The sequence below is a fragment of the Agromyces luteolus genome, assembly GCF_009729855.1.
GTDB classification, from domain to species: Bacteria; Actinomycetota; Actinomycetes; order Actinomycetales; family Microbacteriaceae; genus Agromyces; species Agromyces luteolus.
Genome location: NZ_WODA01000025.1, coordinates 113,553 through 228,895, shown reverse-complemented (window position 1 = coordinate 228,895; position 115,343 = coordinate 113,553). Strand labels below are relative to the sequence as shown.

The following is a 115,343-nucleotide window of genomic DNA, read 5'->3' as shown; positions in this document are numbered from 1 at the left end:
CAGGCGCTCCTCCAGGTGCGCATCTTCGCGTCGGGCGATCCGTTCGAGCCGCTGCCCGACGAGGCCCGCGTGCTCGACGTCATGCGCCGGAGCCTCTGACGCCGCTGTGGGAGGATGGTGGTCATGCTCCGTTGGCTCACCGCCGGGGAATCGCACGGCCCCGAACTCGTCGCGATCCTCGAAGGCCTCCCCGCAGGCATCCCCGTCTCCCTCGACGACATCCGCGCCGACCTGGCGCGCCGCAAGCTCGGCTACGGCCGCGGCGCGCGCATGAAGTTCGAGCAGGACGAGCTCGCCGTCTCGGGCGGCGTCCGGCACGGCCTGACGCTCGGAAGCCCGGTCGCGCTGCGGATCGGCAACACCGAGTGGCCGAAGTGGCAGCAGGTCATGAGCCCGGAGCCGGTCGACGCGGAGGCGCTCGGTCGTGGCCGGGGAGCGCCGCTCACGCGCCCGCGCCCGGGGCACGCCGACCTCGTCGGCATGCAGAAGTACGGTTTCGACGAGGCCCGGCCGGTGCTCGAGCGGGCGAGCGCCCGCGAGACGGCCGCGCGCGTCGCGCTCGGGGCGGTCGCGCGATCGTTCCTCGCCGAGCTCGGCGTCCGCCTGGTCTCGCACACCGTCGCGATCGGCCCCGTCCAGGTCCCCGAGGGCAGCGAACTGCCGATGCCGGCCGACGTCGACCGGCTCGACGCCGACCCGCTCCGCTGCTTCGACGCCGCCACGAGCGAGCGCATGGTCGCCGAGGTCGACGCCGCGCACAAGGAGGGCGACACGCTCGGCGGCGTCGTCGAGGTCCTCGCGTACGGCCTGCCGCCCGGACTCGGGTCGCACGTGCACTGGGACCGCCGCCTCGACGCCCAGCTCGCGGCCGCGCTCATGGGCATCCAGGCCATCAAGGGCGTGGAGGTCGGCGACGGCTTCCTCACGACCATGCGGCGCGGCTCCGCCGCGCACGACGAGCTGCACCTGACCGACGGGCGGATCGTGCGCGCGAGCGATCGCGCCGGCGGCACCGAGGGCGGCATGTCCACCGGCACGGTGCTGCGCGTGCGCGCCGGCATGAAGCCGATCGCGACCGTCCCGCACGCCCTTCCCACGATCGACGTCGCGACCGGCGAGCCGGCGCCCGCCCACCACCAGCGCTCCGACGTGTGCGCGGTTCCGGCCGCGGGCGTCGTCGCCGAGGCGATGGTCGCGCTGACCCTCGCGAACGCCGTGCTCGAGAAGTTCGGCGGCGACTCGGTCGGCGAGACCCGCCGCAACCTCGAGGGGTACCTCGCGGCGATCCCCGACGCGCTCGCGAGCGAGGTCGCCGACGGCGCGGTCCGTGCCTGAGCCGGCCGCACCGAGCGCTTCGCCGAGCGGCCGGCGTCCGGTGCCGCTGCCGATCGTGCTCGTGGGGCCGATGGGCTCGGGCAAGTCCCGCGTGGGCGCCCGGCTCGCGGCATCCGTCGGCGCACCCTTCGTCGACACCGACCAGCGCATCGTCGAGCGCCACGGCCCGATCGCCGAGATCTTCGATCGCGAGGGCGAGGCGGCCTTCCGGGTGATCGAGCGCGAGGTGGTCGCCGAAGCGCTCCGCGAGGAGGCGGTCGTCTCGCTCGGCGGCGGCGCGGTGCTCGACGCCGACACGCGCGCCGACCTCGCCGGCCTCGCGGTGGTCCGGCTCGACGTCCGGCCCGAGGCCGTCGCCCCGAGGCTCAGCGGCGGCACCAGGCCGCTGCTCGCGGACGGCGGGATCGAGCGATGGATCCGCATCCGCGAGGAGCGCCGTCCCCTGTACGACGAGGTCGCCGGCCTCAGCATCGACACCACGCGTCGCTCGGTCGCGCGGATCGTCGCGGAGATCACCGAGTGGGCAGGAGGACGCGCATGAGCGCGCACGAGGCGACGGTGATCAGGGTCGGCGGCGAGGAGGGCTACGACGTGCGCATCGGGCGCGGCGTCGTCGACGGGCTCGCCGAGGCGATCGGCGCGTCGGCCCGCAAGGTGCTCGTCGTGCACCCGGCCACGCTCGGCGCGCGCGCCGCGGCGCTCCGCGAGGCACTCGCCGACCGGTTCGAGGTCCTCCTCGCGGAGGTCCCCGACGCCGAGGCGGCCAAGCGCGTCGAGGTCGCGGCGTTCTGCTGGCAGATCCTCGGCCAGGCCGACTTCACGCGGACCGACGTGATCGTCGGCTTCGGTGGGGGCGCGATCACCGACCTCGCGGGCTTCGTGGCGGCGACCTGGCTCCGCGGCGTCCGCATCGTGCAGGTGCCGACGACGGTGCTCGGCATGGTCGACGCGGCCGTCGGCGGCAAGACGGGCATCAACACCAACGAGGGCAAGAACCTCGTCGGCGCGTTCCACGCCCCGGCCGAGGTGCTGTGCGACCTCGAGGTGCTCGACACGCTGCCGAAGAACGAGATCCTCGCGGGCTTCGCCGAGATCGTGAAGGCCGGCTTCATCCGCTACCCCGAGATCCTCGACGTGATCGAGGCCGATCCGGAGGTCGCGACCGACCCCACGACGCCCGAGTTCCGGCGGGTCGTCGAACTCGCCGTGCAGATGAAGGCCGATGTCGTGAGCGAGGACTTCACCGAGCAGGGCCTCCGGGAGATCCTCAACTACGGCCACACGCTCGGGCACGCGGTCGAGCACGCCGAGCGCTACCAGTGGCGTCACGGCGCGGCCGTCGCGGTCGGCATGGCCTTCGCGGCCGAGCTCGGCCGGCTCTCCGGGCGGCTCTCCGACGAGGTCGCCGATCGGCACAAGCGGGTGCTCGACCTGCTGAGCCTGCCGACGTCGTACCCGGCGGGCCGCTGGAACACGCTCCTCGCGACCATGCAGCGCGACAAGAAGGCCCGGGCGGGCCAGTTGCGGTTCATCGTGCTCGACGACCTCGGCAAGCCGACGGTCATGCTCGCACCCGACCAGTCGCTGCTGTTCGCCGCGTACCAGGAGATCGCGTCCTGACGCCTGCATGACGAAAGCGGGCGGATGCCGCGCCGCTAGGCTTCCGGCATGACCACGATCCTCGTCCTCAACGGGCCGAACCTCGGCCGACTCGGCACGCGCGAGCCCGAGGTGTACGGATCGGAGACGCTCGCCGACATCGGCGCGAGCCTCGCGGCATCCGTTCCCGACGACGTGGAGATCGACCTGCGCCAGACCGACGACGAGGGCGAGCTCATCGGGTGGATCCACGAGGCGGTGGATGGCCGGCTCCCGGTCGTGCTCAACCCGGCAGCGTTCACGCACTACAGCTACGCGCTGCGGGACGCGGCGGCGCAGCTGACGACGGCCGGAATCCCGCTCGTGGAGGTGCACCTCTCGAACCCGCACGCGCGCGAGGCCTTCCGCCACACGAGCGTGATCTCCGGCGTCGCCTCCGGCGTCATCGCGGGGTTCGGGTCGGATTCGTACCGGCTCGCGGTCGACTGGCTCCTGCGATCGCCCAGCTGAGTCGACTACACTCGACCAGTCGCACGCCCTTCGGCGTGCCCGCAGACTTCCCCTCCATCGAACGGAAAGCACTTCCATGGCATCCACCGCTGACATCAAGAACGGCGTCGTCCTGAACATCGACGGCCAGCTCTGGAGCGTCGTCGAGTTCCAGCACGTCAAGCCCGGCAAGGGCGGCGCGTTCGTGCGCACCAAGCTGAAGAACGTCGTGACCGGCAAGGTCGTCGACAAGACGTACAACGCGGGTGCCAAGGTCGACATCGAGAACGTCGACCGCCGCGACTTCACCTACCTGTACAACGACGGCGACGGCTTCGTGTTCATGGACCAGACCGACTACGACCAGCTCACCGTCCCGGCGACCGTGGTCGGCGACGCGAAGAACTTCATGCTCGAGAACCAGGCGGTCACGATCGCGCTGAACAACGGCAACCCGCTCTACATCGAGCTCCCCGCGTCGGTCGTGCTCGAGATCACCTACACCGAGCCGGGCCTGCAGGGCGACCGCTCGACCGGCGGCACCAAGGCCGCGACCGTCGAGACGGGCTACGAGATCCAGGTCCCGCTGTTCCTCGAGACCGGCACCAAGGTCAAGGTCGACACCCGCTCGGGCGACTACCTCGGCCGCGTGAACGACTAGTGAGCGCCCGTACGAAGGCGCGCAAGCGCGCCCTCGACATGCTCTACTCGGCCGACATGCGCCAGGTCCCGGTCGAGCAGGTGCTGGTGGCCGAGGCCGAGCGGGCCGTGAACGAGCCCGAGCGGCAGGCGTCGTGGCTGTATGCGCGCGAGATCGTCGACGGCATCGTCGACCACCGCGAGGAGATCGACGAGCTGATCGCCACGCACTCGCGGGGCTGGACCCTGGAGCGCATGCCGGCGGTCGACCGCGCACTCCTCCGGATCGGCGTGTGGGAGATCGTGTACAACGACGAGGTCCCCGACCCGGTCGCGATCTCCGAGGCGGTCGAGGCCGCGACGGTGCTGTCCACGGACGACTCGGCCGGCTTCGTCAACGGCCTGCTCGCCGCCGTCTCGCACGCGAAGGGCTGAGGTCCGGACGGTCGAGTGCCGGAGCTCCGAGCACCGACGCCCGGCGACGTCGGCCCAGGAGGTCAGGCCGCGGGCGCGGGCCGGTGCTGCGCGCGGCGGCGTTCGACGAGCGCCATCGTGTGCGCGACGACCTCGCGCGGACCGTCGTGCGCCCGCAGCTCGCGCCCGATCTCCTCTGCACGTTCCCGGTAGGACGGGTCCGCCGAGAGTCGTCGCCACGCGCGCAGGATCGCGCGCGGCGACGGCGTGCCGGTGCGAAGGTCGATGCCCGCTCCCGCCCACGCGACGCGCGCGGCGATGACCGGCTTGTCGATGTCGCCGCCGGCGACGATGAGCGGGATGCCGTGGGCGAGCGCCGCGAGCACGCCGCCCCACCCGCCGTTCGTGATCATCGCGTCGGTCCGGGGCAGGAGTTCCGCGTAGTCGACGAGGCCGGCGACGTGGGCGTTCGGCGGAGCCGGGAACGGCAGGTCGGGTGCGTCCGCACGCCCGGTGGTCGCGACGATCGAGACCGGCTGACGACCGAGGGCCGCGAACGCCGGCCGGATGAGGTCGTCGGGGTCGACGTTGAGGGTGCCCTGCGTGACGTGCACGATCGGACGGTCCTCGGGCAGCCGCGCCCACCAGTCGGGCGGATCGGGGCGGATCGATCCGGTCGGGGCGAGCGCGCCGACGAACTCGATGCGCACGGGCCAGCCGGACCGCGGGAACTCGAGCTCGGGAACGCCGGACGCGCAGACGAGGTCGGGGGAGTGCCATGCGGCGTCGAGCGGCGCATCGGTCGGCGGCAGTCCGGACGCCGCGCGCTGCGCGTCGTACGCGCGCTTGATTCCGCGGGTCGTCAGGGTCAGCGTCGAGTTGAGGACCCGATCGCGGATCCTGCCGAGGGGTCCCCTCGCCGGTCGGAGCGGGAGGATCGGCGGCGGGAGCTCCGGCGTCGGGATCGAGAGCGGGACGATGCTCACGGTGACCGACGGCGTGCCGGTGCGTTCGGCGGCGAAGTGCGTGCCGAGGCTGAGGCCGTCGGCGACGATGACGTCCCACGGTCGTTGCCCGTACGCCGCGACGAGGTCGTCGCCCTGCGCCGCCCCCGTGCCGACGAACAGGTGCTCGACGTTCGCGAGCAGCTGTCGTGGACCCTTCCTGTCCCGCAGGGCGGGGAAGGTCGCGGCGATGTCGTGCTCGTCGAAGTCGGGTGCGGCCGACCAGCGGACGGGTTCGGCGCCGAGCGCCGCGAACCGGTCCGCGTACGCACGGCCCGTGTAGACGCGCACCCGGTGGCCGGCTTCCACGAACGCCTCGGCGACCGCGGCGAGCGGCGCCACGTGGCCCGCGAAGGGCATCACGGCGATCATGACGTCGGCCATGGGTCATTGCAGCACGTGCCGCGGGCCTGCGGCCAGCCCTCGCGAGCAGGATCCCCCGGACGGGGGACGACTGCGGGCGCGCCCGGAGGCGCGACCCGGGCGGGCCCGAGCCCGGAAACGGGGACGTCCCTCCGCGGGTTCCCGCGCCGGCACTGATCCGCGGGATCGCGCCCGGTCGTTCACTGGGAGACGTCGCATTCTGCGGCTTCCGCCACCCAGCACCCGACCGCTCTGGAAGGAGCAACCCCGTCATGACCACCATCTCCGCGCACGGCCTCTCGCAGGCCGGCACCCGTCGTTCGGCCGGCCACCGGTCGCTCGCCACCCGACTCGCCGACGCCGAGGGCGCCCTCAAGGCGTTCCTCGAGCGCTGGAGCATTCCCGCCCTGCGCGTCGCGCTCGGCGCCGTGTTCGTCGTCTTCGGCGCCCTGAAGTTCATCCCCGGCGCGAGCCCCCTGGAGCCGCTCGTCGAGGCGACCTGGGGCGTGCTCACCTTCGGCCTCGTGGGCGGGCAGCTCGCGCTCGTGCTCACGGCCGTCATCGAGACCACGGCGGGCCTGCTGCTGATCTCGGGCCGATTCGCCCGGCTCGGCCTCGTGGTCCTGGCGATCGCGTTCGTCGGCATCCTCTCGCCGATCGTGTTCTTCACCGACGAGCTGGTCACGGCCGCAGGTCCGACGCTCCTCGGCCAGTACGTCGCGAAGAACGTCGTGCTCATCGCCGCGGCGCTCGTCATCGCCTCGCGGGCCCTGCGCGGCCGGGCGGGAAGCCGGTGACCTCGGCGGCACCGATCGACATCGGAGGGGCGGGCGCGCTGCGCTCCGCCCCTCCGTCGCGTCCCGCCCCGCTCGCCGCGGCATCCGCGGCCTTCGCGTCGCTGGTAGGATCGACCGACCGACAACCTTGAAGCCCGTCCCGTGAGGCGGAGAAGGGAGTCCGCACCGCTGTGCGCACCGTGCTCCAGCAGGCAGACCTCGAGCGGGCGCTGACCCGCATCGCCCACGAGATCCTCGAAGCCAATCGCGGCGCCGACGATCTCGTCCTCCTCGGCATCCCCACGCGCGGCGTGGCGCTCGCCGAGCGACTCGCCCGGATCGTGTCCCGGATCGCCGGCGTCGACGTGCCGGCGGGCGCGCTCGACGTGACGATGTACCGCGACGACCTCGGCCGCAACCCGATCCGTGCCACCCATCCCACCGAGGTGCCGGGCGACGGCATCGACGGCCGCGTGGTGGTGCTCGTCGACGACGTGCTCTACTCGGGCCGAACCATCCGTGCCGCCCTCGACGCGCTCGCCGACCTCGGCCGCGCCCGTGCCGTGCGCCTCGCGGTGCTCGTCGACCGCGGCCACCGCGAGTTCCCGATCCGGGCTGACTACGTGGGCAAGAACCTGCCGAGTTCGACCCGCGAACGCATCAACGTGCGGCTCGCCGAGGTCGACGGCGAGGACGCCGTCACGATCGAGGGGGGCGACGAGTGAGGCACCTGCTCAGCACGCGCGACCTCTCGCGCGACGAGGCCATCGCGCTGCTCGACGTGGCCGAGGACATGGCCGCCGTCCAGGAGCGCGAGGTCAAGAAGCTGCCGACGCTCCGCGGCCGCACCGTCGTGAACCTCTTCTTCGAGGACTCCACGCGCACGCGCATCTCGTTCGAGGCCGCCGCGAAGCGGCTCTCGGCCGACGTCATCAACTTCAGCGCGAAGGGGTCGAGCGTCTCCAAGGGCGAGTCGCTGAAGGACACCGCGCAGACGCTGCAGGCCATGGGCGCCGACGGCGTCGTGATCCGGCATCCGTCATCGGGCGCGCCGTTCACGCTGGCGACGAGCGGATGGATCGACGCGGGCGTCGTCAACGCCGGCGACGGCACGCACGAGCACCCCACGCAGGCCCTGCTCGACGCCTTCACGATGCGACGCCGGCTCCACGGGGACGCCTCGCGGGGTCGCGACCTCGACGGCGTCCGCGTCGTGGTGGTGGGCGACATCCTGCACTCGCGCGTCGCGCGCTCGAACGTGTGGCTCCTCGAGACGCTCGGAGCCGACGTCACGCTCGTGGCCCCGCCGACGCTCGTGCCGGTCGACGTGTCCGGCTGGCCCGCGACGATCGAGTACGACCTCGACCGGGCGCTCGCCGACGGGCCCGACGTCGTCATGATGCTCCGCATCCAGGCGGAGCGCATGCACGGCGCGTTCTTCCCGAACAGCCGCGAATACGCGCGCACCTGGGGGCTCGACGACCACCGGTTCGCCCAGCTTCCCGAGACTACGATGGTCATGCATCCGGGCCCCATGAACCGCGGGCTCGAGATCGCCGCCCGCGCCGCCGACTCCACGCAGTCGACGGTGCGCGAGCAGGTCGCGAACGGAGTATCAGTGAGAATGGCCGCCCTCTACCTGTTGCTGTCCGGCGAACGGGGGGAGGCCCGATGAGCGAGTCGTTCCTGGTCCGCGGCGCGACCCTGCCGACGGGCGAGCGCGCCGACATCCTGCTCGACGGCGGGCGCATCGCCGAGGTCGGCACGGTGGCGGATGCCGCGGGCGCGACGGTCGTCGACGCCGACGGGCTCGTCGCCCTGCCCGGCCTCGTCGACCTGCACACGCACCTCCGCGAGCCGGGCTACGAGCAGAGCGAGACCGTGCTGACGGGCACGCAGGCGGCCGCCGCCGGCGGCTTCACCGCTGTGTTCGCGATGGCCAACACCTTCCCCGTCGCCGACACCGCAGGGGTGGTCGAGCAGGAGCTCTCGCTCGGCGAGGCGGCGGGCTACGCGACCGTGCAGCCGATCGGCGCCGTCACGGTCGGGTTGAAGGGCGAGCGGCTCGCCGAGCTCGGCGCGATGGCCGCCTCGCGCGCTCGCGTGCGGGTCTTCAGCGACGACGGCTTCTGCGTCTTCGACCCGCTGCTCATGCGCCGCGCGCTCGAGTACGTGAAGGCGTTCGACGGCGTCATCGCGCAGCACGCGCAGGAGCCGCGCCTCACGCAGGGCGCCCAGATGAACGAGGGCGCGCTCTCCGGCGAGCTCGGCCTCGCCGGCTGGCCCGCCGTCGCCGAGGAATCGATCATCGCCCGCGACGTGCTCCTCGCGGAGCACGTCGGCTCGCGCCTGCACGTGTGCCACGTCTCCACGGCCGGGTCGGTGGAGGTCATCCGCTGGGCGAAGGCCCGCGGCATCGACGTGACCGCCGAGGTCACGCCCCACCACCTGCTGCTGACGGAGGACCTGGTCGCGGGCTACGACCCGCGGTACAAGGTCAACCCGCCGCTGCGCCGCCAGGAGGACGTCGAGGCGCTGCGCGCCGCGCTCGCCGACGGCACGATCGACATCGTCGCGACCGACCACGCCCCGCACCCCGTCGAGGCGAAGGAGTCCGAGTGGGACGCCGCCGCGAACGGCATGGTCGGCCTCGAGTCGGCGCTGTCGGTCGTGCAGCAGGCCATGGTCGACTCAGGGCTCATGGGCTGGGCGGATGTCGCGCGCGTGCTGTCCGAGACCCCGGCGCGCATCGGCCGCCTGGCCGGTCACGGCGAGCCGATCGCGGTCGGCTCCGCCGCCGAGCTGACCCTCGTCGACCCGGCCGCGTCGTCCGAGTTCGGCACCGACCGGCTCGCCGGGCGGAGCGTCAACTCGCCCTACCTCGGGCGCAGGCTCCCCGGCCGCGTCGTCGCGACGTTCCACCGCGGAGTGCCCACGCTGCTCGACGGCGCGGTCCGTCCGGCCGACGAGGTCGCCGAGGCATCCGCCCGCCTCACCGACGGCGGTGCGCGTGGATAGCCGCTGGATCGGCGCACTCGTCGCCGTCGCGATCGTCGCCGTCGCCGCGTGGCTCATGCTGCGGTCATGGCGTCGCCGCACGGTTCGCGACGAGACGCTCGCGGCCTACGGGCCGCCCAACGACCCCGGTTCGACGATCCTCGAGCTCGAGGCGCTCTACGTGGCGACGACCCCCGAGGGCGACCCGCTCGAGCGTCTCGCCGTCGAGGGCCTCGCGTTCCGCGGATCGGCGCGCGTCGAGGTGCACCGCACGGGCGTGCTCCTGCGCATCGCCGGGGAACTCCCGAGCTTCATCCCGGCCGACCGCATCGCGGCCGCCGGGACGGCGACCTACGCGATCGATCGCGGGGTCGAGCCCGAGGGCCTCGTGGCCCTCACCTGGATCGTCGACGACCGTTCGGAGCCCGAGGTTCCCACGCGGGTCGACAGCTACCTCCGGTGCCGGTACCCGGGCGACTCAGCCCGGTTCGTGGCAGCCGTGAACGAGATCGCCGCAGCGCCCGAGGCGCCGCGGCCGGACGCAGAAGAGAGCGAGGCCTCGGATGGCTGAGACCCCGACCACCGTCGACGAGCAGGCGCCCGCCGCCCCGATCGACCTCACCCGAGCCGTGCTCGTGCTCGAGGACGGCACCCGCTACGAGGGGCGCGCCTACGGCGCCCGCGGACGCACGCTCGGCGAGGCCGTGTTCGCGACCGGCATGACCGGCTACCAGGAGACGCTGACCGACCCGTCGTACGCCGGGCAGATCGTGCTCATGACCGCGCCGCACATCGGCAACACGGGCATGAACGACGAGGACATGGAGTCCGCGCGCATCTGGGTCGCGGGCTTCGTGGTGCGCGACCCCTCGCGGGTCGTGTCGAACTTCCGCTCGCAGCGGAGCCTCGACGACGACCTCGCCTCGGCTGGGATCGTTGGCATCAGCGGCATCGACACGCGGGCGGTGACGCGGCACATCCGCTCGCTCGGCGCGATGCGCGCGGGCGTGTTCTCCGGCGAGGAGGCGTACCTCTCGCACGGCGAGCAGCTCGACCTCGTCCAGTCGGGCGAGCAGATGGCCGGCCGCAACCTCTCCGGTGCGGTCTCGACGAGCGAGCGGTACACGCTGCCCGCGACGAGTGAGCGCGTGGGTTCGGTGGCCGTGCTCGACCTCGGCGTGAAGACGTCGACGCTGAACTACCTCGCCGAGCGCGGCTTCGACGTGCACGTGCTCCCGCAGACCGCGACGGCCGAGGACGTGCTCGCACTCGAGCCCGACGCGCTGTTCTTCTCCAACGGGCCCGGCGATCCGAGCGCCTCCGAGCGCCACGTCGAGCTCCTCCGCTCAGCGCTGCGCGCCGGCCTGCCGTACTTCGGCATCTGCTTCGGCAACCAGCTCCTGGGTCGCGCCCTCGGCTTCGACACCTACAAGCTGCCCTTCGGGCACCGCGGCATCAACCAGCCCGTGCTCGACCGCGCGACCGGTCGCGTCGAGATCACCGCGCACAACCACGGCTTCGCCGTCGCGGCGCCGACCGACGCGATCAGCGAGTCCAGCCAGGGCTTCGGCCGGGTCGAGGTCAGCCACGTCGACCTCAACGACGACGTCGTCGAGGGCCTGAACTGCCTCGACATCCCCGCGTTCTCGGTGCAGTACCACCCCGAGTCGGCGGCCGGCCCGCACGACGCCAACTACCTGTTCGACCGCTTCCGCGACATGGTCATCGCGAGCAAGGAGACCACCCGCTGATGCCCAAGCGCGACGACATCAACTCCGTCCTCGTCATCGGGTCGGGCCCGATCGTCATCGGCCAGGCGGCCGAGTTCGACTACTCGGGGACCCAGGCGTGCCGCGTCCTCCGTGCGGAGGGCGTCCGGGTCATCCTCGTGAACCCGAACCCGGCCACGATCATGACCGACCCCGGCTTCGCCGACGCGACCTACGTCGAGCCGATCACCCCCGAGGTGATCGAGTCGATCATCGTCAAGGAGAAGCCGGATGCGGTGCTGCCGACGCTCGGCGGCCAGACCGCGCTGAACGCCGCGATCGCCCTGCATGACGCCGGGATCCTCGACAAGCACGGCGTCGAGCTCATCGGCGCGAAGGTCGACGCCATCCGGAAGGGCGAGGACCGCCAGCTCTTCAAGGACCTCGTGATCGAGGCCGGCGCCGACGTCGCCCGCTCGCACGTCGCCACGACGCTCGAGCAGGCGAAGGAGTTCGCCCTCGACCTCGGCTACCCGCTCGTCGTCCGGCCCTCGTTCACGATGGGCGGCCTCGGCTCGGGCTTCGCCTACACCGAGGAGGACCTGGTCCGCATCGTGACCCAGGGCCTGCACGACTCGCCGACCACCGAGGTGCTCCTCGAGGAGTCGATCCTCGGCTGGAAGGAGTACGAGCTCGAGCTCATGCGCGACACGCACGACAACACGGTCGTGGTCTGCTCGATCGAGAACGTCGATCCCGTCGGCGTCCACACGGGCGATTCCATCACGGTCGCGCCCGCGCTCACTCTCACCGACCGCGAGTACCAGCACCTGCGCGACATCGGCATCGACATCATCCGCGCCGTCGGCGTGGACACCGGCGGCTGCAACATCCAGTTCGCGGTCGACCCCGAGAACGGCCGGGTCATCGTCATCGAGATGAACCCGCGCGTCTCGCGGTCCTCGGCGCTCGCGTCGAAGGCCACGGGCTTCCCGATCGCGAAGATCGCCGCGAAGCTCGCGATCGGCTACCGCCTCGACGAGATCCCGAACGACATCACGAAGGTCACCCCCGCGAGCTTCGAGCCGACGCTCGACTACGTCGTCGTCAAGGTGCCCCGGTTCGCGTTCGAGAAGTTCCCCGCCGCCGACCCGACGCTGACCACGACCATGAAGTCGGTGGGCGAGGCGATGGCGATCGGCCGGAACTTCTCGACGGCGCTCCAGAAGGCGCTGCGCTCGCTCGAGAAGCGCGGGTCGAGCTTCCACTGGGGCGACGAGCCGCGGTCGGTCGACGAACTGCTCGAGGCCGCCACGGTGCCGACCGACGGCCGGATCGTGCTCGTGCAGCAGGCGCTCCGCAAGGGGGCCTCGATCGAGCAGGCGTTCGACGCGACGAAGATCGACCCGTGGTTCCTCGACCAGATCGTGCTGATCAACGAGGTCGCCGAGCGGATCGCCGGTGCCGACGCGCTCGACACCGACACGCTGCTGCTCGCGAAGGACCACGGCTTCTCCGACGCGCAGATCGGCCAGCTCCGGGGCTTCGGCGAGGCCGACGCGCGCGAGGTCCGTCACATCCTCGGCATCCGCCCCGTCTTCAAGACGGTCGACACGTGCGCGGGGGAGTTCCCCGCGCTCACGCCGTACCACTACTCGAGCTACGACCTCGAGACCGAGGTCGCGCCGAGCGACCGCCGCAAGGTCGTCATCCTCGGCTCGGGCCCGAACCGCATCGGCCAGGGCGTCGAGTTCGACTACTCGTGCGTCCACGCGTCGTTCGCGCTCTCCGACGCCGGGTACGAGACGATCATGATCAACTGCAACCCCGAGACCGTCTCGACCGACTACGACACGAGCGACCGTCTGTACTTCGAGCCCCTGACGCTCGAGGACGTGCTCGAGGTCATCCACGCCGAGTCGCAGTCGGGCGAGCTCGTGGGCGTCGTCGTCCAGCTCGGCGGCCAGACCGCGCTCGGGCTCGCGAAGGGCCTCGAGGCCGCCGGCGTGCCGATCCTCGGCACGACCCCCGAGGCGATCGACCTCGCGGAGGAGCGCGGCCAGTTCGCGGCGATCCTCGACGCCGCAGGCCTCCTCGCGCCGCGCAACGGCACGGCGACCGAGCTCGCCGGCGCCGTGCAGGTCGCGGAGCAGATCGGCTACCCGGTGCTGGTGCGCCCGAGCTTCGTGCTCGGCGGCCGCGGCATGGAGATCGTGTACGACACGCCGTCGCTCGTCGACTACTTCGCCCGCATCGAGGACCAGGGGATCGTCGGCCCGACACATCCGCTGCTCGTCGACCGCTTCCTCGACGACGCGATCGAGATCGACGTCGACGCCCTCTACGACGGCAACGAGCTCTACGTCGGCGGCGTCATGGAGCACATCGAGGAGGCCGGCATCCACTCGGGCGACTCGAGCTGCACGCTTCCGCCGGTGACGCTCGGCCGCGCCGAGGTCGACCGGGTCCGCGAGGCCACGCGCGCGATCGCCGAGGGCATCGGCGTCCGGGGACTCCTCAACGTCCAGTTCGCGATCGGCGCGGGCGTGCTCTACGTGCTCGAGGCGAACCCGCGCGCGAGCCGCACGGTGCCGTTCGTGTCGAAGGCGCTCGGCATCCCTCTGGCGAAGGCCGCGTCGCGCATCATGGTCGGCGACTCGATCCGCACGCTCGTCGACGAGGGCATGCTGCCCGAGGTCGACGGCTCGAAGGTGCCGCTCGACGCGCCGGTCGCGGTCAAGGAGGCCGTGCTGCCGTTCCACCGCTTCCGCACGCGCGAGGGCATCATGGTCGACTCCGTGCTCGGCCCCGAGATGCGCTCGACCGGCGAGGTCATGGGCATCGACCGCGACTTCCCGCGCGCGTTCGCGAAGAGCCAGCTCGCCGCGTACGGCGGGATGCCGCTGTCGGGTCGCGTGTTCGTCTCGGTCTCCGACCGCGACAAGCGGGCGATCATCCTCCCGGTGCTGCGGATGCAGCAGCTCGGCTACGACCTCGTCGCGACCGAGGGCACGGCCGAGGTGCTGCGCCGCAACGGCATCGCGGCCGACGTCGTGCTGAAGTTCAGCGAGAAGCAGGGCGAGGATGCCACGTCGGTGGTCGAGCTCATCCACCGCGGCGAGATCGACGTGGTCGTCAACACGCCGAGCGGTCGTTCGGCGCGCGCCGACGGCTACGAGATCCGCGCGGCCGCGGTCGCGGCCGACATCCCGCTCTTCACGACCATCGCCGAGCTCTCGGCCGCGGTCGCGTCGCTCGACGCGAACGACGGCGGCTTCGACGTGACGAGCCTCCAGGAGTACGCGCGCCGGCGTGCGGCCGAGGTGGTCGCGTGAGCGTCGTCGCCTCGTTCGGCGAGCGCCTCGACGCGGCGTTCGCCACGCGCGGGCGCCTCTGCGTGGGCATCGACCCGCACGCGTGGCTCCTCGACGAGTGGGGCCTGCCCGACTCGGGCGCCGGCGTCCGCGAGTTCGGCCTCCGGGTGGTGGATGCCGCGGCCGGCCGCGTCGGCATCGTGAAGCCTCAGGTGTCGTTCTTCGAGCGCCACGGCTCGGCGGGCTATGCCGCCCTGGAGCGCGTGCTCGCCCTCGCCCGCGACGCGGGCCTCCTCGTCATCGCCGACGTCAAGCGCGGCGACATCGGCTCGACCGTCGAGGCGTACGGCGAGGCCTGGCTCTCGCCGGGTTCGTCGCTGCGAGCCGACGCCATGACGATCTACGCGTACCAGGGCCTCGGCTCGATCGAGGGCGTGATGCGCCAGGCGGAGGCCGCGCAGGCCGGCCTGTTCGTCGTGGCGGCGACCTCGAACCCCGAGGCGGCGGCGATCCAGCAGGCCGTGCTGCAGGGCTCGAGCCGCGAGGGCTCGTCGGTGGCTGGTGCGATCGTGTCGGGTGTGGACGCGTGGAACCGGAGCCGCGAGGGTGCAGACGAACGGCCGTTCGGCTCGATCGGCGTCGTCCTCGGCGCCACGATCCTGCCCGAGGAGTTCGGCATCGACGTCTCGAGCGACGCGCGGCCCCGTGTGCCCGTGCTCGTGCCCGGGATCGGCTTCCAGGGCGGCGAGCTGCGCGACGTCCCCGCGCGACTGGGCGCGCTGGCGCCCGGTGCGATCCTGACCGACAGCCGCGGCCTCCTCGCCGCCGGCCCCGACGGCATCGCCGACGCGATCGCGCGCCGCGCCGACGAGGTGGGGGCGCTCGATGTCTGATCGCAGCGTGGCATCCGCCCCGCCGGAGGTCGACCGGGTCGCCGCATCGCGCGCCGCGGTCGCCGCCAGGCGCGCGCGTGCCGCGGTCAAGCACGACATCGCCGAGGGCGACCGGAGCCCGCTCGACGTGCTCCGCGCCGCCTACGACGAGCCGGAGGGCGTCGAGGGCCGGCTCCGGGTCTCCGAGTTCCTCACCTCCATCCCCGCCATCGGGCAGACCAAGTGCGCGCGGATCATGGAGGAGCTCCAGATCGCGAACTCCAAGCGCCTCGGCGGCCTCGGCCGCCTGCAGCGCCGCCGCCTGCGCGAGTTCACCGCGGGCTGGGTCGCCGACCACGGCGGCACCGGGGACCGGCTCGTCGTGCTCGCGGGTCCGACCGCCGTCGGCAAGGGCACGGTCGCGGGCTACATCCGCGAGCACCACCCCGACGTCAAGCTCTCCGTGTCGGCGACGACGCGCGCGCCCCGGCCGGGCGAGGTCGAGGGCGAGCACTACTTCTTCGTCTCCGACGACGAGTTCGACCGGATGGTCGAGGCCGGCGAACTGCTCGAGTGGGCGACCGTGCACAACGCCTACCGGTACGGCACCCCGCGGCGCCCCGTCGAGGAGGCGATCGCCGGGGGCAGCAGCGTGCTGCTCGAGATCGACATCCAGGGTGCGCGTTCGGTGCGCCGCGCGATGCCGGAGGCGACGCTCGTGTTCCTGCTGCCGCCGACGTGGGACGAACTGGTGCGGCGCCTCGTCGGGCGGGGCACCGAGAGCCCCGCCGAGCAGCAGCGCCGACTCGAGACCGCGAAGGTCGAACTCGCCGCCGTCGAGGAGTTCGATCACCAGGTCGTCAACCACGAGGTCCGCGAGGCCGCGCAAAAGGTCGTAGACTTGATGCGGCCTCGCCGGGGCCGGCGTCAGCCTGCCTCGCGCCACGATCTTGCGCGCACCGGGGGTGCGCCCCACCTGAAGGAGACTCTCCATGGCTGAGAAGCTGTCCGGCATCATCGACCCGCCCATCGACGACCTGCTGTCGAAGGTCGACTCGAAGTACCAGCTGGTCATCTTCGCCTCCAAGCGGGCGCGACAGATCAACGACTACTACGCCGACCTCCACGAGGGCAGCCTGTTCGACAACGTCGGCCCGCTGGTCGACTCGTCGATCGACGACAAGCCCCTCTCGGTCGCGCTCCACGAGGTCAACGAGGACAAGCTGCGCCTCCGCCCGATCGGCGAGTAGCCGGCAGGCCCGGATGCCGCTGAACATCGTCGTCGGCATCACCGGCGGCATCGCGGCGTACAAGGCCGTGTCGGTGGTGCGTTCGCTGGTCCTCGCGGGCCACGACGTTCACGTCGTGCCGACCGAGTCGGCGCTGCGGTTCGTCGGTCGACCGACGCTCGAGGCGATCTCGCGCAACCCGGTCCACGTCGACCTCTTCGAGGGCGTCGCCGAGGTGCGCCACGTCGCGATCGGCCAGGCGGCCGACCTCATCGTGATCGCTCCGGCGACCGCGAACTCGATCGCGAAGCTGGCGACGGGCCTCGCCGACGACCTGCTCGGCAACACGGTCCTCGCCAGCGAGGCGCCGGTCGTCGTCGCGCCCGCGATGCACACCGAGATGTGGCGGCATCCCGCCACGCAGGCGAACATCGCGACGCTCCGCGACCGAGGGGTCACGATCGTCGGCCCCGCCGTCGGGCAGCTCACGGGAACCGACAGCGGTCCCGGCCGGCTCGAGGAGCCCGACGCGATCGTCGCGGCGGCGCTCGAGGTCGCACGGCGGCACGGGCTCGACGCGGGGACGCCGGCCGCGGCATCCGTCGCCGACCTCGCCGGTCGCCGTGTCGTCGTCACGGCCGGCGGAACGCGCGAGCCGCTCGATCCCGTCCGATTCCTCGGCAATCGCTCGAGCGGCAAGCAGGGCGTCGCGATCGCCGAGGCGGCCGCGGCGCGCGGGGCCGAGGTCACGCTCATCGCCGCGAACCTCGAGGTTGCCTCGCCCGGCGGATGCCGCGTGGTGCCCGTCTCGACCGCGCTCGAGCTGCAGGAGGCCGTGACCGCCGCCGCAGCGGGCGCCGACGTGGTCGTGATGGCCGCGGCGGTCGCGGACTTCCGACCGGCCGACGTGAGCGAGACCAAGATCAAGAAGGTCGACGGCCAGGAGCGTATGTCGATCGAGCTGGTCCGGAATCCCGACATCCTCGCCGGCCTCGGCACCGCACCGCACGACGGCACGGTGCTCGTCGGCTTCGCGGCCGAGACCGAGACCGATCCCGCCCGGCTGCTGGAGCTCGGCCGGGCGAAGCGACGCGCGAAGGGCGCCGACCTGCTCGTCGTCAACCGCGTCGGCTGGACGCACGGTTTCGCCGCCGACGAGAACGCGGTGAGCGTGATCGCGGCGGACGACACCGTCGCGGCCGAGGCATCCGGACCCAAGATGTCGGTGGCGCACGCCATCCTCGATGTCATCGCCGAGCGCGTCGCGCCAGGCGCCGAGCCCATCACGAAGGACACCCACCCCGCATGAGCGCACTGCGCCAGTTCACCTCCGAGTCGGTCACCGAGGGGCACCCCGACAAGATCTGCGACCAGGTCTCCGACGCGATCCTCGACGCCCTCCTGACCGTCGATCCGGCGGCCCGTGTCGCGGTCGAGACGCTCGTGACGACCGGGCTGGTGCATGTCGCAGGTGAGGTGTCCACGTCGGGATACGTCGAGATCCCCGCGATCGTGCGCGACCGCATCACCTCGATCGGGTACGAGTCGTCCGACGTGTGGTTCGACGGCCGCTCGTGCGGCGTCTCGGTGTCGATCGGCGCGCAGTCGCCCGACATCGCGCAGGGCGTCGACGACGCCTTCGAGACGCGCGAGGGCGCGAGCCTCGACGAGCTCGATCGCCAGGGCGCGGGCGACCAGGGCATCATGTTCGGGTACGCGGTGCGCGAGACCCCCGAACTCATGCCCGTCCCGATCTGGATCGCGCACCGCCTCGCCGAGCGTCTCGCCGAGGTCCGCAAGCAGGGCGAACTCGACTACCTCCGTCCGGACGGCAAGACGCAGGTGACCATAGGCTACGAGGGGCAGACCGCGCGGACCATCGAGACGGTCGTGCTGTCGACCCAGCATTCGCCGAAGGTGTCGACCGAGCAGCTGCGCGCCGAGGTCGAGGAGCTCGTCATCCGGCCCACGCTCGACCGCGTCGAGCTCGCGCGCCCCGACCTGAAGGTGCTCATCAACCCCACCGGCCGCTTCGAGATCGGCGGCCCGCAGGGCGACGCGGGGCTCACCGGTCGCAAGATCATCATCGACACCTACGGCGGCGCGAGTCGGCACGGCGGCGGTGCCTTCAGCGGCAAGGACCCGTCGAAGGTGGACCGCTCGGCCGCGTACGCCATGCGGTGGGTCGCGAAGAACGCGGTCGCGGCCGGCCTCGCCGACCGGCTCGAACTGCAGGTCGCGTACGCGATCGGCGCGGCCGCGCCCGTCGGGCTCTACGTCGAGACGTTCGGCACCGGCCACCTGCCGGAGGAGCGGATCACCGAGGCGATCCGCGAGGTGTTCGACCTGCGCCCGGCCGCGATCATCCGCGACCTCGACCTGCTCCGCCCGATCTACGCGAAGACGGCGACCTACGGCCACTTCGGCCGCGAGCTGCCCGACTTCACCTGGGAGCGGCTCGACCGCGTCGACGACCTCCGCGCGGCCGCCGGGCTCTGACGTGGCCGGTGGGCTGAGGTGACCGGGCTCCCGGTGGCCCGGGTCCTCGTCGACTCGCCGCTGCCGCAGCTCGACCAGCTGTTCGACTACCGGGTGCCCGAGCGGCTCGCCGGCACCGCGGTGCGCGGGGTGCGCGTGCGCGTGCCGCTCCGGTCCGGCGGACGGATCGCCCAGGGGTGGATCGTCGAGCTCGCCGAGCGGTCCGAGTACCGCGGCGAGCTCAGCGACCTCGACGACGTCGTCTCCGACGTGCCAGCGCTCACGCCCGACGTGTGGCGACTCGCGCGCTCGGCCGCCGATCGGGCGGCGGGCAACGCGAGCGACATCCTGCGGATCGCGATCCCACCCCGGTACGTCCGCGCCGAGCGGGCCTGGCGCGCGGCCGAGCCCGATCCCGGGCCCCTGCCCGACCGGCCCACGGCGATCGACGGGTACGGCCCGGGGCGCGTCGAGCGCGGCATCGCGGCGGGCGAGCGGATGGCGCTGGCCGCCGACGCGCGGCCGGTCCGGCTCTCGTCCGGGGCGTGGGTCGGCGGCTGGGCGCGCACGGTCGCGCAGGCCGCCGCGCACGCCCTCGCGCACGACCGCTCGACGATCGTCGCGGTGCCCGACTACCGGGACCAGGAGCAGCTCGAGGCCGCCCTCGCCGAGTTCGTCGACCCGCGCCGGGTGCTGCGGACCGACGCGCGCCAGACCGGTCCGGCGCGGTACCGCGCGTTCCTCGACGCCACCGGCGATGCGGCCCGGGTCGTCATCGGCAGCCGTTCCACGGTGTACGCGCCGGCCGCCCGCCCGGGGGTCATCATCGTCGTCGACGACGGCGACGCGTTGCAGTCGGAGCCGCTCGCGCCCGGCGTGCACAGTCGCGACGCCGCGCTCATCCGCCAGGAGCAGACGGGGGCGGCACTGCTGTTCCTCGCGCACAGCCGGAGCGTCGACGTGCAGCGACTGGTCGAGGTGGGCTGGGTGCACGACGTGCCGCCGCTGCGGGGCGCCCGCCCGCGGATCGTCCTCACCGAGCAGCAGGCGGCGCCGGAGAGCGGGGGAGCGCGGATCCCGTCGGCGGCCTGGCGAGAGGCGCAGGCGGCCGTCACCGCGGGGCCGGTGCTCGTCCAGGTCGCGAGACCCGGGCACACCCCGATGCTCGTCTGCGACCGCTGCCGCGAGCCGGCACGTTGCGCGGCGTGCGGCGGAGCGCTCGTCGTGCCGCGCGGCGGCGGCACACCCGCGTGCGGGCTCTGCGGCACCGCTGCCACGGCGTGGCGCTGCGGCGTCTGCGAGGGCACGAAGCTGCGTGCGGCGGTCGTCGGCGCGAGCCGCACCGCCGAGGAGCTCGGTCGTGCGTTCCCGCGATCGCGCGTCGTGGTCTCCGACGGCGAGCGACCGATCCTGCGCGTCGGCGCCGAGCCGCAACTGGTGGTGGCGACGCGCGGGGCGGAGCCCATCGCCGAGGGCGGGTATCGCGCCATCCTGCTGCTCGACGGCGAGCGGATGCTGCTGCGCGAGTCCCTTCGCGTCGCCGAGGACTGCCTGCGCTGGTGGTCGAACGCGTCCGCGCTCGCCGCGCCCGGGTCGCCCGTGTTCCTCGTCGGGGTCGGGGGCGCCCTCGGCACCGCGCTCGCGACGTGGCGGCAGGCGGCGTGGGCGGCCGAGGAGCTCGAGACGCGTCGCACGCTGCGCTTCCCGCCCGCGGTCCGGATGGCCTCGGTGACGTCGTCCCACGAGCGCCTCGCCGCGGCGCTCGAGCGAGTGCGCGGGGTCGACGGCGTCGACGTGCTCGGCCCGACGCCCGCCGCCGACGAGGGCCTCGAGCGGGCGATCGTCCGCTTCGGTTACGCCGCCGGAGTCGAGGTCGCCCAGCGGCTGAAGGGCGAGGCGATCCGCGCCGCGACCGAGCGCCGCCGACCGGTCGCGGGTCGACGCCCGGGCCGTCCACCGGTGGTGCGCGTCCGCATGGACGATCCCGACCTCCCGTGACACTGGGACAATGGGGTGTGCCCCACCTCCGGATCGTGTTCGCGGGAACGCCCGCCGTCGCCGTGCCCACCCTCGAGCGCCTCGCGGCATCCGGCCACGAGGTCGTCGGCGTCGTCACGAGGCCGCCCGCGCCGCTCGGCCGCAAGCGCGTCCTCACGCCGTCGCCGGTCGCGCAGGCCGCCGAGCGGCTCGGCCTCCCGGTGATCGACGCGGTGCGCCTCGACGTCGAGGCGACCGAGCGCATCGCGGCGCTCCGTCCCGACCTCGGCGTGGTGGTGGCGTACGGGGGCCTCGTCCGCGAGCCGCTGCTGTCGACGCCCCCGCACGGCTGGATCAACCTGCACTTCTCCGCGCTGCCCGCGTGGCGGGGTGCGGCGCCCGTGCAGCGCGCGCTCATCGCGGGCGACGCCGAGCTCGGCGCGAGCGTCTTCCGGCTCGTGCCCGAGCTCGACGCCGGCGACGTGTACGCGTCCCGGACGAGGCCCGTCGCGCCGGGCGAGACGGCCGGACTGGCGCTCGAGTCGCTGGCCGAGACCGAGGCCGAACTCGTGCTCGGCGTCGTGGACGCGATCGCGGCCGGGACCGCGGTCGCGACCCCCCAATCCGGCGAGCCGACCTTCGCACCGAAGCTCGGCATCGAGGACGGCCGCATCGACTGGACCCGGTCGACCGGTGAGGTCGACGCGCGCGTCCGCGGGGTGACGCCCGAGCCCGGTGCGCACACGGAGGTCGGCGGCATCCGGCTGAAGGTCCTCGAGGCTCGACCCGCCTCGGTCGGAGTCGACGTGCCGCGACTCGAGCCTGGCGAACTCCGCCTGGATCGCAAGCTCGTCCTCGCGGGCACGGCCGACGGCGCCATGGAGCTGCGCCGCGTCCAGCCGGCCGGGCGGAACTCGATGGCCGCCGCAGACTGGTGGCGCGGCCTCGGCGTCGAGCGGGCGGACGCGCGATGAGCGACGACGCGCCGCGGAGCGGCCGGCCGGAGCGCTCGGACGGTGGCGGCCGACCTGACGGATCGGGTCGCCCCGGGCGGCGGCCGAACCGTCCGGACGGCCGCGGCGGTCGCCCTCGGGTCGAACGGGTCTCGCCGGCCCGGCTCGTCGCGTACGACGTCCTCGCCGCCGTCCGCGACTCCGACGCCTACGCGAACCTGCTGCTTCCGACCCGGATCGAGCGGGCGAGGCTCAGCCCGGCGGATGCCGCGCTCGCGACCGAGCTGACCTACGGCACGCTCCGCCTCCTGGGCCGCTACGACGCGATCATCGCGCTCGCGGCGGGTCGCGACGTCGCCGCGATCGACCCGCCGGTGCTCGACGTGCTCCGGCTCGGCGCACACCAGCTGCTCGCCACGCGCGTGCCGACGCACGCGGCCGTCAACGAGTCGGTCGCGCTCGCGCGCCGCGTCGCGCCGTCGGCGGCCGGCTTCGTGAACGCCGTGCTCCGCACCGTCTCGCGGCGCGAGCCGGCGGACTGGCTCGAGCTGATCGCGGAGGAGGCCGGTTCGGCGGATGCCGCGCTGGCCGCCGTGCACTCGCATCCCGTCTGGGTGATCCGCGCGCTGCGGGCCGCGCTCGAGCGCGAGGGCCGCGGCGACGAGCTCGTCGCGCTCCTCGAAGCCGACAACGCGTCGCCGCGAGTGAACCTCGCCGCCCTTCCCGGCCTCGCGGCCGACCCGGCCGAGCTCGGCGAGCCCGATCGCTACTCGCCGACGGGCCTGACGGCCGAGGCGCCGTTCGACCTCGTCGCCGCGAACGCGGGCCGGGTGCGCGTGCAGGACGAGGGCTCCCAGCTCGCGGCGCTCGCGCTGAGCCGGGTCGCCCCGGTGCGGCCCGGCGAGCGCTGGCTCGACCTCTGCTCGGGGCCCGGTGGCAAGACCGCGCTGCTCGCGGCCGAGGCGCTCGCGGGCGGGGCGTCGCTCGTCGCGAACGAGGTCGTGCCCGCACGTGCCGAGCTCGTGCGGAAGGCCGTCGCGCCCGTCCCGCTCGACGTGGAGGTCCATGTGGGCGACGGGCGCGAGATCGATCCGATGGCACTGGGTGCGGAGGGCGGGTTCGATCGCATCCTGCTCGATGCGCCGTGCACGGGCCTCGGCGCGCTCCGCCGCCGACCCGAGGCCCGCTGGCGGAAGCGTCCGACGGACGTCGCCGAGCTCACCGCGCTGCAGGGCGAGCTGGCGGATGCCGCGTTCGCCGCGCTCGCGCCGGGCGGCGTCCTCGCCTACGTCACGTGCTCGCCGCACACCGCGGAGACGCACGGCGCCCTCGGACGCGCGCTCGCGCGCTGGGGCGACGCGGCCGAGGCGCTCGACACGGCCGCCGTCGTGCAGGAGCTGGCGGAGCATCCGCTCGACCTGGTCGATGACGCTCGCGCGGTACAGCTGTGGCCGCACCGGCACGGCACCGACGCGATGTTCATCGCGCTCGTGCGCAAGCGCTGAGCTCATGGCCGACGCCGATAGGGTTGCGGACATGGCGACGCGCATCAACCCGAGCATCCTCGCGGCCGACTTCGCGAACCTCGAGCGGGAACTCGGACGGATCGGCACCGCCGACCTCGTGCACGTCGACATCATGGACAACCACTTCGTGCCGAACCTGACCTTCGGCCTGCCCATGGTGCAGCGGCTCCAGCAGGTCAGCCCGATCCCGCTCGACGTGCACCTGATGATCGACGACCCCGACCGCTGGGCGCCCGGCTACGCCGAGGCGGGTGCCGCGTCGGTCACCTTCCACGCCGAGGCCGTGAACGAGCCCGTCGCGCTCGCCCGGCACCTGCGGCAGATCGGCGCGCGCGCGGGCATCGCCCTGAAGCCGGGGACGGATGCCGCGCCCTACCTCGACCTCCTGCCCGAGTTCGACCAGGTCCTCATCATGACCGTCGAACCGGGGTTCGGCGGGCAGTCCTTCATCTCGGAGACGATGGCGAAGCTCCGACGGGTCGCGGACGCCGTCGCCGCCGCGGGCCTCGACGTGTGGCTGCAGGTCGACGGCGGCATCACGGTCGACACCATCGGGATCGCGGCGGAGGCGGGCGCCGACACGTTCGTCGCCGGGTCGGCCGTGTTCCGCGGGGTTCCCGAGGAGCGCATCGCCGAGCTCCGCGCCGCGGTCGCGTCACACCGCCACGAGCACACGGGACGCACCGCTAGTCTGGACGGGTGAAGACCTTCGACGACCTCTTCGTCGAGCTCCAGGACAAGGCCCGCACCCGCCCCGATGGCAGCGGCACCGTTCGTCAGCTCGACGCCGGCGTGCACGCCATCGGCAAGAAGATCGTCGAGGAGGCGGCCGAGGTCTGGATGGCCGCCGAGTACCAGGGCGACGACGAGACGGCCGAGGAGATCTCCCAGCTCCTGTACCACCTGCAGGTGCTGATGCTGGCCAAGGGGCTCGAGCCCGCCGACGTGTACCGACATCTCTGATCACGCCATGCCCGCAGATCAGTTCCGTCGACACGAAAGCCAGGGAATGCTCCGAATCGCCGTGCCCAACAAGGGCTCGCTCTCCGAGACCGCCGCGCAGATGCTCCACGAAGCCGGGTACACCGGTCGCAGGGACTCGCGCGAGCTCGTGGTCGCCGACCCCCGCAACGGGGTCGAGTTCTTCTACCTCCGCCCCCGCGACATCGCCACCTACGTCGGCTCGGGCGCGCTCGACGTCGGCATCACCGGCCGCGACCTGCTGCTCGACTCGGGTTCCGAGGCGACCGAGATCGCGCCGCTCGGGTTCGGCGACTCGACGTTCCGGTTCGCCGGCCCGCCCGGCGCCTACGCCGGGCTCGCCGACCTCGAGGGCGTGCGCGTCGCGACGAGCTATCCCGGCCTCGTCGGGGACTTCCTCGCCCGCCACGGCGTGACGGCGAAGCTCGTCAAGCTCGACGGCGCGGTCGAGTCCGCGGTGCGGCTCGGCGTGGCCGACGCCGTCGCCGACGTCGTCTCGACGGGCTCGACGCTCCGGAAGGCCGGCCTCGACATCTTCGGCCCGGTGATCCTCGACTCCGAAGCGGTGCTCATCGGCTCCGGCGTGGAGAAGCCCGGCACGCAGACGCTCGTGCGCCGACTGCAGGGCGTCCTGGTCGCCCGGCAGTACGTGCTCGTCGACTACGACGTCCCGGTCGAGAAGCTCGAGGCGGCGACGGCGGCGGCGCCCGGCTTCGAGTCGCCCACGGTCTCGCCGCTCCACGACCCCGAGTGGGTCGCGGTCCGCGTGATGATCCCGCGGGTCGAGACCAACCACGTGATGGACGCCCTGTACGAGCTGGGTGCGCGCGCGATCCTCGTGAGCGCGATCCACGCCGCGCGGTTGTAGGGGGCGACGCATGTCCCTCGCCGTCCGCGTGATCCCCTGTCTCGACGTGGCGGGCGGCCGCGTCGTCAAGGGCGTCAACTTCCTGAACCTCCGTGATGCCGGCGACCCGGTCGAGCTCGCCGCCCGCTACGCCGAGCAGGGTGCGGACGAGCTCACCTTCCTCGACGTCACGGCCACGGTCGACGACCGTTCGACGACGTTCGACATGGTGCGCCGCGTGGCAGAGCAGGTGTTCATCCCGCTCACGGTCGGCGGCGGCGTCCGCACCCCGGACGACGTCGCGCGCCTGCTCGGACACGGCGCCGACAAGATCGGCGTGAACAGCGCGGCGATCGCGCGACCCGAGCTCATCGCCGAGATCGCCGACCGGTTCGGCGCCCAGGTCTGCGTGCTCTCCCTCGACGTCAAGCGCTCCGACCGCACCGGGTCCGGCTTCGTCGTGACCACGCACGGCGGGCGCACCGAGACGAGGCTCGACGCGCTCGACTGGGCGCGTCGGGCGATCGAGCTCGGAGCCGGCGAACTCCTCGTCAACTCCATCGACGCCGACGGCACCAAGCAGGGCTTCGACCTCGAGCTCGTGCGACTCATGCACGAGCTCTCGAGCGTGCCCGTGATCGCGTCCGGCGGCGCGGGCGCGCTCGAGCACTTCGCGCCCGCGATCGAGGCCGGAGCCGACGCCGTGCTCGCGGCATCCGTCTTCCACAACGGCGAACTCACCATCGGCGAGGTCAAGCGGGCCCTCGCCGCCGACGGAAGGGTCGTGCGATGACGTACCGCGACGACGAGGAGCTCGAGCGCGACGTCGAGGGCTGGGCGCCCGACGCGACCGCGGTCGACCGGGCCGCGTTCAACGCCGACGGGTTGCTGCCCGCCGTCATCCAGCAGTGGGACACCGGCGAGGTGCTCATGCTCGGCTGGATGGACCGCGAGGCCATGCGGCGCACGCTCAGCGAGGGGCGTGTGACGTTCTGGTCGCGATCCCGGCAGGAGTACTGGCGCAAGGGGGACACGTCCGGTCACGCGCAGTACGTCCGGTCCGCGGCGCTCGACTGCGACGCCGACACGCTGCTCGTGCAGGTCGAGCAGGTGGGCGTCGCCTGCCACACCGGCACGCGCACCTGCTTCGACGGCGACCCGCTGCAGGTCGTCGTCGGCGCCCCCGATCCCGAACAGCCCGCCGGAGGAGCACGATGACGGCCGCCCGCACCGCCACGACCCGCTTCGACGACTTCGCCGCGTTGCTGTCCGGCCGGAGCGTCGTGCCCGTCGTGCGCGAGCTCTTCGCCGACGGCGAGACGCCCGTCGGCATCTACCGCAAGCTCACGGGCGGTCGGCCCGGCACCTTCCTCCTCGAGTCCGCCGAGCAGGGCGGCATCTGGTCGCGGTACTCGTTCGTGGGGGCGGCGTCGCACGGCGTGCTCACCGACCGCGACGGACGGGTCGAGTGGCTCGACTACGGCATGTCGCGCGAGCGCGCACTCGGCGAGGCATCCGCCGACCTCGCGCCGCTCGCCGCGCTCGAGGCGCTGTACGCGCGCTGGCAGACGGAGGACGTGCCGGGCGCGCCGCCCCTCACGGGCGGTCTCGTCGGCTTCATCGGCTGGGAGGCGATCCGCCAGATCGAGCACCTGCCGAACCGGCCGCCGGCCGACTTCGACGTGCCCGGCCAGGCGTTCGCGTTCGTGTCCGAGCTCGTCGTGATGGATCACCGCACGGGCACCGTGCAGCTCGTGGCATCCGTGCTCAACGACCGCGACGAGCCCGCCGAGCAGCTCTGGGCCGACGCGCAGGCGCGCCTCGACCGCATGCAGGGTGCGCTCGCGGAGCCGGCCGCGGCGCACCTCGCCGAGATCGACCTCTCGCGCGCCCCCGAACCGCGGTACCGCACCGAGAAGGCGGACTTCCTCGCCGCGGTCGAGCGGTCGAAGGAGTACATCCGCGAGGGCGACGTCTTCCAGGTGGTCGTCTCGCAGCGCTTCGAGCAGGATGCCACGGCCCACCCGATCGACGTGTACCGCGTGCTGCGCAGCCTCAACCCCAGCCCGTACATGTACCTGCTCCACCTCGAGGACGTCGCGGGGGAGCCGTACTGGATCGTCGGATCCTCGCCCGAGGCCCTCGTGAAGGTCGAGGACGGCCGCGTGTACACGCACCCGATCGCCGGCTCGAAGCCCCGCGGCGCGACGCCGGAGGACGACGCCGACCTCGAGGCCGAACTGGTCGCCGACCCGAAGGAGCAGGCCGAGCACCTCATGCTCGTCGACCTGGCGCGCAACGACCTCGCGAAGGTGTGCACGGCGGGCACGGTCGAGGTGACCGAGTTCATGCGCGTCGAGCGGTTCAGCCACATCATGCACCTCGTCTCGTCGGTCGAGGGCGACCTCGCACCCGACGCGAACGCGGTCGACGTGTTCCGGGCGACGTTCCCGGCCGGCACGCTCTCCGGCGCGCCGAAGCCGCGCGCGCTCGAGATCATCGACGAACTCGAACCCGCGCAGCGCGGCGTCTACGGGGGAGTGGTCGGCTACTTCGGCTTCGGCGGCGACGCCGACCTCGCGATCGCGATCCGCACGGCCACCATCATCGGCGGCGTCGCTCGCGTGCAGGCGGGCGGCGGCCTCGTGGCCGACTCGAACCCCGAGTCGGAGTACCAGGAGTCGGTGAACAAGGCCGCCGCGCCGCTGCGGGCGGTCGCGGTCGCGAACGCCATGCGGCCCGTGCGGGCGGGGTGAGCGTGACCGCCCGACGCGTGAAGCTCGTCGCGATCCTCGGCATCCTCATCGGATCCGGGCTGGCGCTCCTGGCGTGGAGCCAGACCTGGTACACGGCGACCCTCGTCGACGGCGCGGCCGCGGGTTCGGCGGCGACCCTCGACGTCGGCGGCCAGGCCGCATCGCCCGCGCTCTCCGCGCTCGCGCTGGCCGGGCTGGCGCTGGCCGGAGCGCTCACGATCGCCGGCCCGCTGATCCGGATCGTGCTCGGCCTGCTCGCGGCGCTGCTCGGCGGATGCGTCGTGCTCGCCGCCTCGCTCGCGATCGCCGATCCCGTGGCCGCGGTGTCGTCGGCGGTCGCCGAGGCCACGGGCGTCGCCGGCGCCGGGTCGACCGCCGAGCTCGTCGCCGACGTGGTCGCGTCGCCGTGGCCCGCCGTCGCGGTCGCCGGCGGTGTCGTCGTCGTGATCGCCGGCCTGGCGGTCGTCGTCACGGGCCGCGCCTGGCCCACGTCCCGTCGGTACGGCGGAGGGGTGCGCATGGCGGCGGACGGCGCGACGGCGGTTCCGGCATCCGACCGAGCCGTCGATGCGTGGGACGACCTCAGTCGCGGCGACGATCCGACCGAGGCATCCGCACCGTCGCGCATCGACGATGCGCCCGACCACCCGACCGGCGGCGGCGAGCCCGATCGCCCGGCCGATGGCGACGGGCGCGCCGGACCCACCCGCTAGACTCTTCCCCGACCCCGCACAGAAGGAGCACCATGAGCACTGAGCACGTTGACCCCGGCCACGGACACTCGCCCGCGGCCTGGACGGCCGTGGTGATCATGCTGCTCGCCTTCACCATCGGCACGGTCGCCTTCTTCTTCGACGTGCAGTGGCTCGTGTGGGCGTCGGCGGCGCTCCTCGTCGTCGGCCTGGTGGTCGGGTGGGCGCTCGCCCGCGCCGGCTACGGCGTCGACGGCGACAAGGTCGCGCCCAAGGCGCACTGACGCGTGCTCGCCGAGCTCACCGCGAACGCCGTCGCCGACGCCGAAGCGCGTCGCGTCGACCGCCCGATGGCCGAGGTCGAGGCCGCGGCCCTCGCGCGCCCCGACGCACTCGACGCGCTGGCCGCGCTCGCTCCGGCCGCGCATGTCAAGGTCATCGCCGAGATCAAGCGCTCGAGCCCCTCGCGAGGGTCGCTCGCCGCGATCGACGACCCCGCCGCACTCGCCCGCACGTACGAACTCGGCGGCGCGAGCGCGATCAGCGTGCTCACCGAGGGCCGGAAGTTCGGCGGCTCGCTCGCCGACCTCGAGTCGGTGCGCGCCGCGGTCTCGCTCCCGATCCTCCGCAAGGACTTCATCGCGACGGCCTACCAGGTGTTCGAGGCGCGCGCTGCGGGCGCCGACATGGTGCTCCTCATCGTCGCCGCGCTCGACGACGCGACCCTCGCCGAGCTCTACGGGCTCATCACCGAGCTCGGCATGACGCCGCTCGTCGAGACGCACTCCGCCGAGGAGCTCGACCGCGCCGCGCGGATCGGCGCCAAGCTCATCGGCGTCAACGCCCGCGACCTCACCACGTTCGAGCTCGACCGCGACCTGTTCGGCCGCATCGTCGACCGATTCCCCGAGGGGGCGATCAAGGTCGCCGAGTCGGCCGTGCTCTCGGCGGCGGATGTCGCGCACTATCGCGCGGCGGGCGCCGACGCGGTGCTCGTGGGCGAGGCGCTGGTCACGGGCGATCCCATCTCGAACCTCTCTGCATTCCTGGCGGTGTGACATGGCCCTGCGTGCCCAGACCGGTCCCTACTTCGGCGAGTTCGGCGGTCGCTTCGTGCCCGAATCCCTCGTCGCGGCCCTCGACGAGCTCTCCGAGGCGTACGCGCTCGCGAAGCTCGACCCCGCGTTCGGCGACGAGCTCGCCGACCTCGGTCGCACCTACACGGGGCGACCGTCGATCATCACCGAGGTGCCGCGCTTCGCCGAGCACGCGGGCGGCGCCCGCGTCATCCTCAAGCGCGAGGACCTGAACCACACCGGCTCGCACAAGATCAACAACGTGCTCGGCCAGGCGCTGCTGACGAAGCGGATCGGCAAGCAGCGCGTCATCGCCGAGACCGGGGCCGGCCAGCACGGCGTCGCGACCGCCACCGCAGCCGCGCTCTTCGGGCTCGACTGCACGATCTACATGGGCGAGGTCGACACCGAGCGCCAGGCGTTGAACGTCGCGCGCATGCGGCTGCTCGGCGCCGAGGTCGTCGCGGTGAAGACCGGATCGCGCACGCTCAAGGACGCCATCAACGACGCGATGCGCGACTGGGTCACCAACGTCGAGACGACGAATTACATCTTCGGCACCGTGGCGGGCCCGCACCCGTTCCCGGAGATGGTGCGCGACTTCCAGAAGATCATCGGCGAGGAGGCGCGCGAGCAGGTGCTCGACCTCACGGGTGCGCTGCCGACCGCCGTCGCCGCGTGCGTCGGCGGCGGGTCGAACGCGATCGGGATCTTCCACGCGTTCCTGGACGACGCCGACGTCGCGCTCTACGGCTTCGAGGCCGGCGGCGAGGGCGTCGAGACGCCGCGTCACGCCGCGACCATCTCCAAGGGCCGACCGGGCGTGCTGCACGGCGCGCGCAGCTACCTCCTGCAGGACGAGGACGGCCAGACCATCGAGTCGCACTCGATCTCCGCGGGCCTCGACTACCCGGGCGTCGGCCCCGAGCACTCCTGGCTCGCCGCGCTCGGCCGGGCGACCTACCGTGCCGTGACGGATGACGCGGCGATGCAGGCGCTGCGGCTGCTGACGCGCACCGAGGGCATCATCCCCGCGATCGAGTCGGCGCACGCGCTCGCGGGCGCGATCGAGCTCGGCACCGAACTCGGCCGGGACGCCACGATCCTCGTGAACCTGTCCGGTCGCGGCGACAAGGACATGGACACGGCCGCCCGCTACTTCGGGCTGTACGACGGAGGCGAGCGGTGAGGAACGTCGGGTCGGTCATCGCGGGGCGCAACGAGGAGGCCGCGGGCGCGCTGATCGGCTACCTCCCCGTCGGCTTCCCGACGCTCGACGAGAGCGTCGAGGCCGCGGTCGCCCTCGTCGAGAACGGCGTCGACGTGCTCGAGCTCGGCCTGCCCTACTCCGATCCCGTCATGGACGGCACCGTGATCCAGGCGGCCACGCAGCAGGCCCTCGCGAACGGCTTCCGGCTCGCGCACGGCTTCGAGGCGGTCCGTCGCGTCACCGAGCGAGTCGACGCCCCGGTGCTGCTCATGACCTACTGGAACCCCGTGGTGCAGTACGGCGTCGACCGGTTCGCCGACGATCTCGCGGCGGCCGGGGGAGCCGGGCTCATCACGCCCGACCTCATCCCCGACGAGGCCGCCGACTGGATCGCCGCCTCCGAGCGGACCGGGCTCGACCGCGTGTTCCTCGCGGCGCCGACCTCGACCGACGCGCGCCTGCGGAAGACGATCGACGCGAGCCGCGGGTTCGTGTACGCCGTCTCGACGATGGGCATCACGGGGGCGCGCAGCGACGTCGACCGCGCGGCCCGGACGCTCGTCGGGCGACTCCGCGAGGCCGGCTCCCCGGCCAGCTGCGTCGGCGTCGGCATCTCGACGGCCGCGCAGGTCGCCGAGGTGCTCGAGTACGCCGAGGGCGCGATCGTCGGCTCGGCGCTCGTGAAGGCGCTCGCCGACGGCGGCGTCGACGCGGTCGGCGCGCTCGCGGCCGAGCTCGCGCGCGGCACCGTCCGACAGTGAAGTAGTCTCGACGGGGCCGCCCCTGACGGCGCGCCCCGCAGCATCGACGAAAGGCAGAGCCCGGCGTGATCGCACCGCTCAGCATCCCGAGCCCCGACGAGGCGTGGCGCACGCTGGAGATCCCGATCTTCGGACTGACGCTGAACATCCAGATGTACGCCCTGTGCATCCTCGTGGGCATCGTCCTGGCCACGATCATCACCTCGCGACGCCTCACCAAGCGCGGCGCGGAGCCGGGGATCGTGCTCGACGTCGTCCTGTGGGCGGTGCCGCTCGGCATCATCGGTGCTCGGCTCTACCACGTGCTCACGCACCCCGACGACTACTTCGCCGGCCAGGAGTGGTGGAAGGTCTTCGCGATCTGGGAGGGCGGCAACGCCATCTACGGCTCGCTCATCGGCGGTGCGGTCGGCGTCATCATCGCGTGTCGCCTCACGGGTCTCCGCTTCTGGTCGTTCGCCGACGCCCTCGCTCCGGGCCTCCTCGTCGCGCAGGCGGTCGGGCGCCTGGGCAACTGGTTCAACCACGAGCTCTTCGGCTGGCCGACCGACCTCCCGTGGGGCCTCGAGATCGGCGCCGACAACGCGGCGTTCCCCGCGGGCCTGCCCGAGGGCACCCTGTTCCACCCGACGTTCCTCTACGAGATCGTCTGGAACCTCCTCGGCGTCGTCGTCCTGCTCGCGCTCGAGCGCGCGTTCCGCCTCCGCTGGGGCAAGATGTTCGCCGCCTACCTCATCTGGTACGGGGCGGGCCGGGCCGTCTTCGAGACGATCCGCGTCGACCCGAGCGAGATGTTCCTCGGCATCCGTTCGAACGTGTGGGCGTCGTTCGCGGCGATCCTCATCGGCCTCGTCATCATCATCGTGCAGAGCCGTCGTCACACCGGGATCGAGCCGAGCGTGTACCGCCCGGGGCGTGAATGGGTGCCCGCTGATGCTGAGGTAGACTCTGACGACACCGAGTCCGACACCGACTCTCTCGACGATGGCGTCGAGGGCGAGAACGCACACGGCGAGCCGGCTGCCACAAGCTCGAGCCGCTCGGCCTCCGAATAGGGGCCACGCCGATACCGCGTTCCCCATCGCCGCGCCGCACCTCGCGCTGCGAATCCTCCATCGTGGGCCGACGACGTCCCCGTTGCCACCGAGATACCGAGGACGGTCCAACGTGTCGCTTCCCCCTCCCCACGCCAGGTTCGGTCTGACTCCGCCCGCGCAGGGCATGTACGACCCCGCCGCCGAGAAGGACGCCTGCGGCCTCGCGATGGTCGCGACCCTGCGCGGCACGGCCGGGCACGACATCATCACCGCGGCCCTCGACGCACTGCGCAACCTCGAGCACCGCGGCGCGGTCGGCTCCGACGCGGGAACGGGCGACGGTGCCGGCATCATCACGCAGGTCCCCGACGCGTTCCTCCGGGAGGTCGTCGACTTCCCGCTCCCCGAGGCCGGCGCCTACGCGGTCGGGAACGCGTTCCTGCCCGTCGACCCCACCGCGCGCAGCCAGGTCAAGCAGCAGCTGCGGCGCATCGCGGCCACCGAGGGCCTCGAGGTCATCGGCTGGCGCGAGGTCCCCGTCCGCCCCGACGAGCTCGGCACGCTCGCACGCGCCGCGATGCCGGTCGTCCAGCAGCTCTACGTCCGGAGCTCCGCGACCACGTCCGACGGCGCGCACGTCACCGGCATCGCCCTCGACCGCCTGACGTTCCGGCTGCGCAAGCGGGCCGAGCGCGAGCTCGAGCTCTACTTCGCGTCGCTGTCCGGCCGCACCCTCGTGTACAAGGGCATGGTCACGACCCTCCAGCTCGAGCCCTTCTACCCCGACCTCTCCGACGAGCGGTTCGCCTCCAAGCTCGCGCTGGTCCACTCCCGCTACTCCACGAACACCTTCCCGTCGTGGCCGCTCGCGCAGCCCTTCCGGATGATCGCCCACAACGGCGAGATCAACACCATCCAGGGCAACCGCAACTGGATGCGCGCGCGCCAGTCGCAGCTCGAGTCCGAGGCGCTCGGCGACCTCGCGCCGATCATGCCGATCGTCACGCCCGGCGCCAGCGACTCCGCCTCGTTCGACGAGGTCGTGGAACTGCTCACCCTCGCCGGCCGGAGCCTCCCGCACGCCGTCATGATGATGGTGCCCGAGGCGTGGGAGAAGCAGACCGAGATCGACCCGGCCCGCCGGGCGTTCTACGACTACCACTCGATGCTCATGGAGCCGTGGGACGGCCCGGCCGCCATCGTGTTCACCGACGGCACCCTCGTCGGCGCGACGCTCGACCGCAACGGACTCCGTCCCGGCCGCTACCTCGTGACCGACGACGGCCTCGTGGTCCTCGCGAGCGAGATCGGCGTGATCGACCTCCCGCAGCGACGCGTCGTCCGCAAGGGCCGCCTCCAGCCGGGTCGCATGTTCCTCGTCGACACGGAGGCGGGTCGCCTCATCGAGGACGACGAGATCAAGGCCGAGCTCGCGGCATCCGCCCCCTGGCAGGAATGGCTCGACGAGGGCCGCATCCGCCTCGCGGACCTGCCCGAGCGTGAGCACATCGTGCACCCGCCGGCATCGGTCAATCGCCGGCAGCGCACCTTCGGCTACACCGAGGAGGAGGTCAAGGTCCTCCTCGCCCCCATGGCGAAGGTGGGCCAGGAACCGATCGGCGCGATGGGCTCCGACACGCCGATCGCCGTGCTCTCGCAGCGCCCGCGCCTGCTCTTCGACTACTTCACCCAGCAGTTCGCCCAGGTGACGAACCCGCCGCTCGACTCGATCCGCGAGCAGGTCGTCACCTCGCTGTCGACCTCGCTCGGTCCCGAGCGGAACCTGCTCGACGCGGGTGCCGAGCACGCTCACCAGGTGTCGCTCGACTTCCCGGTCATCGACAACGACCAGCTCGCCAAGATCGTGCACATGACCGCCCCGTCGGGCGCGCGCGCCGCGCGCACGCTCCGCGGGCTCTACCGCGTCGACGAAGGTGCCGCCGGCCTCCGCGAGCGGATCGAGGAGCTCTGCCACGAGGTCGACGAGGCGATCGAGGAGGGTGCCTCGTTCATCGTCCTGAGCGACCGCGACACGACGAAGGACCTCGCACCGATCCCGTCGCTGCTCATGCTCTCGGCGGTGCACCACCACCTCATCCGCTCCGAGACCCGCATGAAGGTCGGCCTCGTCGTCGAGGCCGGCGACGTCCGCGAGGTGCACCACGTCGCGCTGCTGGTCGGCTACGGCGCGTCGGCCGTGAACCCGTACCTCGCGATGGAGACATGCGAGGAACTCGTCCGCTCGGGCGTGCTCACGGGCACCACCCCGGAGCAGGCCGTCCGCAACGTGATCACCGCGCTCGGCAAGGGCGTGCTGAAGATCATGTCCAAGATGGGGATCTCGACGATCGCCTCCTACGCGGGCGCGCAGGCCTTCGAGGCCGTCGGACTCTCGCAGGACTTCATCGACGAGTACTTCACGGGCACCACCTCGAAGCTCGGCGGCGTCGGCATCGACGTGATCGCCGACGAGAACCGGTCGCGCCACGCCGTGGCCTACCCGGCGGATGTCGCGGTGCGGGCGCACGAACGGCTGATGACCGGCGGCGAGTACCAGTGGCGCCGCGACGGCTCGCCGCACCTGTTCAACCCCGAGACGGTGTTCCGCCTGCAGCACTCGACCCGGAACCGTCGCTACGACGTGTTCCGCGAGTACACCGACATGGTCGACACGCAGGCGGAGCAGCTCATGACGCTCCGCGGCATGTTCGCCCTGCGGACCGGCGCGCGTCCGGCAGTGCCGATCGACGAGGTCGAGCCGGTCGAGTCGATCGTCAAGCGCTTCTCGACGGGGGCGATGAGCTACGGCTCGATCTCCAAGGAGGCGCACGAGACCCTCGCGATCGCCATGAACCGGCTCGGCGCGAAGTCGAACACTGGTGAGGGCGGCGAGGACCTCGACCGCCTGCTCGACCCCGAGCGTCGCAGCGCGATCAAGCAGGTGGCATCGGGCCGCTTCGGCGTGACGAGCATGTACCTCACCCACGCCGACGACATCCAGATCAAGCTCGCGCAGGGCGCCAAGCCCGGCGAGGGCGGGCAGTTGCCGCCGACCAAGGTCTACCCCTGGGTCGCGCGCACGCGGCACGCGACGGCGGGCGTCGGCCTCATCTCGCCCCCGCCGCACCACGACATCTACTCGATCGAAGACCTGAAGCAGCTGATCTTCGACCTGAAGCGCGCGAACCCCGGAGCGCGCGTGCACGTCAAGCTCGTGAGCCAGTCGGGCATCGGGGCGGTCGCCGCCGGCACCGCCAAGGCGCTCGCCGACGTCATCCTGGTCTCCGGCCACGACGGCGGCACCGGTGCGAGCCCGCTGAACTCGCTGAAGCACGCGGGGACGCCGTGGGAGCTCGGCCTCGCCGAGACGCAGCAGACGCTCATGCTGAACGGCATGCGCGACCGCGTGGTCGTGCAGGTCGACGGGCAGCTCAAGACCGGGCGCGACGTCGTCATCGGCGCGCTGCTCGGCGCCGAGGAGTTCGGCTTCGCGACCGCTCCGCTCGTCGTGGAGGGCTGCGTCATGATGCGCGTCTGCCACCTCGACACGTGCCCGGTCGGCGTCGCGACGCAGAACCCGGAGCTCCGCAAGCGCTTCACGGGCAAGCCCGAGTTCGTCGTCAACTTCTTCGAGTTCATCGCGCAGGAGGTGCGCGAGTACCTCGCGGAACTCGGCTACCGCTCGCTCGACGAGATCATCGGCCGCCGCGAGCTCCTCGACGTCGAGCGCGCGGTGCGTCACTGGAAGGCCTCCGGCCTGGACCTCACGCCCGTGCTCGTCGGCCCCGACTTCTCCGACTCCGAGCCGCGCCGCAACACGCGCCGGCAGGACCACGAGCTCGACGAGCACTTCGACAACGAGCTCATCCGTCGGAGCGCGCTCGTCCTGGAATCGGGCGGACGCGTCGAGATCGAGCTTCCGGTCCGGAACACCGAGCGCGCCGTCGGCACGATGCTCGGCCACGAGGTCACGGTCCGTCACGGCGCCCAGGGCCTGCCCGAGGGGTCGATCGACGTGACCCTGACGGGCAGCGCAGGGCAGTCCTTCGGCGCCTTCCTGCCGGGCGGCATCCGCCTGCGTCTCGAGGGCGACTCGAACGACTACGTCGGCAAGGGTCTCTCGGGCGGCCAGATCATCGTGCGCCCGTCGAGGGAGGCGGGCTTCGTCGCCGAGCGCAACGTGATCGCGGGCAACGTGATCGGCTACGGCGCGACGCAGGGCAGCATGTTCATCCGCGGCATCGTGGGCGAGCGGTTCCTCGTCCGCAACTCCGGGGCGACCGCCGTCGCCGAGGGCGTCGGCGATCACGCGCTGGAGTACATGACGGGCGGGCTCGCACTGATCCTCGGGCCGACCGGGCGCAACCTCGGCGCCGGCATGTCCGGCGGCACCGCCTACGTGCTCGACCTCGCCGAGCCCAAGGTCAACCGGGAGTCGCTCTCGACCGGCGAGCTGGAGCTGCACGGGCTCGGCAGCGCCGACCACGAGATCGTCCGCGACCTGCTGGAGCAGCATCTCGAGCACACGGACTCGGCGGTCGCGGCGAAGCTGCTCGCCGAGGGCGACGCCGCGTTCGACCGCTTCACCAAGGTGCTCCCGCGCGACTACGCCGCGGTCCTCCGCACCCGCCAGAGCGCCGTCGACGAGGGCCTCGACCCCGACGGCGACGTGGTGTGGAGCCGCATCCTGGAGGTGACCGGTGGCTGAGCGCAGGGCGCACGGCCGCGCGGTCCCGATCGACAGCATGGAGGTGACGGGTGGCTGACCCGAAGGGCTTTCTGAAGGTCACCGAGCGGGAGCTTCCCAAGCGTCGCCCCGTCCCGGTGCGCATCATGGACTGGAAAGAGGTCTACGAGCAGGGCGACTCCGCCCAGCTCCGACGCCAGGCCGGTCGATGCATGGACTGCGGCATCCCGTTCTGCCATCAGGGGTGCCCGCTCGGCAACCTGATCCCCGAGTGGAACGACCTGATGTGGCGCGGCGAGGGCCGTGCCGCGATCGAGCGGCTGCACGCGACGAACAACTTCCCGGAGTTCACGGGGCGGCTGTGCCCTGCGCCGTGCGAGTCGTCGTGCGTGCTCGGCATCAACCAGCCGGCCGTGACGATCAAGCAGGTCGAGGTCTCGATCATCGACCAGGCGTTCGGCAGCGGATGGGTGCAGCCGCAGCCGCCCGGACGCCTCACCGGGAAGACCGTCGCGGTCGTCGGCTCCGGCCCCGCCGGGCTCGCGGCCGCGCAGCAGCTGACGCGCGCCGGACACACCGTCGCCGTGTACGAACGCGACGACCGCATCGGGGGCCTCCTGCGCTACGGCATCCCCGACTTCAAGATGGAGAAGAAGCACCTCGAGCAGCGGCTCGCGCAGATGACGGCCGAGGGCACCCGCTTCCGGGCCGGCGTCGAGATCGGCGTCGACCTGTCGTGGGACGAGCTCCGCCGTCGCTACGACGCCGTCGTGGTCGCCACGGGCGCGCTCGTGCCGCGCGACCTGCCGATCCCCGGCCGCGACCTGCCGGGCGTGCACTTCGCCATGGAGTACCTGACCCAGTCCAACCGCGTGATCGCGGGCGACGACGTGTTCGACCAGATCAGCGCGGAGGGCAAGCACGTCGTGGTCCTCGGCGGCGGCGACACGGGCGCCGACTGCATCGGCACCGCCCACCGCCAGGGCGCGCTGTCGGTCACGAACCTGGCCATCGGCAAGCAGCCGAGCGCGACCCGCTCCGCGGACCAGCCGTGGCCGGTGCATCCGAACGTGTTCGAGGTGCAGAGCGCCCACGAGGAGGGCGGCCAGCGCCAGTACCTCGCCTCGACGGTCGAGTTCCTCGCCAACGACGTCGGCGAGGTCCGTGCGATCCGCGTCGCGGAGACCGAGTACCTCGACGGTCGCCGCGTCCCGAAGGCCGGCACGGAGCGCGAGATCCCCGCGGACCTCGTGCTGCTCGCACTGGGCTTCACGGGTCCCGAGACCGAGGCTGCGACCGACCAGCTCGGCCTCCGGCCGACGGAGCGCGGCAACTTCGCGCGCGAGGCGGACTACGCCACCGAGGAGCCCGGCGTGTTCGTCGCCGGCGACGCGGGCCGCGGGCAGTCGCTGATCGTGTGGGCCATCGCCGAGGGGCGGGCTGCGGCGGCATCCGTCGACCGGTACCTTGAAGGTGAGACGCAGCTGCCGAGCCCCATCCCCGCGACGGCGCGAGCCTTCGCCGTGTGACCCGGCGCCGACGGCGCCTGCAGACCCCGATCCAGCGCTTCGGCGCGCAACCCCTGGAGCACACACCACATGAGAAGAGCGAAGGTGGTCGCCACCCTCGGTCCGGCGACGTCGAGTTACGAGCAGATCCGCGCGATCATCGATGCGGGCGTCGACGTGGCCCGCATGAACCTCAGCCACGGCAGCTACGACGTGCACGAGGGCGTCTACCAGAACGTGCGGAAGGCGGCGAACGACTCCGGTCGGGCGGTGGCCGTGCTCGTCGACCTGCAGGGGCCGAAGATCCGCCTCGGCAAGTTCGCCGACGGGCCGCACGAGCTGGCCGAGGGCGACATCTTCAAGATCACGACGGACGACGTCGCCGGCACGAAGGAGATCGTCGGAACGACGTTCAAGGGCCTGCCCCAGGACGTCGAGCCGGGCGACCACCTCCTCATCGACGACGGCAAGGTCCGCGTGGAGGTGCTCGAGTCCGACGGCACGGTCGTGACGACCAAGGTGGTCGTGGCCGGGCCCGTCTCGAACAACAAGGGCATCAACCTCCCGGGCGTCGCGGTGAACGTCCCCGCGCTCTCCGAGAAGGACGAAGCCGATCTCCGCTGGGCGCTCAAGCTGGGGGCCGACCTCATCGCGCTCTCGTTCGTGCGCAACGCGGCGGACATCGACCGCGTGCACCAGATCATGTCCGAGGAGGGCAGGCGCCTCCCGGTCATCGCGAAGATCGAGAAGCCGCAGGCGGTCGACGCGCTGGAGGAGATCATCGAGGCGTTCGACGCCATCATGGTCGCCCGCGGCGACCTCGGCGTCGAGCTGCCCCTCGAGGCGGTGCCCATCGTGCAGAAGCGCGCGATCGAGATCGCCCGGCGCCTCGCCAAGCCCGTCATCGTGGCGACGCAGATGCTCGAGTCGATGACCCACGCGCCGGTGCCCACGCGCGCCGAGACGTCGGACGTCGCGAACGCCATCCTCGATGGCGCCGACGCGGTCATGCTCTCGGGTGAGACGAGCGTCGGCGAGTACCCGGTGCAGACGGTGAAGACGATGTGCCGCATCGTCGAGTCGACCGAGCGGCACGGTCTCGACCGCATCGCGCCGCTCGGCACCAAGCCGCGGACGCAGTCCGGGGCGATCACGCTGGCGGCGGTCGAGGTCGCGGACTTCGTCGAGGCGAAGTACCTCTGCGTGTTCACCGAGACCGGCGAGTCGGTGCGACGGATGGCGCGCATCCGCTCGGTCATCCCGATCCTCGCGTTCACGCCCGACCCTGCGATCCGACGCCGCATGGCGCTCTACTGGGGCGTCGAGTCGTTCGTGGTCGAGCGCGTGACCCACACCGACCAGATGGTCGGCCAGGTCGACGACGTGCTCGAGAAGACCGGCAAGGCGGTGACGGGCGAGAAGGTCGTCATCATCTCCGGATCGCCTCCCGGCATCCCCGGCACCACCAACGACGTGCGCGTGCACATCGTCGGCGAGGTGCTCTGACCCACGGTCCGCCCGACGGCCCGGTCGCGTGACGCGACCGGGCCGTCGGCGTCCGCGGACGTCGTCGTGCACCGGATCCGCTCGAGTGGTGCCGGTGGTGGGGGTCGAACCCACACGCCCTCACGGGCAAAGCATTTTGAGTGCTCCGCGTCTGCCATTCCGCCACACCGGCCCGGAGGCCCCGGCCAGAATACCGTAGGCTCTTCTGCGTGACAGACACCGAAGACACCCAGCCGGCTCCGCGTCGCGTCGTCGTCGCGGAGGACGAGTCGCTCATCCGCCTCGACATCGTCGAGATCCTGCGCGACCACGGCTACGAGGTGGTCGGCGAGGCCGGCGACGGCGAGACCGCGGTCCAGCTCGCGACCGAGCTGCGACCCGACCTGGTCATCATGGACGTGAAGATGCCCCAACTCGACGGCATCTCGGCGGCGGAGCGACTCTCGAAGGGGCACATCGCCCCGGTCGTGCTGCTGACCGCGTTCAGCCAGAAGGAGCTCGTCGAGCGTGCGAGCGAGGCGGGCGCCCTGGCGTACGTCGTCAAGCCGTTCACCCCCAACGACCTGCTTCCCGCGATCGAGATCGCGCTCGCCCGCCACGCGCAGATCATCGCGCTCGAGGCCGAGGTCGGCGACCTCGTCGAGCGGTTCGAGACCCGCAAGCTCGTCGACCGGGCGAAGGGCCTCCTGAACGAGAAGATGGGGCTGACCGAGCCCGAGGCGTTCCGCTGGATCCAGAAGGCGTCGATGGACCGGCGCCTGACCATGAAGGACGTCTCGCAGGCGATCATCGAGCAGCTGGCGCCGAAGAAGTCCTGAACCGACCACGCGGGCGGCCCGCCCGATGACGGATGCCGCGACGATTCGTTCGTCGCGGCATCCGTCGTCTGCGGGCGCTCCGCGACCGGTCCGGGGCGTCCGGCGGTGTCGGTGCCCGCTTGTAGTCTTGTCGGGTGCCGGACCCCACCCCCGTGAAGCCCACCCTGCTCGTCGTCGACGGCCACTCGTTGGCCTACCGCGCGTTCTACGCACTGCCGGTCGACAGCTTCAGCACCCGAGACGGCCAGCACACGAACGCCATCCACGGCTTCCTGTCGATGCTCCTCATGCTGCTGCGGCACGAGCGTCCGACGCACCTGGCCGTCGCGTTCGACACGTCGCGGCAGTCGTTCCGCACGCGCGAGTACACCGAGTACAAGGCGAACCGGAGCGAGACGCCGTCGGAGTTCAAGGGCCAGATCGGCCTCCTGAAGGACGCGCTCCGCGCCATGCGGATCACGGTGCTCGAGAAGGAGGACTACGAGGCCGACGACATCCTCGCCACGCTCGCAACGCGCGGCGCGGCCGAGGGCTACGAGGTGCTCGTCGTCTCGGGCGACCGCGACACCATCCAGCTCGTCGACGACGACGTGACGCTCCTCTATCCGAACGTGCAGGGCGTGTCGCAGCTGAAGCGCTACGACGCCGATGCGGTGCTCGAGCGCTACGGCGTGCGACCCGAGCAGTACCCCGAGGTCGCCGCGCTCGTCGGCGAGACGAGCGACAACCTGCCCGGCATCACGAAGGTCGGCGAGAAGACCGCGGTCAAGTGGCTGGGCCTGTACGGCAGCCTCGACGGCATCCTCGAGCACATCGACGAGATCAAGGGCGTGGTCGGCGACAACCTGCGTCGAGAGCGTGAGAACGCGATCCGCAACCGTCGCCTCAACCGCCTGGTCCGCGACCTCGAGCTCGACGTCGCGATCCGCGACCTCGCCGCGCAGCCCATGGACGAGGCGGCCGTGCGGGAGCTGTTCGACCGGCTCGAGTTCAAGACCCTGCTCGAGCGCGTCACGAAGATGGCGGCCGAGTCGAACGGGCTGACCGCCGACGGCACCGCGGCCCTGTCCGCCGAGGCGGAACCCGCGGCGGTGACCCCCGTTCCGCAGTCGCTCCGCGGCGACGACCTCGCCGACTGGCTCGCGCGCTCGACCGCCGCCGAGCCCGCGGGCCTCGGACTCAGCCTCGAGGTCCTCGACGGGCGCGTGATCGGCGCGGGCATCGCGAGCACGACCGAGAGCGTCCGGCTCGACTGGGCCGCGGGCGACGCCGAGCTCGCCCCCTTCGAGGCGTGGCTCGCCGGCGACGCGCCGAAGGTCATGACCGACGCCAAGCCGCAGCTCAAGGCGCTCCGCCGATCGGGACTCGCATTCGACGGCCTCGTCGTCGACACGCTGATCGCGGGCTGGCTCGTCCGCCCGAGCCTGGCGGAGAAGGACCTGGTCGACCTCGTCTCCCGCTACCTCGGCGAGACCGTCCCCATGGCCGACCCGTCGCAGCTGGTGCCCGATGCCGACAGCACCGCCGGCGCGCCCGAGTTCGCCTGGTATTCGCTGCGCGTCGCGCCGCACGTGCTCGCGGCGCTCTCCGAGGGGTCGCGCCGGGTCCTCGCCGACATCGAGATCCCGATCGTCGGCGTCCTCGCCGAGATGGAGCTGCGCGGCGTCACGGTCGAGCACGCGACGCTCTCGGAGCTCTCCGGCCAGCTCGGCGAGCGGGCCGCGGCGCTCGCGCAGTCCGCGTACGACGAGATCGGCCGCGAGGTCAACCTCGGCTCGCCGAAGCAGCTGCAGGAGGTGCTGTTCGAGCAGCTCGGCATGCCGAAGACGCGCGCCACCAAGACGGGGTACTCGACCGACGCGGGGGCGCTCGCCGACCTGCAGGAGACGAACCCGCACCCGTTCCTCGGGCTCCTGCTCGAGCACCGCGACGCCACGAAGCTCCGGCAGATCGTCGAGACGCTCGACAAGTCGATCCAGTCCGACGGCCGCGTCCGCACGAGCTACGTGCAGGTGGGCACGACGACGGGCCGCATCTCGTCGACCGACCCCAACCTCCAGAACATCCCGGTCCGCACCGAGGAGGGGCGTCGCATCCGCGCGGCCTTCACCCACGGCCCGGAGTACGTCGAACTGCTCACGGCCGACTACTCGCAGATCGAGATGCGGATCATGGCGCACCTGTCGGAGGACCCGGGGCTCATCGAGGCGTTCCACTCCGGCGAGGACCTGCACCGCTTCGTGGGCGCCCGGATCTTCGACGTCGAGCCGGCCGACGTCACGCCGCTCATGCGCACGAAGGTGAAGGCGATGTCGTACGGCCTGGCGTACGGGCTGAGCGCCTTCGGCCTCTCCAAGCAGCTGCGCATCGACCGCGCCGAGGCGACGCAGCTCATGAAGGACTACTTCGAACGGTTCGGCGCCGTCCGCGACTACCTCCGCGGCGTCGTCGCGCAGGCGAAGGTCGACGGCTACACCGAGACGATCTTCGGCCGACGCCGTCCCTTCCCCGACCTCAACAGCCCCAACCGCGTGCTCCGCGAGAACGCCGAGCGTGCAGCGCTCAACGCCCCGATCCAGGGATCGGCGGCCGACATCATGAAGTTCGCGATGATCGGGGTCGAAGGCGAGCTGAGCATGCGCGAGCTGCGCTCGCGCATGCTCATGCAGGTGCACGACGAGCTCATCTTCGAGGTCGCCGAGGGCGAGGGCGACGAGCTCGAGGCCCTCGTGCACGAGCGGATGTCGCATGCCGCGGAGCTGCTCGTGCCGCTCGACGTGCAGGTCGGCCGGGGTCGCGACTGGGAGGACGCGGCGCACTGACCCCGGCCGGGCCGAGGTCGGGTCGCCGGAAGCGAGGGGAACTCCTCCGGAAGCGAGGGGAACTCGTCGCTTCGCGGTCGCGGCACGCGCTCGTCTAGGCTCGCGATCATGGTCATCGCCGCCCGAACCCCGACCGCCGTCGACCGCATCGCCGAGGACTGGGTCGACACCATCGTCGAGCTGAACCCCACGGTCGGCACCTACATCGGCCGCACCGACCAGGATCACCGGCTTCCCGACTTCTCGCCCGACGGGCACGAGTCGCGGATGGACGCCGTGCGGGCGGCGAGGACCGCGCTCGCGTCGGCGGCGGCCGCCGACGACGTCGACCGCATCACGGTGGCCGACCTCGGCGCCGAGCTCGGGCTCGACCTCGAGGCGGATGCCGCCGGCCTGCACCTGCGAGACCTCAACGTGATCGCGAGCCCCGCCCAGGAGATCCGCGAGGTCTTCGACCTCATGCCCAGGTCCGGCGAGGCGGACTGGGCCCGGATCGCGACGCGGCTGTCGGCGGTTCCGGGCGCGATCGACGGGTACGTCGAGACGCTGCGCCTCGGGATCGAGCGGGGCGTCGTCCCGGCCGTCCGGCAGGTGCGCGAGGTGGCGGTGCAGGCACGCCGGCACGCCCGCGCCGACGGCTTCTTCGCGTCGTTCGTCGGCGGTGCCGACGAGGTTGCGGGGGAGTCGCTGCGGCGCGACCTCGACGCAGGCGCCGCGGCCGCGGCATCCGCCTACGGGCGCCTCGCCGAGTTCCTCGAGGTGGAGCTCGCCCCTCGCGCGGGAGCCGACGACGCCGTCGGCCGGGAGGTCTACGCGCTCCGGTCGCGCCGCTTCCTCGGCGCGGTCGTCGACCTCGACGAGACGTACGAGTGGGGCGTCGAGGAACTGACCCGCATGGTCGCGGAGCAGGAGGCCGTCGCGAGCGAGATCCTGCCCGGCGCGAGCGTCGAGGAGGCCGTCGCGCACCTCGAGGCGGATCCGGCGAGGAAGCTGGTCGGCACCGAGGCGCTGCAGCGGTGGATGCAGGAGACGAGCGACCGCGCGGTCGCGGAGCTCGGAGCGACGCAGTTCGACATCCCGGAGGAGATCCGCACGCTCGAGTGCCTCATCGCGCCCACGCAGGAGGGCGGCATCTACTACACCGGACCGAGCGACGACTTCACGCGTCCCGGGCGGATGTGGTGGTCGGTCCCGGAGGGCGTCACCGAGTTCGACACGTGGCGCGAGAAGACCACGGTCTACCACGAGGGCGTCCCGGGTCACCACCTGCAGATCGGCCAGGCCGTCGTGAACCGCGGTGAGCTGAACACCTGGCGGCGGCAGCTGGCGGGCACGTCGGGGCACGCCGAGGGCTGGGCGCTGTACGCGGAGCGGCTCATGCAGGACCTCGGGTACCTCGACGACCCGGCCGACCGGCTCGGCATGCTGGACGGCCAGCGGATGCGGGCGGCGCGCGTGGTCCTCGACATCGGAGTGCACCTCGGCAAGCCCCGGCCGGACGGCGGCGGCGCGTGGACCGGGGAGTACGCGTTCGACTTCATGGGCCGGAACGTCAACATGCCGTCGGAGTTCGTCCGCTTCGAGGTGCACCGCTACCTCGGCTGGCCCGGGCAGGCGCCGTCGTACAAGGTCGGGCAGCGCATCTGGGAGCGACTGCGCGACGACGTGCGTCGGCGCGAGGGGGCGGCGTTCGACATCCGTTCGTTCCACCGGCGGGCGCTGTCGCTCGGCGGCGTCGGCCTCGACACCCTGCGGGGCGCGCTCGCGGAGTGAAGGAGGCCGCCCGGAACGGGCGCCGGGCGTCGGCACGTCGCGCGCCCGGCGGCGGTCGCAGGGTGTCGCGACACGCCCGGGTTGCTGCGCGCTGTCGTGAACGGCTAGGATGGAGCGTCACTCGTGTGACGATCCTGTCCGCCTGCCCGTCGCGGACCAACCAAAGACACCGCTCTTCCCGCGTCGGGCCCGATACTGTCCATTCGGAGCATCCACTACATGACAACCGCAACGACCAAGGCGCCCAAGCAGGTCGCGATCAACGACATCGGATCTGCTGACGATTTCCTCGCCGCGGTCGAGAAGACGCTCAAGTTCTTCAACGACGGCGACCTCATCGAGGGCACCGTCGTGAAGATCGACCGCGACGAGGTCCTCCTCGACGTCGGCTACAAGACCGAGGGTGTCATCCCCTCCCGCGAACTCTCCATCAAGCACGACGTCGACCCCAGCGAGGTCGTCGAGGTCGGCGACTCCGTCGAGGCCCTCGTTCTCCAGAAGGAGGACAAGGAAGGCCGTCTGATCCTGTCGAAGAAGCGCGCGCAGTACGAGCGCGCGTGGGGCGACGTGGAGAAGATCAAGGAGAACGACGGCGTCGTCACCGGCTCGGTCATCGAGGTCGTCAAGGGCGGCCTCATCGTCGACATCGGCCTCCGCGGCTTCCTGCCGGCCTCGCTCATCGAGCTGCGCCGCGTCCGCGACCTCACGCCGTACCTCGGCCAGGAGATCGAGGCGAAGATCCTCGAGCTCGACAAGAACCGCAACAACGTGGTCCTGTCGCGTCGCGCCCTCCTCGAGCAGACCCAGTCGGAGTCGCGCTCGACCTTCCTGCAGAACCTCCACCCGGGCCAGATCCGCAAGGGCGTCATCTCGTCGATCGTCAACTTCGGTGCGTTCGTCGACCTCGGTGGCGTCGACGGTCTCGTCCACGTCTCGGAGCTCTCGTGGAAGCACATCGAGCACGCATCCGAGGTCGTCGAGGTCGGCCAGGAGGTCACCGTCGAGGTGCTCTCCGTCGAGCTCGACCGCGAGCGCGTCTCGCTGTCGCTCAAGGCGACCCAGGAGGACCCGTGGCAGGTCTTCGCGCGTACGCACGCGATCGGCCAGGTCACCCCGGGCAAGGTCACGAAGCTCGTGCCGTTCGGCGCGTTCGTCCGCGTCGCGGACGGCATCGAGGGCCTCGTGCACATCTCGGAGCTGTCGGGCCGCCACGTCGAGCTCGCCGAGCAGGTCGTGTCGGTCGGCGAAGAGGTCTTCGTCAAGGTCATCGACATCGACCTCGAGCGTCGCCGCATCTCGCTGTCGCTCAAGCAGGCCAACGAGGGTGTCGACCCCGAGGGCACCGAGTTCGACCCGGCGCTCTACGGCATGCTCACCGAGTACGACGAGCAGGGCAACTACAAGTACCCCGAGGGCTTCGACCCCGAGACCAACGAGTGGCGCGAGGGCTTCGAGGCCCAGCGCGAGAAGTGGGAGCAGGAGTACGCTGCGGCCCAGGCTCGCTGGGAGGCGCACAAGAAGCAGGTCGCGGCCTCGCTCGCGGCGCAGACGTCGGACGACTCGTTCTCGTCGGGCACCTCGTCGTACTCGAGCGACTCGGCCGGCGCGGGCACCCTCGCCGACGACGCCTCGCTGGCGGCGCTGCGCGAGAAGCTCTCGAGCAACTAGTCGCCCCGCGCGGTCTCGCGCTGCGCGAACGGCACACGGAAGGCCGGTCCCCTCGGGGGCCGGCCTTCCGGCGTCCCGGCGCGCTGCGCTTCCGGTCGTCGCGTCCGCCCCGCCTTCCGGGCGACGTGCGGGACACCAATAGAGTGGGGGTGTGTATCTGATCGGCCTCACCGGCGGCATCGCGTCGGGCAAGTCCACCGTCGCGCGCCGGCTCGTCGAGCACGGCGCCATCCACCTCGACGCCGACCAGCTCGCGCGTCGGGTCGTCGAGCCGGGTTCGACCTGCCTGCAGTCGATCGTCGACGAGTTCGGGCAGGGCGTGCTCCGTCCGGACGGAACGCTCGACCGGCAGCGGCTCGGAGAGCTCGTGTTCCGGGACGAGGGGGCGCGCGCGCGGCTGAACGCGATCGTGCACCCGGCGGTCCGGGAGCTGTCGGGGAGGCTCATCGCGAAGGCCGAGGAGGAGGATCCGCAGGCCGTGGTCGTCTACGACGTGCCGCTGCTCGTCGAGGCGCAGGTCGACCATCCGTTCGACCTCGTGGTCGTCACGAGCGCTCCCAAGCGCGCGCAGGTGAAGCGACTGGTCGAGGAGCGGGGCCTCGATCCGATCCAGGCCGAGGCGCGCGTGGACGCCCAGGTGAGCGACGAGGAGCGGCGTGCGGTCGCGGACGTCGTCATCGACACGGGCGGTACGATCGCGCACACGATGAGCCAGGCCGACGCGCTCTGGGTCGACATCGAGCGGGCCCGGAAGGCGGCGCGCGAACGACCGAGCGGCTGACGCCCGGCGTCGGCGTTCGCTGACCGCGATCCCGGGGATCGTGTCGGTGGGCGAACCTAGACTCGGATCCATGCAGTCCACCCGTTCCGTGCGCCCGTTCGAGGTCGTCAGCGAGTACGCACCGAGCGGCGACCAGCCGCAGGCGATCGCCGACCTGGCCGGGCGGATCAACGCCGGTGAGACCGACGTGGTGCTGCTCGGCGCCACCGGCACCGGCAAGTCGGCGACGACGGCCTGGCTCATCGAACAGGTGCAGCGGCCGACGCTCGTCCTCGCGCACAACAAGACCCTCGCCGCCCAGCTCGCCAACGAGTTCCGCGAGCTGATGCCGAACAACGCGGTCGAGTACTTCGTCTCGTACTACGACTACTACCAGCCCGAGGCGTACGTGCCGCAGACGGACACGTTCATCGAGAAGGACTCCTCGATCAACGCCGAGGTCGAGCGGCTCCGCCACTCGACGACGAACTCGCTGCTGAGCCGGCGCGACGTGGTCGTGGTCTCGACGGTCTCATGCATCTACGGGCTCGGCACGCCCGAAGAGTACCTCAGCGCGATGATGCCGCTGCAGGTGGGCCAGCGGGTCGACCGCGACTGGCTCATCCGCAAGTTCGTGTCGATGCAGTACCAGCGCAACGACGTCGACTTCTCGCGCGGCACGTTCCGCGTACGCGGCGACACGATCGAGATCATCCCGGTCTACGAGGAGCACGCGATCCGGATCGAGATGTTCGGCGACGAGGTCGAAGCGCTGCACAGCCTGCATCCGCTGACGGGAACGGTCGTCGCGAAGCTCGACGCGGTGCCGGTCTTCCCGGCGTCGCACTACGTCGCGAGCGTCGATGTCATGCAACGCGCGATCGGCACGATCCGCGACGAGCTCGACGAGCGGCTGCAGGAGCTCGAGCGCGAGGGCAAGCTGCTCGAGGCCCAGCGGCTCCGCATGCGGACGACGTTCGACCTCGAGATGATGGAGCAGATCGGCTTCTGCTCGGGCATCGAGAACTACTCGCGCCACATCGACGGTCGCGCACCGGGGGAGGCGCCGCACTGCCTCCTCGACTACTTCCCCGACGACCTCCTCGTCGTGATCGACGAGTCGCACGTCACCGTGCCGCAGATCGGCGCGATGTACGAGGGCGACGCGTCGCGCAAGCGCACCCTGGTCGAGCACGGGTTCCGGCTGCCGAGCGCGCTCGACAACCGACCGCTGAAGTTCGACGAGTTCAAGGACCGCGTCGGCCAGACCGTGTACCTCTCGGCGACCCCGGGCAGGTACGAGATGGGCATCGCCGACGGCGTGGTCGAGCAGATCATCCGTCCGACGGGACTCGTCGACCCCGAGATCGTCGTGAAGCCCAGCAAGGGCCAGATCGACGACCTGCTCGAGGAGATCCGAGCCCGGGCCGAGCGCGACGAGCGCGTGCTCGTCACCACGCTCACGAAGCGGATGGCGGAGGAGCTCACCGACTTCCTGACCGAGGCCGGCGTGCGCGTGCGGTACCTGCACTCCGACGTCGACACGCTCCGGCGCGTCGAGCTCCTGACCGAACTCCGGGCGGGGGTGTACGACGTGCTGGTCGGGATCAATCTCCTCCGCGAGGGACTCGACCTGCCCGAGGTGTCGCTCGTGGCCATCCTCGATGCCGACAAGGAGGGGTTCCTGCGCTCCTCGACCTCGCTCATCCAGACGATCGGTCGTGCGGCCCGAAACGTCTCGGGCCAGGTCCACATGTACGCCGACGTGATGACGGAGTCGATGCAGCTCGCCATCGACGAGACGAACCGGCGCCGCGACAAGCAGGTCGACTACAACCGCGTGAACGGCATCGACCCGACGCCCCTCCGCAAGCGCATCGCCGACATCACCGAGGTGCTCGCCCGCGAGGAGGCCGACACGGCCGCGCTCCTCGCCGGGCGCGACGGGCGGAAGACCTCGCCGGTGCCGATGAAGCGCGACGGCATCGCCGCGGCCGGGGCGAACGACCTCGAAGAGCTGATCCGCGACCTCAACGACCAGATGCTCGAGGCCGCGGGCGAACTGAAGTTCGAGCTCGCCGCGCGCCTGCGCGACGAGGTGTCCGAGTTGAAGCGCGAGCTGCGCCAGATGGAGAAGGCGGGGCACCTCGGCTGATCGCACGGCGCGTTCGCGCGACATCCGGGCGGATTTCGAACGTGTGTTCGCTCTCAGCAGGTGCGCTCACGGCATGCGTGTCGGAGGCCGTTCGTAGACTCGTAGGGTGCCAGTTTCACGTCTCGATGCCCATTCGCGCCTGAGTGTCCGGGGGGCACGCGTCCACAACCTGCGCGACGTCGACGTCGAGATCCCGCGCGATGCGATGGTCGTGTTCACCGGCCTCTCGGGCTCGGGCAAGTCGTCGCTCGCGTTCGACACGATCTTCGCGGAGGGTCAGCGTCGCTACGTCGAGTCGCTCTCCGCGTACGCGCGGCAGTTCCTCGGTCAGGTCGATCGGCCCGACGTCGACTTCATCGAGGGACTGAGCCCGGCGGTGTCGATCGACCAGAAGTCCACCAACCGCAACCCGAGGTCGACGGTCGGCACGATCACCGAGATCTACGACTACATGCGGCTGCTCTGGGCGCGCATCGGCGTGCCCCACTGCCCGGTCTGCGGCGAGCGGATCCAGCGCCAGACCGTGCAGCAGATCGCCGACCGCCTGATGGAGCTCGAGGCAGGCACGCGATTCCAGGTGCTCAGCCCCGTCGTCTCGCAGAAGAAGGGCGAGTTCGTCGACCTCTTCCGCGAGCTCTCCGGGCAGGGCTACTCCCGTGCGGTCGTCGACGGCGAGTTGATCCGCCTCGACGAGGCGCCGAAGCTGAAGAAGCAGGTCAAGCACGACATCTCGGTCGTGATCGACCGGCTCGTGGCATCCGACGATCTCCTGGGCAGGCTCACCGACTCGCTCGAGACCGCCCTGCGGCTGACCGACGGCCTGGTGCAGGTCAACTACGTCGACCGTGAGGGGGATGCCGCGTGGCAGACCTTCTCCGAGAAGCTCAGCTGCCCCAACCAGCACCCGATCGCGCTCACCGAGATCGAACCGCGCACGTTCTCGTTCAACGCGCCCTTCGGCGCGTGCCCCGAGTGCTCGGGGCTCGGAACGCGGATGTCGGTGGACGAGGAGCTGCTGCTCGGCGATCCGGCGCTCAGCATCGCCGAAGGCGTGATCCTGCCGTGGACCTCGCAGGGCAAGAGCCTCTACAACTACTACGAGAAGCTCTTGGACGGGCTGGCCCGCGACCTGGGCTTCTCGCTCGACACGCCGTGGGAGGAGCTCGACGCGGACGCCCGCCACGCGGTGCTCCGCGGCGACAACTTCGAGGTGCGCGTCCGCTGGAAGAACCGCTACGGGCGCGAGATGAGCTACACCTCCGGCTTCGAAGGGGTCGTGCCGTACATCGAGCGGCAGTACCTCCAGGCCGAGACCGACGTGCAGCGCGCCCGCTGGGCCGAGTACCTCCGCGAGATCCCCTGCCCGGTCTGCCGAGGCGACCGACTGAAGCCGGAAGTGCTCGCGGTCCTCATCCACGACGCCTCGATCGCCGACGTGTGCCGGCTCAGCCTGCACGACGCGCGCGCGTTCATGGACCGCCTCGAGCTCACCGACCGCGAGCAGGCGATCGCGGCCCAGGTGCTCCGCGAGATCAAGCTCCGACTCGACTTCCTCATCCGCGTCGGCCTCAGCTACCTCGACCTGGCCCGCGCGGCGGGCACGCTGTCCGGCGGCGAGGCGCAGCGCATCCGGCTCGCCACCCAGATCGGCTCGGGACTCACGGGCGTGCTCTACGTGCTCGACGAGCCGAGCATCGGCCTGCACCAGCGCGACAACCGAAGGCTCATCGACACCCTCGTGGCCCTTCGCGACCTCGGCAACACCCTGATCGTCGTCGAGCACGACGAGGACACCATCCGCACGGCGGACTGGATCGTCGACATCGGCCCCGGAGCGGGCGTGCACGGCGGCACGGTCGTGCACAGCGGCAGCTACGCCGACCTGATGAAGAACACCGAGTCGCTCACGGGCGACTACCTCGCCGGGCGGCGCGAGATCGCGATCCCGGCGGCGCGCCGGCCGATCGACCATGATCGGATGATCCGGGTCGAGGGCGCCCAGGCGAACAACCTCCGCAGCGTCGACGTCGAGTTCCCGCTCGGGACCTTCACGGCGGTCACGGGCGTGAGCGGGTCGGGCAAGTCGTCGCTCGTGAACGACATCCTCTACCGGGTGCTCGCGAACCGACTCAACGGAGCGCGCAAGGTGCCCGGCAAGCACCGTCGCGTGAGCGGGCTCGAGCACCTCGACAAGGTGGTGCACGTCGACCAGGCGCCGATCGGCCGCACACCGCGCTCGAACCCTGCGACCTACACCGGCGTGTTCGACCGCATCCGGACGCTGTTCTCGGAGACGGCCGAGGCGAAGGCCCGCGGCTACCTCCCGGGCCGGTTCAGCTTCAACGTCAAGGGCGGCCGCTGCGAGGCGTGCTCGGGCGACGGCACGATCAAGATCGAGATGAACTTCCTTCCCGACGTGTACGTCGCGTGCGAGGTGTGCGGCGGCAAGCGCTACAACCGCGAGACGCTGCAGGTGCACTACAAGGGCAGGAACATCGCCGAGGTGCTCGAGATGCCGATCAGCGAGGCGGCGGAGTTCTTCGAGCCCATCTCCGCGATCCACCGCTACCTCAAGACGCTCGTCGACGTCGGCCTGGGCTACGTCCAGCTCGGGCAGAGTGCGACGACCCTCTCGGGCGGCGAGGCGCAGCGCGTGAAGCTCGCGACCGAGCTGCAGCGCCGGTCGAACGGGCGCAGCGTCTACGTGCTCGACGAGCCGACGACCGGCCTGCACTTCGAGGACGTGCGGAAGCTGCTCAAGGTGCTCGGCAAGCTGGTGGAGAAGGGCAACACCGTCATCGTGATCGAGCACAGCCTCGACGTGATCAAGTCGGCCGACTGGATCATCGACCTCGGGCCGGAGGGCGGTTCGGGCGGCGGCCAGGTCGTCGCGACCGGAACGCCCGAGCAGGTCGCCGAGGTCCACGAGAGCCACACGGGGTACTTCCTGCGCGAGATCTTCGAGGCCGCCGCCGGCCCGGCGGTCGCCGCAAGCTGAGCATGGCGAACACCGTCCCGTACCGCCCGCGGCCGGGGGAGATCCCGACCGATCCGGGTGTGTACCGCTTCCGCGACGCCGACCGCCGCGTGCTCTACGTCGGCAAGGCGATGAACCTGCGCGCGCGTGTGTCGAACTACTTCGCCCCGCTCCACACGCTCCACGAGCGCACCCGCCGAATGGTCACGACCGCGGCATCCGTCGAGTGGACGGTCGTCGGGAACGACATCGAGGCTCTCCAGCTCGAGTACACGTGGATCAAGGAGTTCGACCCGCCGTTCAACGTCAAGTACCGAGACGACAAGTCCTACCCGTACCTCGCGGTGACGCTCGCCGACGAGGCGCCGCGCGCGATCGTCACCCGGCGGCGCGGCATCCCGGGTGCGCGGTACTTCGGTCCGTACCCGAAGGTCTGGGCGGTCAACGAGACGCTCGACCTGCTGCTGAAGCTCTTCCCGATCCGCACGTGCAAGGACTCCGACTACAAGCGGGCGATCCAGACCGGCAAGCCCTGCTTCGCCGGCCAGATCGGACGGTGCTTCGGCCCGTGCTCGGGCCGGGTCACGATCGCCGAGCACCGGGCGAACGTCGACCGGTTCGTGGCCTTCATGCAGAACCAGGATCGACGGATCATCACCGACCTCACGCAGCAGATGCGGGCGGCCGCGGCCGTGCAGGACTACGAGACCGCCGCGCGACGGCGAGACGAACTGCAGGCGGCCGAGTCGTTCTTCGAGAAGAGCGCGGTCGTCCTCCGCGACCACGTCGACGTCGACGTCTTCGGCATCGACCACGACGAGCTCGCGGCGGCCGTGCACCTCTTCATAGTCCGCGGGGGCAGGGTCCGCGGCGTGCGGTCGTGGACGGTCGACACCGAGCTCGACATGAGCCTCGGCGACCTCGTCGACTCGGTCGTGCAGAACGCGTACGGCGACGACATCCGCCCGCCCGTCGAGGTCGTCGTCCCGGCGCTGCCCGACGACGCCGAGGCGCTCGAGGGCTGGCTCGCGGCGCTCGGCGGCCGCAAGGTGCGACTCAGGGCCGCCCGGCGCGGCGACAAGGCGGCGCTGCTCGAGACGGCGACGCAGAACGCGCGCCAGACGCTCATGCTCTACAAGACCCGGCGGAGCGCCGACTTCACCGCCCGCTCACGCGCACTCGAGGACATCCAGGAGGCGCTCGGGATGGCCGATGCGCCGCTGCGGATCGAGTGCTTCGACGTCTCGCACCTCAGCGGCACGAACGTCGTCGCGTCGATGGTCGTCTTCGAGGACGGGCTCCCGCGCAAGGACGAGTACCGACGGTTCACCATCCCGAGCACCACCGACGACACCGACTCGATCCACCAGGTCCTGACGCGCCGGCTCGCGTACCTCGCGTCGCCGGAGGACGGCGAGGGCGAGACGGATGCCGCGGGCGCCGACTCCACGCGGAGCGACACGGCGGCGCGGGCCGCCGACGCCGTCCCCGACCCCGCGGCCGACGGCGAGGTCGTGACGCCCTCGCGCCGTGCGAAGTTCGCGTACCGGCCGAACCTGCTCGTCGTCGACGGCGGGCAGCCGCAGGTCGCCGCGGCCGCGCGGGCGCTGCGCGAGTCCGGTGTCGAGGGCGTCTACCTCTGCGGCATCGCGAAGCGCCTCGAGGAGATCTGGACCCCGGAATCCGACTTCCCGGTGATCCTCCCGCGCAACAGCGACGCCCTGTTCCTCTTCCAGCGCGTCCGCGACGAGGCGCACCGCTTCGCGATCACGCACCAGCGGCAGCGCCGCAGGCGGGACATCACGACCGTCCTGTCCGAGGTGCCCGGGCTCGGTCCCGCCCGCGTGAAGGCGCTGCTGAAGCACTTCGGCTCGGTCGCGCGGCTCCGCGACGCCGACGAGTCCGCCATCGCGGAGGTGCCGGGCATCGGGCCGGGCCTCGCGTCGGCCGTCCGCTCGCACCTGGAGGGATCGCGGCGTTCCGCCGCGGACTAGGCTGGACCATCGGGGGAACGCAGGAAGGGAGCGCCGAGCGAGATGACCGACGGCGATCGCCAGGAGATGCTCATCGTCACGGGGATGTCGGGGGCCGGACGCTCCACCGTCGCCGACGCACTCGAGGACCTCGGCTGGTACGTCGTCGACAACCTCCCGCCGCAGATGCTGCGGCCGCTCGTCGAACTCGCCCAGCGGGCGGGGGCGTCGCTGCCGCGGATCGCCGCGGTCGTCGACATCCGCGGTGGCACCTTCTTCTCGGAGCTCCAGGAGATGGTCGAGTCGCTGCGCGACAAGGTCGACGTGCGCGTCGTGTTCCTCGATGCGAACGACGCGGTGCTCGTGCGCCGGTTCGAGTCCGTGCGGCGCCCGCATCCGCTCCAGGGCGACGGCACGCTGCTCGAGGGCATCACGGCCGAGCGCGCCCGGCTCGCGGAGGTGCGCGAATCGAGCGACATCATCGTCGACAGCTCCGACCTGAACATCCACCAGCTCGCGACCCTCGTCACCGAGACGTTCGCCGAGGAGGATCGCGCGGGGCTGCGCGTCATCGTCCAGAGCTTCGGATTCAAGTACGGACTGCCGCCCGACGCCGACCTCGTCGCCGACGCGCGATTCCTGCCGAACCCGTTCTGGGAGCCCGAACTGCGCGCCCACACCGGCGAGGATCCCGAGGTCGCGGAGTTCGTGCTCGGCCAGCCCGGGGCGCGTGAGTTCCTCGACGCGTACGTCGCGGCGCTCCGTCCGGTCCTCGAGGGCTACCAACGGGAGAACAAGCGCCATGCGACGATCGCGCTCGGCTGCACGGGCGGCAAGCACCGCTCGGTGGCGCTCGTGCGCGAGCTCGCGGCGCGCCTGAGAACGATCCCCGGGCTCGCGGTCAGCGTGAAGCACCGCGACCTCGGACGGGAATGAACGCGCGCCGAGCGCGCCGACGCAACACAGAGAGGACGACCACGTGGCCCTGACCGCTGAGGTGAAAGAGGAGCTGGCGAAGGTCGAGGTCGCCCGGACCTCGGTCCGCGCCGCGGAGTTGGCATCCGTGCTCCGATTCGCCGGGGGACTCCACATCATCTCCGGCCGGATCGCGATCGAGGCCGAGCTCGACGCGCCGTCGATCGCGCGCAGGGTGACCCGCGACCTCGGGGAGCTGTACGGCGTCCGCCCGGACGTCTCGGTGATCTCCGCCTCCGGCCTCCGCCGCACGAACCAGTACCTGGTCCGCGTCCTGGATGGCGGCGAGACGCTCGCGCGGCAGACCGGGCTCCTCGACGCGCGCCGCCGGCCGGTGCGCGGCCTGCCGAACAAGCTGACGACCGGCTCCCGCGACGAGGTCGCCGCCGTGTGGCGCGGCGCGTTCCTGGCGCGCGGGAGCCTCACGGACCCCGGCCGGTCCGCTGCACTCGAGGTGACCTGCCCCGGGGGTGAGACGGCGATGGCGCTGGTCGGCGCGGCCGGCCGGCTCGGCGTCTCCGCGAAGGCCCGCGAGGTCCGCGGGGTGCACCGGGTGGTTATCCGCGACGGCGAGGCGATCAGCGCGATGCTCGCGCTGATGGGAGCCGACGAGACGGTCCGGAACTGGGAGGAGCTGCGGCAGCGGCGGGAGGTGCGCGCCACGGCGAACCGCCTCGTGAACTTCGACGACGCGAACCTGCGCCGCTCCGCGCAGGCCGCGGTCGCCGCCTGCGCCCGCGTCGAACGTGCGATGGAGATCCTCGGCGACGAGATCCCCGACCACCTGAAGTACGCGGGCGACCTGCGCCTGGCGCACCGCGATGCGAGCCTCGACGAGCTCGGCCACCACGCCGACCCGCCCCTGACGAAGGACGCGGTCGCAGGACGCATCCGTCGCCTGCTGGCCATGGCCGACAAGCGGGCCGTCGAGCTCGGCGTGCCGGGCACCGAGGCGAACCTCCCGGCCGACCTCGACGACGTCTGAACGGCGCCCGAACGGCGGCCGAACGCCGTCAACCCCCGTCATCCGGCCCGACCACGGGCATAGGATCGAAAACGCCGCGGTCCCCGGGCAGACGTCCGGTTCACCCGGCTGCTGACAAGGAGAAGCAATGGCTGACTACACCCTCCCTGAGCTCGCCTACGATTACGCGGCCCTCGAGCCGTCGATCAGCGGCACGATCATGGAGCTGCACCACTCGAAGCACCACCAGGCCTACGTGACCGGTGCGAACACGGCGCTCGCGCAGCTCGCCGAGGCGCGCGACTCCGGCAACCTGGCCAACGTGAACAAGCTCGAGAAGGACCTCGCGTTCAACCTCGGCGGTCACGTCAACCACTCGATCTTCTGGACCAACATGTCGCCCGACGGCGGCGACGCGCCGACCGGCGAGCTCGCCTCGGCGATCGACGACCACTTCGGCTCGTTCGAGAAGTTCCAGGCGCACTTCACCGCGACCGCCCTCGGCGTGCAGGGCTCGGGCTGGGCCGTGCTCGCGTGGGACTCGATCGGACAGCGCCTGATCATCGTCCAGTTCTTCGACCAGCAGGCGAACCTCCCGGCGGGCATCGTGCCGCTGCTGATGCTCGACGTGTGGGAGCACGCGTACTACCTCGACTACAGGAACGTGCGCGCCGACTACGTGAAGGCGTTCTGGAACATCGTGAGCTGGGAGAACGTCCAGCAGCGCTTCCAGGCCGCCACTGAGAAGACCTCAGGCCTGCTGCTACTGTCATAGCGGATGGTGTCCCCGGACGCCGTCCGGGGACACCGCCGTCCGATCAGAACCATCTCCAACAAGCGCGATCGCGCCCATCACAACAGGGGAGAATTCCTGTGTCCGTAAAGATCGGCATCAACGGCTTCGGCCGCATCGGCCGCAACTACTTCCGTGCGGCCCTCGCCCAGGGGGCCGACCTCGAGATCGTCGCGGTGAACGACCTCACCGACAACAAGACGCTCGCGCACCTGCTGAAGTACGACTCGATCACCGGGCGCCTCGACGCGACGGTCGAGTACGACGACGAGCACCTGATCGTCGACGGCAAGTCGATCCGCGCGTTCGCGGAGCGCGACCCCGCGAACCTTCCCTGGGGCGATCTCGGCGTCGACATCGTCATCGAGTCGACCGGCTTCTTCACCAAGGCCGCCGATGCGAAGAAGCACCTCGACGCCGGTGCAAAGAAGGTGCTCATCTCGGCGCCCGCGACCGACGAGGACGCCACGTTCGTCATGGGCGTCAACGAGGACTCGTACGACCCGGCGAACCACCACATCATCTCCAACGCCTCGTGCACGACGAACTGCCTCGCACCGCTCGCGAAGGTCTTCAACGACGAGTTCGGCATCGAGCGCGGCCTGATGACGACGGTGCACGCGTACACCGCCGACCAGAACCTCCAGGACGGCCCGCACAAGGACCTCCGTCGCGCCCGCGCCGCCGCGATCAACATCGTGCCGACCTCGACCGGTGCCGCGAAGGCCATCGGCCTCGTGCTGCCCGAGCTCGTCGGCAAGCTCGACGGCTTCGCGCTGCGCGTCCCCGTCCCCACCGGCTCCATCACCGACCTGACGGTGACGGCGTCGCGCCCGGTCACGGTCGACGAGGTGAAGGCCGCCTACAAGAAGGCCGCCGAGGGGCCGATGAAGGGCATCCTCAAGTACACCGAGGACCCGATCGTCTCGAGCGACATCACGACCGACCCGCACTCGTCGATCTTCGACGCGGGGCTCACGCGCGTGATCGGCGACCAGGTCAAGCTCTCGGCGTGGTACGACAACGAGTGGGGCTACTCCAACCGCCTCGTCGACCTCACCGAGTACGTGGCCGAGCGACTCTGAGGCGCGACGACGTGACCCTCAGGACCATCGATTCCCTGGGTCCGCTCGCCGGCACGCGCGTCGTCGTCCGCTGCGACCTCAACGTCCCTCTGAAGGACGGGGTCATCACGGACGACGGCCGCGTGCGCGCGTCGGTCCCCACGCTCACCGCGCTCGTCGAACAGGGCGCCAGGGTGATCGTGATCTCCCACCTCGGCCGACCCGAGGGAGCGCCCGACCCGAAGTACAGTCTCGAGCCCGTGGCCGTGCGCCTCGGCGAACTGCTGTCGGCGCCGGTCGCGTTCGCGACCGACACGGTCGGCGAGGATGCCGCGGCCAAGGTCGCCGCACTCGGCGACGGCGAGGTGCTCGTGCTCGAGAACCTCCGCTTCAACCCGGGCGAGACGAGCAAGAACGAGGCCGAGCGGACCGCGTTCGCCGGGCAGCTGGCGGAGTTCGCCGATTCGGTCGTCTCCGACGGCTTCGGCGTCGTGCACCGCAAGCAGGCGAGCGTGTACGAGCTCGAGCAGCTGCGTCCGAGTGCCGCAGGCCTCCTCATCGCGGCCGAGCTCGACGTGCTCGACCGGCTCACCGAGAACCCCGAGCGCCCCTACGTGGTCGTGCTCGGCGGCTCGAAGGTGTCCGACAAGCTCGGCGTCATCGAGCACCTGCTGCCGCGGGTCGACGCCCTGCTCATCGGCGGCGGCATGCTGTTCACGTTCCTCGCGGCCCAGGGTCACGCGGTGGGCTCGAGCCTGCTCGAGGCCGACCAGATCGACACCGTGAAGGGCTACCTCGCGGATGCCGCAGAGCGCGGCGTCGACATCGTCCTGCCGACGGACGTCGTGGTCGCCGCATCGTTCTCGGCGGAGGCGGACCACCAGGTCGCCGCGGCCGACGCGATCGAGGAGACGCCGTTCGGCGCCTCGGGCCTCGGCCTCGACATCGGCCCGGAGACGGCCGCCGCGTTCGCCGAGCGCGTGCGCGCCGCGAAGACGGTGTTCTGGAACGGCCCGATGGGCGTGTTCGAACTCGCGCCCTTCGCCGACGGCACGCGCGTGGTGGCATCCGCGCTCACCGAGGTCGACGGCCTCAGCGTCGTCGGCGGCGGCGATTCGGCCGCGGCCGTGCGCCAGCTCGGATTCGAGGAGTCCGCCTTCGGGCACATCTCGACGGGCGGCGGCGCGAGCCTGGAATTCCTCGAAGGCAAGAAGCTCCCCGGACTGGAGGTCCTCGGATGGCAGTGACCCGCACCCCGTTCATCGCGGGCAACTGGAAGATGAACCTCGATCACCTGCAGGCGATCGCGTTCGTCCAGAAGCTCGCGTGGAACCTCTCCGACGCGAAGCACGACTTCGCCGACGCCGAGGTGGCGGTCTTCCCGCCGTTCACCGACCTGCGGTCGGTGCAGACCCTCGTCTCCGCCGACGACCTGCCCGTGAAGTACGGCGCGCAGGACCTCTCGGCGAACGACTCGGGCGCCTACACCGGCGAGGTGTCGGGGGCGTTCCTCGCGAAGCTCGACTGCGCGTACGTCGTCATCGGTCACTCGGAGCGGCGCACCATGCATGCGGAGACCGACGAGGTCGTCGGCGCGAAGGTCCAGGCCGCCCACCGGCACGGGCTCGTGCCCGTGCTCTGCGTGGGCGAGACGGCGGAGGACCTCGAGCAGCACGGCGCGAGCGCCGTGCCCGTGGCGCAGCTCCGCGGCGCGCTGGAGGGCGTCGACGTGTCGAAGGGCCTCGTCGTCGCCTACGAGCCGGTCTGGGCGATCGGGTCGGGCCAGGCGGCCACTCCCGAGCAGGCGCAGCAGGTCGCCGCGGCGCTCCGCGCCGTGCTCGCCGAGATCGCCGGCGCCGAGCTGGCAGCGTCGACGCGCATCCTCTACGGCGGCTCCGTGAAGGCGGCGAACATCGCGGCGTTCATGCGCGAGCCCGACGTGGACGGCGCACTCGTCGGCGGCGCGAGCCTCGACCTCGACGAGTTCTCGAGCATCGTCCGCTTCAAGAAGCACGTCGGGGCCTGAGCCGAAGACCCCGAACCGCCGCTGCGCCGTCCGGCCGCGTCCGTCTCGCGGACGTCGGCCGGACGGCGCTGCGGCTATACTCGACAGGCGGCATCGACATACCCGGTCATGCCCGGAAAGGTTTCACCGTGGAGATTCTCCAGGTCGTCCTGCAGGTGCTGCTCGGCCTCACGAGCATCCTGCTCACGCTCCTGATCCTGCTGCACAAGGGCCGCGGCGGCGGGCTGTCCGACATGTTCGGCGGCGGCGTCACCTCGAACCTCGGTGCGTCCGGGGTCGCGGAGCGCAACCTCAACCGCATCACGATCATCCTCGGACTCGTCTGGGTGACGTGCATCGTGGTGCTCGGCCTCATCACCAAGTTCGACGCCGGAATCTGACGGAGGAGACGTGGTTTCTGGAAACAGCGCGATCCGCGGTTCGCGGGTCGGATCCGGGCCGATGGGCGAGCAGGACCGTGGATTCCACGCCGAGCGCGTCGCCGTGAGCTACTGGGACGCCCAGGGCAACGAGACGGTGCGGTACTTCGCGGCGAACGTGCCCGAGGAGGAGATCCCGGACGTCATCGACAGCCCGTCGACCGGGCTGCCGGCCGGCCGCGACAAGGACAACCCGCCCGCGGTGGCGAAGCTCGAGCCGTACAAGACCCACCTCGCGTACGTGAAGGAGCGTCGCAGCGAGGAGGAGGCGGCCGCACTCCTCGAAGAGGCGCTGCAGCAGCTGCGCGCACGTCGCGGCACCGCCTCGAACGACTGATCCCGATCGCGGGAACCACGAAGGGCCGCCCGTCCGGGCGGCCCTTCGTCGTTCGGTCCGGTGCGAGCGCGCCGTCGCCGGATCAGTAGTCGCGCGCGATGAGCGCGTCGGGCACCTCGGCCGCGGCATCCTGATCGACGAAGAAGACCGTGCGCCGCCGGCCCTTGATCCCGGCGACGGGCACCTCGTCGCGACTCGCCCCGGCGAGGGCGAGTCCGAGCGCCGACGCCTTGTCGGCGCCGGCGAGCACCAGCCAGACGCGCTGGGCCGAGTTGATGACCGGCCGCGTGAGGCTCAGTCGCTCGGGCGGCGGTTTCGGCGACTCCCGCACGGGGATCACCGGTCGGTCGATCACCTGGATCCCCGACCGATGCGGGAACAGCGACGCGATGTGGCCGTCGGGGCCGACGCCGAGGAACACGATGTCGAACACCGGGTGCGGGAGCCCCTCGGCTCCGTACGCGGCGAGCTCGGTCGCGTAGGCGTCGGCCGCTTCGTCGAGCGAGAGCCCGGAATCGGACGCCGGGAACGGGTGGATGTGCTCCTCGGGCAGCTGCAGCGCGTCGAGCAGCGCCTCGCGCGACTGCAGGTCGTTGCGATCGTCGTCGCCCGAGGGCACCCAGCGCTCGTCGCCCCACCAGAAGTGCACGCGCTGCCAGTCGACCGACTTGTGCGCGGGGGACGAGCGGACGGCCTCGAGCACGGCCCCGCCCATGGACCCGCCGGTGAGCACCACGTGCACCGTCTCCTGCACGTCGAGCAGGTCGAGGACCTTGGTGATGAAGCGAGCGGCGACCGCCCCGGCGAGCGTGCTCTTGTCGGGATGGACGAGTACGCGCCGCTCGTTCGTCATGCGGTGGCTCCTTCGCTCAATGGGGTCCGATGGTCGGGGAGCAGGCCGAGTCCCCGGGTGATCACCTCACCGTACAGTTCGTCGGGATCGAGGCGGCGCAGCTCGTCGGCGAGGCAGTCGCGGAGGCTGCGGCGCGGGAGCGCGACGTCGTGGACGGGCTGGCCGGGTTGCCGGAGCGTGGCGACGCCGGGGACATCCCGAACGAGTTCGATCGTGCCGGTCGCGCGGCCGAGGGAGACGCCCCGGATGCCGTGCGATCCGTGCTCGAGTCCGGTCAGCGCGCAGTTCGTCGACGCGCCGAGCTGCATCGACAGCCACGCGGCGAGGAGGGTCGTCGAGGGGGAGTCGATCGACCCGGTCACCTGCACCGTGGTCACCGGCTCGTAGGGGGGCTGGTCGAGCACCGCCGCGAGCTGGGCCCGCCACAGCGTGAGCCTCGTCCACGCGAAGTCGGCGTCGCCGGGGCGGTAGCTCGCGGCGAGTGCGTCGAGCGCGGCCTGCGGGTCGGACTGCATCGACGCATCGGTGATGCGCCGCTGGGCGATCCGGCCGAGCGGTGAGTCGCCGGGAACCTCGGGTGCGGTGCCCGGCCACCACGTGACGACCGGGGCGTCGGGCAGGAGGAGCCCCATCACGAGTCCCTGCTCGTCGCGGGCGGCGTCACCGCTCGCCCTGAGGATGACGACCTCGCTCGCTCCCGCGTCGCCGCCGACGCGGATCTCCGCGTCGAGCCGGCTGACGTCGGGGTCGGACCCGCTCGCCGTGGAGACGACGATGACGCGCATCGGATGCTCGCGGGACGCGTCGTTCGCGGCCTCGATCGCCTCCTCCTCGGCATCATGCGTCGTCGCGATGACGAGGGTCAGCACGCGCCCGAGGGCCACGACGCCGCCCTCCTCGCGGATCTTCACGAGCGACTTCGAGACCTGGCTCGTGGTCGTGTCGGGCAGTTCGACGATCATGGGCGCCTCCAGGTGCGTCCGTCGCGGGCGAGGAGCTCGTCGGCCGAGGACGGGCCCCACGACCCGGGCTTGTACTGCTCGGGTCGGCCCTGCGTCGTCCAGAACTCCTCGATCGGGTCGAGGATCTTCCAGGACAGTTCGACCTCCTCCTGCCGGGGGAAGAGGGGCGGGTCGCCGAGGAGCACGTCGAGGATGAGTCGCTCGTACGCCTCCGGGCTCGCCTCGGTGAACGCGTGGCCGTAGCCGAAGTCCATGGTCACGTCGCGGACCTGCATGCCCGCGCCGGGCACCTTCGACCCGAACCGGATGGTCACGCCCTCGTCGGGCTGCACCCGGATCACGAGCGCGTTCTGGCCGAGCTGCGAGGTCTGGCTGTCGGCGAAGACCTGCTGCGGCGCGCGCTTGAAGACGACCGCGATCTCGGTGACCCGGCGGCCGAGGCGCTTGCCCGCTCGGAGGTAGAACGGCACGCCGGCCCATCGTCGCGTGCCGATCAGCAGCTTCATGGCCGCGTACGTCTCGGTCGTCGACTCGGGGTTCATGCCGTCCTCGTCGAGGAAGCCGGTGACCTTCTCACCGCCCTGCCATCCGCCCGAGTACTGTCCGCGCGCCGTCGCCGTCGCGAGGTCGGACGGCAGCCGCACCGCGCGCAGGATCTTCTCCTTCTCGGAGCGCAGGTCTGCGGCGTCGAACGAGATCGGCTCCTCCATGGCGGTCAGCGCGAGCAGCTGCAGCAGGTGGTTCTGGATGACGTCGCGCGCCGCACCGATGCCGTCGTAGTAGCCGGCACGACCGCCGACGCCGATGTCCTCGGCCATCGTGATCTGCACGTGATCGACGAAGTTGGCGTTCCAGATGGGCTCGTAGAGCTGGTTGGCGAACCGCAGCGCGAGGATGTTCTGGACCGTCTCCTTGCCGAGGTAGTGGTCGATCCGGAAGACCGAGTCGGGCGGGAAGACCGACGCGACGACGTCGTTCAGCTCGATCGCCGTCTTCAGGTCGGACCCGAAGGGCTTCTCGATGACGACGCGCCGCCACTGGTCGCCCTTCTGCTCCGTGAGGCCGGAGCGCTTGAGCTGCTCCGTCACCTGCGGGAACGACTTCGGCGGGATCGACAGGTAGAAGGCGTGGTTGCCCATGGTCCCGCGCTCGCGGTCGAGGTCGTCCACGGTGCGTCGCAGGCGTGCGAACGCCTCGTCGTCGTCGAAGGTCCCCTGCACGAAGCGGATGCCGCGGACGAGCTGGTTCCAGACGTCCTCGCGGAACTCGGTGCGGGCGTACTTCTTCACGGAGTCGTGGACGACCTGGGCGAAGTCCTGGTCCTCCCACTCGCGTCGTGCGAAGCCGACGAGCGCGAATCCCGGAGGCAGCAGCCCCCGGTTCGCGAGGTCGTAGACCGCCGGCATGAGCTTCTTGCGGGAGAGGTCGCCGGTGACGCCGAAGATGATGAGGCTCGACGGGCCGGCGATCCGATTCAGGCGGTAGTCCTTGGGCGATCGCAACGGGTTGTGCGTCGCCGTGATCTCGACCGGATGCATGGGTGCTCCAGGATCAGCCGATGGCCGCGCGCAGCGACCGCAGGTCGGCGCTCGGATCGGACAGGGTCAGTGTGAGGACCGGCCGGCCGTGCTCGGCGATGACGGATGCGTCGCCGGAGGCCTGGGCGGCGATGAGCTCGCCGAACGTGAACGGCCGCCCGGGAACGGGCAGGTCGTCGGTCGGGCGCTGCACGAGCTGCAGGAATGCGCCGTGCGCGGGACCGCCCTTGTGGTACTGGCCGGTCGAGTGGAGGAAGCGCGGCCCCCAGCCGAAGGTGACCGGGCGGCCGCTGCGCTCGGCGAGCAGGTCGCGGAGCTCGGCGAACCCGGGGTGCGCCACGCGGTCGACGTAGGCCTGCACCGCGAGGTATCCGTCCGCCGGGACCTCCTCGAGCAGGACCTCGATCGCGGAGGCCAGGTCGCTGGCCGCGCCGATCACGTCGGGCGTGCCGCGGACCTCGATCCCCTCGGCGACGAACGCCGCAGGTGCCGGCTCGGGCCGTGCCTCGAGCAGGCCGCGGGCCGCGACCTTCGCCGACTCGACGTCGGGCTGGTCGAACGGGTTGATGCCGAGGAGGCGGCCGGCGACCGCGGTCGCGTACTCCCACGCGAGCAGTTGGGCGCCGAGCGTGCCCGACACGCGGATCTCCCCGTCGGTCCCGTCCGCGAACCGCTCGGTGCCGGCGTCGTCGACGAGGCGCACGACCTGCAGGTCGGCGGGGCGCGACACCAGCTCCGGAGCGTCGGGACCGAGCACGACGGGCAGGATGCCCGTTCCCTGCTTGCCGGTCGACTCCGCGATGAGCTGCTCGGCCCAGTCGGCGAAGCCGACGAGGTGCGTGCCGTCGGCGACGATCGCGAGCTTGTCCCGCCGCGGTTCGGTCCCCGCGATCGCGGCGCCGAGGACCAGGCCCGGGTTCTCCTCCGAGTCGATCGCGAGGGCGAGTTCGATCGCCTCCGCCTCGTCGAGGAGCTCTCCGAGGTCGACGCCCGCGAGGCCGGTCGGCACGAGTCCGAAGGCGGTGAGCGCCGAGTACCGGCCGCCGACCGTCGGGTCGGCCGTGAACACGCGGTACCCCGCGGTGCGGGCGGATTCCTCGAGGGGCGAACCGGGGTCCGTGACGACGACGATGCGCGTCGCGGGGTCGATGCCCACGTCGAGGAACGCCTTCTCGTAGGCGCGACGCTGGGAGTCGGTCTCGACGGTCGATCCGGACTTCGAGGACACGACGAGCACCGTCCGCTGGAGACGGTCGGCGATGGCGGCCCGCACCTGGTCGGGCTCCGTCGAGTCGAGCACGGTGAGCTCGGCGCCGGCCGTGCGGGCGATGACCTCGGGAGCGAGGGAGGAGCCGCCCATTCCGGCGAGCGCGACGTGGTCGATCCCGCGCGCGCGGAGCTCGTCGCGGAGCGTCGCGATCTCCGGCAGGAGCGGGCGGGACACGGCGATCGCCTCGGTCCATCCCAGCCGGCTCGCGGCCTCCTCCTCGGCCGCCGGCCCCCACAGGCTCGCGTCGAGCGAGGTGATGCCCGTCGCCACCCGGTCGGCCACGAGCTGCGGCACGATGCGGCGCACCGCGTCGGCCGACGGGCCGTTCACGGAGATCCGGACATTCACCGAGCTGCCTCCAGGGCGGTGCGCACGGTGTCGAGGAGCTCGTTCCACGAGACGACGAACTTGTCGACGCCCTCGCGCTCGAGGACCTCCGTGACGTCGTCGTAGTCCACGCCCACGCTCGCCAGCGCGTCGAGGACGCGCCCGGCCTCGGCGAACGCGCCGGTGACGGTGTCGCCCTCGACCACGCCGTGGTCGAAGGTCGCCTCGAGCGTCTTCTCGGGCATCGTGTTCACGACGCCGTGGGCGACCAGCTCGGTCACGTAGAGCGTGTCGGGCAGGGCGGGGTCCTTGACGCCCGTCGAGGCCCACAGCGGGCGCTGCCGGTTGGCGCCGGCGTCGAGCAGCGCGATCGCGCGCGGCGCGGCGAACTGCTGGAGGTAGAGCTCGTACGCGAGGCGGGCGTTGGCCACGCCGGCCCGGCCCTTCAGCGCGATCGCCTCGGGCGAGCCGATCGCCTCGAGCCGCTTGTCGATCTCGGTGTCGACGCGCGAGACGAAGAACGAGGCGACGGAGTGGATCGTCGACAGGTCGATGCCCGCCGCCTTCGCCTGCTCGAGGCCGGTCAGGTACGCGTCGATGACCTCGCGGTAGCGGTCGAGGCTGAAGATCAGGGTCACGTTGACGCTGATGCCCGCGCCGATCGCCGCGGTGATCGCCGGGAGGCCCGCACGCGTGGCGGGGATCTTGATCATGACGTTCGGGCGGTCGACCTTGTCCCAGAGGCGGTGCGCCTCGGCGATGGTCGCATCGGTCTCGTTCGCGAGGTCGGGGGAGACCTCGATCGAGACGCGGCCGTCGTAGCCGTCGGTGCGGTCGTAGACCGGACGGAAGTGGTCGGCGGCGTCGCGCACGTCGTCGGTGGTGATCTCGAACACGGCGCGGTCGACGTCGGCGCCGTCGGCCGCGAGGGATGCGACCTGGTCGCGGTACGCGTCGCCCTTGGCGAGTGCGCCGGCGAAGATCGTCGGGTTCGTGGTGACGCCGACGACGTCGCGCTCGGCGATGAGCCGTTCGAGGCCGCCCGACGTGATGCGCTCGCGCGAGAGGTCGTCGAGCCAGATGCTGACGCCGGCCTGGGAGAGGGCGGCGGTGGGGGTGGTGCTCATGATGATGTCTCCTTCGTGCTCGGTCAGTTCGACGCGAGCGATTCCTTCGCGGCGGCCACGACGTGCTCAGGCGTGATGCCGAACTCGCGGAACAGGGTCTTGTAGTCGGCGGAGGCGCCGAAGTGCTCGATGGACACGGCGCGGCCGCGCGTGCCGAGGTAGCGGTACCAGGTGAGCGCGAGGCCGGCCTCGACGCTGACGCGAGCGGTGACCGAGCTCGGCAGGACGGACTCGCGGTACGCGGCATCCTGCTCCTCGAACCACTCGAGGCTCGGCGCCGACACGACTCGGGCCGACACGCCCTCGGCGGCGAGCTGCTCGCGCGCGGCGAGCGCGACCTGGACCTCGGAACCGGTGGCGATGAGGATGACGTCGGGCTCGCCCGACGACGCCTCGGCGAGGACGTACGCGCCCTTCGCGACGTTCGAGGCGGCGGCGAGCGTGTCACCGGATGCCTCGCCGTCGCCGCGCTCGAACACGGGGATGTTCTGCCGGGTCAGCGCGATGCCCGCGGGCCCGCCGCGGCGCTTCAGGATCTCGAGCCAGGCGTGCGCGGTCTCGTTCGCATCGCCCGGGCGGACGACCGAGAGGTGCGGGATGGCGCGCAGCGCGCTCAGCTGCTCGATCGGCTGGTGCGTGGGGCCGTCCTCGCCGAGCGCCACCGAGTCGTGCGTCCACACGAAGATCGACGGGATCTGCATGAGCGCCGCGAGACGCACGGCGGGACGCATGTAGTCGCTGAAGATGAGGAACGTGCCGCCGAACGCGCGAGTCGGACCGTGCAGGACGATGCCGTTCAGGATGGCGCCCATGGCGTGCTCGCGGATGCCGAAGTGCAGCACCCGGCCGTACCGGTTGCCGGGGAACTCGTGCGTCGAGTGCTCGGACGGGATGAACGACGGTGCGCCGTTGATCGTCGTGAGGTTCGACTCCGCGAGGTCGGCCGACCCTCCCCAGAGCTCGGGGAGGTGCGCGGCGAGTGCGTTGATGGCCTTCCCAGACGCGGCGCGCGTCGAGACGTCCGTACCCGGCTCGAACACGGGGAGCGCGGCCTCGAGCCCTTCGGGCAGCTCGCCGGCCTCGAGCCGGTCGAGCAGCGCCTTGCGCTCGGGGTTCGCCGACGCCCATGCGTCGAACGACGCCTGCCACGCCTGCTTGGCCTCGGCGGCGCGGTCGCGCGCGTTCGTGCGCGTGCGCTCGATGACCTCGTCGGCGACGACGAAGCTCTGCGCCGGGTCGAAGCCGAGCACCTCCTTCGTCGCGGCGAGTTCCTCGGCACCGAGGGCGGAGCCGTGGATCTTGCCGGTGTTCTGCTTCTTCGGCGCGGGCCAGCCGATGATCGTCTTGAGGACGATGATCGAGGGCTTGCCGGTCTCCGCCTTGGCGGCCTCGACGGCGTCGTTCAGCTCGGCGACGTCCTCGACGTACTCGCCGGTCTTCTTCCAGTCGACCGTCTGCACGTGCCATCCGTAGGCCTCGTAGCGCTTCGCGACGTCTTCGGTGAAGGCGATGTCGGTGTCGTCCTCGATCGAGATCTGGTTCGAGTCGTAGATCACGACGAGGTTGCCGAGCTGCTGGTGCCCCGCGAGCGAGGAGGCCTCGCTCGTCACGCCCTCCTCGAGGTCGCCGTCGCTCGCGATGACGAACACGTGGTGGTCGAAGGGGCTCTCGCCGGCGGGCGTCTCGGGGTCGAACAGCCCGCGCTCGTAGCGCGAGGCGTAGGCGAAGCCGACGGCGGAGGCGAGGCCCTGGCCGAGCGGACCGGTCGTGATCTCGACGCCGGCGGTGTGGCCGTACTCGGGGTGGCCCGGGGTCTTCGAGCCCCAGGTGCGGAGCGCCTCGAGGTCGGACAGCTCGAGGCCGTCGCCGGCGAGGTACAGCTGCACGTACTGCGTCAGCGAGCTGTGGCCCGCCGAGAGGATGAAGCGGTCCCGCCCGAGCCAGTCGTGATCGGCCGGGTCGCGGCGCATCACCTTCTGGAAGAGCAGGTAGGCGGCGGGCGCGAGGCTCATCGCCGTGCCGGGGTGGCCGTTGCCGACCTTCTCCACGGCGTCGGCGGCGAGCACGCGCGCCGTGTCGACCGCGCGATCGTCGATGGGGTCCCAGTGCAGAGTTGCCACGGGTTGGGGTTCCTTCCGGTCGTGACGGAGTCGGGGAGCCTCTCCATTCGGCTCCCGGACCCGCCGGGAAACGCGACGGCGCGGTGGAGCCCGGGACCGATCCGGTCATGCGTCAGGTGGAGTGCACGTCGAATCCGCGCCACCGGGCGCGCTGGGTTCAGTATATGGAGTCGCCCTCACTCTATGACGGGGCTTGACGCGTCCGTCCGGCGACGATCGGATGGCCTAGAATCGAACGGGTTGCGCGCGCCCCGCCACGTCGGCGCGCGCCCGGAAGAGGAATTCATGCAGGCCGCGCCGACCATCAGTCACGCTCGACGGACGACGAACGTGCGACGCAAGGTCGCCGCATACGTCGCCCTCACCAAGCCCCGAGTGATCGAGCTGCTGCTCGTCGTGACCGCGCCGACGATGATCCTCGCCTCGAACGGCCTGCCCGACGTCTGGCTCCTGCTCGCCACGCTCGTCGGCGGCGCGATGAGCGCCGGCTCGGCGGGCGCGTTCAACTGCTACATCGACCGCGACATCGACCGGGTCATGAAGCGCACCAAGGGCCGGCCGCTGGTCACCGGCGAGCTCACCGACCGCGAGGCGCTCGTCTTCGCGTACGCGCTGGGCGCGGCATCCATCGCCTGGCTCTGGGTGTTCGCCAACTGGCTCGCCGCCCTGCTCTCGCTGGCCGCCATCCTGCTCTACGTCGTCTTCTACAGCCTCATCCTGAAGCGCCGCACGGCGCAGAACATCGTCTGGGGCGGCGTCGCCGGCTGCATGCCGGTGCTGATCGGCTGGGCCGCGGTGACCGAGAGCCTCAGCTGGGCGCCCTTCATCCTGTTCCTCATCATCTTCCTGTGGACGCCGCCGCACTACTGGCCGCTGTCGATGAAGTACAAGGACGACTACGCCGCCGCCGGCGTGCCGATGCTCGCCGTGGTGCGCGGGCGCGCCCAGGTGGGGCTGCAGGTCATCCTCTACGCCTACGCGACGGTCGCCGCGTCGCTGCTGCTCATCCCGGTCGCCGGCATGGGACTGCTCTACTCGAGCGTCGCGCTCGTGTCGGGCATCTGGTTCGTCGCCGAGTGCCACCGGCTCTACAACCTCGCGATCCGCGGCCAGGAGGTCTCGCCGATGCGGGTGTTCCACGGCTCGATCATCTACCTGTCGCTGCTCTTCCTCGCGGTCGGCGTCGACCCGCTGCTGCCGTTCTGAGCGGAGGGGTGGGCGCGCTCGGAGGCGTCCACCCCTGCCGCCTCCGAGCGCGTGCGGGACGGCTGGGCTCAGGACTGTTCGGGGATGTGGGACGGAGCCGGAGCCCCGGCGCCGGTCAGGTCGTCGCAACGGACGAACTGGGTGCCGACGCGCTCGAGCAGGCACGGCCCCGTCGTCTGCAGGACGGCGGTCGGCCCCGGAGCGGGCTCGGGCCGGGCGTTCGCGGGCGTCGCGGCGATCGTCGCGACGAGGGCGGTGCCGGCGAAGAGGAGCGCCGAGGCGGTGAGGGTGGTGGTGCGCATGATCGCATTCCTTCCGGGATGGTGCCGACGTTCGGTCGACGCCCCCACGATCCGCGCCACCGTGCTTCGTCGGATCGGGTGCTGCTCCTGAGATGCCGGACGAAAGTCCTGACTTCCACTGCCCCCGGTGCGAGACTGGTCGGGTGGCGGCGCCATCCGCGACCCGGTCGACGCTGGTCGGCCGCGAAGTGGAGCTCGAGTTCCTCCTGCGGCTCCTCGACCGGGCCTGCGGCGGGGAGGCGCAGACCGTCGTCGTCTCGGGCGACGCCGGAGTCGGGAAGACCGCGCTCGTCACGACGGCCTGCGCGGCACGGGATGACGCCGGGGAGACGCTCATCGGGGCGTGCCTGCCGCTGACCTCGATGTCGATCCCGTTCCTCCCGATCCGTTCCGCGTTGCGCGCGAACCCGAGGATCATCGCGCCGCCCGTCGCCCCGGTGGCGGGCGAGGAGCGCGAGTTCGCGGTGCGCTTCGACGCCTGGCTCGACGACCAGTGCGACCGGCGGCCCATCACCCTCGTGATCGACGACGTGCAGTGGGCCGACCGGAGCACGCTCGACACCCTGATGTACGCCATCGCGGGCCCGGCGTCGCGTCGTCTCGCGATCGTCGTGACCCTGCGCGCGGGCGAGGTCGGCATCGGCCATCCGCTGCAGCGCTGGCTCGCGGACATCCGTCGGCTGCCTCGGACCTCGGAACTCCGGCTCACGCCGCTCGACCGCGCGGGCACCGCCGCGCAGGTCGAGTCGCTGCTCGAGAGCTCGCCGCACCAGTCGCTGATCGACGACGTGCACGCGCACACCCGCGGCAATCCGTACTTCACGCGGCTGCTGGTCGCCGGACTCCCGCCGAGTGCCCGTGCGGCACCGATCGCCTTCCCCATCGACCTCAACTCGGCGGTCCTGCAGTCGTGGTTCCGTCTCTCCCCGGAGACTCGGCGGATCGCGACCGTCCTGGCCGTGGGTGGTTCGGCGATGCGCGCCGATGAGTTGGCCGACGTGATGGTGGACCCCGATGCGGCCGGAGTCCGACGTGCGCTCGCCGAGGCGACCGACTCCGGCACGATGGACCGACTCGGGGACGATTCCTTCTGGTTCCACCACCCGATGGGCGCGGAGGTGCTCGCGGCCGCCCTGACCGACGACGAACGCCGCGAATGGCATCGACGATTCGCGGACCTGCTCGAGGCTCGGGCCCACCAGCCCGTTCCCACGGGGTCCGTCATCGCCATCGCCGACCATCGGTATCGGTCGGGTGAGGTGCGCGCCGCCTTCGACTGGACCGTCCGGGCGGCGGACGCGGTGGCGGGATCCGACGGGCGGGCCGAGCAGGTGCGCCTGCTGCGGCGAGCGGTGGATCTGCTGTCGCACGAGCCGGATCTCTCCGACGCAGACGCGCAGCTCGACGCACTTCTGCGCCGGCAGCGCGCCGTCGCGGCCGACGCAGGTGCGACCTTCGACGAACTGGAAGCGGTCGAGATGATGCTCGAACGCCTCGATGCCGCGAGCGACCCGCTCGGGGTGGCTGAGCTCCTTGTCCGGCGGATGCACCTGCGGTTCATGGCGGGCCTGGGGTTCATCGACGTCAGCGGGATGCGAGCGGCCGTCCGACTGGCTTCGGTCGACCCGGCGAGCGCACAGTACGCGCTCGCGTTGGCGGAGCTCGCACATGCCGAGATCTGGGCCGAGGCTCCGGAGGCCGCGGCCCATGCACGCGAAGCGATCGCCGTGGCACGCGGGGTGAACGATCCGCGGGCGCTGTCGCACGCCCTCGCGGCAGGCGCGATGGCGGCCCTGGTCGACGGCGACAGGGATCTCGCGCGTGCGTACGGCGAGCAGGGCGTCGAAGCCGGGTTGGAGTCGCGCGACTGGTTCGCATACGAGCACGCGGTCCTCTGGGAGGGGAATGCCGTCGAGACCTGGGCTTCCGACTGGTTCGCCGACCGGATGGCGCAACACCGATCGGAGCTCGTCGCGATCGGCGGCCCTCCGGCGTACGTCGCGTGGGTCTCCGCGAATGAGGCAGGCGCCCTGCTCGCCGTGGGTCGCGTGGACGAATGCGAGGAGCGGCTCCGCGTCGCACTCGGATCGGATGCCGGACCGCTCGGCGACGTGCTCGCCAGGTTGACCGCGTCGCGGTTCGCTGCACTCCGCGGACGGCAGGTCGAGGCGCAGAGTCACCTGCTTCGTGCGGAAGAACTGTTCGCGGACGGATCGGCGTTCCTCACGTTCGAGTTCGACGCGGTCCGAGCCGAGGTCCGGCTGGCCGCAGCCGACCCGCGTGGTGCCTACGACGCGGCCCTCGCAGGCGCGACCGGGGCCGGTGCTCCGCCCACGATGTGCGAGTGGCTCATGCCGTTCGCGGCGCGCGCCCTCGCCGACCTCGCGCAGGCCGCCCGCGACACCGGTGCCGATGCGGACGACGTGCTCGCCGAGCTCGACGGCCTCGTGGAGCGGTTCCCGCAGGTGATTCGGGATGCCGGCGTCGTCACGCCGCATATCGAGCGGCAGATCACGGCGTTCGATGCCTGGTACGCGGCAGAACAGGTCAGGGCTCGCGGGCGGGGAGACGCGTCCTCCGCCTGGTCGGAGGCTGCCGAGGCGTGTGCGTCGGCGCGGCTGCCGTGGGAGGAGGCCTATTCACGCTGGCGTGCCGCGGAAGCGCTGCTCGGAGGGGCCAACGGTCGGCAGGCCGGTGCCCGCGAGCTCCGGCGCGGGCTCGGGCTGGCACGGCGCCTCGGGGCGCGCCCGGTCGAGGATGAGCTGATCGACCTGGCCGCCCGCGCGCGGGTTCCGGTCGAGGAACCGAACGCCGCGGCGTCCGAGGCGACGGGCGCCCTGCCCGGCCTGACCGGACGCGAGCGGGAGGTGCTGGCGCTCGTCGCGGTCGGCCGCACCTACTCCGAGATCGCCCATTCACTGATGATCAGCGAGAAGACCGTGAGCACGCACGTGTCGCACCTGCTCGACAAGACCGGCACGGCCAATCGCGTCGAACTGGCGCGCCTGGTCCACAGGCTCGACGACGTCGAATCCGCCGGCGCTGCGCCGTGAGGACGACGTCAGCGCGCGGATGCCGCCTCGGGTGCGGCCTCGGCCGCGGCATCCGTCGCCACCGGGCGCTTGAGCCCCAGCACCACGACGGTCATCGTCGCGGCCATGAGCGCCGCGAGGACCATGTGCACGCCGACCGCGAGCGGAGGGAGGCCGTTGCGTGCCTGGTAGAGGCCGACCGCGATCTGCACGAGCTCGACGGCGAGGAGGACGAGCATCCAGCGCGAGACCGGGAGCCGCAGGCGCCACGCGGCGATCGCGAGCACCACGGTCAGCGCGAGGAGGGCGTAGCCGGGCCACGCGTGCACGTGCTCGAGCAGCTCGGCGTTGAAGCCGGTGCGTCCGGCGTCGGCGTCGCCCGAGTGCGGGCCGGAGGCCGTCGTGAGCACGCCGAACGCGATCGAGATCGCGAGCACGGCGGTCGTGACGTGCGTGACGATGGCGAACCAGCGCGGGACCGCGGGTTCGCGCGGACCGGGCGTCGCGTCCAGGCGCACGAGGTAGGCCGTCGTCACGCAGACGAGCGCGAGCGAGGCGACGTAGTGGAAGCCGACGATGAACGGGTTGAGGCCCGTCCAGACCGTGATGCCGCCGACGATCGCCTGCGCGACGATGCCGAGCAGCACCACGAGCGCGAGGGTCCAGAGGTCGCGCCGCTCGCGGCGCAGGCGCCAGATCGAGAGCAGCACGAGCAGGGCGACGATGCCGACGACGCCGGTCATCAGGCGGTTGCCGAACTCGATGACGCCGTGGATGCCCATCTCGGGCGTCGTGACGAGGGAATCCGCCGTGCACATGGGCCAGGTCGGGCAGCCGAGGCCGGATCCGGTCAGCCGCACCGCTCCGCCCGTGGCGATGATGATCGTCTGGGCGAGGAAGGACAGCCACGCGACGACGCGGACTCGCCGGTCGATGCGGTCGGGCAGCCAGGCGGTGACGCGGTTCACGGCTCGTCGGGTTCCTGATCCGGGTCGGAGTGGGAGGGTACTGGGAGTCGGGACTCCGGGACCTTCGACCCTATAGACTTGATTGGTTGATGCGGCCCGTCGCGCTCGCGCGCGTGGGGCATCACCATTGTAGGTTCGCGACGAAGCCACCCGCACATCACCCCACGACCGAACCGGCACCTCGACCGGAAGGCCGGGGGTGGGCCGGACTGATAGCCGGTACGCGGGGGGAGAAGAGGGAGAGCATGACGGACGTACTCATCGACCGCCCCGAGTTGGAGGGGCTCGGCACGTACGAGTTCGGCTGGTCCGACTCAGACGTGGCCGGAGCATCCGCTCGCCGCGGCCTGTCGCCCGAAGTGGTGGCCGACATCTCGCAGCTGAAGGACGAGCCCGAGTGGATGCTGCAGCGCCGCATGCGCGGGCTCCAGCTCTTCGACCGCAAGCCCATGCCGTCCTGGGGCGCCGACCTGTCGGAGATCGACTTCGAGAACATCAAGTACTTCGTCCGGTCCACCGAGAAGCAGGCGCAGACCTGGGAGGACCTCCCCGAGGACATCCGCAACACCTACGAGCGCCTCGGCATCCCCGAGGCCGAGCGACAGCGCCTCGTCGCGGGCGTCGCCGCCCAGTACGAGTCCGAGGTCGTGTACCACCAGATCCGGGAGGACCTCGAGGAGCAGGGCGTCATCTTCCTCGACACCGACACGGCGCTGAAGGAGCACCCCGAGTTCTTCGAGGAGTACTTCGGCACTGTGATCCCCGCCGGCGACAACAAGTTCGCCGCGCTGAACACGGCCGTCTGGTCGGGCGGCTCGTTCGTCTACGTCCCGAAGGGCGTGCACGTCGAGATCCCGCTGCAGGCCTACTTCCGGATCAACACCGAGAACATGGGCCAGTTCGAGCGGACGCTCATCATCGCCGACGAGGACAGCTACGTCCACTACATCGAGGGCTGCACGGCCCCGATCTACAAGTCCGACTCGCTGCACTCGGCCGTCGTCGAGATCATCGTGAAGAAGAACGCCCGCGTGCGGTACACGACGATCCAGAACTGGTCGAACAACGTCTACAACCTCGTCACCAAGCGCGCCGTCGCGCACGAGGGCGCCACCATGGAGTGGGTCGACGGCAACATCGGCTCGAAGGTCACGATGAAGTACCCGTCGATCTTCCTCATGGGCGAGCACGCCAAGGGCGAGACCCTCTCGGTCGCGTTCGCAGGCCCGGGCCAGCACCAGGACGCCGGCGCGAAGATGATCCACATGGCGCCGTACACGCAGTCGTCGATCGTCTCGAAGTCGATCGCGCGCGGCGGCGGCCGCGCGGGCTACCGCGGCGAGGTGCGGGTGGATGCCAATGCGCACCACTCCGCGAACACCGTGCGCTGCGACGCGCTCCTGGTCGACACGATCTCGCGCTCCGACACGTACCCGGCGATCGACATCCGCGTCGACGACGTGCAGCTCGGCCACGAGGCGACGGTCTCGAAGGTCAGCGAGGAGCAGCTCTTCTACCTGATGTCGCGCGGCCTCCCGGAGGACGAGGCGATGGCGATGATCGTGCGCGGCTTCATCGAGCCGATCGCCCGCGAGCTGCCCATGGAGTACGCGATGGAACTCAACAAGCTCATCGAGATGGGCATGGAAGGATCGGTCGGCTAACCGATGAGCACCGCGATGCAGAGCACCGCCCTGCCCACCCCCGAGCAGCACGGCATCCGTGCGCACTCCGACGGCCCGATCGTGCCGGTCCAGACGCGCTCCGAGCGGTTCCGCTCGACCGACGTCGCCGACTTCGCCCCCATCACGGGCCGCGAGCACGAGTGGAAGTACTCGCCCGTCGCCGCGTTCGCCGACCTCACCTCCGGTGAGCTCGACGGCTCGCGCGTCGAGGTCGAGGCGACGGATGCCGCGGGCGTCTCGCTCTCCTGGATCCCGCGCGACGACGCCCGCGTCGGTCGCGCCGGCATCCCGGAGGAGCGCGCGTCGGCGAACGCCTGGTCGGCGTTCGGCGAGGCCGCGCTCGTCGAGGTCGCCGGCGAGGAGGCCAAGACCGTCACCGTGACCCGCTCGGGACTCGGCACGACGCCGCGCGCCGCCCACACCGTGATCGAGGCCGCGCCGTTCAGCCAGGCGCTCGTCGTGCTGCGCGGAATCGGCGACGCCCGCCTCACCGAGAACGTCGAGGTGGTCGTCGGCGAGGGGGCGAACCTCACGGTCGTCTCCCTCCAGGAGTGGACCGACGAGTCGGTCCACCTCGCGAGCCACTTCGCGCGGATCGGCCGCGACGCCAAGCTCAAGCACATCGTCGTCTCCCTCGGCGGCAAGGTCGTCCGGGTGAACCCGTCGACGCACCTCGCCGAGCAGGGCGCCGACGTCGAGGCACTCGGGCTCTACTTCTCCGATGCCGGCCAGCACCTCGAGCAGCAGGTCTTCGTCCACCACGACGCACCGCACACCCGCTCGCGCGTGACCTACAAGGGCGCGCTGCAGGGCGAGGGCGCGCGCAGCGTCTGGATCGGCGACGTGCTCATCGGCAACACGGCGACCGGCACCGACAGCTACGAGCAGAACCGCAACCTCGTCCTCACGGACGGCACCCGCGCCGACTCGGTCCCGAACCTCGAGATCGAGACCGGCGACATCGAGGGCGCCGGGCACGCCTCGGCGACGGGCCGGTTCGACGATGAGCAGCTGTTCTACCTCCAGGCGCGCGGCATCCCGGAGGACGAGGCGCGCCGCCTCGTCGTGCGCGGCTTCCTCGCCGAGGTCGTGCAGCAGATCGGCGACGCCGAGCTCGAGGAGCGTCTCATCCGGGCGCTCGAAGCGGAACTCCAGGGGAGCTGACGTGGCAACCACTCGCGTGTGCGGGGTCGACGACCTCGCCGTCAACGAGGCGCAGAAGTTCGTGGTCGACGGCGTGCCGATCGCCGTCGTCAAGGACTCGGCCGGCGACATCTTCGCCATCGGCGACACCTGCACCCACGGCGACATCTCGCTCTCCGAGGGGTTCGTCGAGGACGACACGCTCGAGTGCTGGGCCCACGGCTCGAAGTTCTCCCTCCTGACGGGCAAGCCGCTCACGCTGCCGGCGTACGAGCCCGTGCCCGTCTACCAGGTCGAGATCACCGACGGGGGCGTGTTCATCGACCCCGCGGTGAAGCTCGCCGTCTGACCCGACCTCCCATGACCTCCCGGCCCGTGCGGCCGGCCACCAACGAAAGAGACACCCAATCACCATGTCCGTGCTCGAGATCAAGAACCTGCACGTCAACGTCGAGACCGACCAGGGCACCCGCGAGATCCTCCGCGGCGTCGACCTGACCATCCGCGAGGGCGAGATCCACGCGATCATGGGGCCGAACGGCTCCGGCAAGTCGACGCTCGCCTACACGATCGCCGGCCACCCGAAGTACACCGTCGTCGAGGGCGAGATCCTGCTCGACGGCGAGAACGTGCTCGAGATGTCGGTCGACGAGCGCGCCCGCGCGGGCATGTTCCTCGCCATGCAGTACCCGGTCGAGATCCCGGGCGTCACGGTCACGAACTTCCTCCGCACCGCCAAGACCGCGATCGACGGCGAGGCGCCGTCGATCCGCACGTGGCTGAAGGACGTGCGCGGCGCGATGACGAACCTCCGGATGGACTCGGGCTTCGCGGAGCGCAACGTCAACGAGGGCTTCTCGGGCGGCGAGAAGAAGCGCAACGAGATCCTCCAGCTCGAGCTGCTGAAGCCGAAGTTCGCGGTGCTCGACGAGACCGACTCGGGACTCGACGTCGACGCCCTCAAGGTCGTCTCCGAGGGCGTCAACCGCGCCCACTCGAACACCGGCCTCGGCATCCTGCTCATCACGCATTACACGCGCATCCTCCGCTACATCAAGCCCGACTTCGTGCACGTGTTCGTCGCGGGCAAGATCGCCGAGCAGGGCGGCCCCGAACTCGCCGACCGCCTCGAGGAGGAGGGCTACGACCGCTACCACGTCGCCGAGTCGGCGACGCAGTAGTCGGGCGTAGGCTTACCGCATGGTCACCTCACTCGCACCCGAGCGCTTCGACGAGATCAGTGAGGCGCTGAAGGATGTCGTCGACCCCGAGCTGGGCGTCAACATCGTCGACCTCGGGCTCATCTACGACCTGAACTGGGACGACGAGCACGACGCGCTCGTCATCAACATGACCCTGACAAGCGCCGGCTGCCCGCTGACCGACGTCATCGAGGAGCAGACCGCCGAGGCGCTCGACGGCACCGTCGAGCGGTTCCGCATCAACTGGGTGTGGATGCCGCCGTGGGGTCCCGAGCGGATCACGGACGACGGGCGCGACATGATGCGCGCACTCGGCTTCGCGATCTGATCCGAACCGCGAAGAGGGAGGTCCCGGACGGGGCCTCCCTCTTCGCGTCTCCCGGCGTGTCCGAGTTCGTCGGGGAATAGGCTCGGGACATGCAGCACACCGCGGCGTCGACCCGCGACGCATACACGCACGGCCACCACGAGAGCGTCCTGCGGGTCCACGAGTGGCGCACGGTCGAGAACTCCGCGGCCTACCTCGCGCCGCACCTCCGCGAGGGTATGCGGGTGCTCGACATCGGGAGCGGCCCGGGCACCATCACGCTCGACCTCGCGCGGCGCGTGCGCCCGGGAGTGGCCGTCGGGGTCGACGCCTCCGATGAGGTCGTCGCCCGTGCGCAGGGGCTCGCCAGGAGCGAGGGCGTGGCGAACGCGGAGTTCCGGACCGGCGACGCCTACCATCTCGACTTCGCCGACGGCGTGTTCGACGTCGTCCACGCGCACCAGGTGCTGCAGCACCTTGCTCGTCCCGTCGACGCCCTGCGCGAGTTCCGCCGGGTACTGCGGCCCGGCGGCCTGCTGGCCGCGCGCGACGTGGACTACGGCGGCGTGATCTGGAGCCCGGAGGCACCGGAGCTCGCGCGCTGGCGCGAACTCAACGAACTCATCTGCGCGTGGAACGGCGGCGACGGCAACGCGGGGCGCCACCTCACCCGGTGGGCGCGCGAGGCCGGGTTCGCCGAGGTGACGGCGAGCGGGTCCGTCTGGGTGTTCGCGTCGGACCGCGACCGGGAATGGTGGGGCGGCAACTGGGCCGAGCGCGCGCTCGAGTCGACCTTCGCGGCGCACGCGATCGAATCAGGGCACGCGTCGCGCAGCGAGCTCGAGGCGATCTCCGGGGCGTGGCGTCGCTGGGCCGCGGATCCCGACGGCTGGTTCCTCATGCCGCACGGCGAGATCCTCGCCCGCGCGTAGCCGGGGTTCGGCTACCAGTCGTCGCCGTCGTCGCCCGGGTCGTGGCCACCCGGGGCTTCGAGCGTCACGACCGTGCCGTCGTCGAGCTCGGCGATCGGCCGTCCCTCGAGCCACGTGAGGGTCCAGTGCCGTCCGGCGCCGTCGGGCGTGCCCGACTCCGCCGCGACGATCCCCGGCCGCAGTTCCATGGGCACCGACCGCGGCGGCTCGTCGCCGAAGGCCCAACGCGTCCCGAGCTGCATCAGAGGTCCATCTCGAACACGATCGCAGGGGACCGCCTGGCGACGTCGTCGGAGAGGCGCAGTCCGTCGGCGTCCCCGGGATCGTTCGACCAGGTGACGCGGGTCGCGTGCAGCTCGACCGCCATCGCGCGGACGCGGTCGAGCAGCTGGCCGGCGACGCCGTTCCGGCGGTGCGCCTCGACGACGAACAGGTCGTCGATCACGATCCCGATGCCCGCGTCGAGCGTCCGCGGTTCGGGGTGGGCGTGCACGAGCCCGACCAGCGTGCCCTCGTCGTCGACCGCGACGGCCGCGCGCAGCGCGCTCCGCGGGTCCTGGATCCAGCTCCACACGATGAGCGCCTTGGTGTCGTCGAGCCCACGGCCGCGGCTCGAGCAGTACGAGTCGAACAGGGGCAGCCAGGCGAAGAAGTCGTTCTCGGCGACATCCCGGACGGTCACGTTCATGCGCTCGCCTCCTCCTGCGGGACCTCGAGCACGACGTCGCGCACCTCCAGCGCCTCGGCCTCGGCGAAGCCGAGGTCGGCGATCCGTCCGACGGCGCGCAGGTCGCCCTCGGCCGAGGCGAGGATGGCGGTCGCAGCGGCGGGTGCGGCGATCACGGCGCTCGAGACCGGCGTCTTCTGCGAGGCCTTCGCGTCGGTCTTCGCGCGACGGATGCCGGTGAGGGCGAGGCTCGCGAGCTCGAGCAGCTCGACGCCGGCCTCGCCGCGTGCGGCGAGCTCGTCGACGGCGGGCCACGCGGCCCGGTGGACCGAGCCCTCGTTCGACCAGCTCCACGCCTCCTCCGCCGCGTAGGGGATCACGGGAGCGAAGAGGCGCAGCAGCACGCTGAGCGCGGTCTTCAGCGCGGCGACGGCCGACGCCTGCTCGGCGCTGGCCTCGCCGTACGCGCGCTCCTTCACGAGCTCGAGGTAGTCGTCGCAGAACGTCCAGAAGAACGTCTCCGAGACCTCCAGCGCGCGGGCGTGGTCGTACGACTCGAGTGCGCGCGTCGCCTGCTCGACGACCGTCGCGAGGCCGGCGAGCATGCTGCGGTCGACGGGCACGGTCACCGGGGCATCCGCTCGGCCCTCGAAGGTGAGGATGAACTTCGCGGCGTTCAGCACCTTGATCGCGAGTCGCCGGCCGATCTTCACCTGCGTCGGGTTCTGCGGGTCGAAGGCCGCGTCGGTGCCGAGGCGCGAGGATGCCGCCCAGTAGCGGACCGCGTCGGCGCCGTGCTGGTCGAGGAGGCCGGCGGGCGTGACGACGTTGCCCTTCGACTTCGACATCTTCTTGCGGTCGGGGTCGACGATGAAGCCGGAGATGGCCGCGTTCGACCATGGCGCGACGCCGTGCTCGAGCTCGGCGCGGAGCGCCGTCGAGAAGAGCCAGGTGCGGATGATGTCCTGGCCCTGCGGGCGCAGCGAGTACGGGAAGAGCAGGTCGAACAGCTCCGGATCGCGCTCCCAGCCGGCGGCGAGCTGCGGGGTGAGCGACGAGGTCGCCCACGTGTCCATGATGTCGTGCTCGCCGACGAAGCCGCCCGGCTGGTCGCGTTGCGCCTCGTCGTACCCGGGTGCGGGCGTCGACGAGGGGTCGACGGGCAGCATCTCGCGGGGCGCGACGATCGGCTGGTCGTGCATCGGTTCGCCGTCGGCGTCGATCGGGTACCAGACGGGGATCGGCACGCCGAAGAACCGCTGGCGCGAGATGAGCCAGTCGCCGGACAGCCCGCCGACCCAGTTCTCGTAGCGGACGCGCATGAAGTCGGGGTGCCAGTCGATCTCGCGGCCGCGCTGCACGAGGCGATCGCGCAGGCCCTCGTCGCGGGCGCCGTTGACGATGTACCACTGGCGCGTCGAGACGATCTCGAGCGGGCGGTCGCCCTTCTCGTAGAACTTCACCGGGTGCGTGATCGCCTTGGGGTCGGCGAGGAGGTCGCCGGACTCCCGGAGGAGCTCGACGACGGCCTGCTTGGCCGAGAACGCGGTCTTGCCCGCGAGCTTCGCGTACGCCTCGCGGCCGGCCTCGGTGGAGATCGCCTCGGGCGCCTCGGCGATGATGCGGCCGTCGAAGCCGATGATCGCGCGGTTGGGCAGGTCGAGCTCGCGCCACCACACGACGTCGGTCACGTCGCCGAAGGTGCAGATCATGGCGATGCCGGTGCCCTTGTCCTTCTGCGCGAGGTGGTGCGCCACGACGGGCACGTCGACGCCGAACACCGGCGTGGTCACGGTCGTGCCGAACAGCGGCTGGTACCGCTCGTCGTCGGGGTGCGCCACGAGCGCCACGCACGCGGGGATGAGCTCGGGACGGCTCGTCTCGATCTCGACGTGGCCGCCGTCGGGCTTCGCGAACGCCACGCGGTGGTAGTGGCCGGGCTGCTCGCGGTCCTCGAGCTCGGCCTGCGCGACCGCGGTGCGGAACGTGATGTCCCAGAGGGTCGGGGCGAGGGCCTGGTAGGCCTCGCCGCGCTCGACGTTCTTCACGAACGCGAGCTGGGACGTGAACAGGGCCTCGTCGGCGATCGTGCGGTAGGTCTGGGTCCAGTCGACCGAGAGCGCGAGCTGGCGGAAGAGCGCCTCGAACTGCTGCTCGTCCTCCGCGGTGAGCCGCTCGCACAGCTCGATGAAGTTGCGGCGGCTGATCGGCACCTGGTCGGCGGGCTTGATGGTCTTGCCCTCGGTGCCCTCGTGCGGCGGCGTGAAGTCGGCCACGTACGGCAGCGACGGGTCGCAGCGCACGCCGTAGTAGTTCTGCACGCGGCGCTCGGTCGGCAGGCCGTTGTCGTCCCAGCCCATCGGGTAGAAGACGTGCTTGCCGCGCATGCGCTGGAAGCGCGCGACGACGTCGGTGTGGGTGAACGAGAACACGTGCCCGATGTGCAGCGACCCGGAGGCGGTCGGCGGCGGCGTGTCGATCGAGTAGACGGCGTCGCGGGTCGCGCCCTCACGCTCGAACCGGTAGGTGCCCTCGGTCTCCCAGACGCCGCCCCACTTGGCCTCGAGGCCCTCGAGGGCGGGCTTGTCGGGAATGCGCGCGGTGTCGGTCATGATGCTCCGGTTCGGTATGTGCGGCACCGAGTCCATTGGGGTGCCTGAATATGCGACAGTCCAGCCTACCGGAGTCGTGGGAATCCGCCGTGACCGGCGGGGATGCGGGTGCGCGTGCGGCACACGACGACGGGGGCGGATGCCGCGGGCTCGCGCCGTGGCATCCGCCCCCGTTCTCGGGCCGACCCGGCTCAGACTGCCGCGGGCTGCACCTCGCGGCCGTCCTCGGAGATCGGCGCGTGCCGCATGCGCGCGGCCGCCCGCGCGGACACCAGCGTGATCGCCGAGAGCAGTGCCAGCACGACCCCGGGATGCCACCAGACGTAGCCGGTGGACTCGCCGAGCAGCGTCGTGAGGAGCGGGATGAACCCGCTGACGGCCGCCGCGACCGCGTACGCGACCGAGAGCGCCGAGTAGCGGTAGTGGTCGGCGAAGAGGTCGTTCATGAGTCCGCCGAGCGCGGCCCACGACATGGTCGGCAGGATGCCGCCGACGATCATCGTGCCCACGAGCACCGGGAAGCTCGCGAACTGCAGGAGCCAGTACATCGGGAACGTGATGAGCAGCGTCCCGAGGGCGCCGTACGCGACGACCCTCGCCGAGCCGACGCGGGTCGCCCACCAGCCGAACAGCGGGATGGTGACGAGCTGGAGGAGTCCGCCGATCGTCGTGGCGACGAGCAGCTCCTGGAAGGTGAAGCCGAGCGTCGTCACGCCGTAGTTGATCGTGTAGGTGTTCATCAGCGAGTACGAGCCGATGCCGAGGAGGGCCGCTCCGAACGCGATGACGAGCGCGGTGGGCTGCGCGCGGAACATCGTGGCGAACGGCACGCGGTCGCGGCGCTGCTCCCGGACGACGGCCTTGAAGACCGGCGTCTCGTCGATCGTGAGCCGCAGGTAGAGCGAGACGGCCAGGAGCGGGATCGCGAGGAGGAACGGGATCCGCCAGCCCCACGCGGCGAGCTCCTCGGCCGGGAGAGCGAGCGTCATGACGATGAAGACCACCGCGGAGAGGATCGACCCGACGGGGGAGCCGAGCTGCGGCACCGCGGCGTAGAACGCGCGCTTCACGGGGCTCGAGTGCTCGGTCGCGAGGAGGATCGAGCCGCCCCACTCGCCGCCGAGCGAGAGGCCCTGCGCGACGCGGAGGAGGACGAGGAGCACGGCGCCGAGCCATCCGGCCTGCGCGTACGTCGGGAGCAGGCCGATGAGGCCCGTCGCGACGCCCATGATGCCGATCGTCCAGAGCAGCGTCGCGCGTCGGCCGAGCCGGTCGCCCATGTGGCCGAAGATCGCCGCGCCGAGCGGGCGCACGACGAACGCGACGCCGATCGTGGCGAACGCGGCGAGCGTGCCGCCGAACTGCCCGAGCGGGTCGAAGAACAGGGGCCCGATGAAGTACGCGCTGAAGTAGGCGAAGACGTAGAAGTCGAACGACTCGAGCGACGTGCCGATCATCGACGCCCAGGCGACGCGCCGGACCGGCGACGAGGAGGCGGGAAGGGAAGCGGGGGATGGGGCTTCGGAGGTCACGGGGAGCCATCCTGACAGCGGGCGGATGCCTCGACAAGCCGATTGCGACAGTTGTGATGCTGCGAATAGCACAACTGGTACGCTCGGCGCGTGCGAATCGCCATCGATCCGGCGGCCCCCGGCCCGATCTTCGAGCGGCTCGCCGACGCCCTCCGCGCCGCGATCGTCGACGGGCGCATCGGGTTCGGCGAGCGGCTGCCGCCCGCCCGCGGGCTCGCCGCGCAGCTCGGGGTCAACGTGAACACGGCGCTCCGCGCCTACCGCCTGCTCCGCGACGAGGGCTTCATCGAACTGCATCCCGGCCGGGGCGCGACGGTCGCGAAGCGGCTCGGCCACCACACGGCGCTCGCCGGAGCCATCCACGACCTCGTCGACGAGGCCCGGCTGAACGGCGTCGACCGCGAGGCGCTGCTCGCCCTCGTCCGCGAGGCCTGGCGCTGACGCGGGTCGGCGCGGCGAGCCGGGTCGGCGCGGCGCCGATCGGGCGCGCACGGCGACGGAGCGCGCGGTACCATTGACGGCAGCGACGTCGATCCGGCCATCACCGGGGAGTCTTCGGAAGAACGCGGAACGGGTGCCCCGGCATCCGGACCGTCACTAGAACCGAACGGGTCCAGCCCGTCACAGCTGACGAACGAGAGGTTCCGGCATCGCCGGGGCAAGCGGGGTGGTACCGCGGTGGGGCTCGACGAGCCAGCCGTCCTCGTGAACCGGCGAGATCCAGCAGGAGCGAGCGTTGTACCCCAAGGGCCAGGACCCCGAGCCGCAGTCCGTCACGCCGTCGCCGTCCTTCCCGGCGATCGAGCAGGAGATGCTCGCGCACTGGAAGGCCGACGGCACCTTCCAGGCCTCCATCGACCAGCGCGAAGGCGCCGAGGAGTGGGTCTTCTACGACGGCCCGCCGTTCGCGAACGGCCTGCCCCACTACGGGCACCTCCTCACCGGCTACGCCAAGGACGTCTTCCCGCGCTTCCAGACCATGCGCGGCAAGCAGGTGCACCGCCGCTTCGGCTGGGACACCCACGGCCTGCCCGCCGAGCTCGAGGCCGAGCGCCAGCTCGGCATCACCGACAAGGTGCAGATCGAGGAGATGGGCATCGCGGCGTTCAACCGCGCCGCGCGCGACGCCGTGCTCCGCTACACCGAGGAGTGGCAGGACTACGTCACCCGCCAGGCGCGCTGGGTCGACTTCGAGAACGACTACAAGACGCTCGACGTGACCTTCATGGAGTCGGTGCTCTGGGCGTTCAAGACCCTGCACGAGAAGGGCCTCGCCTACGAGGGGCACCGCGTGCTGCCCTACTGCTGGCGTGACCAGACGCCGCTGTCGAACCACGAGCTGCGCATGGACGACGACGTCTACAAGCCGCGCCAGGACCAGACCGTCACGGTCACCTTCCCGCTCACGGGCGCGAAGGCCGAGGCGCTCGGCCTCACGGCGGTGCGCGCGCTCGCCTGGACGACCACGCCGTGGACGCTGCCGACGAACTTCGCGCTCGCCGTCGGACCCGAGATCACCTACGCCGTCGTGCCCGCCGGCCCGAACGGCACGCCGGATGCCACGGTGCTCCGCGAGCACGCCCCGGGCGGCCCCGACGACACCGAGGTGCTGGGCGCCGAGTACCTGCTGGCGCAGGACCTCGTGGGCAACTACGCCAAGGAGCTCGGCTACGACTCCGCCGACGAGGCGCGCGCGGCGGTCTCCCGCACGGTGCTGGGTTCGGAGCTCGACGGCGTGACCTACGACCGGCTCTTCGACTACTACGCCGACGTCGAGAGGTTCGGCCTCGAGCGGGCCTGGCGCGTGCTCGTCGCCGACTACGTCACGACCGAGGACGGCACCGGCATCGTGCACCAGGCCCCCGCGTACGGCGAGGAGGACCAGAAGGTCTGCGAGGCGCACGGCATCCCGGTCGTGATCTCGGTCGACGACTCCGGCCGGTTCCTGCCCGAGGTGACGGATGTCGCGGGGCTGCTGTGGTCCGACGCGAACAAGCCGCTCACGCAGCTGCTCAAGGCCGAGGGGCGCCTGCTCCGGCAGGCGAGCTACGAGCACTCGTACCCGCACTGCTGGCGCTGCCGGAACCCGCTCATCTACAAGGCGGTCTCGAGCTGGTTCGTGCGCGTGCCCGAGTTCCGCGACCGCATGGGCGAACTCAACGAGGGCATCACGTGGGTGCCCGAGAACGTCAAGTACGGCCAGTTCGGCAAGTGGGTGGGCAACGCCCGCGACTGGTCGATCAGCCGCAACCGCTACTTCGGCTCGCCGATCCCGGTGTGGAAGAGCGACGACCCCGAGTACCCGCGCGTCGACGTGTACGGCTCGCTGGAAGAGCTCGAGCGCGACTTCGGCCGCGTGCCCACGAACCCCGAGGGCGAGCCCGACCTGCACCGCCCGTACATCGACGAGCTCACGCGGCCGAACCCCGACGACCCGACCGGGAAGTCGACCATGCGCCGCATCAGCGACGTGTTCGACGTGTGGTTCGACTCGGGTTCGATGCCCTTCGCGCAGGTGCACTACCCGTTCGAGAACCAGGACTGGTTCGACACGCACAACCCGGCCGACTTCATCGTCGAGTACATCGGGCAGACGCGCGGCTGGTTCTACGTCATGCACGTGCTCGCCACGGCGCTGTTCGACCGGCCTGCGTTCAAGAACGTCGTGAGCCACGGCATCGTGCTCGGCAGCGACGGGCAGAAGATGTCGAAGTCGCTGCGCAACTACCCGGACGTCTCCGAGGTGTTCGAGCGCGACGGGTCCGACGCGATGCGCTGGTTCCTCATGTCGAGCTCGGTGCTGCGCGGCGGCAACCTCGTCGTGACCGAGGAGGGCATCCGCGAGGGCGTGCGCCAGCTCATGCTGCCGCTCTGGAGCACGTGGTACTTCTTCTCGCTGTACGCCAACACGGCGCGCGAGGGCGGCTACGAGGCATCCCGCTCGACGGCGTCGACCGACGTGCTCGACCGGTACCTGCTCGCGAAGCTGCGCGACCTCGTCGAGGCCGTGACCGCCGATTACGAGGACTTCGACACGACGCTCGCGTCGCAGAAGCTCCGCGACTTCGGCGACGTGCTCACCAACTGGTACGTGCGTCGATCGCGCGATCGGTTCTGGCAGGGCGTGGGCGACGACGGGTCGGGTGCCGAGGCGTTCGACACGCTCTTCACCGTGCTCGAGACGCTGACGCGCCTGGCCGCGCCCATGCTGCCGCTCGTGACCGAGAAGGTCTGGCGCGGGCTCACGGGCGGTCGCAGCGTGCACCTGGCCGACTGGCCGATCGCCGACGAGTTCCCGGCCGACCCCGAGCTCGTCGCGGCGATGGACGCCGTGCGCGAGGTCACCGGCGCCGTGCTCGCGTTGCGCAAGCAGGCCGGTCGTCGCGTGCGCCTGCCGCTCGCGTCGCTCACGGTCGTGACGACGGATGCCGCGAGCCTCGCGCCGTTCGAGTCGATCCTCCGCGACGAGCTCAACGTCAAGCGCGTCGACCTCGTCGAGCTCGACGACTCGAGCGCGGCGGCCTACGGCGTGACCAAGCGGCTGACGGTGAACGCCCGCGCCGCGGGTCCGCGCCTCGGCAAGCAGGTGCAGCAGGCGATCCAGGCGGCGCGCGGCGGCGACTGGTCCGTCGACGGCGACACGGTCGTGGCCGGCGGCATCGCGCTCGAGCCGGGGGAGTACGACCTCGTGCTCGAGGCGAGCGGGGGTGCCGACGGCGGGAACGCGCTCGGACTCCTCGCCGACGGCGGCTTCGCGATCCTCGACGTGCGCACGACGCCCGAGCTCGAGGCCGAGGGCCTCGCGCGCGACATCGTCCGTGCCGTGCAGGAATCGCGCAAGGCCGCCGGTCTCGAGGTCGGCGACCGCATCCGCCTCGACCTCACGCTCGACGCCGCCGGCGCGGCGGCCGCCGAGGCGCACCGCGACCTGATCGGCCGCGAGACGCTCGCGCCCGAGGTGCTCGTCATGGTCGGCGAGGTCGACGGCGAGGCCGCCCACAGGCTCGGCGACGGCTCGAAGCTGCTCGTCGCCGTCGCGAAGCTGACGGAGGCCGCCCGATGACCGACGCGATCCCCGACTCGACGCCCGAGGAGCGCGACGCGGCCGACGCCGTGTACGCCGACCTCCTCGCGCGCGTCGGCGAGTCGGCGCCGCAGCCGCGGCTCGACGCGACCCGGCGGGCCGTGGAGCTGCTCGGCGACCCGCACCGCGCGGCACCCGTCATCCACCTCACCGGCACCAACGGCAAGACGTCGACGAGCCGGATGATCGAGTCGATCCTGCGCGCGCAGGGACTCCGCACGGGCCTGCTCACGAGCCCGCACCTCGTGCGGTTCACCGAGCGGATCCGGATCGACGGCGAGCCGATCGCCGACGAGGCCGTCGCCCGGATCTGGGAGGAGATCACGCCGGTCGTCGCGATCGTCGACGACGAACTGCGGGCCGCCCGCGAGGAGGCACTGACCTACTTCGAGGCGCTCACCGTGCTGGCGTTCGCCGCGTTCGCCGACGCGCCCGTCGACGTGGTCGTGCTCGAGGTCGGCATGGGCGGCGAGTGGGACTCCACCAACGTCGCCGACGGCCAGGTCGCCGTGATCACGCCGATCGCGATCGACCACGAGCAGCGACTCGGTCGGACCGTCGCGGAGATCGCGCGGACGAAGGCGGGCATCATCAAGCCCGGCGCCGAGGTCGTGACCGCGTTCCAGGACCCGGCCGCCCTCACCGTGCTGAGCGAGGTCGCCGAGCGGAACGAGGCGATCCTCGCGGTCGAGGGCGGCGCGTTCGCCGTGCTCGACTCGCGCGTGGCCGTCGGCGGACAGCTCGTCTCCGTCCGCGGCCTCGCGGGGGAGTACCGCGACCTCGCGCTGCCGCTCCTCGGGCGCCACCAGGCCGAGAACGCCGCCGTCGCGATCGCCGCCGTCGAGGCGTTCCTCGGCCGCGCCGTGCGGCTCGCCGACGACGTGCTCGAGTCCGGCCTCGGCGCCGCGACCTCGCCCGGCCGGCTGCAGCTCGTCTCGACCGACCCGACGATCCTCGTCGACGCCGCTCACAACCCGCACGGCGCGACGGCCCTCGTCGCCGCGCTCGGCGAGGTGTTCGACTTCGACGAGCTGCTCATCGTGCTCGGCGTGCTCGGCGACAAGGACGCCGCGGGCATCGTGCGCGCGCTCGAGCCGACCGGGGCGCACTTCGTGGTCACGCGATCCGAGTCCGACCGCGCCCTGCCGCCCGAGGAGCTCGCCGCCGTCGTGGCCGGCGTCGTCGGGCCGGAGCGGGTCGACGTCGCCGAGCGTCTCGACGACGCGCTCGACGAGGCCCGCGACTGGGCGGGCCGCGGCGAGAAGCGCGCCGTCGTCGTCACCGGCTCGATCACGCTCGTCGGCGACGTCCTCGCGATCGCGGACGACCGCGGCTGGAGCGACCGATGACCGCCGCGGCGCCGACCCCTGGTGACGAGCCGACGGGACCGGAGGAAGCGATCGACGGCGTCCCCGCCGCGCCGGCCCGCCCCGCGCGCCGCGCCCGATCCGTCCGGGAGAGCCTCGCGTCGATCGTGCTCACCTTCGAGATCGTCGTCGTCTTCCTCGCGGCCCTCGTGATCTGGGGGCTCTCGCGTGAGGACGGCGGCGCGTTCGGCCTGCCGACCTGGGTGCCGCTCGCCGCGGGCGGCGTCGTGATCCTCGGCCTCGTCATCACCATCCCGCTGCTCCGCTACGAGTGGGCGTACGTGCTGGGCTGGGCCCTGCAGGTGCTCCTCCTCCTCTCGGGGCTCCTCAACCCGGCGATGTTCGTCGTCGGCGCGCTGTTCGGCGGCATGTGGGCGTACTGCATGATCGTCGGCGCGCGCATCGATCGTGCCCGGGCGGCGGAGGCCGCCTCGGTCGCCGACCCAGGAAAGGAATCCGCATGACCACTGCCATCGAAGAGACCCTCGTCCTCGTCAAGCCCGACGGCGTCGCGCGCAACCTCACCGGCGAGATCCTGCGCCGCATCGAGGCGAAGGGCTACTCGCTCGTCGACATCCGGATGGTGCAGGCCGACCGGGAGCTCCTCGCGCAGCACTACGCCGAGCACGAGGGCAAGCCGTTCTACGAGCCCCTGATGGAGTTCATGGAGTCGGGCCCGGTCGTCGCGATGCGCGTCGCCGGCAACCGCGTGATCGAGGGCGTCCGCGTGCTCGCGGGCGCGACCGACCCGACCACGGCCCTGCCCGGCACGATCCGCGGCGACTTCGGCCGGGACTGGGGCCTCAGGGTCCAGCAGAACCTCGTTCACGGTTCCGACTCGGTCGAGTCCGCCGAGCGCGAGCTCTCGCTCTGGTTCGCCTGACCAGGTGCGTCGCGGGGCCGCGGCATCCGATCATCGGATGCCGCGGTCCCGCGGTCGTCTCGGGCGGCCTCGCGTCGCGGGCGGCCGTGGCGACCGTCAGAAGAGGTTCTGCAGGTCGATGATGACGCGCGGGATCGCGTTCATCTGCGCCTGGGCGAGCAGGATCACGATCGCGTAGCAGGCTGCGGTGATGACGACGATCCAGCCCATGGCGGATGCCCCGAACCGACGGAGTCCGGGCGCGTCGCCGAACGCGCCGTCGCGGAGGTTCCGCATCGTGACGACGAGGAACGTCGGGATGGTCACCGCCCAGGTGAGCATGCACCAGGGGCACAGGACGTCGAGCACGTAGATGCTCTGGTAGATCAGCCAGCCGAGGAAGACGACGGCACCCGTGACGCCGACGTTCAGCCCGATCCAGAACCACCGCGCGAAGCTCGCGCCGGCGAGCAGGGCCATCGCGATCGTGATGACCACCGGCCACGCCATGAGCCCGACGAACGGGTTCGGGAAGCCGAACAGGCTGCCCTGCCACGACGCGAGGTTGGTGCTGCAGCCGACGAGCACGCCGACGTTGCAGTTCGGGACGTGGCTCGGGTCGGCGAGCGTGAGCACCTTCTCGAGCGACAGCTCGAACGCGGCGAGGAGCCCCAGCGCCCCCGCGACGAGGAGGAAGACGGCGACGCCGATCGGTCGGGATCCGCGGGGGGAGTCGGGCATGCCCCCGATTCTGGCACGGCGATTCGCAGGGTCACTGGGAGAGCGTGCGATAATCGATGCAGTCGCCCGGGCCGCGCCCGGTGCGACGCCAACGAGGGCTTCGAGGATGCACCGCATCCCATCCGCGGAGGAACCGCGAGATTTGGCGTCACCGGCACCCGCCGGGCGCAGCAGTGAAGGATTGGCGGACCAGCGCGAAACGCGCCGGACCGCTCTGAGGAGTACGGGAACGATGGCGCGGCCGTCGCACCCGGTGTAGGAGTGCACCAGAGATGGTGGAAGAGAACGCAACACCGCCGACCGAATCCGGGGGCGACGAGCCCCGCCGTCGGGGCGGGATCTTCGGGGGGCGCCGCACGGGTCGCCGGGCGCAGGTCGTGCCGCGGGCCGCTGCGGATTCCTCCGCCCCCGCCGAGGACGCCCCCGCCGACGCGACGACCGAGCCGGCCGCGAGCGACGAGACGGCGGCCCTGTCGGCCGAGCCGTCCGTCGCCGACCAGCCCGTCGCCGAGCCGTCCGTCGCCGAGCCGTCCGCGTCCGACTCGCCCGACGGCGAGGTGCCCGCCGAGACCGCGGAGGACGACGAGGCCGGCGCTGCCGCGACCGCCCCCGACACCGCCGAAGCGGATGCCGCGGCCGACGGCGCGACCGACGAGGCATCCGGGCCCGATGCGGCCGAGTCGGACGAGGCCGGGTCGCCGATCCCCTCGGTGCTCTCGACCACCTCGCTCATCTTCCACGCGCCGCCCGTGTACGCCCCGCCCGCCGGGTCCGGTCCCGAGCGCGGCGACGACCGCGCGGCCGGCCGCGAGGCCGCCGAGCGCGAGGGCTCGAGCGTGCGTCGCCGCTCGCGCCGCCGAAGCGGCGAGGAGTCGCGCGCGAACGACGACGATCCCGCGAACACGGTCGTCAAGGTCCGCAAGCCCCGCGAGCCCGAGCTCATCACCGAGCCGCAGAAGGTCAAGGGTTCCACGCGACTCGAGGCGAAGAAGCAGCGCCGCCGCGACGGCCGCGACGCCGGTCGGCGCCGGGCCGTCATCACCGAGGCCGAGTTCCTCGCCCGTCGCGAGTCGGTCGACCGCCAGATGGTCGTGCGCCAGAAGGGCGGCCGCATCCAGATCGGCGTGATCGAGGACGACGTGCTCGTCGAGCACTACGTCGCGCGAAACCAGGACGCGTCGCTCATCGGCAACGTCTACCTCGGGCGCGTGCAGAACGTGCTGCCCTCGATGGAGGCCGCGTTCGTCGACATCGGCCGCGGCCGCAACGCCGTGCTGTACTCGGGCGAGGTCGACTGGGACGCCGCCGCGGAGAACGGCGAGAAGAACCAGCCGCGACGCATCGAACTCGCGCTGAAGCCGGGCGATCGCGTGCTCGTCCAGGTCACGAAGGACCCGGTCGGGCACAAGGGCGCGCGCCTGACGAGCCAGATCTCGCTGCCGGGCCGCTACCTCGTGTACGTGCCGAACGGATCGATGAACGGCATCAGCCGGAAGCTGCCCGACACCGAGCGCGCGCGCCTCAAGAAGATCCTGAAGGAGGTGCTCCCCGAGAACCAGGGCGTCATCGTCCGCACGGCCGCGGAGGGCGCCACCGAGGAGCAGCTCACGCGCGACGTGAACCGCCTGATCTCGCAGTGGAAGGACATCTCGGCGACCGTCGAGAAGGTCCAGGCGCCGGCCCTGCTGCACTCCGAGCCCGACCTGCTCATCAAGATCGTCCGCGACGTCTTCAACGAGGACTTCCAGAAGATGATCATCGCTGGCGACGACGCACGTCGGACCATCGAGAAGTACCTCGGCCAGGTCGCGCCCGACCTGCTCGAGCGCGTCGAGGCCTACGAGGGCGAGCGCGACGCGTTCGACGAGTTCCGCATCACCGAGCAGATCGAGAAGGCCCTCGAGCGCAAGGTGTGGCTGCCCTCGGGCGGCTCGCTCATCATCGACCGCACCGAGGCGATGACCGTCGTCGACGTCAACACGGGCAAGTTCGTCGGTTCCGGCGGCAACCTCGAGGAGACGGTCACCAAGAACAACCTCGAGGCCGCCGAGGAGATCGTGCGGCAGCTCCGGCTTCGGGACATCGGCGGCATCATCGTCGTCGACTTCATCGACATGGTGCTCGAATCCAATCGCGACCTCGTGCTGCGCCGACTCGTCGAGTGCCTCTCGCGCGACCGGACGAAGCACCAGGTCGCCGAGGTCACCTCGCTCGGCCTCGTGCAGATGACCCGCAAGAAGCTCGGCCTCGGGCTGCTCGAGACCTTCAGCGAGCCGTGCGAGGTCTGCGCCGGCCGCGGCATCATCGTCCACCACGAGCCGGTCGCGAAGCATCGGGCCCCGCAGCAGCAGGTGGAGCGTCGCCGCAACCGCGGCGGCGGCGGCAACGGCGGCGGCCAGTCGCAGCCGTCGGCGACCGACAAGGCGCACCAGGGCACGCACGCGATCACGGAGGACGTGAAGAACGCCCTCGCCCAGATCGCGAAGTCGACCGTCGCCCACCAGGAGACGCGTCCGGCCGCGAACGCCGAGGCTCCGGCGGCCGCCGAGGCGACGCCTGAGGCAGCGCAGGTTCCCGGTGCCGAGTCCGAGTCGACGGATGCCGCGCCGTCCGGCGCCGAGCCCGGCCAGCGGAGCGAGCGGCGGCGCGGCCGTCGCCGCTCGTCGCGCGGCTCGGGGTCGCAGCAGTCGTCGGGCGGGCGCGAGCAGCGCGAGGAGCGCCGGGACGAGGCATCCGGCAACGGACCCGCGGAGGAGTCGCCGGCCGAGGCCGACGAATCGGCGTCGCACCCCGCCGCGCTCATCGACCTGCCCGAGACGCCCGCGCGCCGCGACCGCCCGTCACGGGCGGCCGAGGCCGAGACGCTCCTGGACTCCGTGCTCGACTCGCTCCCCGCGCCGAAGGCGGCAGGCGAGGGACGCTCGCGTTCGCGCAGCCGTCGCGTCTCGACGGCCGCGCTGAGCCCGGCGGGCGCGCCGCCGGTGATCACGCGGCCCGACGGCTCGTCGTCGGACTCAGCCTCCGAGTGAGGCGCGCCGTTCGCGCGGCGTGACCCGCAGGCCGCTCGCCGCGAGTCGCCGGACGAGGTCGCGCGGCGGGACGGGCTCCGCTCCCGCCGCGACGAGCTCGTCGTAGCGTTCGGCGGGCACGTCGTAGTGGTCGAGGTCGAAGCCGCGTCGCGGGATGCCCATCCGATCGGCGAACGCGACGAGCTCCTCGATCGAGGTGTCGCTCACCAGGTGCGACCAGACGGTGCCGTGCTTGGGCCAGAGCGGCGGGTCGATCAGCACGGCCATGGGCCGAGTGTACGCCGCGCCCGCGGCATCCGCTCATGGCTCGGCGACACGCGGTCGGCGCCCGTTTGACCGCCCTGCGGGCATCCGGTAAACTCGACCGTTGGTGCCGCCGCTTATCCCGGCCGGCACGCACAGTTTTCTGGCAGTGACGACCCTCCTTCCCGCTGGGGTCATCCGCGCAGTGACATCCCATCAAATTCGTAGGAGTCGCGAGGCTCCCTGGAGATAGGTACGAGAAGTGGTTTACGCAGTAGTGCGCGCCGGTGGCCGGCAGGAGAAGGTCGAGGTCGGCACCATCGTGACGATGGACCGGATCGCGGCCGACAAGGACGGCAACGTCCAGCTCACGCCCGTCCTCCTCGTGGACGGCGACAAGATCACCTCCGACGCGAAGTCGCTCGCCAAGGTCACGGTCACGGCCGAGGTCCTGAACGACCTGCGCGGTCCGAAGATCGTGATCCAGAAGTTCAAGAACAAGACCGGCTACAAGAAGCGCCAGGGCCACCGTCAGGAGCTCACGCGCGTCAAGATCACCGGCATCAAGTAACGGCCAGAGGAGACAGGGACAATGGCACACAAGAAGGGTGCGAGCTCCACTCGCAACGGTCGTGACTCGAACGCCAAGCGCCTCGGCGTGAAGCGCTTCGGCGGCCAGGTCGTCTCGGCCGGCGAGATCCTCGTCCGCCAGCGCGGCACGCACTTCCACCCCGGTGCGGGTGTGGGTCGTGGCGGCGACGACACGCTGTTCGCCCTCGAGGCGGGCGCCGTCGAGTTCGGCAACAAGGGCGGCCGCAAGGTCGTGAACATCGTCTCGGTCGACGCGTAAGCAGCGACCGGTTGTCGTGAGGGCGAGCTTCGGCTCGCCCTCACGTGTTTCCCGAGAAGGAGTGATGCGGCGATGGTGAGCTTCGTCGACCAGGTGCGCCTGTTCCTGCGCGCCGGCCACGGCGGCAACGGCTGCGTCTCCGTCCGCCGCGAGAAGTTCAAGCCGCTCGCCGGCCCCGACGGCGGCAACGGCGGCGACGGCGGCGACATCGTGCTCGTCGCCGACCCGCAGGTCACGACCCTCCTCGCGTATCACGGGCGGCCGCACCGTTCGAGCGAGAACGGCCAGCCGGGCGCGGGCGACAACCGGTCCGGCGCGGCGGGCGAGATCCTCGAGCTGCCCGTGCCGGTGGGCACCGTCGTCAAGGACGAGGCCGGTACCGAGCTCGTCGACCTGACCGAGCCCGGCATGCGGTTCGTCGCGGCGCCCGGCGGCCAGGGCGGCCTCGGCAACGCGGCGCTCGCCTCGCCGAAGCGCAAGGCGCCCGGCTTCGCACTGCTCGGCACGCCCGGCCACGAGGGCGAGGTCACGCTCGAGCTGAAGACCATCGCGGATGTCGCGCTCGTCGGCTTCCCGTCGGCGGGCAAGTCCAGCCTCATCGCCGCGCTGTCGGCGGCACGGCCGAAGATCGCCGACTACCCGTTCACGACGCTGCACCCGAACCTCGGCGTCGTGCAGGCCGGCGACCACCGGTTCACCGTCGCCGACGTGCCGGGCCTCATCGAGGGCGCCAGCGAAGGCAAGGGCCTCGGCCTTGAGTTCCTCCGTCACGTCGAGCGGTGCTCGGCGCTGCTCCACGTGCTCGACTGCGCCACGCTCGAGCCCGGCCGCGACCCCATCACCGACCTCGAGGTCATCCTCCGCGAACTCGAGGCGTACGAGGTGCCCGAGGGCCAGGTGCCGCTCCTCGAGCGCCCGCAGCTCGTCGCACTGAACAAGGTCGACGTGCCCGAGGCACGCGAACTCGCCGAGTTCGTGCGCCCCGAGCTCGAGTCGCGCGGCTACCGCGTGTTCGAGATCTCGACCGTGAGCCACGCGGGTCTCCGCCAGCTCGGCTTCGCGCTCGGCGAGGTCGTCGACCACGCCCGCGCCGAAGCGGCGCACGAGCCCGAGGCGCAGCGCATCGTGCTGCGTCCGAAGGCGGTCCGCGAGATCGAGTTCGTCGTGAAGCCCGAGGGCGGCAGCTACGGCACAATCTACCGCGTGCTCGGCACGAAGCCCGAGCGGTGGGTCGCGCAGACCGACTTCCAGAACGACGAGGCCGTCGGCTACCTCGCCGACCGGCTGGCCCGACTGGGCGTCGAGGACGAGCTCGTCCGCGCCGGCGCGGTCGCGGGCTCGACCGTCGTGATCGGCCCGGGTGCCGGCGTCGTCTTCGACTGGGAGCCCACGCTCACCTCGACGGCCGAGCTCATGTCGTCGCCCCGCGGCACCGACGAGCGCCTCGACGAGCGTCGTCGCGCCACGCGCGCCGAGCGTCGCAGCGGCTACCACGACCGCATGGACGCCAAGGCCGAGGCGCGAGCCGAGCTCGAGCGCGAGCGCGAGGCCGGCATCTGGGTCGACGAGCAGGATGCCGCCGACTCCGACGACGAGGGACGGGGATGACCGGTCTGGCCCGCGACGGGATCGCCTCGGCGCGGCGCATCGTCGTCAAGGTCGGATCCTCGTCGATCTCCGGGGAGAACGTCGGTCAGATCGCCCCGCTCGTCGACGCGCTCGCGTCCGCGCACGCGCGCGGGGCCGAGGTCGTGCTCGTCTCCTCGGGCGCGATCGCGACCGGCATGCCCTACCTGGCCCTCGATGCACGGCCCGACGACCTCGCGACCCAGCAGGCCGCGGCATCCGTCGGCCAGAACATCCTCATCTACCGCTACCAGGAGTCCCTCCGGCGCTACCGGATCGTCGCCGGCCAGGTCCTGCTCACCGCGGGCGACCTGGAGAACTCGACGCACCGGCTGAACGCGCAGCGCGCCATGGAGCGGCTCCTCGGCCTGCGCATCCTGCCCATCGTGAACGAGAACGACACGGTCGCGACGCACGAGATCCGCTTCGGCGACAACGACCGTCTCGCGGCCATGGTCGCCGAGCTCACGGGCGCCGACCTGCTCGTGCTGCTCTCCGACGTCGACGCGCTCTACACGCGGCCGCCGCACCTGCCGGGCGCCGAGCGCATCGCGCACGTGCCGTTCGGCGACGAGCTCGCGGGCATCGAGATCGGCTCCATCGGCCGGGCCGGCGTCGGCACCGGCGGCGCGGAGACCAAGGTCTCGGCCGCGCGGATCGCCGCGGCATCCGGCACCGGCGTGCTCGTGACGGCGACGTCGCTCGTCGACGAGGCCCTCGCGGGCGAGCCCGTCGGCACCTGGTTCGAGCCCGCGACGGACTGACGTCACACGAGGCATCCGGCCCTCCGCGCGGAACTAGGCTGGGGGCATGACCGACGTCGCGACCGCTCCCGCCGACCTCGACGAGGTGCTCGACGCGCGCCTCGCCGCCGCGAAGGAGGCGTCGCGCCGCCTCGCGCGTGCGACGACCGCCGAGAAGGATGCCGCGCTCGCGGCGATCGCGGAGCGTCTCCGGGCACGGGCCGACGACATCGTCGCGGCGAACCGGGAGGACCTCGAGCGCGGTCGCGCCGCGGGGCTCGGCAGCGGGCTGCTCGACCGACTCACGCTCGACGCGCGCCGGATCGACGCGATCGCCGAAGCCGTGCTCGACGTGGTCGCGCTCGGCGACCCCGTGGGCGAGACCGTCAGCGGTCGCACGCTGCCGAACGGCGTGCGCATCGAGCAGGTGCGCGTGCCGCTCGGCGTGGTGGGCGCGATCTACGAGGCCCGCCCGAATGTCACGGTCGACATCGCCGCGCTCGCGCTGAAGAGCGGCAACGCCGTCGCCCTGCGGGGCGGCTCGGCCGCCGAGCGCACCAACGCCGTGCTGGTCGAGGTGCTCCGCGAGGCCATCGCGGGCGCCGGACTCCCCGGCGACCTCGTGCAGACCGTCGACGACTTCGGGCGCGAGGGCGCCAGGCACCTGATGCGTGCCCGGGACCACGTCGATGTGCTCATCCCGCGGGGGAGCGCAGCCCTGATCCGCGCCGTCGTCGACGAGGCGACCGTGCCCGTCATCGAGACCGGCGCGGGCGTCGTCCACATGTTCCTCGACGCCAGCGCGCGCGAGGACTGGTCCGTCGACCTGGTGCACAACGCCAAGGTGCAGCGACCGAGCGTGTGCAACGCGCTCGAGACGCTGCTCGTGCACGCCGACGCCGCCGAGCGGCTCCTGCCTCCCGTCCTCGCCCGGCTCGAGGCATCCGGGGTCACGGTGCACGGCGACGACCGGGTCCGTGCGCTGCACCCCGGCGCGCTGCCGACGACCGACGACGACTGGGCCACCGAGCACATGAGCCTCGACCTCAACGTCGGCGTGGTGGACTCGCTCGACGACGCGCTCGCGCACATCCGGCGCTATTCGACGAAGCACACCGAGTCGATCGTCACGAACGACCTCGGCAACGCCGAGCGCTTCCTCGACGAGGTGGATGCCGCGGCGGTCATGGTGAACGCCTCGACGCGCTTCACCGACGGCGCGGAGTTCGGATTCGGCGCAGAGGTGGGCATCTCGACCCAGAAGCTCCACGCGCGCGGCCCGATGGGACTGCCCGAGCTGACCAGCACGAAGTGGATCGTGCGCGGCTCCGGCCACGTGCGCGCCTGAGCCGCGGCCGGCCCCCGTGCACCGATAGACTGTCCCGAGCGTCACTCGAAACACCTGGAGGAACGGCTGATGAGCCTGGCGACCGCACTGCAGACGATCACGGTCCGGACCGAGACCGAGTTCGCGAGGGAACTCCCGTTCGACGCGATCTGGTACGGCGTGATCGTCTTCGGGATCTTCGCGGCGCTCGGCGTCGTCGTCTACTCGTACCGTGACGTGGCGAACCGCCACCGCAGCAAGGCCGAGGCGTATGCCGCCCGCCACGCGGGAAGCGAGCACGGCGGTCACTGACCCCGTCGATCCGGCCATGAGCTCGGCAGCGCGGCGCCCGCGCCTCGGCGTGATGGGCGGGACCTTCGACCCCATCCACCACGGGCACCTGGTGGCTGCGAGCGAGGTCGCCCAGGAGTTCGGTCTCGACGAGGTGGTCTTCGTCCCGACAGGTCGGCCGTACTACAAGGAGGTCGTGACGCCGGCGGAGCACCGCTACCTCATGACGGTGATCGCGACCGCGTCCAATCCGCGGTTCACGGTCAGCCGGGTCGACATCGATCGCGAGAAGCCTACCTACACGATCGACACGCTCCGAGACATCCGCCGGGAGCGGCCCGACGCCGACCTCTTCTTCATCTCGGGCGCCGACGCGATCGCGCAGATCCTCTCCTGGAAGGACGTCGAGGAGCTCTGGAACCTCGCGCATTTCGTGGCTGTGAGTCGACCGGGACATGTATTGTCCGTTTCGGGTCTGCCCGAGCAGGACGTAAGCTTGCTGGAAGTCCCGGCGTTGGCGATCTCGTCGACCGATTGCCGGGACCGAGTGCACCGGGGATCACCGGTGTGGTACCTGGTGCCTGATGGGGTCGTCCAGTACATCTCCAAGCACCACCTCTACCGGAGAGTCGAATGACGTCGTCGCAGGAACCGCCGCTCACGCGCCGTGAGATGCGCGAGCGCGAGCGCATGCTGGAGCAGCAGCGCGCCGCGGCGTCGTCGGCGACGCCCGACGGCGGTGCACCGGCGGCCGCGCCGTCGCCGCCGCCCGCGTCCCAGCCGTATCCGCAGCAGCCGGCGCAGCCCGCCTACCCGCAGGGCCAGGACCCGCGAGCGGCGCAGCCCGCGCGGACCGCTGCCGGAGGGCCGCCGCCGCAGCGACACGCCGACCCGCGTCAGGTCGATCCACGACAGGCTCCGCCGTCGCAGCGACCGCCGCAGGGGTGGAACGATCCGCGCCGGCAGGCCGGACCGCCTGCGGGCGCCCCCGCGCAGCCGCCGCAGCGCGCCCCGCAGCCGCCGCGGTCCGCGACGACGTCCGGCCCGATGCCGGTTCCCGCCGACAACCGGCCGTATCCGGATCCGCGGCAGGGTCCGCCCGGCGGCGCTCCGCCGCGTCCCCCGCAGGGGCCGCCCCGAAGCGCGCCGGCCCCGCAGACCACGCCGGAGCGCACGCTCACGCGTCGGGAGCTCCGCGCGATGCTCGAGTCCCACTCGGGCGACGGATTCGAGGACGTCGACGGACTCGAGCCCGAAGCCGCCCCTCAGCGCCCGATGCCGGCTGGCGGCGCGCCGCAGCGCCAGCCGCAATCGCCGGTCGCAGGACGTCCGCGCGACGAGGGGCACCCGCAGCGACCGCCGCACCAGGCGGCGCCGTCCCGCGCCGCCGCGCCGCACACGACGGTCGACGCCGGCCTCGACGAGCCCGTCGCGGCGCCGAAGCCCGTCGGCCACTGGACGTCGCAGCTGAACCTCCCCGACGACCACTCGGAGCCGTACGACCAGCTGCTGTCACGCGGCGGTTCGCCGCGCGGCGTCCCGACGACGACGAATGCGCTCATCCTGCCGTCGCTGCCCGACCAGGGACCGCTGGGCCAGCAGCTCGCTCCGAGCGGCGAGATCATCGTGACGGGCTCGATCGACCTGCCGCGCAGCTACGGCGCGACCGGCGTGCACCCGAGCCAGATCGACTCGGGCGACGTCGACCGCCTCTTCGACTCGGTCGAAGACCTGACCGGTCCCGGCGTCGCCCCGGTCGCGGCGACGCGGGCGATCAGCACCCAGCAGCCGAGCAAGGCGATGATGGCGCCCCCGAGCAAGGAAGGCATGAACGTGCCTCTCGTGCTCGCGGTCACCGCCGGCGTCCTCGCTCTCGGCGTGGTGGCCACGCTCGTCGTCGGCGCGATGGCGGGGCTCTTCTGAACGGGGACAAGATGGGGGCGGGCCGGACGCCGGCTCCCGGGAAGTCGAGGACATGACCGCAACCGACCACGCACACCGCCTGCTCGCCATCGCTGCGCGCGCGGCGGACGCGAAGGGCGGTGAGGACCTCGTCGCGCTCGATGTGTCCGAGCCGCTGCCGTTCGCGGACGTCTTCCTGCTCGTCACCGGCAGCGCCGAGCGCAACGTCGTCGCGATCGCCGACGCGATCGTCGAGGCCCTCCGCGAGGAGGGCGAGGACATCGCGCGTCGCGAGGGCCGCGATGGCGGGCGTTGGGCACTGCTCGACTTCGGCGACCTCGTCGTGCACGTGTTCCACCGCGAGGAGCGCATGTACTACGGCCTGGAGCGTCTCTGGCGCGACTGCCCGGCGATCCCGGTGGCCCCGCTCATCGAGCGCGACGAGTCCTCCACCGGGCCCGGAGCGTCGTCGCAGGGCTGAGCCCGGCTCGATTTCGTATCCTCCCGGAGGCTGGTGTACGCTGAATCCGTTGCCCCGAAAGGGGAACACGCCGACCGAGTCGGCATCCCAACGGGTCTGTGGCGCAGCTGGTAGCGCACCTGCATGGCATGCAGGGGGTCAGGGGTTCGAGTCCCCTCAGATCCACAAAACCCCTGATGAATCAATGATTCTCAGGGGTTTTTCGTTTGGGGAGCGTTTTCCTGCGGCTCTTTTGGGGCCCTTTATCCGGGGCTTGTGGCTGCTTTCGCGTATGTAGTCGGTGCCTCCACGTATACACATGTGTTTCCCGCCGATCGCGGCTATCGCAATCTGTCGCGCACCATCGACGAGCGCGGTTGAGGGCTGCACGGCACGCGTTGTGCAGGCCGCGCGTCGGCGCGGACCGCGTGTCGCATGGCCCCTCCGCCCGTCTCACGGAAGATTGTCTTACAATCAGGTAGGCTATTCCCCGAGAGGACGGTGCCGAATGAGCATCAATGCGGATGAACGGGGTGGTGTGCCTCCGTGGGGCCCGACTGTCGTGGCGAGCGTCTCCAGGAAGGACGCCGTCGGGATCGAGATCCGGCGTGCGATCATCCTCGGCAGGCTGAAGCCGGGGGACAAGCTGACCGAGACGCAGCTCGCGACCTCTCTCGGTGTGAGCCGGCCGACGGTGCGTGAGGCGCTCAACCAACTCACGCGCGAAGGGCTCATCGTGCAGGAGCCGTACCGAGGGCTTCGGGTAGCGGATGTCACGAAGGAGCAGATCCGCGACATCGCCGTCGCACGGGTGGGGCTCGACATGCTCGCGATCGACGCGATCCTCGCTGACCAGACGGGGCGTCGGATGCAGATCGTCGAGGAGGGGTGGGAGCAGTTCGAGCGCTACGCGTTCCATCCCGACCCGGTCGTGCAACACGAGGCGCATCTGGCGTTCCATCGGCAGATCTGGGCGGCATCCGAGAACTACCTCCTGTTGAAGCTCTGGCCCGTCACCGAAGCCCACATCACACTCGCGATCGCCGAGGACCAGACCGCACGGGACGACCCCGAACGCGCACACCGTGTGCACGCCGACCTCATGGTCGCGATCCGCACGAAGGATCGCGACACGATCGAGGCGGCGTTCGTCGCCCACACGCTCACCAGTGCCGAGGAGCTCATCACGCTGCTCGGCGGAGAGGAAACGCAATGAAGGTTCTCGTCGTCGGGGCGAATGGCCACGTGGGGTCGGCCGCCGTGGAGGCGCTCGAAGCCCGTCACGAGGTGATCGGCGTCGGCCGCAGTAGCGAACCACCGGTCGACGCGACGGAGCCTGCGTCGATCGAGCGCCTGTTCGAGACCGTCGGCGAGGTGGATGCCATCGTCTCCGCGATCGGCTCGGTACCGTTCAAGCCGCTCGCCGACCTCTCGCGCGACGACTATCTCGCAGGGTTCGCTGGCAAGGTGCTCAGCCAGCTCGATGTGGTCCGCATCGGCACGCCGTACCTGCGCGACCGCGGCTCGATCACCCTGACCACGGGCATCCTGGCGCGTGAGCCGATCCACACCGGTGCTGCGGCAGCGATGGCGAACGGGGCCATCGAGGCGTTCGTGATGGCGGCCGCGGCCGAGCTGCCTCGCGGCATCCGGATCAACGCCGTCAGCCCGACCGTGCTCGAGGAGGCCGAGGGGTATCACGACGCGTTCCCCGGCTTCCTGCCGGTGCCGGCCAGTGTCGTCGGGCAGGCGTTCCGGAAGTCGATCGAGGGCGTGCAGACGGGGCGCGTGTTCGAGGTCGAATGACGAGCATGCCGGCCCTCCGGGCGTGACGGTGAGCAGCCGCCGCGCCCGGCGGGCGGGGCATCCGGCGATCAGACGGTGGTCTCGCCGGGGAGCGGGACGTCGAATCGCTCGGCCAGCTCTGACAGCCGTGCCCACGTGAAGGCCTGCACCGGGGCCCCCGCCGCCCGCCGACGAGCGGCGGTCGCGGATGATCCCTCGCCGGGGACCCGCACGGTCGAAGCGCCGGGCTCCAGGGGGACGTCCTTCACGTAGTCGACGACGCGCCCGATCTCGGCGGCGAAGTCATCTGGGTCGCGCAGGCGGCTGACGTCGATGGCGATGAGGAACACCCCTTGGTGGTCCTCGGCGGGAGCCGGCGAAACGGTCCCTGCGCCGCTCAGCGCGCCCGCCAGCGCCTCTGCGACCAGGGCCAATCCGAAGCCCTTCGCGCCGCCGAGGAACTGCAGCACTCCGTCGGACGACCAGTCCTCCGGAATCGCCTCGCCACGGTCCCGCCACTCCGAGACGCGTCCCATCGCCACCGCGCTCGTCGCCATGTCGAGCACGAGGTTCGGGCCTCCCGCCCGTGGGATCCCGAACGCGATCGGATTCGTGGACAGTCGCGGTTCGAGCCCGCCGGGCGGGGCAACGGCCTGGGCCGAACCGCTGGCGTTGGCGAAGAGGAGTGTGACGACGCCGCGGTTGGCCGCCCAGTCCACGAAGTCGACGAAGCGCCCGGCCCACTCGGCCCGCCGCACGCCGACACCGGCGATGCCATGCACCTTCGCCCGCTCGACGGCGATGCGGGTGGCGTCGCGGAGGACGAGGTGCCCGAATCCGCGATTGCCGTCGACGCGCACGAGCGCGCCCGTATCGACCTCGACGGTCACCTCCGCGCGAGGATCGGCATGCCCGGCCAGGGCGCGATCGACGTACTCCGGCAGCCGGCGCATGCCGTGCGACTCGTGCCCGGCGAGTTCGGAGTCGACGATCTGCACGGCCATGTCGTGCGCGTCAGCCGGGCGCGTGCCGAGTCGCCCCAGCACCTCCTCGGTGAATCGGAGCAGTTCTGCGGAGTCCGCGAGCACGGTGCGTGGGATCTGTTCCATCGGATGGTCTCCAATCGTGTGGTCGGAATCGGTGCAGCGGGACGACGTGGTCGTCGCCCTGCGGGTTTCACCTGATCGTTACGTTCGGCCGGGATCGGGGTCTGCGCGGAGGTCGGAGCCCGAAATCCCAGCGCTCAGGCGGCCTCGGGTCGCATGAGATGAACGCCCGGGGTCGCGATCGTTTCGGGTCGATTTCATGCGAACCCCTTGCGTTCCCGGCGTCGACATCGTACGGTTTGCCTTATCGCCAGATTGTAAGACACTAAGACAACGCAGTCGAAGGAGTCAGTGAGATGAACCGCATTTCACCTCGGACGAACCGCCACCCGCGGGTCGACGAAGCAGACGGCGACACCACCACGCGAGTCGGTCCTCCCGCCGACGACGGGTCCGCGATCAGAAGTCGCTGACGGACCTGCAGCCCGCGGGCCCGGCCCGGCATCCGCCCGAGGCATCCGCCCCACCCAGTCCCCATTCCTCAACCGTCCAAGAAGGGCACTCCATGTCCAGCACCACTTCGAAGAAGACGAAGAAGACCAACCGCACGATTCTCGCCGTGATCGGCGTCGTCGTGCTCGCCCTCGCCGCGGGCTTCCTCGGCGCGACGCTCCGCGGCGGCAGCAGCGCCACCGCGAGCGAGGCCGCCACGACCAACGGCGCCTGGATCGAGAAGATCAAGGACCAGGGCGAGCTGCGCGTCGGCATCGCGTCGGCGCCGCCGATGACGGCCGAGCAGGCCGACGGCACCATGGGCGGCCCGAACGTGCTCCCGCTGCAGAAGCTCGCCGAGGAGCTCGGCGTGAAGTTCACGCCCGTCGCGGCCGAGTGGAGCAAGATGGTCTCCGGCCTGCAGGCCGACCGCTTCGACGTGGCCGCCTACCTCGACTCGACCTCCGAGCGTTCGCTGGCGATCCAGTTCACCGACCCGGTCTACACCTACGAGGGCGCCTTCCTCGTGCAGGCCGACTCCGGGCTGACGAGCGTCGAGGACATCGTCGCCAGCGGCCAGCCGATCGCCCTCGCGGGCGGCACCTCATACGAGCCCGCCATCGCGGCACTCGGTGCCGAACTGATGACCACCGAGAGCATCCCGAACGCCGTCACGGCCATGGGTGCCGGCCGCGCCGTCGCCGCGTTCGCCGACCTCCCGACCCTCGCCGACGCGGCGCAGAAGGACCCGACGCTCAAGATCGTCGTGCCCGACCCCGCCATCTTCGTGCAGGACTCGAACTACGGCGTGAACGCCGACATCGACGCCCGCTCGCTGCAGGTGCTGAACATCGCCATCCAGTCCGCGAAGAACGACGGCTCACTCGCCCGGGCGTTCGAAGAGGCCGGGATCATCGAGGTCGACACCCTCGGTGACCTCCGGATGCAGTAACCCCGATCGGAGCCGATCACCATGATGGTCAAGAGCTACGACTTCGACTGGAACGTCGTCACGAGCAACTTCCCGCGGTTGCTCGAGGGTCTCGGCGTCACGATCCAGATCACGCTGATCGTGATCGTGCTGTCGATGATCCTCGCCGTTCCCGTGGCACTGATGCGCATGTCGAACATCGACATCGTGCGCTGGGTCGCCCAGGGGTACATCGAGCTGTTCCGATGCACGCCGCTGCTCGTTCAGCTGTTCTGGGTGTACTACGCGCTGCCGACGCTCACGGGGATCACGATCCCCGGGTTCATCTCGGCGGTCATCGCGCTCACGGCGAACCTCACCGCCTTCATGGCCGAGGCACTGCGCTCCGGCTTCCAGGCGGTCCCGGTCGAGCAGATCGAGGCCGGGAAGATGCTTCGCCTGAGCTCGTGGCAGCGGGTGCGGTACATCATCATCCCGCAGGCGCTGCGGCAGCAGCTGCCCGTGATCCTCTCGCTGAACATCTCGCTGTTCAAGGACACGGCGCTCGTCTCGACGATCGCGGTGGCCGACCTCATGTTCACCGCGAACAAGATCGCCTCCGAGTCGTACCGGGCGCTGGAGATCCTGACGACGGCCGCGCTGATGTACTTCGTCATCGCGTTCCCCGTGTCCTTGATCCTGTCGCGGATCGAGCGAAACATGATGAACCAAGGACCATCCGGAACCGCAGGACCGAACCTGCTCTCCCGGATGGTGCCCGGACTGAAAGTGAAGGCCGCAGCATGAGCCAGCTCACGAACACGGGTTCGCGTCGCCGCGTCGAGCCCGCCTCGTCCACCATCACGGCGAGCCACGGCGAGATCCTCGTCTCGGCGCGGGGGCTCCAGAAGAGCTTCAACGACCGGATGATCCTGAAGAACGTCGACTTCGACATGCTCGCCGGCGACATCACCGTGATCATCGGCAAGAGCGGCTCCGGCAAGAGCACGCTGCTGCGGGCGCTCGCCGGCCTCACCGACCCCGACGCCGGACGCATCGTGTTCGACGGAAAGGTCGTCTTCGAGGACGAGGAGCGCACCGACGACTGGCGCGACGTCGAGTCGCACGTCGGCATGGTGTTCCAGACGTACACGCTCTGGCCGCACATGGACGTCCTGGCCAACCTGACCCTGGCGCCGCGCAAGCGGCTGGGACTCAGTGCTGCCGAGGCGAAGGAGCGCGCCGAAGTCGCGCTCGCCGAGGTCGGGATGTCGCAGCACCTCCGCAGCCGCCCGTCGCAGCTCTCGGGCGGCGAGCGCCAACGCGTCGCGATCGCCCGCGCCCTGATGATGCGTCCGAAGCTCCTGCTCTGCGACGAGATCACCAGCGCGCTCGACCCGCCCGTCGCGGCCGAGGTGCTCGAGGTGCTCCGACGCCTCAAGCAGGAGGAGGGCATCGCCGTCGCGCTCGTCACGCATGACATGGCGTTCGCATCCAAGGCTGCCGACCGGGTCGTCTTCTTCCATGAGGGCGAGATCGCGGTCAACGCGACCCCCGACGAGGCCTTCAACCGCTCGACGAACCCCGAACTCAAGAAGTTCGTCGACGCGGTCCGCTTCTAGCCCCACCGGGTGGGGGCCTCGGCCCCCACCCACCACCCCGAGAGAAAGGACCACCGCGTTGCACACCGTGGTCATCGGCGGCGGCGTCATCGGACTGACGACCGCATACCACCTCGCCCGTGAGGGCGCGACGGTCACGCTGGTCGACGCCCGGCCCACGGGCCTCGGCGCCAGCGACGTCAACGCCGGATGGATCGTGCCGGCCGAGGCCGCACCCGTGCCCGGCCCGGGCGTCGTGCTCACCTCGCTGAAGTGGATGCTCCGTCCCGACAGCCCGCTCTACATCCGCCCATCGCTCAATCCCTCCTTCCTCTCGTTCATGTTCGGCATGTGGCGGGCCTCCAACGCGAAGGCGCAGCGCGCCGGCTTCGCCGGGCATCTCGCCCTCGCCGAGCACACCGTCGAGGTCTTCGACGAGTACCGCGCCGACGGCATGGACTTCGAGATGCACAACGAGGGCCTCCTCATGGCCTTCACCCGCAAGGAGAACCTCGACCATCACCTCACGCACCTCGACCTGGTCAAGCGCTACGGCCTCGAGCCGACCGTGCTCGTCGGGGACGACGTGCGCACGCACGAGCCGCTGCTGTCCGACGCGGTCGAGGGCGGCCTCTTCTTCCCGAAGGAACGGCACGTCGACCCCGGTGCGCTGGCCCGCGCGCTGCACGACCGGCTCGTCGGACTGGGCGTCGACATCGTCGAGAACGCGCCCGTGGAATCGGTCGAGATCCGGAACGGGCGCGTGCGCGCCATCCGCTCGGGCAGCCGCACCTTCATCGGGGACCGGTTCCTGCTCGCAGCAGGCGCCTGGACCGGCCCGCTCTCGAAGCTGTTCGGTGCGAGCCTTCCGGTCCGCCCCGGCAAGGGCTACAGCGTCGACGTCGAACCGTTCGCCCTCCGGAGTGCGACGAACCTGTCGGACGCGAAGGTCGCCGTCACCCCGCTCTCGCGCAACCTGCGCCTGGCCGGGACCATGGAGTTCGGCGGCCTCGACGAGGACATCAACCAGGTCCGCGTCGACGCCATCCTCCGCGCACCGACCACCTACTTCCGCGGCTGGGAACCACCCCGCACGCCCGTCCGTCCGCAGGCCGGCATGCGCCCCATGACCCCCGACGGGCTCCCGGTCATGGGCCGACTCGGCGGCCTCTCGAACGCCTACGTCTCCACCGGCCACGGCATGCTCGGCGTCACGCTCGCCCCGGGCTCGGCGGCCGCGATGACCGACCTCATCCTCCGCGACCGGCAATCGCCGCTGCTCGCGCCCTTCGCTCCGGCCCGCTTCTCCGGCGGCCGCCTGGCCCACGCATCCTGAAAGGAACCACCACCATGACCCGCACCAACGTCCAGCTCCGCGGCATCCTCGCCGCCGTCACCACGCCCTTCACCGACGACGGCACGCAGGTCGACGAGGCCGCGCTCCGCCGGCAGGTCGACCGGCTCATCGCTGCCGGCATCCACGGACTCGTTCCGACCGGCACGACCGGAGAGTTCACGACGCTATCCCCGGCCGAGTACCGCCGCGTGATCGAGGCCTACGTCGAGGCGGCCGCCGGCCGGGTACCCGTCGTCGCCGGCGTCGGCAGCCTCTCGACCGACGGCGCGATCGACCTCGCCCGCCACGCCGAGCGCGTCGGCGCCGACGCGATCATGCTCGTCCCGCCGTTCTACGACCCGCTGTCGTTCGACGCGCTGAAGGCGTTCCTGTGGGACGTCGCGACGGCGATCACGATCCCGATCGTGTACTACAACGTGCCCGGTGCCACCGGCCTGAAGCTCACGGCGGCGGAGATCGCCGAGCTCGGCGACATCGAGGGCGTCGACTACCTGAAGGACACCTCGGGCGACGCGGTCGCACTCGCCGAGCTGCTCGCCGTGCGCGGCGACCGGATCAAGGCCTTCAACGGATGGGACACCCTCACGTTCTTCGGCATCGCCAGTGGCGCCGAGGCGTCGGTGTGGGGCGTCGCCGGCATCGTGCCCGACCTCGCCGTGCAGCTGTGGAACACGCTCGCGGTCGACCGCGACCTCGAGGCCGCTCGTGCGCTCTGGACTCCGCTCTGGGAGCTCAGCGACTTCCTCGAGTCCGTCAACTACGTGGCCGGCATCAAGGCGGCGCTCGAACTGACCGGCAACCCGGTCGGTCCGGCGCGACTGCCGATCCAGCCCCTGGCTCCGGCCGAGCGGGAACGGCTCGCCGGGATCCTCGAGCGCGCGGGGGTGCTCGGGGCTACCGTGGCCGCATGAGCGAGCCACGGTTCACCCTCGACGCGATCGAGGTGCACGCCGAGGGCGAGCCCGGCCGCATCATCACGAATGCGGCGGGGCTCGTCCGAGGCGACACGATGGAGGAGCGGCTCACGTACTGCCGCGACGAGCTCGACGGCCTGCGGCGACTGCTGCTCCGCGAGCCGCGCGGCTACCCGGGGCTCTGCGCCGTGTTCCTCCTGCCTGCCGTGAACCCGGGCTCCGACTTCGGGATCGTCGTGCTCGAGCAGGGCGGATTCACCCCCATGTCGGGCAGCAACACGATGTGCGCCGTCACGGCCGCCGTCGAGACCGGGATCGTGCCGGTCGCCGGGCCCGAGACCCCGGTCACGATCGACACCGCGGTCGGCACGGTCCGCGCCGTGGCGCACGTCGCCGACGACGGCAAGGTCACCTCGGTCACGATCGCGAACGTGCCCTCGTTCGTCGTCGGCCTCGACGTGCCGCTGCAGGTCGAGGGGTTCGGCGAGGTGCCGGCCGACATCGTGTTCGGCGGGCAGTTCTTCGCCCAGGCCCGAGCGGCCGACTTCGGACTCGACCTCGACCCCGAGAACGGCAAGGCGCTCGCACGGGCCGGCGCGCTGCTGAAGCTCGCCGCCACCGAGCAGGTCGAGGTGCGCCATCCGCTCACCCCCTCGATCGACCACGTCAACCTCGTCATGCTGCACGACGGCGACCGCACGCCGGGGCACCCGTCGAGCAACACGGTGGTGCTCACCAATGGGCGCCTCGAACGAGACGACCCCGCGACCTGGACCGGCGCGCTCGACCGCTCGCCGTGCGGCACGGGCACCAGTGCGCGCATGGCCGCGCTGCACGCCCGCGGCCAGCTCGCCCTCGACGAGGACTTCGTGCACCGCAGCATCATCGGCAGCGAGTTCGTCGGCCGGCTCGTCGGCGAGACGGAGGTCGCGGGTCGGCCCGCGGTGCTCCCGACCGTGACCGGGCGCGCCTGGATCACCGGGCGCTCGCAGTGGACGCTCGACCCGTCGGACCCGTTCCCCGAGGGCTACACCGTCGGCGACATCTGGGGCCCGCAGGGCTGAGCCCCGCGCCCCGCCCTCCCTGACTTCACCTGCACTCACACACGGAAGCGAAACCCCATGACCCAGCTCCTCGACGGACGTCACGCCACGTCCGCAACCCGCCGCACGACCGACGTGATCGACCCGTCCAACGGCGAGGTCGTCGCGACGGTCGACCTCGCCGACGGCCGCGACGTGGAGGCCGCGGTCGCGGCCGCACGCGCCGCGTTCCCCGAGTGGTCGGGCGCGACGCCCGCCGAACGCTCGGCCGTGCTCGCCCGCCTCGCGACGCTCCTCGACGAGCGCGCGGAGGAATTCGCCCAGCTCGAGAGCCGGCAGGCAGGCAAGCCGATCCGGCTCACGCGCGAATTCGACGTGCCCGGCACGGTCGACAACATCGCGTTCTTCTCGGGCGCCGCCCGCAACCTCGAGGGCAAGGCGATGGGGGAGTACTCCGGGTCGCACACCTCGGCGATCCGCCGCGAGGCGATCGGCGTCGTCGGCTCGATCGCACCGTGGAACTACCCGCTGCAGATGGCGGCGTGGAAGATCCTCCCCGCCATCGCGGCCGGGAACACGATCGTGCTGAAGCCCGCCGAGATCACGCCGCTCACCTCGGTGCGCTTCGCCGAGGTCGCCGCCGAGGCCGGTGTGCCGGCCGGCGTCGTGAACGTCATCGTCGGCCGAGGCCGCGATGTCGGGGCCGAACTGCTGCGCCATCCGGATGTCGACATGCTCTCCTTCACCGGATCGACCGGCGTCGGCCGCACCGTGCTCGACGCCGCCGCGACGACGGCCAAGCGCGTGCATCTCGAGCTCGGCGGCAAGGCCCCCTTCGTCGTCTTCGACGACGCCGACCTCGAAGCCGCCATCCACGGTGCCGTCGCCGGCAGCCTCATCAACACCGGCCAGGACTGCACCGCCGCGACGCGCGCGATCGTGCACCGCTCGCTCTACGACGACTTCGTCGACGGCGTCGCCGAGCTCTACGGCAAGGTCAAGCTCGGGCCGACGGCCGACCCGGACACCGACCTCGGACCGCTCATCTCGTTCGAGCACCGCGAGAAGGTCGCCGGCATGGTGGAGCGCGCCCGCTCGTACGCGCGGGTCGTGACCGGCGGCCGCTGCCCCATCGGCGACCTCGCCCGGGGTTCGTACTTCCAGCCGACGCTCGTCGCCGACGCCGACCCCGCCAGTGAGATCGTGCGCGACGAGGTGTTCGGCCCCGTGCTCGCGGCCATGCCGTTCGACGATGACGACGAGGCCATCCGCCTCGCCAACGACACCCCGTACGGTCTCGCCGCCTCGGCGTGGACCCGCGACGTGTACCGCGCCATGCGGGCCTCCGAGCAGATCCGCGCCGGCTGCGTGTGGATCAACGACCACATCTCGATCATCAGCGAGATGCCGCACGGCGGGTTCAAGCAGTCCGGCTTCGGCAAGGACATGTCGACCTACTCGTTCGACGAGTACACCGTGGTCAAGCACGTGATGTTCGACCGCACCGGCGAGGCCAGGCGCGACTGGCACCGCACGATCTTCGCCGAGCGCGACTGAACCGGCGCGACCGGATCGACCAGGACGGAAGGCAGGGAGATGACCGACAGGTTCGAGGGGAAGGTCGTCGTCGTCACCGGCGCCGGCGGCGGGATCGGCGGCGCCATCGGCGACCGGTTCGCGAGCGAGGGGGCGCACGTCGTGATCTGCGATCGCGACGCGGCCGCTGCCGATGCGGCGCGCGACCGGATCGAGGCCGCGGGTCGCGGGTCGGCGAGCGTCGAGGCGTTCGATGTCGGCGATGGGGCGGATGCCGCATCCGCCGTCGACCGCATCATCGCCGCGCACGGCCGCATCGACGTGCTCGTCAACAACGCGGGCGTCAACCGGCGCGGCGCGCTGCTCGACCTCAGCGAGGACGACTGGCGGCTCAGCTTCGCAGTGAACGTCGACTCGCTCTTCCACATGTGCCGCGCCGTGCTGCCGCATATGGTCGAGGCCGGCGGCGGCGCGATCGTGAACACCGCATCGCAGTGGGGACTCCACCCCGCGCCCGGCCACATCGCCTACAACGTCACCAAGGCCGCAGTCGTCTCGTTCACCGAGAACCTCGCCCGCGACTACGCGCCGAGCCGGGTGCGCGTGAACGCGGTCGCGCCCGGCGAGGTGCTCACGCCCATGGTCGAGGCCGGCCTCGCCCGGAGCGGACGGACCGTCGCCGACCTCGACGCGCTCGTGCCGTTCGGCCGGATCGGCCGACCCGAGGAGATCGCCGCGATCATCGCGTTCCTCGCCTCCGACGAAGCGCCGTACATGACCGGCTCGATCGTCGAGGCCACCGGCGCGCAGGCCGTCGCATGAGCACCCGCGCGGGCGCGCACAGCGCCACCGGCCCCCTCGCCGGGACGGTGGTGCTCGTCACGGGCGGCTCCCGCGGCATCGGACGAGCCACCGTCGAGACCGCCCACCGCGACGGCGCCGAGGTCGTCGTGCACTACGCCAGCAACGAGACCGCCGCCCGCGCGCTCGCGGATGCGCTCGGGTCGCGCGTGCACCTCGTCGCGGGTGACCTGCTCGAGCCGGGTGAGGCGGGACGCGTGTGGGACCGGGCGGTCGAGGCCGCCGGTCG

102 protein-coding genes, 2 tRNA genes and 1 pseudogene (2 of these 105 cut by a window edge) are annotated in these 115,343 nt (G+C 71.5%); 88 read left to right on the top strand and 17 right to left on the bottom strand.

Features of this window, described 5'->3' with window-relative positions; genetic code table 11:
- From GLX25_RS14720 to nusB, 7 genes are all read left to right on the top strand, one after another.
- A protein-coding gene (locus GLX25_RS14720) for a shikimate dehydrogenase (protein ID WP_155843262.1) crosses the window boundary here: on the top strand, positions 1 to 99 show its final stretch. It extends 777 nt beyond the left edge of the window; only the last 99 of its 876 coding nucleotides appear in the window; its start codon lies beyond the left edge, outside the window; its stop codon occupies positions 97 to 99.
- A 24-nt stretch (positions 100 to 123) separates the two neighbouring features.
- Complete coding sequence (gene aroC / locus GLX25_RS14715) at positions 124 to 1,335, top strand: chorismate synthase (protein WP_155843260.1); 1,212 nt, start codon at positions 124 to 126, stop codon at positions 1,333 to 1,335.
- Complete coding sequence (locus GLX25_RS14710; protein ID WP_271192376.1) at positions 1,328 to 1,876, top strand: shikimate kinase; 549 nt, start codon at positions 1,328 to 1,330, stop codon at positions 1,874 to 1,876. The genes aroC and GLX25_RS14710 overlap by 8 nt, the downstream gene beginning before the upstream one ends.
- Positions 1,873 to 2,955: a 3-dehydroquinate synthase gene (gene aroB, locus GLX25_RS14705; protein WP_155843257.1), complete on the top strand. Its 1,083-nt coding sequence runs from the start codon at positions 1,873 to 1,875 to the stop codon at positions 2,953 to 2,955. The genes GLX25_RS14710 and aroB overlap by 4 nt, the downstream gene beginning before the upstream one ends.
- A gap of 48 nt (positions 2,956 to 3,003) precedes the next feature.
- Entirely contained in the window at positions 3,004 to 3,444 is a 441-nt protein-coding gene (locus tag GLX25_RS14700) for a type II 3-dehydroquinate dehydratase (RefSeq protein WP_155843255.1), read from the top strand.
- Between the two features lie 76 nt (positions 3,445 to 3,520).
- Positions 3,521 to 4,084, top strand: a complete 564-nt coding sequence (gene efp, locus GLX25_RS14695; protein WP_155843253.1) for an elongation factor P — start codon at positions 3,521 to 3,523, stop codon at positions 4,082 to 4,084.
- A complete protein-coding gene (gene nusB / locus GLX25_RS14690; RefSeq protein ID WP_166548858.1) occupies positions 4,084 to 4,497 on the top strand; it encodes a transcription antitermination factor NusB in 414 nt (137 codons plus the stop codon). Before efp ends, nusB begins: the two co-directional genes overlap by 1 nt.
- A gap of 62 nt (positions 4,498 to 4,559) precedes the next feature.
- Here nusB and GLX25_RS14685 read toward each other — a convergent pair whose 3' ends face one another.
- Positions 4,560 to 5,864, bottom strand: a complete 1,305-nt coding sequence (locus GLX25_RS14685) for a glycosyltransferase (RefSeq protein ID WP_155843251.1) — start codon at positions 5,862 to 5,864, stop codon at positions 4,560 to 4,562.
- A 251-nt stretch (positions 5,865 to 6,115) separates the two neighbouring features.
- Between GLX25_RS14685 and GLX25_RS14680 the strand changes: the two genes are divergently transcribed.
- From GLX25_RS14680 to pyk, 30 genes and pseudogenes are all read left to right on the top strand, one after another.
- Positions 6,116 to 6,640, top strand: a complete 525-nt coding sequence (locus tag GLX25_RS14680; RefSeq protein WP_155843249.1) for a DoxX family membrane protein — start codon at positions 6,116 to 6,118, stop codon at positions 6,638 to 6,640.
- A 134-nt stretch (positions 6,641 to 6,774) separates the two neighbouring features.
- Positions 6,775 to 7,344, top strand: a pseudogene (gene pyrR, locus GLX25_RS14675) (bifunctional pyr operon transcriptional regulator/uracil phosphoribosyltransferase PyrR); the annotation flags it as partial.
- Complete coding sequence (locus tag GLX25_RS14670; RefSeq protein WP_166548856.1) at positions 7,341 to 8,294, top strand: aspartate carbamoyltransferase catalytic subunit; 954 nt, start codon at positions 7,341 to 7,343, stop codon at positions 8,292 to 8,294. The pseudogene pyrR and the gene GLX25_RS14670, both read left to right, overlap by 4 nt.
- Entirely contained in the window at positions 8,291 to 9,637 is a 1,347-nt protein-coding gene (locus tag GLX25_RS14665; RefSeq protein ID WP_155843248.1) for a dihydroorotase, read from the top strand. Before GLX25_RS14670 ends, GLX25_RS14665 begins: the two co-directional genes overlap by 4 nt.
- Entirely contained in the window at positions 9,630 to 10,187 is a 558-nt protein-coding gene (locus tag GLX25_RS14660) for a PH-like domain-containing protein (RefSeq protein WP_271192375.1), read from the top strand. Before GLX25_RS14665 ends, GLX25_RS14660 begins: the two co-directional genes overlap by 8 nt.
- On the top strand, positions 10,180 to 11,367 hold the full coding sequence (gene carA, locus GLX25_RS14655; RefSeq protein WP_155843246.1) for a glutamine-hydrolyzing carbamoyl-phosphate synthase small subunit: 1,188 nt from the start codon (positions 10,180 to 10,182) through the stop codon (positions 11,365 to 11,367). The genes GLX25_RS14660 and carA overlap by 8 nt, the downstream gene beginning before the upstream one ends.
- Positions 11,367 to 14,660, top strand: a complete 3,294-nt coding sequence (carB, locus tag GLX25_RS14650; protein ID WP_155843244.1) for a carbamoyl-phosphate synthase large subunit — start codon at positions 11,367 to 11,369, stop codon at positions 14,658 to 14,660. The genes carA and carB overlap by 1 nt, the downstream gene beginning before the upstream one ends.
- A complete protein-coding gene (pyrF, locus tag GLX25_RS14645; RefSeq protein WP_166548855.1) occupies positions 14,657 to 15,532 on the top strand; it encodes an orotidine-5'-phosphate decarboxylase in 876 nt (291 codons plus the stop codon). The genes carB and pyrF overlap by 4 nt, the downstream gene beginning before the upstream one ends.
- Positions 15,525 to 16,511, top strand: coding sequence for a guanylate kinase (gene gmk, locus GLX25_RS14640; protein ID WP_155843242.1), 987 nt, complete (start codon positions 15,525 to 15,527; stop codon positions 16,509 to 16,511). The genes pyrF and gmk overlap by 8 nt, the downstream gene beginning before the upstream one ends.
- On the top strand, positions 16,504 to 16,761 hold the full coding sequence (rpoZ, locus tag GLX25_RS14635) for a DNA-directed RNA polymerase subunit omega (RefSeq protein WP_092669843.1): 258 nt from the start codon (positions 16,504 to 16,506) through the stop codon (positions 16,759 to 16,761). Before gmk ends, rpoZ begins: the two co-directional genes overlap by 8 nt.
- Before the next feature lie 19 nt (positions 16,762 to 16,780).
- On the top strand, positions 16,781 to 18,049 hold the full coding sequence (gene coaBC / locus GLX25_RS14630) for a bifunctional phosphopantothenoylcysteine decarboxylase/phosphopantothenate--cysteine ligase CoaBC (protein WP_155843848.1): 1,269 nt from the start codon (positions 16,781 to 16,783) through the stop codon (positions 18,047 to 18,049).
- A complete protein-coding gene (metK, locus tag GLX25_RS14625) occupies positions 18,046 to 19,239 on the top strand; it encodes a methionine adenosyltransferase (protein ID WP_155843240.1) in 1,194 nt (397 codons plus the stop codon). The genes coaBC and metK overlap by 4 nt, the downstream gene beginning before the upstream one ends.
- An 18-nt stretch (positions 19,240 to 19,257) precedes the next feature.
- Positions 19,258 to 21,216: a primosomal protein N' family DNA-binding protein gene (locus GLX25_RS14620; RefSeq protein WP_166548854.1), complete on the top strand. Its 1,959-nt coding sequence runs from the start codon at positions 19,258 to 19,260 to the stop codon at positions 21,214 to 21,216.
- A gap of 17 nt (positions 21,217 to 21,233) precedes the next feature.
- On the top strand, positions 21,234 to 22,169 hold the full coding sequence (gene fmt / locus GLX25_RS14615; protein WP_166548853.1) for a methionyl-tRNA formyltransferase: 936 nt from the start codon (positions 21,234 to 21,236) through the stop codon (positions 22,167 to 22,169).
- A complete protein-coding gene (locus GLX25_RS14610) occupies positions 22,166 to 23,653 on the top strand; it encodes an RsmB/NOP family class I SAM-dependent RNA methyltransferase (RefSeq protein WP_155843238.1) in 1,488 nt (495 codons plus the stop codon). The genes fmt and GLX25_RS14610 overlap by 4 nt, the downstream gene beginning before the upstream one ends.
- A gap of 31 nt (positions 23,654 to 23,684) precedes the next feature.
- Complete coding sequence (rpe, locus tag GLX25_RS14605; RefSeq protein WP_205719906.1) at positions 23,685 to 24,377, top strand: ribulose-phosphate 3-epimerase; 693 nt, start codon at positions 23,685 to 23,687, stop codon at positions 24,375 to 24,377.
- A complete protein-coding gene (locus GLX25_RS14600) occupies positions 24,374 to 24,637 on the top strand; it encodes a phosphoribosyl-ATP diphosphatase (protein ID WP_166548852.1) in 264 nt (87 codons plus the stop codon). The genes rpe and GLX25_RS14600 overlap by 4 nt, the downstream gene beginning before the upstream one ends.
- A gap of 46 nt (positions 24,638 to 24,683) precedes the next feature.
- Complete coding sequence (hisG, locus tag GLX25_RS14595) at positions 24,684 to 25,523, top strand: ATP phosphoribosyltransferase (protein ID WP_155843234.1); 840 nt, start codon at positions 24,684 to 24,686, stop codon at positions 25,521 to 25,523.
- Positions 25,524 to 25,533: 10 nt separating this feature from the next.
- Complete coding sequence (gene hisF / locus GLX25_RS14590; RefSeq protein WP_155843232.1) at positions 25,534 to 26,295, top strand: imidazole glycerol phosphate synthase subunit HisF; 762 nt, start codon at positions 25,534 to 25,536, stop codon at positions 26,293 to 26,295.
- Positions 26,292 to 26,720, top strand: coding sequence for a phosphoribosyl-AMP cyclohydrolase (hisI, locus tag GLX25_RS14585; RefSeq protein WP_155843230.1), 429 nt, complete (start codon positions 26,292 to 26,294; stop codon positions 26,718 to 26,720). The genes hisF and hisI overlap by 4 nt, the downstream gene beginning before the upstream one ends.
- Complete coding sequence (locus GLX25_RS14580; RefSeq protein ID WP_155843228.1) at positions 26,717 to 28,258, top strand: anthranilate synthase component I; 1,542 nt, start codon at positions 26,717 to 26,719, stop codon at positions 28,256 to 28,258. The genes hisI and GLX25_RS14580 overlap by 4 nt, the downstream gene beginning before the upstream one ends.
- Before the next feature lie 2 nt (positions 28,259 to 28,260).
- Positions 28,261 to 28,971, top strand: a complete 711-nt coding sequence (locus GLX25_RS14575; protein WP_271192373.1) for a Trp biosynthesis-associated membrane protein — start codon at positions 28,261 to 28,263, stop codon at positions 28,969 to 28,971.
- A 32-nt stretch (positions 28,972 to 29,003) separates the two neighbouring features.
- The gene (locus tag GLX25_RS14570; protein ID WP_155843226.1) at positions 29,004 to 29,234 is read left to right on the top strand and encodes a DUF6704 family protein; all 231 of its coding nucleotides are present in this window, start codon (positions 29,004 to 29,006) and stop codon (positions 29,232 to 29,234) included.
- A gap of 3 nt (positions 29,235 to 29,237) precedes the next feature.
- Positions 29,238 to 30,008: an indole-3-glycerol phosphate synthase TrpC gene (gene trpC / locus GLX25_RS14565; protein WP_166548850.1), complete on the top strand. Its 771-nt coding sequence runs from the start codon at positions 29,238 to 29,240 to the stop codon at positions 30,006 to 30,008.
- A 1-nt stretch (position 30,009) separates the two neighbouring features.
- Positions 30,010 to 31,215 carry a tryptophan synthase subunit beta gene (gene trpB, locus GLX25_RS14560; protein WP_155843224.1) on the top strand — a complete coding sequence of 402 codons (1,206 nt, stop codon included), beginning with the start codon at positions 30,010 to 30,012 and terminating at the stop codon, positions 31,213 to 31,215.
- Positions 31,212 to 31,997 (top strand): tryptophan synthase subunit alpha, encoded by a 786-nt coding sequence (trpA, locus tag GLX25_RS14555; protein WP_166548849.1) that lies wholly within the window; start codon positions 31,212 to 31,214, stop codon positions 31,995 to 31,997. Before trpB ends, trpA begins: the two co-directional genes overlap by 4 nt.
- A gap of 65 nt (positions 31,998 to 32,062) precedes the next feature.
- The gene (gene lgt / locus GLX25_RS14550; protein WP_420837657.1) at positions 32,063 to 33,052 is read left to right on the top strand and encodes a prolipoprotein diacylglyceryl transferase; all 990 of its coding nucleotides are present in this window, start codon (positions 32,063 to 32,065) and stop codon (positions 33,050 to 33,052) included.
- A gap of 166 nt (positions 33,053 to 33,218) precedes the next feature.
- Positions 33,219 to 37,742 carry a glutamate synthase large subunit gene (gltB, locus tag GLX25_RS14545; protein WP_155843843.1) on the top strand — a complete coding sequence of 1,508 codons (4,524 nt, stop codon included), beginning with the start codon at positions 33,219 to 33,221 and terminating at the stop codon, positions 37,740 to 37,742.
- 50 nt (positions 37,743 to 37,792) lie between these two features.
- On the top strand, positions 37,793 to 39,250 hold the full coding sequence (locus GLX25_RS14540; RefSeq protein WP_166548848.1) for a glutamate synthase subunit beta: 1,458 nt from the start codon (positions 37,793 to 37,795) through the stop codon (positions 39,248 to 39,250).
- A gap of 69 nt (positions 39,251 to 39,319) precedes the next feature.
- Positions 39,320 to 40,735: a pyruvate kinase gene (gene pyk / locus GLX25_RS14535; RefSeq protein ID WP_155843222.1), complete on the top strand. Its 1,416-nt coding sequence runs from the start codon at positions 39,320 to 39,322 to the stop codon at positions 40,733 to 40,735.
- Positions 40,736 to 40,821: 86 nt separating this feature from the next.
- Here the strand turns inward: pyk and GLX25_RS14530 are convergent.
- A tRNA-Leu gene (locus tag GLX25_RS14530) sits at positions 40,822 to 40,907 on the bottom strand.
- Between the two features lie 37 nt (positions 40,908 to 40,944).
- Between GLX25_RS14530 and GLX25_RS14525 the strand changes: the two genes are divergently transcribed.
- The 16 genes from GLX25_RS14525 to GLX25_RS14450 all read left to right on the top strand — a co-directional run bounded on the left by GLX25_RS14525 (position 40,945) and on the right by GLX25_RS14450 (position 62,259).
- The gene (locus GLX25_RS14525; protein WP_166548847.1) at positions 40,945 to 41,553 is read left to right on the top strand and encodes an ANTAR domain-containing response regulator; all 609 of its coding nucleotides are present in this window, start codon (positions 40,945 to 40,947) and stop codon (positions 41,551 to 41,553) included.
- 134 nt (positions 41,554 to 41,687) lie between these two features.
- On the top strand, positions 41,688 to 44,375 hold the full coding sequence (gene polA, locus GLX25_RS14520) for a DNA polymerase I (protein ID WP_271192372.1): 2,688 nt from the start codon (positions 41,688 to 41,690) through the stop codon (positions 44,373 to 44,375).
- Between the two features lie 108 nt (positions 44,376 to 44,483).
- The gene (locus GLX25_RS14515) at positions 44,484 to 46,148 is read left to right on the top strand and encodes a DUF885 domain-containing protein (protein ID WP_155843220.1); all 1,665 of its coding nucleotides are present in this window, start codon (positions 44,484 to 44,486) and stop codon (positions 46,146 to 46,148) included.
- Positions 46,149 to 46,367: 219 nt separating this feature from the next.
- Positions 46,368 to 47,816 (top strand): 30S ribosomal protein S1, encoded by a 1,449-nt coding sequence (gene rpsA, locus GLX25_RS14510; RefSeq protein ID WP_155843218.1) that lies wholly within the window; start codon positions 46,368 to 46,370, stop codon positions 47,814 to 47,816.
- 151 nt (positions 47,817 to 47,967) lie between these two features.
- Positions 47,968 to 48,597: a dephospho-CoA kinase gene (coaE, locus tag GLX25_RS14505; RefSeq protein WP_166548846.1), complete on the top strand. Its 630-nt coding sequence runs from the start codon at positions 47,968 to 47,970 to the stop codon at positions 48,595 to 48,597.
- Positions 48,598 to 48,667: 70 nt separating this feature from the next.
- Positions 48,668 to 50,731, top strand: a complete 2,064-nt coding sequence (uvrB, locus tag GLX25_RS14500; RefSeq protein ID WP_155843216.1) for an excinuclease ABC subunit UvrB — start codon at positions 48,668 to 48,670, stop codon at positions 50,729 to 50,731.
- A gap of 106 nt (positions 50,732 to 50,837) precedes the next feature.
- Positions 50,838 to 53,729 carry an excinuclease ABC subunit UvrA gene (uvrA, locus tag GLX25_RS14495; RefSeq protein WP_166548845.1) on the top strand — a complete coding sequence of 964 codons (2,892 nt, stop codon included), beginning with the start codon at positions 50,838 to 50,840 and terminating at the stop codon, positions 53,727 to 53,729.
- A 2-nt stretch (positions 53,730 to 53,731) separates the two neighbouring features.
- Complete coding sequence (gene uvrC, locus GLX25_RS14490) at positions 53,732 to 55,702, top strand: excinuclease ABC subunit UvrC (protein WP_155843214.1); 1,971 nt, start codon at positions 53,732 to 53,734, stop codon at positions 55,700 to 55,702.
- 42 nt (positions 55,703 to 55,744) lie between these two features.
- Complete coding sequence (rapZ, locus tag GLX25_RS14485) at positions 55,745 to 56,617, top strand: RNase adapter RapZ (protein ID WP_155843212.1); 873 nt, start codon at positions 55,745 to 55,747, stop codon at positions 56,615 to 56,617.
- 43 nt (positions 56,618 to 56,660) lie between these two features.
- Positions 56,661 to 57,641, top strand: coding sequence for a DNA-binding protein WhiA (whiA, locus tag GLX25_RS14480; RefSeq protein WP_166548844.1), 981 nt, complete (start codon positions 56,661 to 56,663; stop codon positions 57,639 to 57,641).
- A 127-nt stretch (positions 57,642 to 57,768) separates the two neighbouring features.
- Positions 57,769 to 58,395 carry a superoxide dismutase gene (locus tag GLX25_RS14475; protein ID WP_155843210.1) on the top strand — a complete coding sequence of 209 codons (627 nt, stop codon included), beginning with the start codon at positions 57,769 to 57,771 and terminating at the stop codon, positions 58,393 to 58,395.
- 98 nt (positions 58,396 to 58,493) lie between these two features.
- Positions 58,494 to 59,498 carry a type I glyceraldehyde-3-phosphate dehydrogenase gene (gap, locus tag GLX25_RS14470; RefSeq protein ID WP_166548843.1) on the top strand — a complete coding sequence of 335 codons (1,005 nt, stop codon included), beginning with the start codon at positions 58,494 to 58,496 and terminating at the stop codon, positions 59,496 to 59,498.
- An 11-nt stretch (positions 59,499 to 59,509) separates the two neighbouring features.
- On the top strand, positions 59,510 to 60,724 hold the full coding sequence (locus tag GLX25_RS14465) for a phosphoglycerate kinase (RefSeq protein WP_166548842.1): 1,215 nt from the start codon (positions 59,510 to 59,512) through the stop codon (positions 60,722 to 60,724).
- The gene (tpiA, locus tag GLX25_RS14460) at positions 60,715 to 61,503 is read left to right on the top strand and encodes a triose-phosphate isomerase (protein WP_155843208.1); all 789 of its coding nucleotides are present in this window, start codon (positions 60,715 to 60,717) and stop codon (positions 61,501 to 61,503) included. The genes GLX25_RS14465 and tpiA overlap by 10 nt, the downstream gene beginning before the upstream one ends.
- Positions 61,504 to 61,631: 128 nt before the next feature.
- Positions 61,632 to 61,883 (top strand): preprotein translocase subunit SecG, encoded by a 252-nt coding sequence (gene secG / locus GLX25_RS14455; RefSeq protein ID WP_067947350.1) that lies wholly within the window; start codon positions 61,632 to 61,634, stop codon positions 61,881 to 61,883.
- 10 nt (positions 61,884 to 61,893) lie between these two features.
- Positions 61,894 to 62,259 (top strand): RNA polymerase-binding protein RbpA, encoded by a 366-nt coding sequence (locus GLX25_RS14450; RefSeq protein WP_166548841.1) that lies wholly within the window; start codon positions 61,894 to 61,896, stop codon positions 62,257 to 62,259.
- An 82-nt stretch (positions 62,260 to 62,341) separates the two neighbouring features.
- On the opposite strand, the gene pgl is transcribed toward GLX25_RS14450, so the two are convergent.
- The 6 genes from pgl to tkt are packed head-to-tail and all read right to left on the bottom strand — an operon-like array spanning position 62,342 to position 70,456.
- On the bottom strand, positions 62,342 to 63,112 hold the full coding sequence (gene pgl / locus GLX25_RS14445; protein WP_155843206.1) for a 6-phosphogluconolactonase: 771 nt from the start codon (positions 63,110 to 63,112) through the stop codon (positions 62,342 to 62,344).
- Positions 63,109 to 64,074 carry a glucose-6-phosphate dehydrogenase assembly protein OpcA gene (locus GLX25_RS14440; RefSeq protein WP_155843204.1) on the bottom strand — a complete coding sequence of 322 codons (966 nt, stop codon included), beginning with the start codon at positions 64,072 to 64,074 and terminating at the stop codon, positions 63,109 to 63,111. The genes pgl and GLX25_RS14440 overlap by 4 nt, the downstream gene beginning before the upstream one ends.
- Entirely contained in the window at positions 64,071 to 65,612 is a 1,542-nt protein-coding gene (zwf, locus tag GLX25_RS14435; RefSeq protein ID WP_155843203.1) for a glucose-6-phosphate dehydrogenase, read from the bottom strand. Before zwf ends, GLX25_RS14440 begins: the two co-directional genes overlap by 4 nt.
- 13 nt (positions 65,613 to 65,625) lie before the next feature.
- Positions 65,626 to 67,230, bottom strand: coding sequence for a glucose-6-phosphate isomerase (locus tag GLX25_RS14430; protein WP_166548840.1), 1,605 nt, complete (start codon positions 67,228 to 67,230; stop codon positions 65,626 to 65,628).
- Positions 67,227 to 68,336, bottom strand: a complete 1,110-nt coding sequence (tal, locus tag GLX25_RS14425; RefSeq protein ID WP_155843201.1) for a transaldolase — start codon at positions 68,334 to 68,336, stop codon at positions 67,227 to 67,229. The genes GLX25_RS14430 and tal overlap by 4 nt, the downstream gene beginning before the upstream one ends.
- Positions 68,337 to 68,359: 23 nt before the next feature.
- Positions 68,360 to 70,456, bottom strand: a complete 2,097-nt coding sequence (gene tkt, locus GLX25_RS14420) for a transketolase (RefSeq protein WP_166548839.1) — start codon at positions 70,454 to 70,456, stop codon at positions 68,360 to 68,362.
- A gap of 285 nt (positions 70,457 to 70,741) precedes the next feature.
- Between tkt and GLX25_RS14415 the strand changes: the two genes are divergently transcribed.
- Entirely contained in the window at positions 70,742 to 71,662 is a 921-nt protein-coding gene (locus GLX25_RS14415; protein ID WP_155843199.1) for a heme o synthase, read from the top strand.
- Positions 71,663 to 71,730: 68 nt separating this feature from the next.
- Here the strand turns inward: GLX25_RS14415 and GLX25_RS14410 are convergent, their stop codons facing one another.
- Entirely contained in the window at positions 71,731 to 71,964 is a 234-nt protein-coding gene (locus tag GLX25_RS14410; protein WP_155843197.1) for a hypothetical protein, read from the bottom strand.
- 143 nt (positions 71,965 to 72,107) lie between these two features.
- Here GLX25_RS14410 and GLX25_RS14405 point away from each other — a divergent pair, with 143 nt between their 5' ends.
- Positions 72,108 to 75,017 (top strand): helix-turn-helix transcriptional regulator, encoded by a 2,910-nt coding sequence (locus tag GLX25_RS14405; RefSeq protein ID WP_166548838.1) that lies wholly within the window; start codon positions 72,108 to 72,110, stop codon positions 75,015 to 75,017.
- 8 nt (positions 75,018 to 75,025) lie between these two features.
- Here GLX25_RS14405 and GLX25_RS14400 read toward each other — a convergent pair whose 3' ends face one another.
- On the bottom strand, positions 75,026 to 75,964 hold the full coding sequence (locus GLX25_RS14400) for a COX15/CtaA family protein (protein WP_166548837.1): 939 nt from the start codon (positions 75,962 to 75,964) through the stop codon (positions 75,026 to 75,028).
- Between the two features lie 245 nt (positions 75,965 to 76,209).
- On the opposite strand from GLX25_RS14400, the gene sufB reads away from it, so the two are divergent.
- From sufB to GLX25_RS14370, 6 genes are all read left to right on the top strand, one after another.
- On the top strand, positions 76,210 to 77,628 hold the full coding sequence (gene sufB, locus GLX25_RS14395) for a Fe-S cluster assembly protein SufB (protein ID WP_155052087.1): 1,419 nt from the start codon (positions 76,210 to 76,212) through the stop codon (positions 77,626 to 77,628).
- Positions 77,629 to 77,643: 15 nt separating this feature from the next.
- The gene (gene sufD / locus GLX25_RS14390; protein ID WP_240898384.1) at positions 77,644 to 78,813 is read left to right on the top strand and encodes a Fe-S cluster assembly protein SufD; all 1,170 of its coding nucleotides are present in this window, start codon (positions 77,644 to 77,646) and stop codon (positions 78,811 to 78,813) included.
- A 1-nt stretch (position 78,814) separates the two neighbouring features.
- Positions 78,815 to 79,141, top strand: coding sequence for a non-heme iron oxygenase ferredoxin subunit (locus tag GLX25_RS14385; RefSeq protein WP_166548836.1), 327 nt, complete (start codon positions 78,815 to 78,817; stop codon positions 79,139 to 79,141).
- 64 nt (positions 79,142 to 79,205) lie between these two features.
- Positions 79,206 to 79,973, top strand: coding sequence for a Fe-S cluster assembly ATPase SufC (gene sufC, locus GLX25_RS14380; protein WP_155843192.1), 768 nt, complete (start codon positions 79,206 to 79,208; stop codon positions 79,971 to 79,973).
- 19 nt (positions 79,974 to 79,992) lie between these two features.
- Complete coding sequence (locus GLX25_RS14375; RefSeq protein WP_092669939.1) at positions 79,993 to 80,322, top strand: metal-sulfur cluster assembly factor; 330 nt, start codon at positions 79,993 to 79,995, stop codon at positions 80,320 to 80,322.
- 89 nt (positions 80,323 to 80,411) lie between these two features.
- Positions 80,412 to 81,233, top strand: a complete 822-nt coding sequence (locus tag GLX25_RS14370) for a methyltransferase domain-containing protein (RefSeq protein ID WP_155843190.1) — start codon at positions 80,412 to 80,414, stop codon at positions 81,231 to 81,233.
- Positions 81,234 to 81,244: 11 nt separating this feature from the next.
- Here GLX25_RS14370 and GLX25_RS14365 read toward each other — a convergent pair whose 3' ends face one another.
- From GLX25_RS14365 to GLX25_RS14350, 4 genes are all read right to left on the bottom strand, one after another.
- On the bottom strand, positions 81,245 to 81,475 hold the full coding sequence (locus GLX25_RS14365) for a hypothetical protein (RefSeq protein ID WP_155843188.1): 231 nt from the start codon (positions 81,473 to 81,475) through the stop codon (positions 81,245 to 81,247).
- Positions 81,475 to 81,921, bottom strand: a complete 447-nt coding sequence (locus GLX25_RS14360) for a GNAT family N-acetyltransferase (protein WP_155843186.1) — start codon at positions 81,919 to 81,921, stop codon at positions 81,475 to 81,477. Before GLX25_RS14360 ends, GLX25_RS14365 begins: the two co-directional genes overlap by 1 nt.
- Positions 81,918 to 84,512 (bottom strand): valine--tRNA ligase, encoded by a 2,595-nt coding sequence (valS, locus tag GLX25_RS14355; RefSeq protein WP_155843184.1) that lies wholly within the window; start codon positions 84,510 to 84,512, stop codon positions 81,918 to 81,920. The genes GLX25_RS14360 and valS overlap by 4 nt, the downstream gene beginning before the upstream one ends.
- 191 nt (positions 84,513 to 84,703) lie before the next feature.
- Positions 84,704 to 86,044, bottom strand: coding sequence for an MFS transporter (locus tag GLX25_RS14350; RefSeq protein ID WP_271192370.1), 1,341 nt, complete (start codon positions 86,042 to 86,044; stop codon positions 84,704 to 84,706).
- A 90-nt stretch (positions 86,045 to 86,134) separates the two neighbouring features.
- Here GLX25_RS14350 and GLX25_RS14345 point away from each other — a divergent pair, with 90 nt between their 5' ends.
- The 5 genes from GLX25_RS14345 (at position 86,135) to ndk (ending at position 92,378) form a co-directional block, all read left to right on the top strand.
- Positions 86,135 to 86,485 carry a GntR family transcriptional regulator gene (locus GLX25_RS14345; protein WP_166548835.1) on the top strand — a complete coding sequence of 117 codons (351 nt, stop codon included), beginning with the start codon at positions 86,135 to 86,137 and terminating at the stop codon, positions 86,483 to 86,485.
- A 295-nt stretch (positions 86,486 to 86,780) separates the two neighbouring features.
- Positions 86,781 to 90,107, top strand: coding sequence for an isoleucine--tRNA ligase (gene ileS, locus GLX25_RS14340; protein ID WP_240898383.1), 3,327 nt, complete (start codon positions 86,781 to 86,783; stop codon positions 90,105 to 90,107).
- Positions 90,104 to 91,477, top strand: coding sequence for a bifunctional folylpolyglutamate synthase/dihydrofolate synthase (locus GLX25_RS14335; RefSeq protein WP_155843182.1), 1,374 nt, complete (start codon positions 90,104 to 90,106; stop codon positions 91,475 to 91,477). Before ileS ends, GLX25_RS14335 begins: the two co-directional genes overlap by 4 nt.
- Positions 91,474 to 91,959: a DUF4233 domain-containing protein gene (locus tag GLX25_RS14330; protein WP_155843180.1), complete on the top strand. Its 486-nt coding sequence runs from the start codon at positions 91,474 to 91,476 to the stop codon at positions 91,957 to 91,959. Before GLX25_RS14335 ends, GLX25_RS14330 begins: the two co-directional genes overlap by 4 nt.
- The gene (gene ndk, locus GLX25_RS14325; RefSeq protein WP_155843178.1) at positions 91,956 to 92,378 is read left to right on the top strand and encodes a nucleoside-diphosphate kinase; all 423 of its coding nucleotides are present in this window, start codon (positions 91,956 to 91,958) and stop codon (positions 92,376 to 92,378) included. Before GLX25_RS14330 ends, ndk begins: the two co-directional genes overlap by 4 nt.
- 96 nt (positions 92,379 to 92,474) lie before the next feature.
- Here the strand turns inward: ndk and GLX25_RS14320 are convergent, their stop codons facing one another.
- Positions 92,475 to 93,098 carry a vitamin K epoxide reductase family protein gene (locus tag GLX25_RS14320; RefSeq protein ID WP_155843176.1) on the bottom strand — a complete coding sequence of 208 codons (624 nt, stop codon included), beginning with the start codon at positions 93,096 to 93,098 and terminating at the stop codon, positions 92,475 to 92,477.
- Between the two features lie 272 nt (positions 93,099 to 93,370).
- Between GLX25_RS14320 and GLX25_RS14315 the strand changes: the two genes are divergently transcribed.
- Positions 93,371 to 96,127, top strand: coding sequence for an Rne/Rng family ribonuclease (locus tag GLX25_RS14315; RefSeq protein ID WP_155843174.1), 2,757 nt, complete (start codon positions 93,371 to 93,373; stop codon positions 96,125 to 96,127).
- Here GLX25_RS14315 and GLX25_RS14310 read toward each other — a convergent pair.
- Positions 96,113 to 96,394, bottom strand: a complete 282-nt coding sequence (locus tag GLX25_RS14310) for a DUF4031 domain-containing protein (RefSeq protein ID WP_155843172.1) — start codon at positions 96,392 to 96,394, stop codon at positions 96,113 to 96,115. The two genes, GLX25_RS14315 and GLX25_RS14310, sit on opposite strands and share 15 nt — an antisense overlap.
- A gap of 238 nt (positions 96,395 to 96,632) precedes the next feature.
- Between GLX25_RS14310 and rplU the strand changes: the two genes are divergently transcribed.
- The 12 genes from rplU (at position 96,633) to GLX25_RS14250 (ending at position 105,375) form a co-directional block, all read left to right on the top strand.
- Positions 96,633 to 96,941 carry a 50S ribosomal protein L21 gene (gene rplU / locus GLX25_RS14305; RefSeq protein ID WP_166548834.1) on the top strand — a complete coding sequence of 103 codons (309 nt, stop codon included), beginning with the start codon at positions 96,633 to 96,635 and terminating at the stop codon, positions 96,939 to 96,941.
- Between the two features lie 21 nt (positions 96,942 to 96,962).
- Positions 96,963 to 97,220: a 50S ribosomal protein L27 gene (gene rpmA / locus GLX25_RS14300; protein WP_067948501.1), complete on the top strand. Its 258-nt coding sequence runs from the start codon at positions 96,963 to 96,965 to the stop codon at positions 97,218 to 97,220.
- A 72-nt stretch (positions 97,221 to 97,292) separates the two neighbouring features.
- Complete coding sequence (obgE, locus tag GLX25_RS14295; protein ID WP_155843170.1) at positions 97,293 to 98,828, top strand: GTPase ObgE; 1,536 nt, start codon at positions 97,293 to 97,295, stop codon at positions 98,826 to 98,828.
- A complete protein-coding gene (gene proB / locus GLX25_RS14290) occupies positions 98,825 to 99,610 on the top strand; it encodes a glutamate 5-kinase (protein WP_155843168.1) in 786 nt (261 codons plus the stop codon). The genes obgE and proB overlap by 4 nt, the downstream gene beginning before the upstream one ends.
- Positions 99,611 to 99,656: 46 nt before the next feature.
- Entirely contained in the window at positions 99,657 to 100,937 is a 1,281-nt protein-coding gene (locus GLX25_RS14285) for a glutamate-5-semialdehyde dehydrogenase (RefSeq protein ID WP_155843166.1), read from the top strand.
- Positions 100,938 to 101,006: 69 nt separating this feature from the next.
- Positions 101,007 to 101,228, top strand: coding sequence for a hypothetical protein (locus tag GLX25_RS14280; protein ID WP_155843164.1), 222 nt, complete (start codon positions 101,007 to 101,009; stop codon positions 101,226 to 101,228).
- A gap of 16 nt (positions 101,229 to 101,244) precedes the next feature.
- On the top strand, positions 101,245 to 101,844 hold the full coding sequence (gene nadD, locus GLX25_RS14275; protein ID WP_155843831.1) for a nicotinate-nucleotide adenylyltransferase: 600 nt from the start codon (positions 101,245 to 101,247) through the stop codon (positions 101,842 to 101,844).
- Positions 101,845 to 102,407: 563 nt separating this feature from the next.
- Positions 102,408 to 103,130, top strand: a complete 723-nt coding sequence (locus GLX25_RS14270) for a hypothetical protein (protein WP_155843162.1) — start codon at positions 102,408 to 102,410, stop codon at positions 103,128 to 103,130.
- A 52-nt stretch (positions 103,131 to 103,182) separates the two neighbouring features.
- Positions 103,183 to 103,590 carry a ribosome silencing factor gene (gene rsfS / locus GLX25_RS14265; protein ID WP_155843160.1) on the top strand — a complete coding sequence of 136 codons (408 nt, stop codon included), beginning with the start codon at positions 103,183 to 103,185 and terminating at the stop codon, positions 103,588 to 103,590.
- Between the two features lie 92 nt (positions 103,591 to 103,682).
- Positions 103,683 to 103,755, top strand: a tRNA-Ala gene (locus tag GLX25_RS14260).
- Between the two features lie 376 nt (positions 103,756 to 104,131).
- Positions 104,132 to 104,785, top strand: coding sequence for a GntR family transcriptional regulator (locus GLX25_RS14255; protein ID WP_271192369.1), 654 nt, complete (start codon positions 104,132 to 104,134; stop codon positions 104,783 to 104,785).
- On the top strand, positions 104,782 to 105,375 hold the full coding sequence (locus GLX25_RS14250; protein ID WP_155843148.1) for a short chain dehydrogenase: 594 nt from the start codon (positions 104,782 to 104,784) through the stop codon (positions 105,373 to 105,375). Before GLX25_RS14255 ends, GLX25_RS14250 begins: the two co-directional genes overlap by 4 nt.
- A 68-nt stretch (positions 105,376 to 105,443) precedes the next feature.
- Here the strand turns inward: GLX25_RS14250 and GLX25_RS14245 are convergent, their stop codons facing one another.
- The gene (locus GLX25_RS14245) at positions 105,444 to 106,463 is read right to left on the bottom strand and encodes an Ldh family oxidoreductase (protein WP_155843146.1); all 1,020 of its coding nucleotides are present in this window, start codon (positions 106,461 to 106,463) and stop codon (positions 105,444 to 105,446) included.
- Between the two features lie 502 nt (positions 106,464 to 106,965).
- On the opposite strand from GLX25_RS14245, the gene GLX25_RS14240 reads away from it, so the two are divergent.
- The 9 genes from GLX25_RS14240 to GLX25_RS14200 form a co-directional block, all read left to right on the top strand.
- Positions 106,966 to 107,844 (top strand): substrate-binding periplasmic protein, encoded by an 879-nt coding sequence (locus GLX25_RS14240; protein ID WP_155843145.1) that lies wholly within the window; start codon positions 106,966 to 106,968, stop codon positions 107,842 to 107,844.
- A gap of 21 nt (positions 107,845 to 107,865) precedes the next feature.
- On the top strand, positions 107,866 to 108,609 hold the full coding sequence (locus GLX25_RS14235) for an amino acid ABC transporter permease (RefSeq protein ID WP_155843143.1): 744 nt from the start codon (positions 107,866 to 107,868) through the stop codon (positions 108,607 to 108,609).
- Positions 108,606 to 109,424 (top strand): amino acid ABC transporter ATP-binding protein, encoded by an 819-nt coding sequence (locus GLX25_RS14230; protein ID WP_155843141.1) that lies wholly within the window; start codon positions 108,606 to 108,608, stop codon positions 109,422 to 109,424. Before GLX25_RS14235 ends, GLX25_RS14230 begins: the two co-directional genes overlap by 4 nt.
- A 67-nt stretch (positions 109,425 to 109,491) precedes the next feature.
- The gene (locus GLX25_RS14225; protein WP_271192401.1) at positions 109,492 to 110,739 is read left to right on the top strand and encodes an NAD(P)/FAD-dependent oxidoreductase; all 1,248 of its coding nucleotides are present in this window, start codon (positions 109,492 to 109,494) and stop codon (positions 110,737 to 110,739) included.
- Positions 110,740 to 110,753: 14 nt separating this feature from the next.
- Positions 110,754 to 111,671 (top strand): dihydrodipicolinate synthase family protein, encoded by a 918-nt coding sequence (locus GLX25_RS14220; RefSeq protein ID WP_155843137.1) that lies wholly within the window; start codon positions 110,754 to 110,756, stop codon positions 111,669 to 111,671.
- On the top strand, positions 111,668 to 112,738 hold the full coding sequence (locus GLX25_RS14215; RefSeq protein WP_155843135.1) for a proline racemase family protein: 1,071 nt from the start codon (positions 111,668 to 111,670) through the stop codon (positions 112,736 to 112,738). The genes GLX25_RS14220 and GLX25_RS14215 overlap by 4 nt, the downstream gene beginning before the upstream one ends.
- A 57-nt stretch (positions 112,739 to 112,795) precedes the next feature.
- The gene (locus tag GLX25_RS14210; RefSeq protein WP_155843133.1) at positions 112,796 to 114,274 is read left to right on the top strand and encodes a gamma-aminobutyraldehyde dehydrogenase; all 1,479 of its coding nucleotides are present in this window, start codon (positions 112,796 to 112,798) and stop codon (positions 114,272 to 114,274) included.
- Between the two features lie 39 nt (positions 114,275 to 114,313).
- Complete coding sequence (locus GLX25_RS14205; protein WP_155843131.1) at positions 114,314 to 115,075, top strand: SDR family NAD(P)-dependent oxidoreductase; 762 nt, start codon at positions 114,314 to 114,316, stop codon at positions 115,073 to 115,075.
- Positions 115,072 to 115,343 carry the 5' end (the start) of an SDR family NAD(P)-dependent oxidoreductase gene (locus GLX25_RS14200; RefSeq protein ID WP_155843129.1) on the top strand. The gene runs 502 nt beyond the window's last position, so only the first 272 of its 774 coding nucleotides appear in the window; its start codon is at positions 115,072 to 115,074; the stop codon falls past the right edge of the window. The genes GLX25_RS14205 and GLX25_RS14200 overlap by 4 nt, the downstream gene beginning before the upstream one ends.

Coding starts and splice junctions, on each gene's coding strand:
- valS (WP_155843184.1), bottom strand. CDS start 84,512: ATGACCGACACCGCGCGCATTCCCGACAAGCCCGCCCTCGAGGGCCTC.
- GLX25_RS14475 (WP_155843210.1), top strand. CDS start 57,769: ATGGCTGACTACACCCTCCCTGAGCTCGCCTACGATTACGCGGCCCTC.
- uvrB (WP_155843216.1), top strand. CDS start 48,668: ATGCAGTCCACCCGTTCCGTGCGCCCGTTCGAGGTCGTCAGCGAGTAC.
- GLX25_RS14580 (WP_155843228.1), top strand. CDS start 26,717: ATGACGGCCGCCCGCACCGCCACGACCCGCTTCGACGACTTCGCCGCG.
- obgE (WP_155843170.1), top strand. CDS start 97,293: ATGGTGAGCTTCGTCGACCAGGTGCGCCTGTTCCTGCGCGCCGGCCAC.
- GLX25_RS14700 (WP_155843255.1), top strand. CDS start 3,004: ATGACCACGATCCTCGTCCTCAACGGGCCGAACCTCGGCCGACTCGGC.
- uvrC (WP_155843214.1), top strand. CDS start 53,732: ATGGCGAACACCGTCCCGTACCGCCCGCGGCCGGGGGAGATCCCGACC.
- sufC (WP_155843192.1), top strand. CDS start 79,206: ATGTCCGTGCTCGAGATCAAGAACCTGCACGTCAACGTCGAGACCGAC.
- rsfS (WP_155843160.1), top strand. CDS start 103,183: ATGACCGCAACCGACCACGCACACCGCCTGCTCGCCATCGCTGCGCGC.
- GLX25_RS14280 (WP_155843164.1), top strand. CDS start 101,007: ATGAGCCTGGCGACCGCACTGCAGACGATCACGGTCCGGACCGAGACC.
- GLX25_RS14680 (WP_155843249.1), top strand. CDS start 6,116: ATGACCACCATCTCCGCGCACGGCCTCTCGCAGGCCGGCACCCGTCGT.
- ndk (WP_155843178.1), top strand. CDS start 91,956: ATGACCACTGCCATCGAAGAGACCCTCGTCCTCGTCAAGCCCGACGGC.
- trpB (WP_155843224.1), top strand. CDS start 30,010: ATGGCCCTGCGTGCCCAGACCGGTCCCTACTTCGGCGAGTTCGGCGGT.
- carA (WP_155843246.1), top strand. CDS start 10,180: ATGGCTGAGACCCCGACCACCGTCGACGAGCAGGCGCCCGCCGCCCCG.
- aroB (WP_155843257.1), top strand. CDS start 1,873: ATGAGCGCGCACGAGGCGACGGTGATCAGGGTCGGCGGCGAGGAGGGC.
- pgl (WP_155843206.1), bottom strand. CDS start 63,112: ATGACGAACGAGCGGCGCGTACTCGTCCATCCCGACAAGAGCACGCTC.
- rapZ (WP_155843212.1), top strand. CDS start 55,745: ATGACCGACGGCGATCGCCAGGAGATGCTCATCGTCACGGGGATGTCG.
- GLX25_RS14315 (WP_155843174.1), top strand. CDS start 93,371: ATGGTGGAAGAGAACGCAACACCGCCGACCGAATCCGGGGGCGACGAG.
- metK (WP_155843240.1), top strand. CDS start 18,046: ATGAGCGCACTGCGCCAGTTCACCTCCGAGTCGGTCACCGAGGGGCAC.
- GLX25_RS14270 (WP_155843162.1), top strand. CDS start 102,408: ATGCTCGAGTCCCACTCGGGCGACGGATTCGAGGACGTCGACGGACTC.
- GLX25_RS14415 (WP_155843199.1), top strand. CDS start 70,742: ATGCAGGCCGCGCCGACCATCAGTCACGCTCGACGGACGACGAACGTG.
- GLX25_RS14235 (WP_155843143.1), top strand. CDS start 107,866: ATGATGGTCAAGAGCTACGACTTCGACTGGAACGTCGTCACGAGCAAC.
- gltB (WP_155843843.1), top strand. CDS start 33,219: ATGTACGACCCCGCCGCCGAGAAGGACGCCTGCGGCCTCGCGATGGTC.
- GLX25_RS14360 (WP_155843186.1), bottom strand. CDS start 81,921: ATGAACGTGACCGTCCGGGATGTCGCCGAGAACGACTTCTTCGCCTGG.
- rpmA (WP_067948501.1), top strand. CDS start 96,963: ATGGCACACAAGAAGGGTGCGAGCTCCACTCGCAACGGTCGTGACTCG.
- GLX25_RS14410 (WP_155843197.1), bottom strand. CDS start 71,964: ATGCGCACCACCACCCTCACCGCCTCGGCGCTCCTCTTCGCCGGCACC.
- GLX25_RS14285 (WP_155843166.1), top strand. CDS start 99,657: ATGACCGACGTCGCGACCGCTCCCGCCGACCTCGACGAGGTGCTCGAC.
- GLX25_RS14250 (WP_155843148.1), top strand. CDS start 104,782: ATGAAGGTTCTCGTCGTCGGGGCGAATGGCCACGTGGGGTCGGCCGCC.
- GLX25_RS14365 (WP_155843188.1), bottom strand. CDS start 81,475: ATGCAGCTCGGGACGCGTTGGGCCTTCGGCGACGAGCCGCCGCGGTCG.
- gmk (WP_155843242.1), top strand. CDS start 15,525: ATGTCTGATCGCAGCGTGGCATCCGCCCCGCCGGAGGTCGACCGGGTC.
- hisG (WP_155843234.1), top strand. CDS start 24,684: ATGCTCCGAATCGCCGTGCCCAACAAGGGCTCGCTCTCCGAGACCGCC.
- carB (WP_155843244.1), top strand. CDS start 11,367: ATGCCCAAGCGCGACGACATCAACTCCGTCCTCGTCATCGGGTCGGGC.
- GLX25_RS14330 (WP_155843180.1), top strand. CDS start 91,474: ATGACCGCCGCGGCGCCGACCCCTGGTGACGAGCCGACGGGACCGGAG.
- GLX25_RS14515 (WP_155843220.1), top strand. CDS start 44,484: ATGGTCATCGCCGCCCGAACCCCGACCGCCGTCGACCGCATCGCCGAG.
- hisF (WP_155843232.1), top strand. CDS start 25,534: ATGTCCCTCGCCGTCCGCGTGATCCCCTGTCTCGACGTGGCGGGCGGC.
- GLX25_RS14440 (WP_155843204.1), bottom strand. CDS start 64,074: ATGATCGTCGAACTGCCCGACACGACCACGAGCCAGGTCTCGAAGTCG.
- GLX25_RS14230 (WP_155843141.1), top strand. CDS start 108,606: ATGAGCCAGCTCACGAACACGGGTTCGCGTCGCCGCGTCGAGCCCGCC.
- GLX25_RS14210 (WP_155843133.1), top strand. CDS start 112,796: ATGACCCAGCTCCTCGACGGACGTCACGCCACGTCCGCAACCCGCCGC.
- GLX25_RS14215 (WP_155843135.1), top strand. CDS start 111,668: ATGAGCGAGCCACGGTTCACCCTCGACGCGATCGAGGTGCACGCCGAG.
- GLX25_RS14310 (WP_155843172.1), bottom strand. CDS start 96,394: ATGGCCGTGCTGATCGACCCGCCGCTCTGGCCCAAGCACGGCACCGTC.
- GLX25_RS14685 (WP_155843251.1), bottom strand. CDS start 5,864: ATGGCCGACGTCATGATCGCCGTGATGCCCTTCGCGGGCCACGTGGCG.
- GLX25_RS14370 (WP_155843190.1), top strand. CDS start 80,412: ATGCAGCACACCGCGGCGTCGACCCGCGACGCATACACGCACGGCCAC.
- GLX25_RS14205 (WP_155843131.1), top strand. CDS start 114,314: ATGACCGACAGGTTCGAGGGGAAGGTCGTCGTCGTCACCGGCGCCGGC.
- pyk (WP_155843222.1), top strand. CDS start 39,320: ATGAGAAGAGCGAAGGTGGTCGCCACCCTCGGTCCGGCGACGTCGAGT.
- GLX25_RS14610 (WP_155843238.1), top strand. CDS start 22,166: ATGAGCGACGACGCGCCGCGGAGCGGCCGGCCGGAGCGCTCGGACGGT.
- GLX25_RS14245 (WP_155843146.1), bottom strand. CDS start 106,463: ATGGAACAGATCCCACGCACCGTGCTCGCGGACTCCGCAGAACTGCTC.
- GLX25_RS14375 (WP_092669939.1), top strand. CDS start 79,993: ATGGTCACCTCACTCGCACCCGAGCGCTTCGACGAGATCAGTGAGGCG.
- sufD (WP_240898384.1), top strand. CDS start 77,644: ATGCAGAGCACCGCCCTGCCCACCCCCGAGCAGCACGGCATCCGTGCG.
- GLX25_RS14335 (WP_155843182.1), top strand. CDS start 90,104: ATGACCGACGCGATCCCCGACTCGACGCCCGAGGAGCGCGACGCGGCC.
- rpsA (WP_155843218.1), top strand. CDS start 46,368: ATGACAACCGCAACGACCAAGGCGCCCAAGCAGGTCGCGATCAACGAC.
- efp (WP_155843253.1), top strand. CDS start 3,521: ATGGCATCCACCGCTGACATCAAGAACGGCGTCGTCCTGAACATCGAC.
- GLX25_RS14320 (WP_155843176.1), bottom strand. CDS start 93,098: ATGCCCGACTCCCCCCGCGGATCCCGACCGATCGGCGTCGCCGTCTTC.
- nadD (WP_155843831.1), top strand. CDS start 101,245: ATGAGCTCGGCAGCGCGGCGCCCGCGCCTCGGCGTGATGGGCGGGACC.
- rpe (WP_205719906.1), top strand. CDS start 23,685: ATGGCGACGCGCATCAACCCGAGCATCCTCGCGGCCGACTTCGCGAAC.
- sufB (WP_155052087.1), top strand. CDS start 76,210: ATGACGGACGTACTCATCGACCGCCCCGAGTTGGAGGGGCTCGGCACG.
- proB (WP_155843168.1), top strand. CDS start 98,825: ATGACCGGTCTGGCCCGCGACGGGATCGCCTCGGCGCGGCGCATCGTC.
- aroC (WP_155843260.1), top strand. CDS start 124: ATGCTCCGTTGGCTCACCGCCGGGGAATCGCACGGCCCCGAACTCGTC.
- tpiA (WP_155843208.1), top strand. CDS start 60,715: ATGGCAGTGACCCGCACCCCGTTCATCGCGGGCAACTGGAAGATGAAC.
- GLX25_RS14570 (WP_155843226.1), top strand. CDS start 29,004: ATGAGCACTGAGCACGTTGACCCCGGCCACGGACACTCGCCCGCGGCC.
- GLX25_RS14220 (WP_155843137.1), top strand. CDS start 110,754: ATGACCCGCACCAACGTCCAGCTCCGCGGCATCCTCGCCGCCGTCACC.
- zwf (WP_155843203.1), bottom strand. CDS start 65,612: ATGCATCCGGTCGAGATCACGGCGACGCACAACCCGTTGCGATCGCCC.
- tal (WP_155843201.1), bottom strand. CDS start 68,336: ATGAGCACCACCCCCACCGCCGCCCTCTCCCAGGCCGGCGTCAGCATC.
- hisI (WP_155843230.1), top strand. CDS start 26,292: ATGACGTACCGCGACGACGAGGAGCTCGAGCGCGACGTCGAGGGCTGG.
- GLX25_RS14240 (WP_155843145.1), top strand. CDS start 106,966: ATGTCCAGCACCACTTCGAAGAAGACGAAGAAGACCAACCGCACGATT.
- GLX25_RS14665 (WP_155843248.1), top strand. CDS start 8,291: ATGAGCGAGTCGTTCCTGGTCCGCGGCGCGACCCTGCCGACGGGCGAG.
- rpoZ (WP_092669843.1), top strand. CDS start 16,504: ATGGCTGAGAAGCTGTCCGGCATCATCGACCCGCCCATCGACGACCTG.